The organism is Bacillus sp. ISL-35, from assembly GCF_018613355.1.
In the GTDB taxonomy this organism is placed as follows: Bacteria; Bacillota; Bacilli; order Bacillales; family Cytobacillaceae; genus Mesobacillus.
On record NZ_JAGGQK010000011.1, the window covers coordinates 1 to 115343 of the forward strand.

117 protein-coding genes, 3 pseudogenes and 4 riboswitches (1 of these 124 running past the window's edge) are annotated in these 115343 nt (G+C 43.3%); of the genes and pseudogenes, 83 read left to right on the plus strand and 37 right to left on the minus strand.

All coding sequences use genetic code 11. From position 1 onward, the window contains the following. From J7E38_RS15190 to J7E38_RS15215, 6 genes are all read left to right on the plus strand, one after another. Nucleotides 1-789 (plus strand): bclA protein (locus J7E38_RS15190; RefSeq protein WP_483297179.1); only part of this gene is annotated, 789 nt, incomplete at its 5' end. 94 nt (nucleotides 790-883) lie between these two features. Next, nucleotides 884-2602: a glycosyltransferase gene (locus J7E38_RS23945; protein WP_214706943.1), complete on the plus strand. Its 1719-nt coding sequence runs from the start codon at nucleotides 884-886 to the stop codon at nucleotides 2600-2602. Between the two features lie 138 nt (nucleotides 2603-2740). Further along, nucleotides 2741-3628: a GT-D fold domain-containing protein gene (locus J7E38_RS15200; RefSeq protein ID WP_214706942.1), complete on the plus strand. Its 888-nt coding sequence runs from the start codon at nucleotides 2741-2743 to the stop codon at nucleotides 3626-3628. Nucleotides 3629-3674: 46 nt separating this feature from the next. Further along, nucleotides 3675-4790, plus strand: a complete 1116-nt coding sequence (locus tag J7E38_RS15205; protein ID WP_214706940.1) for a glycosyltransferase — start codon at nucleotides 3675-3677, stop codon at nucleotides 4788-4790. 69 nt (nucleotides 4791-4859) lie between these two features. Next, the gene (locus J7E38_RS15210; RefSeq protein ID WP_214706939.1) at nucleotides 4860-5831 is read left to right on the plus strand and encodes a glycosyltransferase family protein; all 972 of its coding nucleotides are present in this window, start codon (nucleotides 4860-4862) and stop codon (nucleotides 5829-5831) included. A 251-nt stretch (nucleotides 5832-6082) separates the two neighbouring features. After that, nucleotides 6083-7159 carry a hypothetical protein gene (locus tag J7E38_RS15215; protein ID WP_214706938.1) on the plus strand — a complete coding sequence of 359 codons (1077 nt, stop codon included), beginning with the start codon at nucleotides 6083-6085 and terminating at the stop codon, nucleotides 7157-7159. A 26-nt stretch (nucleotides 7160-7185) separates the two neighbouring features. Here J7E38_RS15215 and galU read toward each other — a convergent pair whose 3' ends face one another. The 6 genes and pseudogenes from galU to J7E38_RS15240 form a co-directional block, all read right to left on the minus strand. Beyond that, complete coding sequence (gene galU, locus J7E38_RS15220; protein ID WP_214706937.1) at nucleotides 7186-8076, minus strand: UTP--glucose-1-phosphate uridylyltransferase GalU; 891 nt, start codon at nucleotides 8074-8076, stop codon at nucleotides 7186-7188. Between the two features lie 122 nt (nucleotides 8077-8198). After that, on the minus strand, nucleotides 8199-9296 hold the full coding sequence (locus J7E38_RS15225) for a DegT/DnrJ/EryC1/StrS family aminotransferase (RefSeq protein WP_214706936.1): 1098 nt from the start codon (nucleotides 9294-9296) through the stop codon (nucleotides 8199-8201). Beyond that, a complete protein-coding gene (locus J7E38_RS15230; RefSeq protein ID WP_214706935.1) occupies nucleotides 9293-10273 on the minus strand; it encodes a Gfo/Idh/MocA family protein in 981 nt (326 codons plus the stop codon). The genes J7E38_RS15225 and J7E38_RS15230 overlap by 4 nt, the downstream gene beginning before the upstream one ends. A gap of 60 nt (nucleotides 10274-10333) precedes the next feature. Continuing rightward, nucleotides 10334-10570: pseudogene (locus tag J7E38_RS24490) on the minus strand (DapH/DapD/GlmU-related protein); the annotation flags it as partial. A gap of 3 nt (nucleotides 10571-10573) precedes the next feature. Next, nucleotides 10574-10795 (minus strand): annotated as a pseudogene (locus J7E38_RS24495) (LbetaH domain-containing protein); the annotation flags it as partial. Between the two features lie 158 nt (nucleotides 10796-10953). Beyond that, complete coding sequence (locus tag J7E38_RS15240) at nucleotides 10954-11958, minus strand: glycosyltransferase (protein WP_214706933.1); 1005 nt, start codon at nucleotides 11956-11958, stop codon at nucleotides 10954-10956. Nucleotides 11959-12171: 213 nt separating this feature from the next. On the opposite strand from J7E38_RS15240, the gene J7E38_RS15245 reads away from it, so the two are divergent. After that, complete coding sequence (locus J7E38_RS15245) at nucleotides 12172-13449, plus strand: nucleotide sugar dehydrogenase (protein ID WP_214706932.1); 1278 nt, start codon at nucleotides 12172-12174, stop codon at nucleotides 13447-13449. 48 nt (nucleotides 13450-13497) lie between these two features. Here J7E38_RS15245 and J7E38_RS15250 read toward each other — a convergent pair whose 3' ends face one another. Beyond that, nucleotides 13498-14592, minus strand: a complete 1095-nt coding sequence (locus J7E38_RS15250; protein WP_214706931.1) for a tetratricopeptide repeat-containing glycosyltransferase family 2 protein — start codon at nucleotides 14590-14592, stop codon at nucleotides 13498-13500. Between the two features lie 283 nt (nucleotides 14593-14875). On the opposite strand from J7E38_RS15250, the gene J7E38_RS15255 reads away from it, so the two are divergent. Continuing rightward, a complete protein-coding gene (locus J7E38_RS15255; protein ID WP_214706930.1) occupies nucleotides 14876-15844 on the plus strand; it encodes a tRNA dihydrouridine synthase in 969 nt (322 codons plus the stop codon). A 183-nt stretch (nucleotides 15845-16027) separates the two neighbouring features. Here J7E38_RS15255 and J7E38_RS15260 read toward each other — a convergent pair whose 3' ends face one another. Continuing rightward, a complete protein-coding gene (locus J7E38_RS15260; RefSeq protein ID WP_214706929.1) occupies nucleotides 16028-16597 on the minus strand; it encodes a DUF6143 family protein in 570 nt (189 codons plus the stop codon). Then, on the minus strand, nucleotides 16590-17132 hold the full coding sequence (locus J7E38_RS15265) for a DUF6143 family protein (protein ID WP_214706927.1): 543 nt from the start codon (nucleotides 17130-17132) through the stop codon (nucleotides 16590-16592). Before J7E38_RS15265 ends, J7E38_RS15260 begins: the two co-directional genes overlap by 8 nt. 375 nt (nucleotides 17133-17507) lie before the next feature. On the opposite strand from J7E38_RS15265, the gene J7E38_RS15270 reads away from it, so the two are divergent. The 17 genes from J7E38_RS15270 to J7E38_RS15350 all read left to right on the plus strand — a co-directional run bounded on the left by J7E38_RS15270 (nucleotide 17508) and on the right by J7E38_RS15350 (nucleotide 39197). Continuing rightward, nucleotides 17508-18617 (plus strand): sugar ABC transporter substrate-binding protein, encoded by a 1110-nt coding sequence (locus J7E38_RS15270; RefSeq protein ID WP_214706926.1) that lies wholly within the window; start codon nucleotides 17508-17510, stop codon nucleotides 18615-18617. 79 nt (nucleotides 18618-18696) lie between these two features. Then, nucleotides 18697-20217, plus strand: coding sequence for a sugar ABC transporter ATP-binding protein (locus J7E38_RS15275; RefSeq protein ID WP_214706925.1), 1521 nt, complete (start codon nucleotides 18697-18699; stop codon nucleotides 20215-20217). A gap of 12 nt (nucleotides 20218-20229) precedes the next feature. Continuing rightward, nucleotides 20230-21405: a sugar ABC transporter permease gene (locus J7E38_RS15280; protein WP_214706924.1), complete on the plus strand. Its 1176-nt coding sequence runs from the start codon at nucleotides 20230-20232 to the stop codon at nucleotides 21403-21405. A gap of 341 nt (nucleotides 21406-21746) precedes the next feature. Then, nucleotides 21747-22724 (plus strand): sugar ABC transporter substrate-binding protein, encoded by a 978-nt coding sequence (locus J7E38_RS15285; protein ID WP_214706923.1) that lies wholly within the window; start codon nucleotides 21747-21749, stop codon nucleotides 22722-22724. Continuing rightward, a complete protein-coding gene (locus J7E38_RS15290; RefSeq protein WP_214706922.1) occupies nucleotides 22717-24156 on the plus strand; it encodes a sensor histidine kinase in 1440 nt (479 codons plus the stop codon). The genes J7E38_RS15285 and J7E38_RS15290 overlap by 8 nt, the downstream gene beginning before the upstream one ends. Next, complete coding sequence (locus J7E38_RS15295) at nucleotides 24149-25687, plus strand: response regulator (RefSeq protein ID WP_214706921.1); 1539 nt, start codon at nucleotides 24149-24151, stop codon at nucleotides 25685-25687. The genes J7E38_RS15290 and J7E38_RS15295 overlap by 8 nt, the downstream gene beginning before the upstream one ends. A gap of 107 nt (nucleotides 25688-25794) precedes the next feature. Further along, a complete protein-coding gene (gene xylF / locus J7E38_RS15300; protein ID WP_214706920.1) occupies nucleotides 25795-26847 on the plus strand; it encodes a D-xylose ABC transporter substrate-binding protein in 1053 nt (350 codons plus the stop codon). A 29-nt stretch (nucleotides 26848-26876) separates the two neighbouring features. Then, complete coding sequence (locus tag J7E38_RS15305; RefSeq protein WP_214706918.1) at nucleotides 26877-27896, plus strand: Gfo/Idh/MocA family oxidoreductase; 1020 nt, start codon at nucleotides 26877-26879, stop codon at nucleotides 27894-27896. Between the two features lie 367 nt (nucleotides 27897-28263). Beyond that, entirely contained in the window at nucleotides 28264-29928 is a 1665-nt protein-coding gene (locus J7E38_RS15310) for a M4 family metallopeptidase (RefSeq protein WP_214706916.1), read from the plus strand. 895 nt (nucleotides 29929-30823) lie between these two features. Then, entirely contained in the window at nucleotides 30824-33040 is a 2217-nt protein-coding gene (katG, locus tag J7E38_RS15320) for a catalase/peroxidase HPI (RefSeq protein WP_214706914.1), read from the plus strand. A 343-nt stretch (nucleotides 33041-33383) separates the two neighbouring features. Beyond that, nucleotides 33384-34622 carry a serine/threonine transporter SstT gene (gene sstT, locus J7E38_RS15325; RefSeq protein WP_214706912.1) on the plus strand — a complete coding sequence of 413 codons (1239 nt, stop codon included), beginning with the start codon at nucleotides 33384-33386 and terminating at the stop codon, nucleotides 34620-34622. Nucleotides 34623-34902: 280 nt separating this feature from the next. Next, the gene (locus tag J7E38_RS24500) at nucleotides 34903-34992 is read left to right on the plus strand and encodes an SEC-C metal-binding domain-containing protein (RefSeq protein WP_483297181.1); all 90 of its coding nucleotides are present in this window, start codon (nucleotides 34903-34905) and stop codon (nucleotides 34990-34992) included. A 34-nt stretch (nucleotides 34993-35026) separates the two neighbouring features. Next, nucleotides 35027-35587, plus strand: coding sequence for a sugar O-acetyltransferase (locus tag J7E38_RS15330; RefSeq protein ID WP_214706910.1), 561 nt, complete (start codon nucleotides 35027-35029; stop codon nucleotides 35585-35587). A gap of 322 nt (nucleotides 35588-35909) precedes the next feature. Next, nucleotides 35910-36125 (plus strand): hypothetical protein, encoded by a 216-nt coding sequence (locus tag J7E38_RS15335; RefSeq protein WP_214706908.1) that lies wholly within the window; start codon nucleotides 35910-35912, stop codon nucleotides 36123-36125. A gap of 47 nt (nucleotides 36126-36172) precedes the next feature. Beyond that, the gene (locus J7E38_RS15340) at nucleotides 36173-37279 is read left to right on the plus strand and encodes a flavin monoamine oxidase family protein (protein ID WP_214706907.1); all 1107 of its coding nucleotides are present in this window, start codon (nucleotides 36173-36175) and stop codon (nucleotides 37277-37279) included. Between the two features lie 269 nt (nucleotides 37280-37548). Continuing rightward, nucleotides 37549-38490 carry an EAL domain-containing protein gene (locus J7E38_RS15345; RefSeq protein ID WP_214706905.1) on the plus strand — a complete coding sequence of 314 codons (942 nt, stop codon included), beginning with the start codon at nucleotides 37549-37551 and terminating at the stop codon, nucleotides 38488-38490. Nucleotides 38491-38660: 170 nt separating this feature from the next. Beyond that, a complete protein-coding gene (locus tag J7E38_RS15350) occupies nucleotides 38661-39197 on the plus strand; it encodes a DUF3267 domain-containing protein (RefSeq protein ID WP_214706904.1) in 537 nt (178 codons plus the stop codon). Between the two features lie 101 nt (nucleotides 39198-39298). Here J7E38_RS15350 and J7E38_RS15355 read toward each other — a convergent pair whose 3' ends face one another. Both J7E38_RS15355 and J7E38_RS15360 read right to left on the minus strand, forming a co-directional pair. Further along, entirely contained in the window at nucleotides 39299-39511 is a 213-nt protein-coding gene (locus J7E38_RS15355) for a hypothetical protein (RefSeq protein WP_214706903.1), read from the minus strand. A gap of 143 nt (nucleotides 39512-39654) precedes the next feature. Continuing rightward, nucleotides 39655-40962 (minus strand): MFS transporter, encoded by a 1308-nt coding sequence (locus J7E38_RS15360; RefSeq protein ID WP_214706902.1) that lies wholly within the window; start codon nucleotides 40960-40962, stop codon nucleotides 39655-39657. Nucleotides 40963-41491: 529 nt separating this feature from the next. Then, nucleotides 41492-41676: riboswitch (cobalamin riboswitch) on the plus strand. A gap of 160 nt (nucleotides 41677-41836) precedes the next feature. Here J7E38_RS15360 and J7E38_RS15365 point away from each other — a divergent pair. The 4 genes from J7E38_RS15365 to J7E38_RS15380 all read left to right on the plus strand — a co-directional run bounded on the left by J7E38_RS15365 (nucleotide 41837) and on the right by J7E38_RS15380 (nucleotide 46224). After that, nucleotides 41837-42304: an acyl-CoA thioesterase gene (locus tag J7E38_RS15365; RefSeq protein ID WP_214706901.1), complete on the plus strand. Its 468-nt coding sequence runs from the start codon at nucleotides 41837-41839 to the stop codon at nucleotides 42302-42304. Nucleotides 42305-42324: 20 nt separating this feature from the next. Next, nucleotides 42325-44547 (plus strand): ribonucleoside-diphosphate reductase subunit alpha, encoded by a 2223-nt coding sequence (locus tag J7E38_RS15370; RefSeq protein ID WP_214706900.1) that lies wholly within the window; start codon nucleotides 42325-42327, stop codon nucleotides 44545-44547. Nucleotides 44548-44566: 19 nt separating this feature from the next. Then, the gene (locus tag J7E38_RS15375; protein WP_214706899.1) at nucleotides 44567-45604 is read left to right on the plus strand and encodes a ribonucleotide-diphosphate reductase subunit beta; all 1038 of its coding nucleotides are present in this window, start codon (nucleotides 44567-44569) and stop codon (nucleotides 45602-45604) included. A 134-nt stretch (nucleotides 45605-45738) separates the two neighbouring features. Beyond that, nucleotides 45739-46224 (plus strand): YehS family protein, encoded by a 486-nt coding sequence (locus tag J7E38_RS15380; protein ID WP_215038673.1) that lies wholly within the window; start codon nucleotides 45739-45741, stop codon nucleotides 46222-46224. 31 nt (nucleotides 46225-46255) lie between these two features. Here J7E38_RS15380 and J7E38_RS15385 read toward each other — a convergent pair whose 3' ends face one another. Both J7E38_RS15385 and J7E38_RS15390 read right to left on the minus strand, forming a co-directional pair. Further along, nucleotides 46256-46816: a cysteine dioxygenase gene (locus J7E38_RS15385; protein ID WP_214706897.1), complete on the minus strand. Its 561-nt coding sequence runs from the start codon at nucleotides 46814-46816 to the stop codon at nucleotides 46256-46258. Between the two features lie 17 nt (nucleotides 46817-46833). Continuing rightward, on the minus strand, nucleotides 46834-47754 hold the full coding sequence (locus J7E38_RS15390; protein WP_214706895.1) for a DMT family transporter: 921 nt from the start codon (nucleotides 47752-47754) through the stop codon (nucleotides 46834-46836). A 488-nt stretch (nucleotides 47755-48242) separates the two neighbouring features. Here J7E38_RS15390 and abc-f point away from each other — a divergent pair, with 488 nt between their 5' ends. From abc-f to J7E38_RS15410, 4 genes are all read left to right on the plus strand, one after another. Next, nucleotides 48243-50141, plus strand: a complete 1899-nt coding sequence (gene abc-f, locus J7E38_RS15395; RefSeq protein WP_214706893.1) for a ribosomal protection-like ABC-F family protein — start codon at nucleotides 48243-48245, stop codon at nucleotides 50139-50141. Nucleotides 50142-50299: 158 nt separating this feature from the next. Further along, entirely contained in the window at nucleotides 50300-50755 is a 456-nt protein-coding gene (locus J7E38_RS15400) for a DUF2269 family protein (RefSeq protein ID WP_214706891.1), read from the plus strand. 9 nt (nucleotides 50756-50764) lie between these two features. Beyond that, nucleotides 50765-50911, plus strand: a complete 147-nt coding sequence (locus J7E38_RS15405; RefSeq protein WP_214706890.1) for a hypothetical protein — start codon at nucleotides 50765-50767, stop codon at nucleotides 50909-50911. Nucleotides 50912-52026: 1115 nt separating this feature from the next. Further along, nucleotides 52027-52527, plus strand: coding sequence for a TspO/MBR family protein (locus J7E38_RS15410; protein ID WP_214706889.1), 501 nt, complete (start codon nucleotides 52027-52029; stop codon nucleotides 52525-52527). Nucleotides 52528-52794: 267 nt separating this feature from the next. Here J7E38_RS15410 and J7E38_RS15415 read toward each other — a convergent pair whose 3' ends face one another. Then, nucleotides 52795-53235: an AhpC/TSA family protein gene (locus tag J7E38_RS15415; RefSeq protein WP_215038707.1), complete on the minus strand. Its 441-nt coding sequence runs from the start codon at nucleotides 53233-53235 to the stop codon at nucleotides 52795-52797. Nucleotides 53236-53494: 259 nt separating this feature from the next. On the opposite strand from J7E38_RS15415, the gene J7E38_RS15420 reads away from it, so the two are divergent. Together J7E38_RS15420 and J7E38_RS15425 are read left to right on the plus strand one after the other, a co-directional pair. Next, on the plus strand, nucleotides 53495-54379 hold the full coding sequence (locus J7E38_RS15420) for a GNAT family N-acetyltransferase (RefSeq protein WP_214706887.1): 885 nt from the start codon (nucleotides 53495-53497) through the stop codon (nucleotides 54377-54379). A gap of 102 nt (nucleotides 54380-54481) precedes the next feature. After that, complete coding sequence (locus tag J7E38_RS15425; protein WP_214706886.1) at nucleotides 54482-55453, plus strand: PstS family phosphate ABC transporter substrate-binding protein; 972 nt, start codon at nucleotides 54482-54484, stop codon at nucleotides 55451-55453. 134 nt (nucleotides 55454-55587) lie between these two features. Here J7E38_RS15425 and J7E38_RS15430 read toward each other — a convergent pair whose 3' ends face one another. Beyond that, nucleotides 55588-55758 (minus strand): hypothetical protein, encoded by a 171-nt coding sequence (locus J7E38_RS15430; RefSeq protein ID WP_214706885.1) that lies wholly within the window; start codon nucleotides 55756-55758, stop codon nucleotides 55588-55590. Nucleotides 55759-55837: 79 nt separating this feature from the next. Then, nucleotides 55838-56326 (minus strand): CBO0543 family protein, encoded by a 489-nt coding sequence (locus tag J7E38_RS15435; protein WP_214706883.1) that lies wholly within the window; start codon nucleotides 56324-56326, stop codon nucleotides 55838-55840. 150 nt (nucleotides 56327-56476) lie between these two features. Here J7E38_RS15435 and J7E38_RS15440 point away from each other — a divergent pair, with 150 nt between their 5' ends. Beyond that, a complete protein-coding gene (locus tag J7E38_RS15440) occupies nucleotides 56477-57007 on the plus strand; it encodes a CBO0543 family protein (protein WP_214706881.1) in 531 nt (176 codons plus the stop codon). Between the two features lie 43 nt (nucleotides 57008-57050). Here the strand turns inward: J7E38_RS15440 and J7E38_RS15445 are convergent, their stop codons facing one another. Beyond that, nucleotides 57051-57641, minus strand: a complete 591-nt coding sequence (locus tag J7E38_RS15445) for a hypothetical protein (RefSeq protein WP_214706879.1) — start codon at nucleotides 57639-57641, stop codon at nucleotides 57051-57053. A gap of 116 nt (nucleotides 57642-57757) precedes the next feature. Between J7E38_RS15445 and J7E38_RS15450 the strand changes: the two genes are divergently transcribed. The 3 genes from J7E38_RS15450 (at nucleotide 57758) to wrbA (ending at nucleotide 59867) form a co-directional block, all read left to right on the plus strand. Then, nucleotides 57758-58039: a GNAT family N-acetyltransferase gene (locus J7E38_RS15450; RefSeq protein ID WP_214706878.1), complete on the plus strand. Its 282-nt coding sequence runs from the start codon at nucleotides 57758-57760 to the stop codon at nucleotides 58037-58039. 182 nt (nucleotides 58040-58221) lie between these two features. Next, nucleotides 58222-59205 carry a ring-cleaving dioxygenase gene (locus tag J7E38_RS15455; RefSeq protein WP_214706877.1) on the plus strand — a complete coding sequence of 328 codons (984 nt, stop codon included), beginning with the start codon at nucleotides 58222-58224 and terminating at the stop codon, nucleotides 59203-59205. Between the two features lie 56 nt (nucleotides 59206-59261). Continuing rightward, nucleotides 59262-59867, plus strand: a complete 606-nt coding sequence (gene wrbA / locus J7E38_RS15460) for an NAD(P)H:quinone oxidoreductase (protein ID WP_215038678.1) — start codon at nucleotides 59262-59264, stop codon at nucleotides 59865-59867. Nucleotides 59868-59930: 63 nt separating this feature from the next. Here wrbA and J7E38_RS15465 read toward each other — a convergent pair whose 3' ends face one another. Beyond that, nucleotides 59931-60545 carry a hypothetical protein gene (locus J7E38_RS15465; protein WP_214706876.1) on the minus strand — a complete coding sequence of 205 codons (615 nt, stop codon included), beginning with the start codon at nucleotides 60543-60545 and terminating at the stop codon, nucleotides 59931-59933. 141 nt (nucleotides 60546-60686) lie between these two features. On the opposite strand from J7E38_RS15465, the gene J7E38_RS15470 reads away from it, so the two are divergent. Together J7E38_RS15470 and J7E38_RS15475 are read left to right on the plus strand one after the other, a co-directional pair. Beyond that, on the plus strand, nucleotides 60687-62147 hold the full coding sequence (locus J7E38_RS15470; protein ID WP_214706875.1) for a protein adenylyltransferase SelO: 1461 nt from the start codon (nucleotides 60687-60689) through the stop codon (nucleotides 62145-62147). Between the two features lie 548 nt (nucleotides 62148-62695). Further along, a complete protein-coding gene (locus tag J7E38_RS15475) occupies nucleotides 62696-63169 on the plus strand; it encodes a DUF2975 domain-containing protein (protein WP_214706874.1) in 474 nt (157 codons plus the stop codon). Between the two features lie 200 nt (nucleotides 63170-63369). Here J7E38_RS15475 and J7E38_RS15480 read toward each other — a convergent pair whose 3' ends face one another. Continuing rightward, nucleotides 63370-64242, minus strand: a complete 873-nt coding sequence (locus J7E38_RS15480; protein ID WP_214706873.1) for a MerR family transcriptional regulator — start codon at nucleotides 64240-64242, stop codon at nucleotides 63370-63372. 171 nt (nucleotides 64243-64413) lie between these two features. On the opposite strand from J7E38_RS15480, the gene J7E38_RS15485 reads away from it, so the two are divergent. Continuing rightward, nucleotides 64414-64611, plus strand: coding sequence for a DUF378 domain-containing protein (locus tag J7E38_RS15485; protein WP_144480239.1), 198 nt, complete (start codon nucleotides 64414-64416; stop codon nucleotides 64609-64611). A gap of 100 nt (nucleotides 64612-64711) precedes the next feature. Then, a complete protein-coding gene (locus J7E38_RS15490) occupies nucleotides 64712-64888 on the plus strand; it encodes an SE1832 family protein (RefSeq protein WP_214706871.1) in 177 nt (58 codons plus the stop codon). A 194-nt stretch (nucleotides 64889-65082) separates the two neighbouring features. Here the strand turns inward: J7E38_RS15490 and J7E38_RS15495 are convergent, their stop codons facing one another. Then, the gene (locus J7E38_RS15495) at nucleotides 65083-66159 is read right to left on the minus strand and encodes a Gfo/Idh/MocA family protein (RefSeq protein ID WP_214706870.1); all 1077 of its coding nucleotides are present in this window, start codon (nucleotides 66157-66159) and stop codon (nucleotides 65083-65085) included. Nucleotides 66160-66308: 149 nt separating this feature from the next. On the opposite strand from J7E38_RS15495, the gene J7E38_RS15500 reads away from it, so the two are divergent. The 7 genes from J7E38_RS15500 (at nucleotide 66309) to J7E38_RS15535 (ending at nucleotide 70127) form a co-directional block, all read left to right on the plus strand. After that, entirely contained in the window at nucleotides 66309-66485 is a 177-nt protein-coding gene (locus tag J7E38_RS15500) for a DUF4083 family protein (RefSeq protein WP_214706869.1), read from the plus strand. 126 nt (nucleotides 66486-66611) lie between these two features. After that, nucleotides 66612-66821, plus strand: coding sequence for a hypothetical protein (locus J7E38_RS15505; RefSeq protein WP_214706868.1), 210 nt, complete (start codon nucleotides 66612-66614; stop codon nucleotides 66819-66821). Between the two features lie 139 nt (nucleotides 66822-66960). Beyond that, the gene (locus tag J7E38_RS15510; RefSeq protein WP_214706867.1) at nucleotides 66961-67140 is read left to right on the plus strand and encodes a hypothetical protein; all 180 of its coding nucleotides are present in this window, start codon (nucleotides 66961-66963) and stop codon (nucleotides 67138-67140) included. Nucleotides 67141-67160: 20 nt separating this feature from the next. After that, the gene (locus J7E38_RS15515; RefSeq protein ID WP_214706866.1) at nucleotides 67161-67517 is read left to right on the plus strand and encodes a hypothetical protein; all 357 of its coding nucleotides are present in this window, start codon (nucleotides 67161-67163) and stop codon (nucleotides 67515-67517) included. A gap of 15 nt (nucleotides 67518-67532) precedes the next feature. Then, entirely contained in the window at nucleotides 67533-68318 is a 786-nt protein-coding gene (locus J7E38_RS15520; protein WP_214706865.1) for a nucleotidyltransferase domain-containing protein, read from the plus strand. 53 nt (nucleotides 68319-68371) lie between these two features. Further along, nucleotides 68372-69244 carry a GNAT family N-acetyltransferase gene (locus J7E38_RS24335; protein ID WP_214706863.1) on the plus strand — a complete coding sequence of 291 codons (873 nt, stop codon included), beginning with the start codon at nucleotides 68372-68374 and terminating at the stop codon, nucleotides 69242-69244. A gap of 97 nt (nucleotides 69245-69341) precedes the next feature. Then, the gene (locus tag J7E38_RS15535; RefSeq protein ID WP_214706861.1) at nucleotides 69342-70127 is read left to right on the plus strand and encodes an SDR family oxidoreductase; all 786 of its coding nucleotides are present in this window, start codon (nucleotides 69342-69344) and stop codon (nucleotides 70125-70127) included. 75 nt (nucleotides 70128-70202) lie between these two features. On the opposite strand, the gene J7E38_RS15540 is transcribed toward J7E38_RS15535, so the two are convergent. Beyond that, nucleotides 70203-71021, minus strand: a complete 819-nt coding sequence (locus tag J7E38_RS15540; protein ID WP_483297180.1) for an N-acetylmuramoyl-L-alanine amidase — start codon at nucleotides 71019-71021, stop codon at nucleotides 70203-70205. A gap of 151 nt (nucleotides 71022-71172) precedes the next feature. Between J7E38_RS15540 and J7E38_RS15545 the strand changes: the two genes are divergently transcribed. Then, the gene (locus J7E38_RS15545) at nucleotides 71173-71478 is read left to right on the plus strand and encodes a hypothetical protein (protein ID WP_214706857.1); all 306 of its coding nucleotides are present in this window, start codon (nucleotides 71173-71175) and stop codon (nucleotides 71476-71478) included. Between the two features lie 429 nt (nucleotides 71479-71907). Beyond that, entirely contained in the window at nucleotides 71908-73377 is a 1470-nt protein-coding gene (gene putP, locus J7E38_RS15550; RefSeq protein ID WP_214706855.1) for a sodium/proline symporter PutP, read from the plus strand. A 35-nt stretch (nucleotides 73378-73412) separates the two neighbouring features. Here the strand turns inward: putP and J7E38_RS15555 are convergent, their stop codons facing one another. The 3 genes from J7E38_RS15555 to J7E38_RS15565 form a co-directional block, all read right to left on the minus strand. Beyond that, entirely contained in the window at nucleotides 73413-73610 is a 198-nt protein-coding gene (locus J7E38_RS15555) for a hypothetical protein (RefSeq protein ID WP_214706854.1), read from the minus strand. 289 nt (nucleotides 73611-73899) lie between these two features. Then, the gene (locus tag J7E38_RS15560; RefSeq protein ID WP_214706852.1) at nucleotides 73900-74628 is read right to left on the minus strand and encodes a ZIP family metal transporter; all 729 of its coding nucleotides are present in this window, start codon (nucleotides 74626-74628) and stop codon (nucleotides 73900-73902) included. A gap of 100 nt (nucleotides 74629-74728) precedes the next feature. Then, nucleotides 74729-75553 (minus strand): DegV family protein, encoded by an 825-nt coding sequence (locus J7E38_RS15565; RefSeq protein WP_214706850.1) that lies wholly within the window; start codon nucleotides 75551-75553, stop codon nucleotides 74729-74731. Nucleotides 75554-75731: 178 nt separating this feature from the next. Here J7E38_RS15565 and J7E38_RS15570 point away from each other — a divergent pair, with 178 nt between their 5' ends. Further along, nucleotides 75732-76916 (plus strand): MFS transporter, encoded by a 1185-nt coding sequence (locus tag J7E38_RS15570; protein WP_214706848.1) that lies wholly within the window; start codon nucleotides 75732-75734, stop codon nucleotides 76914-76916. A 42-nt stretch (nucleotides 76917-76958) separates the two neighbouring features. Here J7E38_RS15570 and J7E38_RS15575 read toward each other — a convergent pair whose 3' ends face one another. Together J7E38_RS15575 and J7E38_RS15580 are read right to left on the minus strand one after the other, a co-directional pair. Then, complete coding sequence (locus tag J7E38_RS15575; protein ID WP_214706847.1) at nucleotides 76959-77279, minus strand: hypothetical protein; 321 nt, start codon at nucleotides 77277-77279, stop codon at nucleotides 76959-76961. A 110-nt stretch (nucleotides 77280-77389) separates the two neighbouring features. Continuing rightward, nucleotides 77390-77812: a DUF1801 domain-containing protein gene (locus tag J7E38_RS15580; protein WP_214706846.1), complete on the minus strand. Its 423-nt coding sequence runs from the start codon at nucleotides 77810-77812 to the stop codon at nucleotides 77390-77392. A 1210-nt stretch (nucleotides 77813-79022) separates the two neighbouring features. On the opposite strand from J7E38_RS15580, the gene J7E38_RS15585 reads away from it, so the two are divergent. After that, on the plus strand, nucleotides 79023-79538 hold the full coding sequence (locus J7E38_RS15585; RefSeq protein ID WP_214706844.1) for a DoxX family membrane protein: 516 nt from the start codon (nucleotides 79023-79025) through the stop codon (nucleotides 79536-79538). 59 nt (nucleotides 79539-79597) lie between these two features. Here J7E38_RS15585 and J7E38_RS15590 read toward each other — a convergent pair whose 3' ends face one another. Both J7E38_RS15590 and J7E38_RS15595 read right to left on the minus strand, forming a co-directional pair. Further along, nucleotides 79598-80569 (minus strand): phosphotransferase, encoded by a 972-nt coding sequence (locus J7E38_RS15590; protein ID WP_214706843.1) that lies wholly within the window; start codon nucleotides 80567-80569, stop codon nucleotides 79598-79600. 149 nt (nucleotides 80570-80718) lie between these two features. Then, nucleotides 80719-81405 carry a YhcN/YlaJ family sporulation lipoprotein gene (locus tag J7E38_RS15595; protein WP_214706842.1) on the minus strand — a complete coding sequence of 229 codons (687 nt, stop codon included), beginning with the start codon at nucleotides 81403-81405 and terminating at the stop codon, nucleotides 80719-80721. Nucleotides 81406-81712: 307 nt separating this feature from the next. Between J7E38_RS15595 and J7E38_RS15600 the strand changes: the two genes are divergently transcribed. From J7E38_RS15600 to J7E38_RS15650, 11 genes are all read left to right on the plus strand, one after another. Then, nucleotides 81713-82228, plus strand: a complete 516-nt coding sequence (locus J7E38_RS15600; RefSeq protein WP_214706839.1) for a DoxX family membrane protein — start codon at nucleotides 81713-81715, stop codon at nucleotides 82226-82228. Nucleotides 82229-82290: 62 nt separating this feature from the next. Next, complete coding sequence (locus J7E38_RS15605) at nucleotides 82291-82584, plus strand: hypothetical protein (protein WP_214706838.1); 294 nt, start codon at nucleotides 82291-82293, stop codon at nucleotides 82582-82584. Further along, complete coding sequence (locus tag J7E38_RS15610) at nucleotides 82538-83440, plus strand: GNAT family N-acetyltransferase (RefSeq protein WP_214706837.1); 903 nt, start codon at nucleotides 82538-82540, stop codon at nucleotides 83438-83440. The genes J7E38_RS15605 and J7E38_RS15610 overlap by 47 nt, the downstream gene beginning before the upstream one ends. Before the next feature lie 147 nt (nucleotides 83441-83587). Beyond that, nucleotides 83588-84034, plus strand: a complete 447-nt coding sequence (locus J7E38_RS15615) for a DUF5381 family protein (RefSeq protein WP_214706836.1) — start codon at nucleotides 83588-83590, stop codon at nucleotides 84032-84034. 22 nt (nucleotides 84035-84056) lie between these two features. Next, on the plus strand, nucleotides 84057-84692 hold the full coding sequence (locus tag J7E38_RS15620; RefSeq protein ID WP_214706835.1) for a hypothetical protein: 636 nt from the start codon (nucleotides 84057-84059) through the stop codon (nucleotides 84690-84692). A 161-nt stretch (nucleotides 84693-84853) separates the two neighbouring features. Beyond that, nucleotides 84854-85381, plus strand: coding sequence for a YceI family protein (locus J7E38_RS15625; RefSeq protein WP_214706834.1), 528 nt, complete (start codon nucleotides 84854-84856; stop codon nucleotides 85379-85381). A 979-nt stretch (nucleotides 85382-86360) separates the two neighbouring features. Continuing rightward, nucleotides 86361-87569: an MFS transporter gene (locus J7E38_RS15630; protein ID WP_214706832.1), complete on the plus strand. Its 1209-nt coding sequence runs from the start codon at nucleotides 86361-86363 to the stop codon at nucleotides 87567-87569. 54 nt (nucleotides 87570-87623) lie between these two features. Next, nucleotides 87624-88727, plus strand: coding sequence for an AI-2E family transporter (locus tag J7E38_RS15635; protein ID WP_214706830.1), 1104 nt, complete (start codon nucleotides 87624-87626; stop codon nucleotides 88725-88727). A gap of 72 nt (nucleotides 88728-88799) precedes the next feature. Further along, entirely contained in the window at nucleotides 88800-88982 is a 183-nt protein-coding gene (locus J7E38_RS15640; RefSeq protein ID WP_214706829.1) for a hypothetical protein, read from the plus strand. 13 nt (nucleotides 88983-88995) lie between these two features. Then, nucleotides 88996-89160 (plus strand): hypothetical protein, encoded by a 165-nt coding sequence (locus tag J7E38_RS15645; protein WP_214706828.1) that lies wholly within the window; start codon nucleotides 88996-88998, stop codon nucleotides 89158-89160. Between the two features lie 15 nt (nucleotides 89161-89175). Further along, complete coding sequence (locus tag J7E38_RS15650; protein ID WP_214706827.1) at nucleotides 89176-89514, plus strand: hypothetical protein; 339 nt, start codon at nucleotides 89176-89178, stop codon at nucleotides 89512-89514. Nucleotides 89515-89558: 44 nt separating this feature from the next. Here the strand turns inward: J7E38_RS15650 and J7E38_RS15655 are convergent, their stop codons facing one another. Continuing rightward, nucleotides 89559-89966: a GNAT family N-acetyltransferase gene (locus tag J7E38_RS15655; RefSeq protein ID WP_214706826.1), complete on the minus strand. Its 408-nt coding sequence runs from the start codon at nucleotides 89964-89966 to the stop codon at nucleotides 89559-89561. 278 nt (nucleotides 89967-90244) lie between these two features. On the opposite strand from J7E38_RS15655, the gene J7E38_RS24170 reads away from it, so the two are divergent. Next, nucleotides 90245-90379, plus strand: a complete 135-nt coding sequence (locus tag J7E38_RS24170; protein WP_260983660.1) for a hypothetical protein — start codon at nucleotides 90245-90247, stop codon at nucleotides 90377-90379. A 149-nt stretch (nucleotides 90380-90528) separates the two neighbouring features. Further along, nucleotides 90529-90780, plus strand: coding sequence for a hypothetical protein (locus J7E38_RS15660; protein WP_214706825.1), 252 nt, complete (start codon nucleotides 90529-90531; stop codon nucleotides 90778-90780). A gap of 78 nt (nucleotides 90781-90858) precedes the next feature. On the opposite strand, the gene J7E38_RS15665 is transcribed toward J7E38_RS15660, so the two are convergent. Further along, the gene (locus tag J7E38_RS15665; protein WP_215038712.1) at nucleotides 90859-91863 is read right to left on the minus strand and encodes a DUF3231 family protein; all 1005 of its coding nucleotides are present in this window, start codon (nucleotides 91861-91863) and stop codon (nucleotides 90859-90861) included. Nucleotides 91864-92032: 169 nt separating this feature from the next. On the opposite strand from J7E38_RS15665, the gene yiaA reads away from it, so the two are divergent. The 4 genes and pseudogenes from yiaA to J7E38_RS15685 all read left to right on the plus strand — a co-directional run. Then, a complete protein-coding gene (yiaA, locus tag J7E38_RS15670; protein ID WP_214706821.1) occupies nucleotides 92033-92503 on the plus strand; it encodes an inner membrane protein YiaA in 471 nt (156 codons plus the stop codon). A gap of 17 nt (nucleotides 92504-92520) precedes the next feature. After that, the gene (locus J7E38_RS15675) at nucleotides 92521-92976 is read left to right on the plus strand and encodes a PaaI family thioesterase (RefSeq protein WP_214706819.1); all 456 of its coding nucleotides are present in this window, start codon (nucleotides 92521-92523) and stop codon (nucleotides 92974-92976) included. A gap of 162 nt (nucleotides 92977-93138) precedes the next feature. Beyond that, the gene (locus J7E38_RS15680; RefSeq protein ID WP_214706817.1) at nucleotides 93139-93531 is read left to right on the plus strand and encodes a hypothetical protein; all 393 of its coding nucleotides are present in this window, start codon (nucleotides 93139-93141) and stop codon (nucleotides 93529-93531) included. A 133-nt stretch (nucleotides 93532-93664) separates the two neighbouring features. Then, nucleotides 93665-94186 (plus strand): annotated as a pseudogene (locus tag J7E38_RS15685) (cupin domain-containing protein); the annotation flags it as partial. A 1181-nt stretch (nucleotides 94187-95367) separates the two neighbouring features. Here the strand turns inward: J7E38_RS15685 and J7E38_RS15690 are convergent. Further along, nucleotides 95368-95523: a hypothetical protein gene (locus tag J7E38_RS15690; RefSeq protein WP_214706814.1), complete on the minus strand. Its 156-nt coding sequence runs from the start codon at nucleotides 95521-95523 to the stop codon at nucleotides 95368-95370. A 189-nt stretch (nucleotides 95524-95712) separates the two neighbouring features. Next, a riboswitch (cyclic di-AMP (ydaO/yuaA leader) is annotated at nucleotides 95713-95862 on the plus strand. Nucleotides 95863-95954: 92 nt separating this feature from the next. Here J7E38_RS15690 and J7E38_RS15695 point away from each other — a divergent pair. Continuing rightward, nucleotides 95955-97304: a TrkH family potassium uptake protein gene (locus tag J7E38_RS15695; protein ID WP_214706813.1), complete on the plus strand. Its 1350-nt coding sequence runs from the start codon at nucleotides 95955-95957 to the stop codon at nucleotides 97302-97304. A gap of 52 nt (nucleotides 97305-97356) precedes the next feature. On the opposite strand, the gene J7E38_RS15700 is transcribed toward J7E38_RS15695, so the two are convergent. Continuing rightward, nucleotides 97357-97803: a GNAT family N-acetyltransferase gene (locus J7E38_RS15700; RefSeq protein WP_214706812.1), complete on the minus strand. Its 447-nt coding sequence runs from the start codon at nucleotides 97801-97803 to the stop codon at nucleotides 97357-97359. Nucleotides 97804-98226: 423 nt separating this feature from the next. On the opposite strand from J7E38_RS15700, the gene J7E38_RS15705 reads away from it, so the two are divergent. After that, entirely contained in the window at nucleotides 98227-98493 is a 267-nt protein-coding gene (locus J7E38_RS15705) for a hypothetical protein (protein WP_214706811.1), read from the plus strand. A gap of 43 nt (nucleotides 98494-98536) precedes the next feature. Here J7E38_RS15705 and J7E38_RS15710 read toward each other — a convergent pair whose 3' ends face one another. Together J7E38_RS15710 and J7E38_RS15715 are read right to left on the minus strand one after the other, a co-directional pair. After that, nucleotides 98537-99304 carry a DUF1129 family protein gene (locus J7E38_RS15710; RefSeq protein ID WP_214706810.1) on the minus strand — a complete coding sequence of 256 codons (768 nt, stop codon included), beginning with the start codon at nucleotides 99302-99304 and terminating at the stop codon, nucleotides 98537-98539. 181 nt (nucleotides 99305-99485) lie between these two features. Continuing rightward, nucleotides 99486-99830, minus strand: coding sequence for a PadR family transcriptional regulator (locus J7E38_RS15715; protein ID WP_214706809.1), 345 nt, complete (start codon nucleotides 99828-99830; stop codon nucleotides 99486-99488). 316 nt (nucleotides 99831-100146) lie between these two features. Here J7E38_RS15715 and J7E38_RS15720 point away from each other — a divergent pair, with 316 nt between their 5' ends. From J7E38_RS15720 to J7E38_RS15730, 3 genes are all read left to right on the plus strand, one after another. Continuing rightward, entirely contained in the window at nucleotides 100147-100341 is a 195-nt protein-coding gene (locus J7E38_RS15720) for a hypothetical protein (protein WP_214706807.1), read from the plus strand. An 86-nt stretch (nucleotides 100342-100427) separates the two neighbouring features. Then, the gene (locus J7E38_RS15725; RefSeq protein ID WP_214706805.1) at nucleotides 100428-102491 is read left to right on the plus strand and encodes a DUF4179 domain-containing protein; all 2064 of its coding nucleotides are present in this window, start codon (nucleotides 100428-100430) and stop codon (nucleotides 102489-102491) included. 111 nt (nucleotides 102492-102602) lie between these two features. Beyond that, nucleotides 102603-103193: an MEDS domain-containing protein gene (locus J7E38_RS15730; RefSeq protein WP_214706803.1), complete on the plus strand. Its 591-nt coding sequence runs from the start codon at nucleotides 102603-102605 to the stop codon at nucleotides 103191-103193. A 369-nt stretch (nucleotides 103194-103562) separates the two neighbouring features. Here the strand turns inward: J7E38_RS15730 and J7E38_RS15735 are convergent, their stop codons facing one another. Beyond that, nucleotides 103563-104018 (minus strand): GNAT family N-acetyltransferase, encoded by a 456-nt coding sequence (locus J7E38_RS15735; RefSeq protein ID WP_214706801.1) that lies wholly within the window; start codon nucleotides 104016-104018, stop codon nucleotides 103563-103565. Nucleotides 104019-104378: 360 nt separating this feature from the next. Then, a complete protein-coding gene (locus J7E38_RS15740) occupies nucleotides 104379-104975 on the minus strand; it encodes a GNAT family N-acetyltransferase (RefSeq protein ID WP_215038682.1) in 597 nt (198 codons plus the stop codon). A gap of 138 nt (nucleotides 104976-105113) precedes the next feature. On the opposite strand from J7E38_RS15740, the gene J7E38_RS15745 reads away from it, so the two are divergent. Beyond that, nucleotides 105114-105332, plus strand: a complete 219-nt coding sequence (locus tag J7E38_RS15745; protein WP_214706797.1) for a hypothetical protein — start codon at nucleotides 105114-105116, stop codon at nucleotides 105330-105332. Nucleotides 105333-105593: 261 nt separating this feature from the next. Next, nucleotides 105594-107537 (plus strand): DUF2207 domain-containing protein, encoded by a 1944-nt coding sequence (locus J7E38_RS15750; RefSeq protein WP_214706795.1) that lies wholly within the window; start codon nucleotides 105594-105596, stop codon nucleotides 107535-107537. Nucleotides 107538-107746: 209 nt separating this feature from the next. On the opposite strand, the gene J7E38_RS15755 is transcribed toward J7E38_RS15750, so the two are convergent. Beyond that, nucleotides 107747-108247, minus strand: coding sequence for a ferritin (locus J7E38_RS15755; RefSeq protein WP_214706793.1), 501 nt, complete (start codon nucleotides 108245-108247; stop codon nucleotides 107747-107749). 180 nt (nucleotides 108248-108427) lie between these two features. Here J7E38_RS15755 and J7E38_RS15760 point away from each other — a divergent pair, with 180 nt between their 5' ends. The 5 genes from J7E38_RS15760 to J7E38_RS15780 form a co-directional block, all read left to right on the plus strand. Beyond that, nucleotides 108428-109444, plus strand: a complete 1017-nt coding sequence (locus J7E38_RS15760; protein ID WP_214706791.1) for a DUF3231 family protein — start codon at nucleotides 108428-108430, stop codon at nucleotides 109442-109444. A gap of 360 nt (nucleotides 109445-109804) precedes the next feature. After that, a riboswitch (cyclic di-AMP (ydaO/yuaA leader) is annotated at nucleotides 109805-109929 on the plus strand. 218 nt (nucleotides 109930-110147) lie between these two features. Further along, on the plus strand, nucleotides 110148-111521 hold the full coding sequence (locus J7E38_RS15765) for a TrkH family potassium uptake protein (protein WP_214706790.1): 1374 nt from the start codon (nucleotides 110148-110150) through the stop codon (nucleotides 111519-111521). A 107-nt stretch (nucleotides 111522-111628) separates the two neighbouring features. Further along, a riboswitch (cyclic di-AMP (ydaO/yuaA leader) is annotated at nucleotides 111629-111768 on the plus strand. Nucleotides 111769-111855: 87 nt separating this feature from the next. Beyond that, the gene (locus tag J7E38_RS15770) at nucleotides 111856-113079 is read left to right on the plus strand and encodes a dicarboxylate/amino acid:cation symporter (RefSeq protein ID WP_214706789.1); all 1224 of its coding nucleotides are present in this window, start codon (nucleotides 111856-111858) and stop codon (nucleotides 113077-113079) included. Nucleotides 113080-113875: 796 nt separating this feature from the next. Further along, nucleotides 113876-114637, plus strand: coding sequence for an SDR family oxidoreductase (locus J7E38_RS15775; RefSeq protein WP_215038684.1), 762 nt, complete (start codon nucleotides 113876-113878; stop codon nucleotides 114635-114637). Nucleotides 114638-114854: 217 nt separating this feature from the next. Beyond that, nucleotides 114855-115343: the 5' portion of a YceI family protein gene (locus J7E38_RS15780; RefSeq protein ID WP_214706787.1), read on the plus strand. Its footprint extends 39 nt past the window's final position; 489 of the gene's 528 nt are visible here — the first part of the coding sequence; it begins with the start codon at nucleotides 114855-114857; the stop codon falls past the right edge of the window.

Genomic DNA, 115343 nt, shown 5'->3' on the forward strand with positions numbered 1-115343 from the left:
CCGCGCAGCCCAACAGGACCAACGACACCAACCGGACCGACTGGACCGACCGGACCAACGGGACCGACCGGACCAACAGGACCAACAGGACCAACAGGGCCGACTGGACCAACAGGGCCAACAGGGCCAACAGGACCGACCGGACCAACAGGGCCGACAGGACCAACAGGACCAACAGGACCAACAGGGCCGACTGGACCAACAGGGCCAACAGGACCAACAGGACCAACAGGACCAACCGGGCCGACAGGGGTAACCGGACCGACTGGACCAATGCCTGATACAGAGTGTGATTGTTGCGTTGGACCAATGACAGATATATTTGAGCAAATTAGAGATGGAAATATCGAAGTTACTGTTGGAACTACTTCTCAAACAAATAATGGTGGTATCGGCAACGTAACAATTGATGCAGTTCAAAATGGATTCTTTATTGCAGAGGGTGGAACGATTGCAGGACCAATGTGCCAAGTCGTTGGAGTTCAAGGTGATGGCTTACTTGCTGGTGTAACTCTGCCTCCACTTCCAGACCCGCCGCCTGATCGTACGGGAGAATGTGAATGCTGTGAGCAGCCTACTAGGGCAATTCTTGAAATGATCTTTGAACAAGGCTCTTCAGCAGATTTCTTTACTGATGGTTTCTTTGACAATATTCAGGATGCGGAAATTCTTGCTATATCTGAAGGACTTGTAAAGATTACAACAGGAAACGAAACATATATTCTTAGTACGTGTCATATTGCAAAGATTCAAGATATTAGTCCTGGCCTGACTTTTGAACCACAATAATAAAAAATCATCAACAGTGCTTGTCATGCTTGGCAAGCACTGTTCTTTTTTTGGCTTACACATAGACTATTATAAAAAACATTTGGAGGTAAACGTGATACAGGAACTTCGTTCACAGGAATTTAATAAAAGACTAGATAGATATGGGTTTGCTAGCAGACAAAAATTAATTCATACAGACCAAAATATCGAACAACTCCATATAGTATACGCAATGACCCATGTGGGAATATCAGGAGGAGTAAAAGTCATACTCGAACACGCAAATAAACTGACAAAAGCAGGAGTTAAAGTAACGGTGGTCTCCCATTATCCAAAGCCATCCTGGTTTCCAATTGAGTCAGAATATGTTCAAGTTCCTTTTGGCCTTGAGCTGGCTAAAGGGATTCCGATTTGTGACGTGATCGTTGCTACTTATTGGGACCATATTCAGGCTTGTATCGAAACAGGCATCGCACCTGTTGTGTATTTTGAGCAGGGTGATTTTCATTTGTTTGATTATGACTCAATGAACCATTCGCTAAAGGGGTTTATTCAGAAACAAATGGAGATTCCTCCTTTTATTTTTACTGTATCCAATCAGGCGTCAAAGCAGATCACCAAGATTTACGGCAGGGACGCCAGGGTTTTTCCTAATGCAGTTGATGAAGGTGTTTTTACAGTAAAAGGAGATAAAGAAATTGGAGAAAAGCCATACTTGCTGATGGTGGGAGCTGAATCAGCAAAGTTCAAAGGGATTTCCGATATCATTTTAGCTTATGAAAAAATCAAAAAAGACTTTGATATGGATTTGTACTGGATTACTCCGGAGCGGCCTTCTTTAGCAATGAAAGAGAAGGTGGCAAAGGTATTCGTTAGTCCATCGCAGCAAAAGATCAGCAGCCTTTTTCGGGGAGCATCTTTGTTTATTTGCGGATCAACCTACGAAAGCTTTTCGCTTCCAACATTAGAGGCTATGGCTTGTGGATGCCCGGTTGTTACCACAAACAACACTGGAGTACTCGAATACGCAGTGGATCAGGAGAATGCACTCATATGCGAAATGAAAAATCCTGTTGATATGGCAGAGAAAATAGCCCGTGTATTATCAAGTGAGGATATTCAGAACAAATTAAGGAGCAACGGTCTGTTGACAGCCCAGAAATATAATTGGGAAACAAGTATAAAGAAATTGTTGCTTTTCTATAAAGAAGTGTCTTCGTATAGGGTCCAGGGTCGAAATGAGCTTAATGTCTGGGAGCTAACTGTAAAACCTGAACAGTTTCTTGAAGAGGAAGATTTTGAGAAACTGAAAAGATACTTGAGGGTTACCGAGGCAGACATCGTTAAAGCACCTGTGGTTTACACTGTTGATAAAGCGCCTCCAATTGCCAGGTGGGAAGTGATTGCTAATCGGAAACATAGCGATGAAGGGAAAATGGAGCAGTGCTTCTGTCCCTTGCAGCCCTTTAATAAACTCCAGCTTCTTAGCCTGCCAGGATACAGCCCATTTCTATTCAAGGACTACGAAAGAGCATTAGCTGAATTTCAGTATCTTTATGAGCATCAAGAAGACCTTAATGAGAAATCTCTGTCAGCCCGCTGGATTATTCTCAACCTTTTAAGGCTGCAAAGGAAACACCAGGCGAAGAAACAATTAAAGGAGTTTATTAAACAATTCCCACATAACACTGATTTTCATCTCCTCAATTCACTAATTCATGACGATGTGAAGATTAAATCAAATTCGATTGAAACAGTTAAGCTGATAGGTGATGCGGCATCTTATCCTGAATTTTTCTATGATGTGCAGAATCATTTGCTTCATTCCTGAAAAGGGGTGAAATCATAATAACTGTTATAAAAGTAAACAAACACTTCTTCTCTAAAAATGAATATACCTAAAAAGAACTTATAAAAATAAGGGTTCCTGTTTGGAGCATTTAATCATTTAGCAAAAGGAGTTTTCCAATTGACCTATTCATTTTCGCCTGAACAATGGGAGTACTTATTCAGGCTTGGCTATCCGGGTCCCTGGGATAAGGAGTCAATGGCCTCGGAGGCTATTTACAGAGGCGGAGAGGCAATTGTTAAAAGTAAACTATTAAAAAATCAATATCTTCCTTATAATCTTGAAGACATTATTGAGGAAGGCATGAAGAGTCTTTCGAAGGATATTATCTGCCTGCAGACAGCAAGCGAAGTAGAAGTGCAACTGTTAGAGGCTTTGAGAGAAAAGAAGGGGTTCAGTGTAATAAGGATTGGTGATGGCGAAATATTGGCTTTGTCACACGATATCCTGGTTACGACAAAAGAAATTAATCAAAACAGAAGGCTTAAGGGTATGGGCGGATTTAAGGTCCCGAACCATGAAAAAAGAGATTTATTGGCTAAGAATTTGCTAGAGGCTGATATTGTTGGCATACCAGAAGCGAGATATCCAGTCTATCAGAGGATGTTTAATCAAGTCGCTAAGGAATATAGGCTGCCATTGCAGTCTATGAAATTGGCCACTTCGCTGATCAATTATCAGCTCAACCAGGAAACTGCTTTTTTCCATCATGTGTTAATGAATTATCGGGTCCTGCTGATTGGAAACCGTTCGGCTGATGGAGAGGAATTTTTCATCAAAAAGGGCTATAAATCCATTGTAGGCACTATAAAGGTTCCGGGATTTGATTCGATTGAAAAAGTGTTGGAAGAAGCCGATCGATATGAGTATGACATTGCCTTCGTTTCAGCCGGGGTGGCCGCCAACATTATCTGTGTGGAAATAGCCCGGAGAGATAAGGTGGCAATTGATTTTGGCCATTTACTTGATTGGTATCTGCTAGGCCGCAGGGTGATCAGGACCGAATGAGGCTGCCAATCATCTCTTTTCTCAATCACATAACTGGGGTGTTTTTATGATTAGCGTCATTTTGCCAGTGTACAACGGGGGGGATTTCCTTAAGGAAACCATCAGCAGCATCTTGAATCAGACACATAAAAATCTGGAGCTGATCATTGTCAATGATGGCTCAACAGATAACAGTGAAGAGGTAGTGATGTCGTTTACTGATGAAAGAATAAAATATTGTAAACAAGAGAACAAGGGAGTGGCGGAGGCTTTTAACAAGGGATTATCAGAGGCTAAAGGAGACTATATTACATTCCATGGGGCAGACGATCTCTCCCTTCAAAACCGTTTTGAACGGATGCTCAAGATCCTTCAACACAGCGGGATTGGAGTAGTGCATTCTGATATGCTCCTGATTACAGCGGGTGGGTCACCGATGGGTTACTGGCAATCAGGAAATGTGCTGCCGGAAGACCTGTATTCTTTTTTCCTGAATGTAGGAACTCCGTTCAATAACCCTACAATGATTTTTAAAAGAGATGTCCTCAATGGCGATGTGAAATATGACCCTACTATTAAAGTTGGGTCCGATACGGATTTTATTCTGAAGGCTTTAAAGAGTGACTGCCTGTCCTATCATATCCCAGAGCCTTTGTATCTTTACAGGAGGCATCAGACAAATGTGACGAACCAGAAAAACCCGGCTGTACTGGCTCGGCATGTGAAATTGAATCTTTCCGATGAAGACCTGAAGAAAATTCACGAAGCAAATGGCGGCCCTGATGATACAGATCACAATCTTTTTGCTGCTAAATTAATTGCCGGGCTTGCATTATCCAGGAGATGGATGATGAATGAAGCGTTTATCCTCTTTAATGAGGCCATTCCCTTAATCAAGAGTGACCGTGACCGTATTTTTTTTGAAGGGATGAAGGGGTTGATTGAAAAAGACTATCCGCGTGCGGTTAAGCACTTCACCAAGATCGAGAACAGGACCCATCTTGAGGAAAATTATTTAGGTGAAGCATTGATGTTTTTAAAGAAATATAACGAGGCGTACTCCCATTTCATTAAAGCATTGGAACTGTGTCCAGATTATCAATCTCCTGTTCAGAACCTCAAAGCAATCGGCACTTTAAGAGGGCTTAATGTCATTGATAAACATATAAATAAGTACAAATAGACCCCCGGAATCAGGGGGTTCTTCTATTCCGATAGCGGGGTTTTACAGAACACGAAGGAGTGGAATCCATTGAAGGAAAAACTGAAAATTTTACTGCTGGTCAAGCCGTTCTGGGTTAAGTTTCCGAAGCATAAGCCAAAGTATGAAACGATTGCTGCCCTGGAGAACCATGCTGAGGTCAGGTACTGGCATAAAGATGGAAACATAAAAGATATCTTGCGAAGAATCGATTTTAAACCAGATTTCATTCTTCAGTATGATGTGGCGTGGGGATATGCTTTTTCACCGATTATCAGCGGCCTTGGACAAATCGATATCCCTAAAGGTTCGATTGTAATAGACATCCATTACTTTCCCTATGTAAGAAGACAATATTTTGAAGATACGAAAATGGATATGATCTTTTCCCTCACAAAGTCGCCCTTTTTAAAAACATTCCCAGAATATCAGGAGAAGTTCAGGTGGTGGCCGTTTTCTATTAATCCAACTATTTTTAGAGATTGGCAGCTTGAAAAAGATATCGATTATTTACTGATGGGCCAGGTGTATGATCCAGACGGAAAGAACAACACAAATACCCCAAAAGGGAGATACCCTTTCAGGGAGGAAGTTTTAAAGAAAATGGAGGGAGTTGATGGCTTTGTCCATCACGCTCATCCAGGGCATGATGCCCCTGAAGCTGCCATCCTGAATGAAAAGTATGCGCGTGAATTAAACCGGTCTAAAATTTTCTTCACTTGCGGAGGGCAGTATAAATACCCTGTTCTAAAATATTTTGAAGCCCTGGCATGCAGGACCCTGCTGCTTGCCGAGCCGGTACAGGATATACTGGATCTCGGTTTTAAGGATGGCCATCATTTCGTCGCATGCGATCTTTCAAACTTTCAGGAAAAAGCGCAATATTATCGGGACCATGAAAAAGAACGGCAGCTGATCGCTGATAATGGATATAGGTTTATACATGAAAACCATACGAATGAAGCCAGAGCCGAGCAAATGGTTCAATATATTCAGGAGTTTTTAGATGAACAGAAAAAATGAATCTAAAAAAGACGAGGTATCGAAATCCCGTCTTTTTTTGCTTATGTAAGTTTTGATGCATTAAAGAATGGCCGATTTTCCCTCATGGAGACTAGTTTACTATAAACTGCCGGTGTTAACCTATTTCCATTCATGCACATTTAAATTGAGTGGTATAAAGGTCCAAGCGCTTGTCCGGACTGTCACATACTATAATATAAGTCTTTTTATGTAAAGGAATAGGAAAAAGCTGAAAGAAAGGAAGGATACCTGTGGATGCACGCAGTTATTATGAAATGTTAATAAAGAAGTTTCCCATAGGAGAACTGGGAAAAGGGCTGGAGCCTACTTTTCCGGGTATGTCATATCAGCCTATGACGTATGGTTTGCTGCTTTCCTCTGAAATAAATTATTATAGGTTATTTCGCGATCAAAACACTCTTGATAGAATCCAGGAGCTAGTGAACTGGCTGATAGAGAACAAGGATTTAGATAATGACGGCATTCCGGGATGGGGTCTGCCTCATGAATGGGATGCATATCAGGACGGTTCCGTTAATCCGCCTAATCACCCCTACACTATTACAACATCCATCGTGATGAATGGTTTTTTGGATGTTTTATCAATGCTTGAAGTGGTGTCTATTAAGGAGAGAGCAATCATTCAAGGCATATTGGCTAAGACTGCGCTTCATTGGTGCCAGAATGTATGGACCTCAAATGATAAAGGAGGGTATTTCTGGTACAGTCCCAGTAAAACTGATTCTAACTTTACCGTGAATGTTTCTTCGATGTTTCTTGGAACATTATCTCGACTATTGGCGGAACAAGGCTGTATATTTACGGAGGAGGAATACAGCTTTGTAAAAGGCAGGATCAACTCTGCCGCAGATTCTATTATTTCAAATGTAAAATTATTTAAAGGGATGCCCCAATGGTACTATACGATCTACGAAAATCCTGCAAAAAAAAGCAAATACAATGATGTAATCCACCATGGCTATATCCTGTGGGGAATGGAGCTCTACAGGAAGCACGGGGGGATTCATCCATTGCCGTGGAGTATTGAACAGGCTGTTAAATCCATTGATCGTTTTATAGTGAATGATAAAGTATATAGATTTACTGAACTCAATAAAGGGCCTGCCCGGCTGTGGGGAGCTGGGACGGCTTTAGCCTTTTATTCCAGATATGCTGATCCGGAAAAGGTAAAACATCTTATAGGGATTATCGATGAACTATATGGACCATTTCCTGACCTTCTTTATTATCCTTCGAGCAAAAACAAAAGCTTTTATCCTCGCTTTGCGGCGCATGTTCTATGGGGGTTGGCGCTGAGTTTAGGATAGAAACAAATAAACCTATATAACCAAGGTTATATAGGTTTATTTGTTTTAACATCTTTTAAAACTTTCTCAAGATAAGCTATTACGTCTTCCTTCAGTTCTTCACGCTGAAGGGCAAAATCGATCGTTGTCTGGACAAAGCCTAATTTTTCGCCAACGTCGTATCGATTTCCTTCGAATTCGTATGCGAACACTCTTTGGATCTGATTCAATTGCTGAATGGAATCTGTTAATTGTACTTCGCCTCCTGCACCCACTTTCTGCAAATCAAGGAACTTGAATATTTCAGGATTCAAAATATAACGGCCGATGATGGCAAGGTTCGAGGGAGCGGTGCCTGACGGCGGTTTCTCGACAAAGTTTTGAACATGATATCTCCGGCCATCCTGTGCGGAAGGATCGATGATTCCATACCGATGTGTCTCCTCATCCGGCACTCGCTGAACACCGATGATACTTGAGTGTGTCTCTTCATACTGGGTGATCAGCTGCTTTAAGCAGGGAGTCTCGCTTTGGACGATATCATCTCCGAGCAGAACTGCAAAAGGTTCATCTCCGATAAAATTCCTGGCGCACCATACGGCATGTCCTAAACCCTTTGGTTCCTTCTGGCGGATGTAATGGATATCAGCCAGTTTAGAGGGGTGCTGAACCCGTTCGAGTAAATCGAGCTTTCCCTTTTCGAGAAGATTTCGTTCAAGCTCATGTGCAATATCAAAATGGTCTTCAATGGCTCTTTTGCCTTTTCCGGTAACAATGATAATATCCTCAATTCCCGATGCTACTGCTTCTTCTACAATATATTCAATGGTCGGTTTATCGACGATAGGAAGCATTTCCTTTGGCATGGCTTTAGTAGCCGGCAGGAATCTGGTACCTAAGCCTGCCGCAGGAATAATGGCTTTGCGTACTTTTTTCACTCGCCTTCCTCCAATAATTAGTTGGTTTGTACATTATACTTATAAATGGTCTTGCATATGATTGTGATGACTAGAATCGGTGACTGCATAATGGCTGGAAAGGAAAAGAGAGTGGTTTGGGATCAACTGATAATCTCCTTTAAAGCATCACAAATCTCACGTATTTGATCCTTGGTTAACTCGGCGTACATCGGCAGGGATAAAAGGCTGCTGGCATATTCTTCGCTTAGCGGATATGTCCCTTGAGAAATTCCAAGGTCTCTGTAGGCTTCGGTGAGATGGATTGGAGCCGGATAGTGGATACCAGTTTGGATGCCTCTGTCGAGCAGCTTCTTTTGGACAGCTTCCCGATCCTTGATGCGGATTACAAACAGGTGGTACACATGCCTGACATCTTCTTTTTCAACCGGAAGAATGATCTTTGTATCTTTAAGCATCTCCCTGTAGAGAGAAGCATTTTTCCTTCTGGCTTCAGTCCACTGTTCGATATAGTTCATTTTTACATTCAGGATGGCAGCCTGGATTCCGTCCAGTCTGCTGTTATAACCTGCAATTTCGTGAATGTATTTCACTTTGCTGCCATGCTGGCTCAAGAGGCGCACGCGGCCAGCAAGTTCCTGATTATTCGTCACCACCGCTCCGCCATCACCATATGCCCCTAAATTCTTGCCAGGGTAAAAGCTGAAGCATGCGGCATCACCGATCGACCCAACCCGCCTTCCTTTATATTCAGCGCCATGTGCCTGGGCTGCATCTTCGATCACTTTAAGGCCATGCCGGGCAGCGATTTCGAGGATTGGGTCCATATCTGCAGGCTGTCCATATAAATGGACTGCAATAATCGCTTTCGTCTTTCCAGTAATCCTGGAAGGAAGCTCTTCTGTATTGATAGTATACGTCTCTGTGTCATGATCGACGAATACTGGCCGAGCTCCTACAGCTGTAATCGCTTCTGCAGAGGCAATGAAAGTATTGGCAGGGACAATAACCTCGTCTCCATGTCCAATGCCCATTGCCTTTAAGGTAAGCCATAAAGCGTCCGTCCCATTGCCGACACCAATACAATAAGACGCATGGCAATAATCAGCGAAGTTTTTTTCAAAGGTTTCGACCTCTTTGCCGCCTACAAATGCACAATCCTCAAAAATTTTTCCAACGGCATTCTTCACTTCAATTTCGATGCTTTTATACTGGGCCTTTAAATCTAAAAATGGGATCATTCTTGGTTTCTCCTTAATAAAAGATTACTTTCCTCGAGTACTTTTACAACGGTCAAACCTTTATTTCCGCTGCTCAAAGGCTCTTTGTTGTTCAGGATGCAATCTGTGAAATGGGAAAGCTCGACATTCAATGCTTCTTTTAAAATTAGCTCGGGAAAATACTCTTTTTCATTCTCATACTGGTAGGAAACTTCACTTTTTGAGAAGTCTACATGCTTACGAAATACCTTTACTTTTTTCTCGGGCTCCATGTCGTCGTAGATTATCATGCCTTTTGTTCCGACAACCGCCATTTTCCGTACCTTTTCCGGGTATAGCCAGCTGTTCATAATATAGACTTTCTCTCCGGTAGAATAGGTTAAGTTTAGAAAAGCGGTATCTTCAAGCTGTGGATTGATATCTCGATGCCCATATGCTCTTACCTTGATGATCTGGCTGCCGATCAAATAATCGGCAATCGATAAGTCATGAGGAGCCAAATCCCATAAGACATTGATATCCTTTTGGTATAAACCTAAATTCAGGCGTTGGGATGTGATATACCGAATGGTCCCTATTTCACCTGAATCAATAATTTCCTTCATTTTCCTGACGGCACCTGTGTATACAAAGGTATGCCCGACCATAAGTGTTAGGTTCCTGGAGTCTGCAAGTTTACAAAGTTCCTCTGAAGTTTGAACAGAGTCGGTGAGAGGTTTTTCAACAAAGACATGCTTGCCGTTAGTGAGGGCTTCTTTTGCAAATCGATAATGAGTATTCACCGGGGTCACAATCAATACGATGTCTATTGCGGGGTCCATGATGATGTCCAGATAGTTTGTGGTGGTTTTAATGTAAGGATATAAGGCTTTTTGTTTTGCCAGCTGCTCAGTATTCAAATCTGCTACATAGATTAACTCGACTCCAGGCAGGGCATCCAGATTGCGGATAATATTTGGTCCCCAATAGCCGCAGCCTATGACTCCTGCTTTTAACATAGATTGATCCCTCCTAAAAATTCTCCTGCAGCGGGAGAGGAGACTTTATTCCTGGATGTATCGAATGACCTTAGCCGGGTTTCCGGCAACGATCGAGAATTCCGGGACATTCCTGGTGACAACACTGCCAGCACCGACTATGGCCCCTTTACCGATTGTGAGTCCGGGCAGGATGGTACTCCCAGATCCGATGGATGCTCGTTCTTCTACAATTGTTTCAAGGAGCGTCCATTCGCCATCATTTTGCAAAGAGCCATCCGGATTGGTGGAGCGGGGGAACATATCATTCGTGAACATTACCCCGTGGCCGATAAAAACTCCATCTGCTATATGCACTCCTTCACATAAGAAAGAGTGGCTAGAGATTTTGCAATTTTTTCCGATTTTAACTCCTTTTTGGATTTCAACGAATGTGCCAACCTTTGTTCCGTCTCCTATTTCACAGCCATAGGCATTTACAAAATCATAAATCTTGACGTTCTCACCTAGCTTTACATTGTTTAAATTGCTTTTATTATTCATAAAACACACCCATATCTATCATTTTTAAAGATGCTGCGGTATAGAGGGTCACCGATTCATAATCAGTCTCTTTATGGTATATGTTCTGAAATTGGAAGTGTATGGGGGGGCGCCTACAAATGCGAAAAATCCGCTGGCAAATGAATGGCTTTGCAGTTTTATTTAGAACTTGAAGATTCTCGATTAAGGGATAGATATTCTTTCACATAGTCAATAAATTGCTGGGCCCTTACATCGTTTGTATGGTGGGTATGGATAAACTCGTAGCCTGTATCTGTTATTTTTGTTCTTTCTGCCTCGTTTTCCAGATAATACATCGCTTTTTCATAGAAATTGGATTCATTACAAGCAACAAAGTTTTCACCATCTACGAATCCCAAATCTGTAAGGTCTGGAACAGGCTTTGCCAGGAGCAGTGTTCGGCACGCGGGAGCTTCAAAGTATTTCAGTACTGGATATTGAAACTTGGACCCGCATGTGAAGAACATTTTTGCCCGGTTCAGTTCCTTCGCATATTTTTCATTCAGATAGTTTTTTGAAGTATTTTTTGCGTAGTGTCCAGGATGATGATGAAATAAAAAGCCTTCTTCTTTCCGCATCCGCACTAAAACTTCCTCTCTAAATGGGTACTTGCCCTTTGGAGTTCCAGTCACATTCCTGCTTTTTCGTTCCCTGTCAAAAACCTGCCCCATCAGCAGGAAATTAATATTCTTCTCAAACTGCCAATCTTTAAAAACATCAGGGTTGATGGCAAAGGGGAGCCAGCGGAACTGATCCTTGTATTGAGGGAATTTTTTTAAGAATGGTGACTTTGTGACAGAAAAGATTAAATCGATTTTATTTCTATTGAAAAATTTCACTCGTTCAGCGGGACTGTAGTGGATATCAATCACGATACACCCTTTTGGGATTTTGATTTTTCCTAATCCCTTTATCCTTGGGGTCAGGGGACTGTTCCAGGCATGATCATAATGCAGAATGAAATCTGGGGTGAAATTCAACGCAACTAAAATATCCTTGATGTTGCCGTCTTTATGCCAATACCGTACGTCGGCGAATTTTTCGATTGCTTTGATGGTGTCGAACTTTGGTTGATGCTTTGGTGCAGATTTGTTGAAAGACTTGATTAAAACAAGAATCTTAAGTTTTTCTTTTTCTTCCATGAAAAACACCTCCATATCGGTGTGAAAAGTCGTTTCTTTTAGCTTATTCACACTGTTTTCCGATGCTTGGTCAATTGTCATAATTGAACGGCGGAATGGTCATTTTATTTACACAAACAAACTGCGAATACATAAAATAACGGAGAGTAATTGCCAGAAGCTTTCCAGGATTTCGGGGGATTTCAGCTAAAAAGGCCAGAAAGGATTGTTAAGATGAAAAATGTGACAGTTGTTGGTTTAGGGAAGATAGGACTGCCTTTAGCCGCGATTTTTGCAAATTGCGGACATTTTCATGTGTACGGAGCAGATATTAATAAAACTGTGGTGGACAAAGTGAATCAGGGGATTTCCCATGTGGACAATGAACCGGGACTCGATGAGCTGGTTGCCAAAGCCCATGAGTCCAAAACATTGGAAGCTACTATTGATACGTCAGAAGCGGTAAGTAAATCTGAAGTGGTAGTCGTCATTGTGCCGGTATTAACAAAGGGAAACGGCGCCATAAACTATCAATATATCGATTCTGCAGTAGAGGATATAGCAAGAGGGATAAAAAAAGGAACGCTTGTAAGCTTTGAAACGACATTGCCTGCTGGGGATACGAGGAACAGGTTTGGCAAGACGATCGAAAAGATTTCGGGATTGAAAATGGGGGTCGATTTTTTCCTATCCTACAGTCCTGAACGTGTGTACTCTAACCGGATCATCAAGGACTTGTCTGCCTATCCAAAGGTAGTGAGCGGATTGAATCCCAAAAGCCTGGAGTTGGCGGCTGATTTTTATCAAAAAGGGTTAAACTGCGACATTTTACCGGTCAGCAGCCTGGAGGCAGCCGAATTCACCAAGGTTGCCGAATGCGTATATCGCGATGTGAACATCGCGCTTGCCAATGAACTTGCAATGTATGCAAACAAGCTGGATATTGACATTATGGAAGTCATAAAGGCCGCAAATAGCGAGCCATATTCGAATATCCACCTGCCGGGTATTGGCGTTGGCGGGCACTGTATCCCTGTCTATCCATATTTCTTCATCAATAACGGCCTGGATGAGGGCTTGACCACCTTATCAAGAAGGATTAATGATGACATGGCCAAGTACGCAGTAGGGCTGGCAGAAGAACATCTGGGTTCGTTAAAAAATAAAAGAGTCTTGATTTTAGGTTTGTCATTCCGGGGAAATGTGAAGGAGCCAACAAAATCCTCCACATTGCTTCTGATTGATGAATTGAAGGAAAAGGGAGCAGCAGTATATGTCGATGATCCTTTATTCGAGGCAGGGGAGATATCAAAATATGGCGTTGTTCCCTTTTCGAAACAGCAGGCGGAAGGAATCGAACTAATCATCCTCCAGGCGTACCATGATGAATATAAGAACATGGATTTTTCAGCATACAAAAACTGCAGCCTGGTTCTGGACGGAAGGAATGTGCTGGATAAACAGGCCATTATGCAGCATGGCATGCATTATCTTGGGATTGGTGTTAAATAGTCGACAATTATATGGCAAGAGAAAAGAGGAAATCTTCAGGATTCCCTCTTATTTTTTGCTTTTATTTTTCACGAAATCATTAAAAAATTTCTCATTGAACAAGACCTGCTTGTCATCCGGCCGGTATTTTTTGGCGCTCTGATTGTGTTCAATCGATTTTTCTACATTGCCTAGTTCCCAATAGCAGACGCAAAGCTGAAGATTCGGATACCATGTGGAATAAGCCTGGTTCTGGAATCCGGCGGTATCCTTATTCATCTGTATGGCGGTAGTATACCAGTAGATAGCTGTTTGATAATTCTTTTTGGCTTTGAAAATATCGCCGATGCGGCAGCACGGTTCAGGCCGGGGTGCATCGTATGACAGAGACTTCAGCAAAGCTTCCATTTCTTCGTCCTTTTCTCCTAGATGGACATGGCAATCAGCCAGATTCAAACACGCTCTTATGTTGTCCTCCACCCAGCCTTTTTTGCCTCCAAGGAACTCTTGATAATAAATGACCGCTTTTTCATATTGCCGATGGTCTCGCAGCTCATTGGCATAATAATATAAATCTCTGGGGGTGAAGTCATCTCCTCTTTTAATCCTCTTTTCATAAATTCTTAAATTCCTGTCAGATGACTGGCCGGTCGATTGCTTTTCATTCTTTTTATGCTCGACGGATATATCAGAGGATATAATATTGCCGCTCACATCAAGATATTCATGGACAGGTCCGATCCATTTGAAGTTGTTGCTCCTCTTCACCAGGCGGTTTCTTCTGTAATGGAAGGTCGGATTCTCAAATTCATCTCTGAGGATGACGTAGATCATCGAGACAGCATCAACATTCGAATTCAGGGAGTTTTTCAGCTTTTTGAACTTTTGCTGGTCAGCCGGCAGCAAAATATCGTCCGCATCGAGCCAAAGGATATACTCCATCGTGGCGTTGCTGAAGGCAAAATTACGGGCAGCGGAAAAGTCATCAATCCACTCGAAATCAAGTACCTTATCCGTGTACTGCCTGGCTATTTCCTTTGTCCGATCAGTCGACCCGGTATCCACTATGACGATTTCATCACAGATACCCTGTACACTCTTGAGGCAGTTTTCCAATACTTCTTCTTCGTTTTTAACAATCATGCAGAGACTGATGGTGGGCATGGATTTCCCTCCTGTAAAAGATATTCTTCACATTTTATGTAAAGTGATAAAGATGTGAAACCTCCTCGGATCAGGATGTGGAATATAGGCCATCAGGCAAATACTTTATTTTAAGTAGCCCAGTGGAATGCTAAGTGGTGGAAAGTTAAAATTACCATTTCAATCAGTTTGATAAAAAGTGCTTAAGCATGGTATAAGTGTAAAAGGAGCAGGAGCATTCTGCTTTTTAATTTTGGGATCAGGGTAAGCTCTGGTATCCCATGATGAGAGGGACTGAACGATTATGAAAGAAAATTTCTGGCGTGATTTACCACGGCCATTTTTTATACTGGCACCAATGGAAGAAGTGACGGATGTTGTTTTTCGTCATGTAGTGAGTGAAGCAGCAAGACCGGATGTGTTTTTTACCGAGTTTACAAACAGTGATAGTTATTGTCACCCGGATGGCATCAAAAGTGTGCAGGGGCGTTTGACCTTTACAGAGGATGAACAGCCGATTGTCGCTCATATCTGGGGGGACAAGCCTGAATATTTCCGGAAAATGAGCATTGGCATGGCGGAAATGGGCTTTAAGGGTCTGGATATCAATATGGGCTGTCCCGTACCAAATGTGGTACAGAATGGAAAGGGAAGCGGTCTGATCCGTCGTCCCGAACTGGCAGCTGAACTAATCCAGGCGGCTAAAGCGGGTGGATTGCCGGTAAGCGTTAAGACAAGGCTTGGTTTCTCAGAATTAGACGAGTGGAAGAGCTGGCTGAAACACATATTGGAACAGGACATCGTCAATCTTTCCATTCATCTGCGTACAAGGGATGAGATGAGTAAAGTGGATGCACATTGGGAACTGATTCCGGAAATTAAGAAACTTCGTGACGAGGTGGCCCCGGATACGCTTTTGACGATCAATGGGGATATTCCCGATCGCCAAACTGGCTTGAAGCTGGTCGAGCAATATGGTGTTGATGGTGTTATGATCGGCCGTGGCATTTTCCATAATCCATTTGCCTTTGAAAAGGAGAAGAAGGAGCATAGCAGTGAGGAATTGCTTGATCTTCTAAATCTGCATATGGATCTTCATGATAAATACTCCCATTTAGAACTACGTCCGTTCACAGCTCTTCACCGCTTTTTCAAGATTTATGTCAAAGGATTTAAAGGGGCAAGTGCATTAAGAAATCAATTAATGAACACGAAGTCAACAGCTGAAGTGCGGGAATTGCTTGGCGAGTTTGCGGCAAAAAATCTGGATTAAATGAGGGAACAAATACCACGATGTGCTAACGGAATCAGGTGATCCTGGTTCCGTTTCTTTTTGCTTTTCGCCCAATACAGTTCAAGCATGGAAAAGAGCCTTTTCCTTTTTGAAGGATGAGGCTCTTCAGTTTGTTTTCTAGCAAAAGCATCCAGCCCCCCCATGCTCCGAACACCTTTAGCTTTATGCTTTTTCCTCCCACCATCCAAAGGCGACTCTTGCATGTACCTGCCTTTTTCCGGGGGATCGAAAGAATAAGGAAATAGAACTTCCTGGAGGGACGATAAACATACCTTGAAAGTCATGTTTTGTAAGGGTTGTAATTGGCTCAACCCTTCGTACAAAGGCATTAGTACCCCTGGTTGGCTTTCCTGAAATGAAGCTGGCGCTTTTAATATGAACTTTGGGTATTGGCGGGGGATTTAAGGCTTGGTTCCCGGCAGCGAAATGCGGAGATGTTTTTCCGTTTCCGGGAAGGATGCTGCCAATCCAGGCTTCAGTGGTTAATGGCTCATTGGAATAGTTGCTGATGGTATAGGCGTTCAAGAATAGATTCACATTGGAGTCTGCCGGGTTGACCAGTCCGCCCCATCCGTTGTAACCACCACCGAAGGATATGAGATCTGTTTGACCGAGAAAGTATTCACCGAGATAGGAGTGATATACATTTTCGGGCAGTACGGTGACCTCATTGAGGTGTTTCTCGCTGTCCATCGACTTGAAGTTCATGCCAGTCATCTCCTGCTCATGCATTGGCGGCTTCCTCCCACCAGGTCAAAACGATTGTCCCTGAGATGTATTGATAACCCGGCGGCCTTAGAAGGATGGAGAATGAGTCTCCGGGACCAATAATGATGGAACCGTTGTGTGAATCGCTGACAAGGGTGGAATTTTGAGAAACAATTCGATCGAATATATTCACACCTTTGGCCATGGGCTCAGCAGAATATCCAGCATATTTCAAGATTGCCTTTGGAAGTGGAGAAGGTGAAATTGCCTGATTGGTTGGAGTTACATGGGACGAGACCGCTGCATTTCTAGGCGGAACAGCGTTTAACCAGATTTCACTGATGAAATTTTGGTTTGAAAAGTTTGTGATCGTAAAAATATCGATATACACATTGACCCCAGAATCAGCAGGATTGACGATTCCGCCCCACGCGTAATATCCGCCCCCGAAATTCAGTAATCCGCTTTTGCCGATAAAGTATTTCCCGCGCCTTGAATTTAAGGCTGGACTGGTTACATTCACCACTTCAATTGTCTGTTTATCAATTTCATTTGGCATACCATTACTCCTAACTGTTCATTTTTCATAATATATAATATGAAACATTCTGGGCAGATGTTCAGGATGGTTTTACATTGGGGGAGCAAGGTGGTACGTCCAATTGCTTCCTAAAATGAATAGGCAGGACATTATTGACGGAATCCGGTACCACAGGTTCTTTTTTTGTGAATTGCTAACTACCCTTGTTTACCTGAGTCTTGAACTTAAGACAAGGCTTAGTACAAGACTGGGGACTGTGCACCTTTTTCAGAAAAGATAAAAAAGTACAGAAGATAATAAAAGATTACTATATGTTAACGCTTTCAAAGTGATTGGTCCGCTATAAGATGGAGTTGTAGCAAATTAATTTCATCTTTAAAGGGGGAAATATTAGTGAAAAAAGTTTGGAAATTATTTTCTGTTTTAATCGTTATGACAGTGTTGACTGGGATGCTGGGAGCATGCAGCGGGAAAACTGGCGGAAGCAGTAAAGTGAGTGTAGGAATTGTTCTTCCAACGAAGGATGAGCCTAGATGGGTGCAGGATGAGCAGCGCTTTAAAGATGCATTAGCAGATTCTGATTACACAACTGAAATTTTATTCAGCCAGGGTTCTTCTGCGAAGGAAAAAGAAAACGTTGAAACCTTGCTTAACAAAGGGATCGAAGTATTAATCATTGCTCCTCACGATGGCGCAGCAGCTGGTTCTGCGGTCGAAGCAGCGAAAAAAGAAGGAGTAACCGTTATCGCTTATGACCGTTTAATTACAGAAACAGATGCAGTCGATTATTATGTAACGTTTGATAGTCTGGCAGTAGGTGCTGCTCAAGGTCAATACTTAATTGACAATGTAAAAGGCACGAACGTCCCATTATACCTATATGCAGGTGCTTCTTCTGATAACAATGCATTTTTATTCTTTGAAGGTGCTTGGAAAGTTCTTCAGCCGAAGATTGCGGACGGTACTTTTGTGATCGCTAACTCTACAGAAGCAGAAGCATTAAAAGATAAGCAAGAGCTTACTCGTGATGAGTTAGGAAAAATTCTGGGTCAGGTAACAACAAACTGGGATCCTAACGAAGCGAAAAATAAAGCACAAACACACTTAACAGCAGCTGCTGCGAATTTAAAAGGTGATGTAGCTGTTTTAGCTCCAAACGATGGAACAGCTCGATCCATTGCAGATGTTTTCGGAACAGACTCTGACATTTCTAGCTTCGTCGTAACAGGCCAGGATGCTGAAAAAGCTTCAATTCAATACATCATTGATGGCAAGCAATCTATGACGGTATTTAAAGATGTAAGAACACTGGTTGCAGACGCAATTGATATGGCAATCGACATCCTGGATGATAAAAAACCAGAGACAACTGGTTCTTACAACAATGGAAAAGTGGATGTGAAAGCGAAACAAACAGACGTTATTGTCGTAGACGAAGAGAATGTTAAAAAAGAGCTAATTGATTCAGAATACTATGAAGCTAGTGAGTTTAAAGGACTTTAAAAATTAAAATTGCGTGATCGTATTCAATTAGACTACGATCACGCAGTTATTATAGCTGTTTTGGTTGGAGGGAATGAGGATGAGCGAATATATTCTGGAGATGAAGCAGATTTCAAAGGAATTTACAGGAGTTAAGGCGCTCGACAATGTCAATTTCAAAGTGAAGAAAGGTGAAATTCACTGCTTAGTTGGAGAAAATGGGGCTGGAAAATCCACTCTGATGAAAGTGCTGAGCGGGGTTTATCCTTACGGGACTTATGATGGGGATATTGTTTACGAAGGTAAGGTACAGCAATTTAATAAGATTAACGATAGTGTAAATGCAGGTATCGTTATCATTTACCAGGAGCTAGCTTTGTTTCCTGATCTCACAGTTTATGAAAATATATTTGCTGGCAATGAAATCAAGCAAGGAGCTTTTATTGACTGGAATGAGACGATTGTTGAAGCGAAAAAACTGCTTGGAAAAGTTAACCTCGACATTAACCCGGAGACACTTGTTAAAGACTTAGGAGTAGGGAAACGTCAGTTAATAGAAATTGCCAAAGCGTTAAGCAAAGATGTAAAGCTTCTCATTCTCGATGAACCGACTGCAGCTTTAAATGAGGACGACAGTGAAAATCTATTAAAATTGCTTGACGAACTCAGAAAACAAGGAATTACCTGCATTATGATTTCCCATAAATTGAAGGAAGTTATTGCAATAGCAGATAGTGCAACCGTGCTTCGTGATGGACAAACAATTACAACCCTGGATGCGTCCAAGGGGGAGATAACAGAAAATACGATAATAAAAAATATGGTTGGACGTGAAATTCAAGATATTTATCCGAAACGCCCTAAGAAATCAAATGGAGAAAAAGTGCTTGAGTTAAAGAATTGGTCTGCATATGACCAAAAGCTTGGCAGACATGTTGTGAAAAATGCAAACCTAAACGTTAAAAAAGGTGAAATCATTGGTTTGGCAGGCTTAATGGGCTCTGGCCGAACGGAACTAGCCCTTAGTATCTTTGGTAACGCGAAAGCTTATAAGCTGCAAGGTGACTTGCTGTTGGATGGAATGCCAAAAGCATTGAAACATACCAGTGAGGCAATAAAGGCTGGAATTGCGTATGTTACGGAGGATCGCAAAGGGGATGGGTTGTTTTTACTGCAAGATATTAAAAGCAATATTTCTGCCGCGAATTTACAAGGGATTTCTGCCAACGGAGTCATTAACGACAATGAAGAGATTAAAGTCGCAGATAGCTATAAATCTTCATTGCATATCAAAGCTGCTTCTTTAGAACAGCTTGTTGGCAAACTAAGTGGCGGTAACCAGCAAAAAGTTTCGTTAGGCAAGTGGCTGTTTGTTGGCCCTAAACTCCTAATATTAGATGAGCCTACCCGAGGTATTGACGTAGGCGCAAAATTTGAGATTTACACGGTGATGAACAAGCTGATTGAAGAGGGAATGAGTATTATCATGATTTCTTCTGAGCTTGGCGAAGTATTGGGAATGAGTGACAGAGTCTATGTCATGGCCGAAGGTGAAATCAAAGGCGAATTGCCAATAGAAATAGCCGATCAGGAAAAAATAATGCAACTTGCAACACAATAGGAGGCTAAACCAATGACTTTAATAAATGACGTTAAAACGTTAATCAGTAAAAATATTCGTGATTACGGGATGTACATTGCTTTATTTGTCATCTTTCTCATCTTTACCATTTTAACGGATGGCTTGTTTATTTCTTCTCGCAATATTAGTAACTTACTAGACTCCGCGGGTTATATTGCGGTTCTGGCTGTCGGTGTTATGCTGGTCATTGTCATTCGGCATATTGACTTATCGATCGGATTCTTAGCAGGTTTCCTGGGAGCAATTGCGGCCATTCTTCTAATGCAGCATGGCTTACCTGTTTATATTGTTATTCCTGTCATTTTGGTGCTTGGAACGATTGCCGGTTTGTTTACAGGCTTCCTTGTTGCAAAAGTAGGGATTCCTGCCTTTGTAGCAACACTGGCAGGCTGGTTGATTTACCGCGGTGCGATTCTGCAAGTAACAGAAAAGTCTGGAACCATTATCGTTCAAAATGATGCTTTTAATGCAATTGGAAATGGATACATCCCATCTATTATGCAGATTAGTGGGTTACATTTATTATCTTTATCAATTGGTGTACTGGGAATCTTATTTTACAATTTTAGTGCAGTATCCAATCGCCGAAACAAAATTAAGTATAATTTCGAAGTAGTTTCCAAGCAGATTTTCATCCTGCAACTTGTGTTCGTTTCAGCTATCATCGCTGCAATCACTTGGATCTTAGCTGGATATAACGGCTTCTCCTGGACAGTAATGATTATCTTATTAGTTGTGCTTATCTATCATTTCTTGACAACGAAGACAGTAATGGGAAGGCATATTTATGCAGTCGGCAGTAATCCAGAAGCAGCCCATTTAAGCGGGATTAACGTAAATAAGATTACGTACATTGTATTCGGTTCAATGGGTTTGCTATCAGCTTTATCAGGCATTCTATTTACCTCTCGCCTTCAGTCAGCAACGACAACTGCTGGAACCCTGTTCGAACTTGATGCCATCGCAGCTGCATACGTTGGTGGTGTATCTGCAGCAGGCGGTGTAGGTAAAGTAACAGGGGCGATTATCGGAGCAATCGTAATGGCATCCTTAACGAGTGGGATGAACTTGCTCGGTGTAGGGATTTCCTATCAATATATGATTAAAGGCGGCGTTTTAGCATTAGCGGTAATCTTTGACGTTATGACAAGAAGAAAAGGAAACTAATTGCCTCTTCTAGCGGGCTTTCACCAAGATCATTGGGGAAGCCTTTTTTTGCATAATTGCCATTAATTATGGCTCTTTTCTCAAACTTTGTTGTTTTTGGCTACAAAATTTGATTGAAAGACATATATTTCTTCACAAAATAAAACTAATTTAGAGAAAAGAGCCAGCACACTTAATTCCGAACTACAAATGGCTTATGATCACGTTAAAATCGGCTTTAGAATTTTAACAACAATCTTCACGAAAACAGCTTTATTTATAATGCAGTTTAAAAGCCAGGCTGATAGAATCAAGTTACATAACATCAAACAGTTAAGGAAAGAAAAAGGGAGGAAGCAAATATGAAAAAGTATACATATGCCATATTGGGTCTTGTATTTGCCTCCCTTTGTTATCTCATTTTTGTATCAGCCAACATTGTTTTTAGTAATGACATAGCTTTACCTAAAGCAAAAAATCAAACAGACTCTCGCTATCGCTTAGTTCTTATCACGAGAGACATGGACACAACGTTTTGGAATAAGGTTGGCATGGGAGCATCGAGACAGGCTGTGAAAGAAGGAGCCAGCCTTGAAATTTGGGGAAGCTATAGCAATAATTCAGAACAATTTTTAAAAAAGTTAGAACTGGCTATCCATTCCAAAGTGGATGGAATCATCATTCAAGGACTTGATACAGACGAGTTTAAAGAACTTACAAAAGTAAAGGCCGCGTTTAATGGAATTCCGATTATCACAGTAGCGAATGATGTGCCAATGAAGGAAAGCTTAAGAAGAACCTACGTTGGTTCCGATCAATTCCGTGCGGGAGGTTTAATAGCAAGACAGTTGTTGAATGATATGGGAACGGAAGGGAAGGTTGTGCTGCTTTCTGACGAACAGAAAGAGTATTACCAGAATGAGAGATTAAAGGGTATCTATGCCACTTTGAAAGTGTATCCAAATATTAAGATACAATATGCCGAAACAGGAGAGTCAAAAGATCAAGTCATTACGACGATGAGGGACCAGTTAAATCAAATACCGGATGTTAATGGATTTATCGCGGTAAACGCTAAGATGATTGGTCCAATGGTACAGGAAATAGGGAAACGCTCACAGGTTGAACCGTATTTTATCTATACCTTTGATGATGGACCAGAATCTTTACCTCTCTTTGAGGAAGGTAAGATTGACGGAGTCGTTGAGCAAGATCCCGAAACAATGGGGGAAGTCAGTGTCCAGCAAATTGTTAAATGGCTGAATGGAGAAACGGTCCCACTTGATATTAATGGTTACTTTACAAACATACGCATATTGAAGGACAACAGAAATGAATAGCATTAGAAAGAAAATATTATCATTCACCACTATAGTCATTATCATTATGTCCATTATTTGGATTGCTCTGACATTCTATAATTATAAAACACAAGTAAAATATAATGACATCTTAAACCGATACTTAATATTAAGTGATGTTTCGAGGTCCAGTAATCAAGTCATCACAGACTTGAATAACTATATGAACCAATCGACACCAGAAAACTTAAAAAAGTTAGAGAACAGCAAAAAGGTACTGGAATCTGCTAGATATGAAGTATTTAAGGTAAGAAATGAAGTAAATGATTTTACATTAACAAATTACATAAATTTAATGGGCAGCTTAATTGAAACAACAGACAGATTACTGGGACTTGAACGAGATTCCGAGGCAGCCGTAAAGGACCTTGCAGAAATTACCCGTATTAGTAACTATATTTCCGATATGACGCTTACCTTAATCGATATGGAACTCAAAACACATGAGCCATTTTATCGCGGCATTATGGAGCAATCCATTGAATTGGTGAAACTTGCGATATGGATGGTTTTATTAACATCCTTGTTGCTATTATTGGCTACTTATTGGTTTTCCTTAAGCATCACGCATCCAGTCCAACAATTAACAAAGGCTGCAAGTGAATTAGCGAAAGGGAAATTCGATGATGAAATAACAGTCAAATCGAATGATGAAATTGCCTTTCTTGCTAAAACATTTGATCATATGCGAACGAATATAAATAATTTAATCCAGCAGATAAAGGAAAAAGCAAAGCTGGAACACGAGCTGCAGCAAAACAAAATTTTACTGCAGGAAAGTCATTTCCGCAGTCTGCAAAGCCAGATGAATCCGCATTTCCTGTTTAATACCCTTAATACGCTTTCGAAAAAAGCATATTTAGAAGGGTCTGAAGAAATAAGTGATTTGCTCGTCAGCGTGGCAGACCTTTTACGTTACAATTTAAAGCAAATTGACCGGTCCGTTACATTAAGGGACGAATTGATTGTTGTCAATCAATACATGCAAATTCAAAAGGCACGGTTTACGGATAGACTTCAACTGCAATTGGATATTGATGACTCATGCTTACATGTTGCTATTCCCGCACTCACCCTGCAGCCAATTATTGAGAACGCTGTCATTCATGCAATAGAGCCCAATATTAACGGTGGTGTCATCACAATTCAAGTGAAAGATATGATTGAATATGTCCTAGTTCGAATTATAGATGACGGAATAGGCATGCCTGATGAAATCATTACTCAAATTTTATTGGAACGTCAAGTACAATCAGCAGGACATTCTACAGGAATAGGTTTCAGTAATGTTGTTAAGCGTCTGCGTCTTTTTTATGAGAGAGATGACGTCATACATATTGAAAGCTCAGTGGGCAGCGGCACGACCGTTCTATTAAAAATTCCGAAACAAAGAGGCGAGTTACATGATTAAACTTTTAATTGTGGATGACGAACAAATAGAACGGGAAGGGATGGAAGCTATTTTAAACAGGGCATTCCCCGACCTAATTGTTGAACAAGCCAATAATGGGAATAGAGCGGTAGAATTAGCTGCAAGCTTTAGACCAGATCTAGTGTTAATGGATATCCAAATGCCTGGTATGAACGGCCTGGAAGCCGTAGAACAGATTCTTGCTGATTTTCCTTATGTTAAATTCATAATGGTAACAGCATTTGATACGTTTAATTATGTGCAATCAGCCTTAAAGCTTGGAGCAAAAGATTATATCTTAAAGCCGAGTAAGGTGAGTGAGATTAGAGCAACGGTTGGAAAGGTTTTGAAAGAAATAGAATCCGAGAGGGAGCTGCAAGCAGAAAGCAGCATGCAGCGAGAAATGGTACAAAAAACATTAGCTCTCGTTGAAACAGATGTTGTAACGCAGCTGCTATTTGATCATGTGCACGAGGTACACTTAAACATGCTAATGGAGATGCTTGATATTCAATCAACAAGTCAGGTATTTGTCATGAATGTGGTTGTACCGGATGGAATGGAACATCTTTATTCTCGCATTAAAGAGAAAGTCAGGATAACGAGAAGCGGATGGATGGGTGCTCTCTACGATGGGCAGCTGCCGATTATTATCTTCAGAAACGGCCAGCCTTATCGGTCACAAGCGACTGCTCTTGCAAGAGATATTTTATTTGAAGTAAACAAGGAGCAGAAAGCTGGCTGGTTCATTGGGATAGGTAATGAATGCAACTCATTGGAGAAAATCCGTCAATCTTATCAGGAGGCAATCATTGCTTCGAGCAATAAGACACTTCCGGTCAAATACCGGTTTTATCATGATATACCTGTTTTGAATGAAACAGGCAGTTGGCAGCAGGCAAAATACTTGAAAAAGGATCTAACCGACCAGGTACGGCTAGGCCAGTGGGATCAAATAAAATCGAATCTTAGCCATCTTATTCAAGCCTACGAGATGGAAGGGATAGAAATCCAGCAAGCACAACAATTCGTATTAGAATCACTATGGTCCATCTGGTCGATTATAAGCGACCAGGGGATTGAGGCAGCAACCCCAATTTACCATTATCAAACGCAAAATTACCGTCAATTACGTTCTGAAACAGCTAATCTTCTGATGAATATAAAAGAATCTTATGATAAGCATTATATTAGTTTAGAAGCGGACACAATCTATCGGATTAAACAATATATCATGGAAAATTCCCAACAGAATATTTCATTAGAAACGCTTAGTAATAAAGTAGGTTTAAGTCCTATTTATATAAGTAAAATGTTTAAAGAAAAACTTGGAATTAACTACATTGACTTTTTAACAGAGTGCCGTATTGAAAAAGCAAAGAAAATGTTGGCAGAACCGGAGAAGAGTATCAAGGAGATTACAATTGAAGTTGGCTATCATGAACCAAATTATTTTAGCAAAGTATTTAAAAAGATGTGCAATGTTACGCCGAGAGAATATCGGAAAACACTGCTTGGAATAAAAGATTAGTCTCTTTCCTAAAAATGCAAACTATTAGAATAATGCAAAACGGAAACAGAAGTTCCACAGGGAAGGGAGGGGAAATGGTGATAACAAAGTTAAGGAAAGTTGGTTTATTGAATCTTATCTTCCTTCTGATATTATTGGCGGCATGCGAAGAGGGGGTCACTCCAAAGCTTAAAGAGAACAAAGAACCAGAGTATGAAAGTGTTGTTACTGATTTTGATAAAAAGCTTAAAATTGGTTTTTCGATGGACACCTTAGAAGAGGAGCGCTGGCCAAGGGATAGAGACTTTTTTAAAGAAGCGGTCGAGTCATTAGGAGCGGAAGTTGTGATTCGTGAAGCAAAGGGTGACGATACCTTGCAAATTGTGCAGGCAGAAACGTTAATCAGCGAGGGAGTGGACTTGCTCGTAATTGTTCCGCATAACGCTGAGGCGGTAGCAACCATCGTGAATAAAGCCCATTCTTCGGGCATTAAAGTTATATCTTATGATCGTTTAGTGAAAAATTCATCTGTTGATTTATACATTTCTTTTGACAATGAGTTAGTTGGGGAACTTCAAGCTCAGGCAATAACAAAATTAGTTCCAAAAGGGAAGTATGTATATATTGGGGGGGCAAACACAGACAATAATGCCCATTTATTGAAAAAGGGAGTTTTCAATGTCCTCCAGCCCTTCATAGATAGGGGGGATATACAGGTTGTGTATGACCAATGGACTGAAAATTGGACGCCAGAAAATGCTTTTGCCAATATGGAAGCCGCCCTGGAGATAAATAATAATGAGATAGATGCTGTTATTGCTGCAAACGATGCGACAGCAGGCGGGGTCATAAAAGCCCTTGAAGCGCAGGGACTTGAAGGGGAAATTCCAGTTGCCGGACAGGATGCAGACTTAGCGGCCGCTCAGCATATTGTGCAAGGGACTCAAACAATGACTATTTATAAACCGATTAAAACATTAGCATACGAAGCAGCAAGAGCAGCTATCAAAATGGCGGGCGGAGAAACGGTTGCAACGAATAGAAAAATGAATAACGGAAAATTGGAGATACCATCCCTCCTCCTTTCACCCATTGCAGTGGATAAAGATAATATAGATGATACTATTATTGCCGATGGGTTTCATAAGCGAGATGAGGTATACGGAATGACTGAGGAATAACAGCCTAAGAAATTAGTGGAGGTTCTTACATGATAAAAACGATAATTGTTGGGTTTGGTTTTGCTGCAAAGGTGTTCCATTTACCGCACCTGGTACATTCTGATAAATATGAGGTGGTCGGGATTATTTCAAGGTCAGGAACATCCAAAGACCATAGTGATGTATGCAATGTACCGGTGTATGAAACAGTAGAAGAGGCACTTTCAAAAAGTGAGGCAACTTTGTATATCATTACCACACCATCTGACATGCACTATGACATGTTAAAACAATGTATTCTTGCAGGAAAAGATGTGCTGGTTGAAAAGCCGGCGTTTTTAACAGTAGAAGAAGGAAGAGAACTCATACAGCTTAAACAAGCTAGTGAGTCTGTCGTGACTGTGCACCAAAACCGCCGTTGGGATGGAGACTTTTTAACCATACAAAAACTTCTGAAAGAAGAAATGCTGGGAGACTGGCAAGTCCTTGAATCGCGGTTTGATCGATTCAGACCCCATGTTCAAAATCGCTGGAGAGAGCAACCCGGAGCAGGATCCGGCGTCCTATACGATTTAGGTTCCCACTTACTTGATCAGGCACTTGTTTTATTCGGTCAACCAGATGCATTATATGCAGAAATAATGGCTCAACGGGAAAATGGCCGAACGGATGATGGCTTTCTCGTCGTTTTGCATTATGGAAAAAAACGAGTATATTTACGCGCAAGTTCATTTGTTAATTCTGCCTATCCGCGTTTTGAACTACATGGGTCAAAAGGCAGTTTCGTAAAATACGGACTGGACAAGCAGGAACCTCAATTGGCAGATGGTACTTTCTATCAAGGAAAAGAAAAAGAAGTGGGTACAATCTATTGTGAAGATACGGCAGAGGTCATGATAGAATCAGGAGGATACGACCATTTCTTTTCATTACTTGCAGACAGCTTAGCAAGAAGGGAGCCTGTCGTTTCATTAGAAGAAGCACTTAGAGTGACCAAGTTAATTGAACTGGCACTAAAATCTTCAGAAGAAGGAAGATTGATAAAAAAAGAAGAATGGTTGAACGGGTAAATCGAATAAAACGATAAACCATTTTATAAAGGCGTCACAGGCGGAATCAGGTGAACTGGTTCCGTATTTTTTTTTGAAAAAATTATCAGTCTCTCATTTATGTTTTCACTTTCGAAACAGTAGAAAACTAGAAAAACAGGCATATTGTAAGGAGAACCCTCAAAAAGGCTTTAGGGTAAAAGTAATCATTCAAAAGCCCTGGCCAATAAAGGTAAATAGAAGGATAAGGCCCGTTCCGAACTTGAATATTTAGGATATTTTATCCGGTTATTTAATTTATTCAAATAATTCTAATTATTCATGATATTTCGTGCATAGAAATATATAATAGACCCATTGAATGGAAATTGATGGGAGGAATGGAGTTTTGAAGAAGAAGTTTATTTTACCCGTAGTTCTGTCGTCGGCAATGTTGGTAGGTTCGATCCCGGTCAGCAGTGTGTTCGCGCAGCCAGCTGATTCAAGCAGTGGACAAGCTTCCAAGGCATGGAATGAGAAAGCAAGTGTTCCTTTATTTGTGAAGGAGCGGTATGCGGAAAAATTTTCTTCCAGCACAGCTTCTGAAGCGTTAAATTATCTGAAGATGAACCAAGATAAAACGGGAATTCCTCATCCTGACAAAAACCTCAAGGTAAAGAGCACGCAAAAAGATGAACTTGGCATGACTCACGTTCGTTTCAACCAATCTGTAAATGGTGTAAAAGTTGAAGGGGCTGAAGTTGTTATCCATTTTAATAAGAATAATGAAATTGTGTCCGTAAATGGAAGAACCAATCAGACAATTGCAGAGGATTCAGTGGACACAAATGCGTCATTGAGCAGCGATGAAGCTTTGAGCGCGGCGTTGGCTGCTGTCAATGCACCAGAGGAGCTGACATACGAGCCTACTTCGGAGCTTGTTGTCCTGCCTTTTGAGGGAAAAAATTATACAGCTTACAAAGTGAATGTCAATTTCATGGGAGATGAGCCTGGCAACTGGTTCGTTTTTGTGGATGCAAAAACGGGAGAGGTAATCGATCAGTACAATGGCTTGATGCATGCTGATGAGCAAACGCAAAAAGGTGCAGGGAAAGGGGTACATGGCGAGCACAGGGAGCTGCATATTACGCAGGTAAAAGAGCCAAATGCCGGAACTAAATTTGCACTGGCAGATTACTCTCATGAGAATCTTGGAGGCATTGTCACCTATGATGCCAAAAATGATAATAGCTTCAGTAACGATACTGTTTATGTTGGGAATTCAGCAGCCTTTATTAGTGACTATGACCGCGCGGCTGTTGATGCACATTATAATTCTGAAAAGGTATACGAGTATTATTTAAATGAACATGGGCGTAATTCCCTTGACGGAGAAGGAATGGCGATTGTATCGAGAGTCCACTATGGCAACAATTATAACAATGCTTCCTGGAATGGGCGCTGGATGACCTATGGTGATGGGGATGGCAAATTCATGATTTCACTATCGGCAGGCCTTGATGTTGCTGCTCATGAGATGACTCATGGCGTCATCACTCATTCTGCAAATCTGGTGTATCGAAATCAATCAGGTGCTCTGAACGAGTCCTTCGCTGACGTCTTTGGTGCACTTATTGACGACAGCGATTGGGAAATGGGCGAGGATATTATGGCACCGGAGGCTAAGGCTAGCGGAGCAACTGTGTTGCGCAGCTTAAGCAATCCAAACGGTGTTGTCGTGAGCAACGAGCAAAGAAGGGCATACAGCACAAATGGCGGAGTCTATCCAGACCACATGGACGAGTTTTATAATATGCCAACTTCAGTAGATGGCGGCGGAGTCCATGTTAACTCTTCGATTACGAACCATGCGGCATACCTGATCGCGCAGGACCTTGGAAGAGAAAAATTAGGGAAGATTTATTATCGCGCATTAACAGTTTACTTAACCTCGAATTCCGATTTTAGCGATGCAAGACAGGCGGTCGTCCAGTCTGCAATCGATCTTTATGGTGAAGGCAGCGAGGAAGAAGCGGCAGCCAACGCTGGATTCGACGCAGTCGGAATCTATTAATTAGAAAAAATCCCTCAGACTGTGAGTTTGAGGGATTTTTAATTATAACCATACTAAACCCTTGTAGGATCGTATACAAAGAAAGCGTTCACATAATTGTTGATAAATTTGAAAAAAACTGAATTAAAATAATACGTAATGTGGTATTATTTTTTCTGAAGGCAGACAGCTTTCTTTCACAATTTCTTCGTTTGCCGCTCTCCATTTTCTCCTTATTTAAAATCTTTGATTTCTAACCTTTCATGAATACTTCTTGAATGAACCCTCGGATCGTCTTTTGAATATCTCTTACTCTCTCGCATTAATTTCAAAATAATTTCCTTCAAGCGTGAAAGGAGTGATTAGCCATGTAGCTGTACATCAGTTTCATTAAGGTTTCTTAAGCATTTCATTTTAATTTTTGAAGGAGGGTTATGAATGGGTCATGATATATACGGTTTGAATAAAGCAAGGGAAGAAATTGCTTATGCACGTTTTAGCATGGGGAATCGTAATGCACTGCTGCTTTACAATTTACTTGACTAACTGAAGTTTTATGCTGGAGTCAGTGGATCAGGGAAGTTCTCGACTTTTTCGTTACAACAAATAGAACAGGCAATGAACGACTACAAGAAGTTTTTTAATACGGGCGATTCGCCGTCGGAAAGTGATTGTACATCCTGGGACCAAAAACAAATCCTTAAGTTTATCCAAAGTTGCTTGGCAACAGCACAAAAAGAAGATAGCGTGGAAGTATTTTTTGGTTAGTAGTCTTTCATCTAAATCAACTCCCCAATCCCCTCAGCTGCCCCTATTCATAAAAGATTCCAATTATAGATACTAAATCCCTTGTCCCTTTCATAGTTATTAATGTTGAAAGTTTAATTATTTTTATTTTGACGAAAGGGGAACGAAAATGGACAAGGATACTGCAAAGGTTGGAAAATGCCCGGTGGTGCACGGGGGTGTTACTAGTCAAAAAACGAGTGGTACGACAAATAGAGACTGGTGGCCAAATCAGCTTCAATTGAATATCCTTCATCAGCATGATCGCAAATCCAACCCTATGGGAGAAGATTTTAATTATAAGGAAGAATTTAACAAGCTGGACTATGACGGTCTTAAGCAGGATCTTCAAGAACTCATGACAACAAGTCAGGACTGGTGGCCGGCTGACTACGGCCATTATGGGCCATTGTTCATTCGGATGGCCTGGCACTCAGCAGGAACGTATCGTATTGGCGATGGCCGGGGCGGCGGCGGTACTGGTTCACAGCGTTTTGCACCTTTGAACAGCTGGCCTGATAACGGTAACCTCGATAAAGCTCGCCGACTGCTCTGGCCGGTCAAGCAGAAGTATGGCAACAAGATTTCCTGGGCTGACTTGATTTTACTTGCAGGCAATGTGGCGATTGAGTCGATGGGCGGCAAGACCATCGGCTTTGGCGCAGGCCGGCCGGATATCTGGCATCCGGAAGAGGACACTTATTGGGGCGTTGAATCAGAGTGGCTCGGCGATAAGCGGTACACAGGCGATCGCGAGCTGGAGAATCCGCTTGCTGCAGTGCAAATGGGCCTTATCTATGTGAATCCTGAAGGACCGAATGGCAAGCCGGACCCACTGGCAGCAGCCAGGGACATCCGCGAAACCTTTGCACGGATGGGCATGAACGATGAAGAAACGGTAGCGTTGATCGCTGGCGGCCATACTTTTGGAAAAGCCCATGGTGCTGGAGACGCAGCCAAAGTTGGTCCGGAACCGGAAGCAGCTCCGATTGAAGAGATGGGCTTGGGCTGGAAAAACGGCCATGGCAGCGGCAGGGGACGTGATACCATAACGAGCGGCCTTGAAGGAGCCTGGACGGCAAATCCAACACAGTGGGATAATGGCTACTTTGATTTATTGTTCGGCTATGAATGGTGGCTGACAAAGAGCCCGGCTGGTGCCTATCAGTGGCTGGCCGTGGATCCTGCCGAGAAAGACCTTGCTCCGGATGCAGAAGATCCTTCTGTAAAAGTTCCAACGATGATGCTTACAACCGATATTGCATTGCGCCATGATCCGGATTATGAAAAAGTTTCCCGCCGGTTCCATCAGAATCCGGATGAGTTTGCGGATGCTTTTGCTAGGGCGTGGTTCAAGTTATTGCATCGTGATATGGGCCCAAAATCAAGGTATATCGGTCCAGAAGTTCCAAAAGAGGATTTTGTCTGGCAAGACCCTGTTCCAGCTGTTGATTATGACTTAACAGATGGGGAAGTAGAAAAGATAAAAGAATTGATTCTTGACTCAGGGCTTACCATCAGTGAGCTAGTGACAACAGCCTGGGCTTCGGCAAGCACCTTCCGTGGATCAGACTTCCGCGGAGGAGCGAATGGGGCACGCATACGATTGGCTCCGCAAAAAGACTGGGAAGTGAATCAGCCGGAGCAGCTTTCAAAGGTACTCAATACACTCGAAGACATTCAAAGCCAGCTGGATCAGGAAGTCAGCCTTGCCGATTTAATCGTACTTGGCGGCAGTGCTGCGATTGAGAAAGCTGCACGTGACGCAGGCTTTGATGTAACAGTTCCGTTTGCTCAAGGGCGCGGGGATGCAACAGAAGAACAAACCGATGCAGAAGGCTTTGCAGTGCTTGAACCTTATGCCGATGGCTTCCGCAACTATCAGAAAAAACAGTATGGTGTGAGTCCGGAAGAGCTGTTGCTGGACAAAGCACAGCTGTTGAACCTCAGTGCACCTGAAATGACCGTCCTGATTGGCGGTATGCGTGTGCTCGGTACAAATCATGGCGGTACAAACCATGGCGTATTCACCGACCGTGTTGGCACGCTCACAAATGATTTCTTTGTGAACCTGCTGGATATGGGGGTTCAATGGAAGCCAGCAGACGGTGGAGTATACGAGGGCCGTGACCGTAAGACGGGTGATGTTGTACGCACAGCCACCAGAGTCGATCTCGCTTTCGGTTCAAACTCACAGCTGCGTGCGATTGCGGAAGTGTATGCCCAGGACGATAACAAAGAGAAGTTTGTTCGCGACTTTATTAATGCATGGGTCAAGGTAATGAACGCTGACCGTTTTGACCTTCATGCAAAAGCTCGTGAGACATCGGAATTAGCGATAAATTAATAGTTTACCAGATGGCAGATCAGTAAAATGGTCTGCTATTTTTTCTGCGCTCGAATCGGGGAGCATGTGGAAGATTTAAAATGGCATGAGCGCGATGGTTAAGAAACCTGATTTTCTGGGAACAATTATCTATTAACAACCCGCTAATAGTTAGGGTATGATTGATTGAGTATTTAGAAAGTTGAGATTTTTATATGTTAAAATCTTTATATTGTAATATAATATTTCAGCCTCTATAATACTTAGTACGCGGACAGTTGTATTTTTAAAGAGGACAGTAAGTGATTGTCCTTAACTGGCCTTATGCATTCAAAAAGAGAACTTACTTGTGGGGGAGATGACGATGAACGATTTACTGAAGAAGTTGAACCGAGTAAGCCTGGTAAAACAGATCATTGCGGGTCTATTAATTGGTGTGGTCCTGGCACTGACGATTCCGGAAGCTGCAAAGCCGGTTGCTATTTTTGGGTCATTATTTGTAGGGGCCCTGAAAGCAGTTGCTCCAGTTTTGGTATTATTCCTGGTTATGTCGGCGATTGCCCAGCATAGACGCGGGCAGAAAACAAACATGAAAACGATCATTTTTCTTTATCTTTTAGGAACGTTTGCTGCAGGACTTATTGCCGTTCTTGCCAGCTTTATGTTCCCGGTCAGCTTAAAGCTTACCGCTGGCGCAGAAGGCATGACGCCTCCAGGAAGTGTCGTCGAGGTTCTCAAAACTTTATTGCTCAACATTGTAGATAATCCGGTTAACGCTATTATAAATGCTAATTATATCGGTATTTTAGCCTGGGCAGTCCTGATTGGTGTTGCCCTGAAAAGTGCAGCAGATTCAACAAAAACAGTGATTGGGAATCTAGCTGATGCCATGTCCAAAATCGTCGCATGGGTGATAAAATTTGCTCCGCTTGGCATCATGGGCCTAGTGTTTGAATCAATTACGACAAACGGTCTCAGCTCCTTGCTTGGCTATGGTAAATTGCTTGCTGTCCTGATTGGCTGCATGCTTGTCGTTGCCCTTGTCGTCAATCCGCTCATCGTGTTCACGATGATCAGGCAAAATCCATATCCACTTGTGTTTAAATGCTTGAAGGAAAGTGGGATCACAGCCTTCTTTACAAGAAGTTCAGCTTCAAATATCCCTGTGAATATTAAAATTTGTGAAGAATTAGGGCTTGATAAGGATTCCTATTCTGTTTCGATTCCATTAGGCGCAACGATTAATATGGCTGGAGCAGCTGTGACAATTTCCGTCATGACACTTGCTGCAGTCCATACACTTGACATTCAGGTGGATATTCCAACTGCCATCCTTCTGAGTGTGATGGCCGCCATCAGTGCTGCCGGTGCCTCTGGAGTTGCAGGCGGTTCGTTGTTGCTGATTCCTCTTGCATCCAGCTTATTCGGCATTCCGAATGATGTCGCGATGCAGGTGGTTGCAGTAGGTTTTATCATTGGCGTTCTGCAGGACTCTTTTGAAACAGCGCTTAACTCATCGACAGACGTTCTATTCACAGCTGCAGTAGAATTCAAGAAATGGCGCCAGGAAGGAAAGGTCATCGACATCAAAAAAGCTTCATAAATTGGCTGGATGTCAGGTACGCTTTTTACTTATTGGCGAAAATGAAAATATATCAACCACATTCTCAGATATATCAGCGGATTATCGATTTTATCGACCAGATTTAAAGATATATCAACCACTTTTGGCAAAATATCGACCAGATCCACTTGTGGGCAAGGGGAAGTCCCTTTGCTTCCAGTTGGAGCTTGTATTAAGATAAGATAAAAGTGCACATCATTTGAGGTGCGCTTTTTCTGTGTAAGCAGAAAACCTGTAATCATCGTTACATAGCATGAATATGCAGTTTAGCACCAGACAGAATGTTGGACGTCATAATCCCTGCCCACGTGGCAGTGGGAAAAAGTACAAGAAATGCTGTGGGAAATAGGCAATTAGATAAAAGTGAAAGAAGGTCATATAAAATGAAAACGGAAAAAGAGAAAATGGTTGCCGGGGAAATGTACAACCCTGCTGACACAGTATTGGTAAAGGATCGTGAGGAAGCCAGACGCAAGGTCAGGATCTATAATCAGACACTGGAAACAGAAGGTGAAAAGCGGACAAAGCTTTTAAAGGAATTGCTAGGTTCCACAGGAGACGCTGTTTTTATGGAGCCGAATATCCGATTTGATTATGGCTATAACACTCATGTTGGAGAGAACTTCTATGCCAATTTCGACTGTACCATCCTCGATGTGAGTGAAGTTCGCATTGGCGATAATTGTATGCTCGCACCTGGCGTGCAAATCTATACGGCCACACACCCGCTTCATCCGACTGAACGCAACTCTGGCAAGGAATATGCGAAGCCAATCACGATTGGAAACAATGTATGGATTGGCGGGAGTGCCATCATAAATCCAGGAGTGACCGTTGGAGACAATGTAGTGATCGCATCTGGGGCAGTCGTGACGAAGGATGTCCCGGATAATGTCGTAGTTGGCGGCAACCCGGCTAAAGTGCTTAAACAGATTGAGGTGTAAGCGGGAAGAATTCGTGACTGATTGTTGTGGGGAAGATTCGGGGTGTTTTCGGACAAGGCTAAATGTTTGAACTTGGGGCTACTTCGGACAAAATCAACGGTAAGAGCAGGAAAAATGTCCGAACTAGGGGCTACTTCGGACAAAATCAACGGGAAGAGCTGATGAAATGTCTGAACCTGGGTCGACTTCGGACAAAATCATCGAAAAGAGCAGGTGAAATGTCTGAACCTGGGTCAACTTCAGACAAAATCAACGTGAAAAGCTGGTGAAATGTCCGAACCTGGGTTAACTTCGGACAAAATCAACGGGAAAAGCTGGTGAAATGTCTGAAGCTGGGTTAACTTCGGACAAAATCAACGTGAAGAGCAGGAGAAATGTCCGAACCTGGTCTGACTTCGGACAAAACGAACGGGAAGAGCCGCTGAAATGTCCGAACGCGGGTCAACTTCAGACAAAACCAGCGGCAAGAGCTGTAGAAATGTCCGAACGCGGGTCAACTTCGGACAAAATCATCGGGAAGAGCGGAAGAAATGTCTGAACCCGAACCATAATCAGAGCAAGTGTGAATAATTGGAGGTAACAACTATGAAGGAACCGGTTGTCATTGTCGGGGCTGGTTTGGCTGGGCTACGTGCTGCTGCTTTGCTTCAGGCAAATGGAATCAGCTGCCGGGTGTTGGAGGCGCGTGATCGAATTGGGGGCAGGGTTTTGAGCATGGCAGCCCAAGACATGCCGGAGCTCGGGAGGTTTGATCTGGGTCCTACGTGGTTCTGGCCGAATCATGAACCTGTCATCACTAATTTGGTCAAAGAACTTGGGTTGCCCACTATGGAACAGCATACCTCGGGCGCAATACTTTTCGAGCAATCGAAAACCGGTCCCATCCAGCGGCATGTTTTGCCAGAAGGGGCTGTTGAAAGGTCTGTGCGGCTTGATGGCGGTATTCAGTCGCTTATTGATGCTATCGCATCCACACTTCCTTCAGGCACAATCGAGCTGAATACACGTGTTACGGCAATCCAACTCAATGATCAAGTGACAATCCAAGCAGAAGAACTGGATGGGAAAAAGAAGACCATTCGTGCTCGAGCGGTCATCCTGGCATTGCCGCCTCGGATTGTCGCTGAAAGGATCGACTTTTCACCTTCTCTTCCCGATGGAATTTTGGCGAGCATGAAGGACAAGCCGACGTGGATGGCAGGCCAGGCTAAAGCGGTTGCGATTTATGACCGTCCATTCTGGAGGGAAGACGGTCTTTCCGGCCAGGCCACCAGCTGGTCCGGTCCTTTGCAGGAAATCCATGATGCATCGCCTGACACAGGGTGCGGCGCACTCTTTGGCTTTTTCGGCTTACCAGCAAAATTAAGGCAAGAACTTGGTGAAGAACAGTTACATCATCTTGTCATTGACCAATTGACGCGGCTTTTTGGACCATCCGCTGAAAAACCGATAGCTTTCCTGTATAAAGATTGGGCAGGCGATTCTGAAACAGCAGTGGAAGATGATCTTCCTCCGTTGACCAGTTTCCCGGACTATGGCTTGCCGGCAGGAACGAGTTCGTGGGATAAGAGGGTTATTTTTGCAGGTACCGAGACAGCGCCTGGACATGGCGGGCATCTGGAGGGAGCGCTGCTTTCCGCGGAGCGAGCGGCTTTTGCTGTGATGAAGCTGGTTGAGGAGCACAAACAATAATGATGAACTGTAAAACGAAAGAGCGTTTTTTCCGATAAAACGGATAAGCGCTCTTTTTTTGGCCAATTAGGCATTCAAAATCCTATCCTGCCGATTCACTTGTAGCATATTTATATATTTTTAAATATCATTTGGTTCATTTTACCTATCATTAACACAGTGATATAGTAATAAATAACTAACTTGAGAGGGCGCTATATACTATGAGTTGCAATGCATGCGTGGTTGGAAATTTACAGTTTGAGATAAGGGTAGAAGGGGAGCAGAATGTGTCCATTTATCCTGAAGTGGTTCGCCACATGGAGCGTAATGGTGAGCTGGTTCGGGTGGAAGCCGGTTCACTGGTTGTTAGTGAAGCAGGGATGAGGGATTTCCTTGATTTTTGCCATGATCATATGGAGCCGGGCAAGGTCTTTTTTCGGCTGGATGAAGAAAATTGGAGAATTCTCGCGGAAGTCGAAGAAATCCTCGAAAGTGAGTGGATTGACGAGGTCATCGGCAAAGAGCTGGTTACTTGCCATGCTCAACCGATTGTTGACGCTGGAGGCGAAATTTATGCCCATGAAATGCTGGCTAGATTTTACCGAGAGGATGGTTCGGTAATTTATCCTGGTGAAATTTTCGGCGCAGCCAAAAAGCGCGACCGGTTATATGCCCTCGATCGGATTTGCCGAATGGCAGCTGTCAGGGCAGCTTCTTTTACTGACAAGAAAGCTTTTATCAATTTCATACCGACGTCCATTTATTCCCCGGAATTCTGCCTTAAGTCGACCACGATGCTGGCTGACCGACTGGGGGTAGACCCGGGCAGGCTTGTGTTTGAGGTGGTTGAAACAGAAAACGTCGAGGATACGGATCACCTGAAAAGAATCCTCACTTTTTACAAAGAAAAGGGTTTCCGTTACGCGCTTGATGATGTTGGTGAAGGGTACAGCACCTTGGAGCTGCTATCCGATCTGCAGCCGCATTATATGAAATTGGATATGAAGTATGTCCAGGGAGTAGCTGCAGATCTTCAAAAGCAGCAGACTGCTTCTGCATTTTTAACTGAAGCGAAGAGGCTGGGTTCTGTACCGCTTGCGGAGGGAATTGAATCTGCGGAAGATTTTGAATGGCTTAAAGAGAAAGGATATCAGCTGTTCCAGGGGTACTTTTTTGGCAAACCCGCGCCAATTGGCAGCCAGGTTGAAGGAGGAAAAAAACGTACATGACCTCGGATGCCTATAAATGCCAATAATAATGGGTTTTGCAGACCAAATTGCTATGCTGGCAATTTGGTCCTTGATTTTTCAAAAGCGTTTTGCTTAAAGGATTTCTGCCTCTTTATGTTGAATTTTTCTTATTGGAAACTGATTGAGTTTAATTGAGAAGGTGAAAGCCTATGATAATTTGGTTTCGACACTTACCGCCGAGTAGTATGGATTTTTTAGAATGGACTCCTTTCATACAGAATAATTGGTATCGAAAACATTATATGAAGTTCGTATATCTGCTTATGGTAACTATTTTTCTGTTACAAAATGTCTTTAGTACTGGTTTCTCTGATATAAATGTATTTCTACTCATCATAATTGCTATCTTCGTCTTCATCCTTCATGAATGTCTACACCTTTTGGTCATAAGAAATAAAGGTGATATTAGCCTCACTTTTAGCGGGATATTTTTTTGGATAAATACAAATGCAATCCTCTCCAAAGTTAGATTCTGGTTTTTTATGAGCTTGCCTTTTATTGTATTATCAGTTGTTCCTGTTATTATATCGTTCTATGTATTAGGGGAAATAAAATTAATTCTATTATTTGTAGGTTGGTTCAACACCTTGATTTCTTCCTCAGATCTCATTAATTCAGTGCTCATTGCCATTAAACCAAGGAATACAGTTTTTTGCAGAGGATATTACCGGATAGAGTCTAATTAAAAGGTAACTCATATGCTTAACAATAATAATAGACCATCGAAATTGATGGTCTATTGTTTTACATAATTAATTTTTGTCACAGGAACCACAAAGTTTTTTTGCTATATATCATCGGCATAATGCATGGAGCGTTTTGCTTCCAACATCTCTTTCATTTCATTTATTGCCTCTGTCAGCAGCGCAATGTCCTTAAGAATTTGCTGTTTGATGACTGTGTCGGCACTTGATTGATAGTCATTTTTTAGTTGACTCAGTTCCCGTTGGAATAGAAAAAGTGTGAGCAGCTTTATCTCCCCCTTTGGAAAAATAAACATTCTCTCTGTCTGTATAGTTCTATATACCCAAAAAACCCGTATTTAAAACATAAAATATGGTAAAAGCCTCCCTTAAATTTTCTAGCTTTAAAACATAAAATATGGTAAAAAGCCTCCCCGCTAAATCGGAGAGGCTTTCAAACTTACGCTATTGTCTTCTTTGCTTCAAACACTGCTACAGACTCTTTCCTCTGGTAATAATACCAGTTCAGAACAATGGACAGCACGTAGAAGCCGATGAAGATGAAAAATGCAGGAGCATAACCTCCGGAAATTTTCACGGACCAGCCGAACAGCTTTGGAATTAGGAAGGATCCATATGCTGCGAATGCTGCCGTAAAGCCGAGGACTGGAGCCGCTTCTTTCGGAACAAAGATTCCAGGAATCATCTGGAATGTTGAACCAGAACCGATGCCAGAAGCGATGAACAGTACCATGAATGATGCCAGGAAGCCGCCGAATTGTTTCGTGCCAAGGAAGTAAATGACGCTTCCAGCACCAGCCATCATCACTACCAGAACGATGGATGTCAGCTTGGCTCCGCCCATTTTATCAGCCATCCATCCGCCAATAGGGCGGGCACCGGCAGCAAGGAAGGCACCAAGGAAGGCAAGTGAGATATATTCAGGGAACTGCGTTTTCAATAAAAGCGGGAATGCCGCGGAGTAACCGATGAAAGATCCGAATGTTGCCACGTAAAGCCATGTCATGATCCAAGTGTGCTTTCTTTTTACTATAACGAATTGATCCGAGAACGATTGCTTTGTGCCAGGCAGGTTATCCATGCCGAACCATGCAGCGATTGTGACGATTGCGATTGGGATCAGCCAGATGAATGCTGCGTTTTGGAGCCATACTTCCTGGCCGTTAGACAATTTCTGTCCATCGCCAGCGATGAAAGCGAACGTTCCAGTTGTAATGATTAATGGTGTTACGAATTGGACGACCGATACACCCATGTTGCCTAAACCGCCGTTGATGCCGAGCGCCGTTCCACGTGCTTTTTTCGGGAAAAAGAAGCTGATGTTGGATGATGAACTTGAAAAGTTTCCGCCACCCAGGCCGCAAAGTGCAGCGAGTAAAAGCATCACTGAGTAAGGTGTGTCAGGATTCTGGACCGCGAAGCCGATGCCGACAGCCGGAATTGCGAGCACGGCAGTTGTCAGTACTGTCCAGTTGCGTCCCCCCATCATTCCTACTCCAAATGTGTACACAAACCGTAAAGTGGCACCAACAAGACCAGGCATGGCAGCCAATGCGAAAAGCTGTTGATCCGTAAAATTAAAACCAATATCATTAAGGCGAATTGCAACCACAGACCAGATTTGCCAGACAATGAATGCGAGCATCAAGGAAGGTACCGAAATCCACAAGTTACGTTGGGCATGCTTTTTTCCTTCAGATTGCCAGAAACGATCGTCTTCAGGGTTCCATGTATTTATGCGAGCCATTTTAATTCCTCCATACGTGATATGAGTGTTTACAAGATTAATAAACCATTTATATCACACATCAGTTGTGACGAACCTCACATCTGGAGACACCATCACAATTCTGTCAAAAAGTCTTGAACACTTTTTGACAAGAAAGCAATTAAGGGATAATAAAAATGCTTATAGGGGTATAAAAGCTTGATGCAAAGCGTTTTGTTAGGACTTGGTGGATTGAAAAGGAACCGGGGAAATACCCTATATAAGGGTGGATAGAAAACTACAAACAACTCCAAGGAGTGTCACCATACGAGGGGGTTATTACTTTATTGGCGAAAAATAAATTATATCGACCACATTTAAGGATATATCAGCGGATTTTTGATTTTATCGACCACATATAAAGATATATCGACCACTTTTCGCAATATATCGACCACATCCATAATTTCGTACTTTATGAAATTAGTTGAAATTACGAGGCAGATGATTTACTATCAATTCATAACACGATATATTGTGTTTCTTTAAAAAAATACAACTAAATATTGTATTTACCGGTAAATATGGTGTCTGAACAAGACTTAATAGGGAATCTGGTGAAAGTCCAGAACTGTTCCCGCAACTGTAAGTGCTGACGAAATAAGGAAGAACCACTGTCTAAAAAATGGATGGGAAGGCCTTAAAGTAGGGTGAAGCACAAGTCAGGAGACCTGCCATATTTATGCGTGTTATCTTCTTCGGGAATTGGGAAGGTATTACGGGGATAAATTGATAGGCTCGTGTTGTTTTGCGGATACATATGAGGTGTTAATTGATCAACGTTACTTAAACCCATCTTTCGAGATGGGTTTTTCTCATTTTCAGGGAGCATTTTTCAAACAGGAGGTCAGGAATGGAAGGATTATCTACAAATGTGTCAAGGACTTTGCAGAACCGGCTGGTTTTGCCTCCGGACACGAATCATCTTGGTACGATTTTTGGCGGCACCGTGTTGTCCTATATTGATGAAATCGCGGCGATTGCAGCGATGAAGCACAGCAGGATGGCAGTTGTCACGGCTTCAATTGACTCAGTGAATTTCCTGTCATCGGCAGTAGTAGGCGATATTTTAACTCTGGAAGCCGTGGTGATTTCAACAGGCAGGACATCAATGGAAGTGTTCGTGAAAGTGGAAAGCGAGAACTTGAAGACATGCAAAAAGACTTTGACAACCACCTCGATTTTAACCATGGTGGCAAAGGATGAACAAGGGGTGCCTGTTCCGGTCGCCGGTATTGTCCCGGAAAGTATTGAGGAATGGGAGCTGTTTAACACTGCTGAAATGAGAAGGCAGCGCAGGCTGGAAATGAGACAAAAGTAAAACAAGTGGAGGGGTAATCGATGAGTATTCAAGTAAAGGAAGAGGAAACAGCGAAACTGATAACGGATATTGAACAGGCATTTCCTGAACTGGACTTTAAGTCGTTCAAACAACGAGTGGTTCGGGCTCTAGAGGCGAAGAATATGTCAGACGACCAGATTGAAAACATGCTGATTTTGACAGCAGTCGAACGAATCGACCGGAATGAACCTGGCTGGACGTACGCAGCTGCACGTTTTTACTTGAAAAAATTGTACAAGCTTAGTGAAAGCTTCAGAAATACAGCTGGTTACGGTTCTTTTTACGAATTAATCAATAAATTAATAGAAATTGGGATATATGACAGTCGTCTAGTAATCTCCTATTCCCGGGAAGAAATCGAATATCTTGAAAAAGTGATTGATCCCGAGAGAGACCAATTTTTTACCTACATAGGGCTTGTCACGATGGCGGAAAGGTATCTTGCGCGGACACAGAGTGGGCAGGTTGCTGAGCTTCCCCAAGAGCGGTTCATGATCATCGCAATGACCCTGCTGGCTGAAGAACCGGTGGAAAAGCGGCTTGGATTGGTAGAGGAAGCTTACTGGGCGCTCTCAAATCTTTATATGACAGTGGCGACCCCGACGCTTGCAAATGCGGGTAAAAGCTATGGCCAGTTATCGAGCTGCTTCATTGATACGGTAGCAGACGATTTGAGAAGCATCTATGATTCCAACACAGATATCTCCACCTTGAGCAAGAATGGCGGCGGCATTGGAGTGTATCTGGGCAAAATTAGAAGCCGTGGCAGTGATATCAAAGGTTTCAAAGGAATCAGCTCCGGTGTGATCCCGTGGATGAAGCAGCTGAATAACACCGCGGTTTCGGTCGATCAATTAGGGCAGCGGCAGGGTGCGATTGCTGTTTACCTCGATGTCTGGCATAAAGACATCTTCCCGTTCCTTGATGCAAAACTCAATAATGGAGATGAGCGACAGAGGACACATGATTTATTCACAGGCATCTGCATTCCGGATTTATTTATGGAACAGGTAGAAAAACGGGGTGAATGGTATCTGTTTGATCCACACGAAGTAAGGAGCGTAATGGGATTTTCGCTTGAAGATCATTTTGATGAGGAAAAGGGAGCTGGGTCGTTCAGGGAAAAATATTGGGCCTGCGTCAATCATCCAGGTTTGTCGCGTGAGCACGTTCCCGCGATTGAAATCTTTAAATCCATCATGATCTCTCAGCTTGAAACCGGTACACCTTACATGTTTTACAGGGATCAGGTCAACAGGCTGAATGCCAACCATCATAAAGGGATGATTTACTGCAGCAATCTTTGCACGGAAATCACCCAGAATATGAGCCCGACCCTCCTTGAAGAAGAAACAGTTGAGGACGGAAAGATTTTAATTTATAAAAAGCCGGGTGATTTTGTCGTCTGCAACTTGTCTTCCATTTCGTTGGCGAAAAGTGTAATGGATGATGTACTTGACAGAGTGATCAATATCCAGGTCCGGATGCTGGATAACGTCATCGAGATCAATGAAATCCCTGTGCTGCAGGCACAAATAACCAACAAGAATTATCGGGGAATCGGATTGGGAACGTTCGGCTGGCACCATCTGCTGGCTCTGAAAGGAATCAAATGGGAAAGCGAAGAGTCGGTAGAATATTGTGATGCTCTCTATGAAGAGATCGCCTGCTTAACCATTGGCGCAAGCCTTGAGCTGGCAAAAGAAAAAGGGGCATATCCTTATTTCGAAGATTCCGATTGGTCGACAGGACAGTTTTTCGAGAAGAGACAGTACAACGGTGAAAGATGGGAGGCCCTAGCCGAAGAGGTAAAGCAGCATGGCATCAGGAACGGTTATCTGATGGCGGTAGCCCCTAACTCCTCGACCTCAATCCTTGCGGGTTCAACGGCAAGCATCGATCCGATTTTCAGGCTCGAATATTCCGAGGAAAAGAAAGATTACAAGATTCCGGTGACTGCACCTGATCTATCACCTGATACGATGTGGTTTTACAAGACGGCCTACAATGTTGACCAGCATTGGAGCATCAAGCAGAATGCGCGGCGCCAGCGCCATATCGACCAATCCGTTTCATTTAACTTTTATGTAAAAAATACAATCAAGGCAAAAGCGCTGCTGGATCTGCATATGGATGCCTGGAAATCGGGCCTGAAAACAACTTATTACGTCCGCTCAACATCGAGCGGTGATTGGGACGAATGTGAAAGCTGCCATAGTTAAGGGGAAAGGAAGGAACACGATGAAACTATTGAAGAAAAGATTACTTGTCGATGCCGGTGCACCAAATGCTTCGACTGGGATTATAAATGGGCAAAGTTCCAATATCCTGAATTGGGATGATGTCCGCTTTCCGTGGGCATATCCAAAATATAAGAGGATGCTGGGCAATTTCTGGACCCCTTTTGAAATCAATATGTCAAAGGATATCAAGCAATTTTCGATGCTTTCTGAAAAAGAACAGGATGCCTTTTTAAAAATCATTGGGCTTTTGGCCCTGCTCGACAGCATTCAAACGGACTACGCCGGCAAGGTGGCCGATTATTTAACCGACTCCAGCCTGAATGCTCTGATGATCATCCTGGCGCAGCAGGAAGTGATTCACAATCATTCCTACAGCTATGTGCTGTCAAGCATCGTATCCAAATCGAAGCAGCAGGAAGTGTTCGACTACTGGCGGACTGAACCAATCCTGCGCAAGCGGAATGAGTTTATAACAGACGGGTATAAAGACTTTGCCGAAAATCCCGATGTCGAAAATCTGTTGCATTCCATCGTTTATGACGTCATCCTTGAAGGCCTGTTCTTCTACTCGGGCTTCGCCTTCTTTTATAATCTGGCTCGGAATCAGAAAATGGTCGGCACCAGCACGATGATTAACTACATCAACCGTGATGAACAGCTGCATGTAGGGTTATTCGAGAAGATTTTCAAAGAGGTACTCCGTGAAAACCCCGAGTATGACACAGAATCATTAAGGGAATTTGGTACCGCAGCCTTTCAGGAAGCAGCACGACTGGAGATTGAATGGGCTGAATATATAATCGGAAACCAAATCGATGGCCTGCTGATGTCAGATGTGGAGGCCTATATAAAATTCATGGCCAACAAACGGGCAGAACAGCTGGGCTTTACTGCTCCGTTCGAAGGATATCGCACGAATCCGTTAAGATGGATCATCGCCTATCAGGAAGTCGACCTTGGCAAAACGGACTTCTTTGAGCAAAAATCAAGACAGTACACGAAAACATCCGATGAGAATGGATTTGATGAGCTTTAAGGCAGCCTGGTGAAAAAAAGGAATCGCTTTGCTAAAATCATTCTAATACAATAGGCTTTTTTCCTGTTTAATGTTAGACTGCAATAGTGAAACGGCCATACTATGGGTATGGCTTTCAATAGGAGGATTTTTTCATGCTTAACAATGATCTATTGATTCGTCTGCGCTATTCTCTGGATATCAAGGATACCGATATGGCGGAGATGTTCAGGCTTGGCGGCGTGGACATGAGGAAAGAAGACGTGCAGCTGATGCTGAAGAAAGTGGATGAAGATGAGTACGATGAGCTGCCTGAGGATTACATAAGGGTCAACAATGCGATGATGGAGCAGTTCTTGAATGGCCTGGTGACGTTCAAAAGAGGGAAGCGGCCTGGGGAGACGGGTGCTCCGCCAGTGACCGGGGAGCCTGTGAACAATCAGCTGTTGAAGAAGGTGAAAATTGCTTTGTCGCTCACGAGCGAGGATATGCTGGAGCTTTTCGACCTTGCCGGTGTCCGGGTTTCCAAAGGGGAGCTGGGAGCGATTTTGCGGAAGGAAGGGCACAAGAATTACCGTGAATGCGGCGATAAGTTTGCCCGCAATTTCCTCAAAGGATTGACCTTAAAGTACAGGGAATAGGATAGCATGGGGACGCTTGATTTCAGCGCCCTCATGCTTCTTTTTTTAGCTTGATTTCTTTCAGTTTCTGGCGTTGTTCATCTGGCCACCATGCTCCGCAATCATCCGAAACGACACAGGCTGCGCATTTTTCGAGGTCGTATACTTTCATCCCGCTGATGGGCGGTGAGTAAAGATGAAGGGTAACCAGTCCTTCTGTACCATCACCCTGCATTTTATGGACGCCTTTTTTAGGTGCGAAAAAAAGCTGTCCTTGATGATGGTACTCCTTGAACAGCTCCTTTGGAAGCTTGCTGTTCTTGACCTCGTACACGGAGTTGACGGAAGTCCCGTTCAGGACGTGGATCCATCCATGGGAATCGCCGTGGTCATGGGGGGCACATTCTAAATCCGACCAGTTCATCACCAGCAGCTCGACATCCTCGCTTTTGTACAGAAGCTTGCGGTAATAAGGCTTTCCGGATGGCGATTCAAGGAAAGTCTCCAACGCTTCAACGGTCATATTGATTTTAGCCAGCGCGTCCTTCATCTCTTGCCTGGAAGGATTCTTTAGAGTATCCAACACATTCCTTGCCTGAGGATTCAATGTCATGTGCACTCCCACCTTCTTCATTTTTTTAAAATGACACTTGCAACTAAACGTGCAAGACCGCCATTGACAATGGCCACTCCTATCATAATTATGAGTCCGCCGACCGCACTTATGAGGATGAATTTTTCATGTAAAAGAATGATGGCCGCCATCAGGGTGACCAGCGGTTCCAGGTAGATGAAAATTGATACCCTTGATGCATCCAGAACCTCAAGCGCCTTTCCCCAATACCAATACCCGATTCCAGATACGAATATCCCAAGGAACAAAAGATGGACCCATTCTGTCTTTGTCAGCAGAGGGAGCGACTCCCAGCCTCTGTTCCGGATCATAAAAGGGAGCGTGAGAACAAAGCCGATCAAGCTCATATAAAATGTAACAACGTGAGCGGGATAGGGGATTTGCAGCTTTTTTAAAAGGATGGAATAAACGGCCCAGTTCAGCGTGCTGAGGATCATCAGGATAAAGCCGATATTCAGGGCGAATTCGAAGGTATGGCCGCTTCGGGTGGTCGTGACGATAAAAACACCTGTGATCGCGACCAGCATACCAACTGCCTTTTTCACATCCATCTTTTCATGCAAAAAAAGCACCGAAAGAAGGACGGTGAAAATCGGCGAGAATGAAATCAGCCATCCGGCAGAAGAGGCATTGATCGTCAACAAGGACGTTGCCTGCAGTACCTGGTGAATGAACACACCCAGGATACCGAGGACAACCAGATGGGGGATGTAGCCAATCGAAATACGGAGCCGTGAACGGTTGAGCAATAAAACCATCAGCAGAAACAAAGCGCCGATGCCAAAGCGAAGCACCAACAGGGAATAGGGGTCAAGCTTTCCGAGAACAGCTTTTGCAGAAACAAAGGAAACTCCCCAAAAGCTGATTGATAGTAAGGCATAAAATGAAGCAGTAAGCTTGGTTCGAAACGGAATCATGACATGAAATCCTTTCTTACGGACAAGTTTTTACCATCCTATGCCTGTCCTGAAAAAGAAGAATCATGAAAAAATATCCAATTATATTTACAAAATAATGTAAAGCTGAGATAATAAAGCAAATGGTTTAGGAGGGAAAGTAAGTTTATGGAACCAACATCTAATTGCTAATTATTAATTTTATTAATAAGGATTTTGTATTGAGTGTAAAAAGCCTATTTGCATAGGTTTATTTCGTTATGCTCTTTATGGAAATCGGCAATTAGAAGAAAACTTACTTTACTGAATCGGGATATGTATATTTTCGCATGGCTTATGTTGGCCTGCTGAAGATGTTGATTCAAGACTGTAGGGATTTCTGCAGTCTTTTTTATTTTGGCAGCGGGAAAGCTGAGTCGGAAAGAGTCAAAAAATGAATAGTAGATAAGTTCTTCTTTGTGCTGTCCATAAAAAGCGTAGCTTCATTATGGATGAAAGAAGGAATAGATATGTTAGAACTGAAAGTGCATGGAATTAAAAAATATATGGAAGCGACACTGGTCGTGAACAGTTTTACATTGGAGGCATTTGAAGGGGATAAAATCGGGATTGTGGGGGCGAACGGCAGCGGGAAAAGCACAATTCTTAAGGTGATTGCCGGAATCGAGCCAATGCACTACTATCCTGGCTATCCACAGACCTCGAGCCCGGGATATGATGAGGGGCTGATCCACCGGCCGCGCGGTGCATCGTTCGCTTACTTGGAGCAAATGCCTTCATACCCTGCAGGTTTAAAAGTGATTGATGTTTTGAATCTCGCTTTTGAAGAGGTTCATGAAGTGGAAAAACAGATGCGTGAGCTTGAAGCGCAGATGCAGATTTTACAGGATGATGCTTTGGAAAAAGCGTTGAATAAGTATAGTGACCTGGTGAATTTGTATGAAACAAAGGGTGGGTATGAACAGGAGGAGAAGCTAAGCAAGGTTTGTACCGGCCTTAAGTTTACCGAGTACTTTTTGCAGAGGGATTTTGATTTGCTGAGCGGCGGCGAGAAGACGACAGTTGGCCTCGGGAAAATCCTGATCCACCAGCCGGATATCCTGCTGCTCGATGAGCCGACCAACCATCTGGATATGGAATCGATCGAATGGCTCGAAGCCTTTTTGAAAAATTATAAGGGCATCGTGCTGATTGTCTCGCATGACCGGTATTTCCTTGATAATGTCGTGAACAAAATCGTCGAGATTGAAGATATGGAAACCATTAGCTACAGGGGAAACTATTCAAGTTTTATCAGCCAAAAGGAAGAAAATATGCGGGTGCAATATGAGCAGTTCCGCGAGCAGCAGAAAAAGGTCAATAATATGGAGAAGCAGGTGACGAGCCTGCGTGACTGGGCGCTGAGGGCGGACAATAACAAATTTTTCAGGCGCGCGGCAAGCATCCAGAAGAAGCTCGATAAGCTAGAGCGCATCGATAAGCCGGTTTTTGAGCGACGGAACATGAGGCTCCATTTTAACGAAACAATGAGGTCCGGGAATGAAACGATCAAGGCGGTTGGTGTTTCTAAGCGCTATGAGGATAAGGTCATTTTTGATGGCGCTGATTTGATGGTTCATTATGGTGAGCGGGTCGGCCTTGTTGGTCCGAATGGCAGCGGCAAGACGACGTTCCTGAAAATGCTTCTTGGTGAGGAACAGCCTGATGCAGGTGTGGTTGAATTGGGCGCGAATGTGCTGGCCGCCTATCTTCCGCAGAAGATTGTGTTTGCGAACGAAGAGCTGACCGTGCTTGAATGCTTCCGGGAGGATATCTCGATTGTCGAGGGGAAAGCGCGTGAGTACCTGGCGAAGTTCATGTTTTATAAAAAAAGTGTCTTTAAGAAGGTGAAATTCCTCTCCGGGGGCGAGCGGATCAGGCTGAAGCTGGCAATGCTGATGTTCCAGGATATCAATTTGCTGATTCTCGATGAGCCGACGAACCATCTGGATATTGATTCGATTGAAACCCTTGAGGCTGCTCTTGAGGATTTCAAAGGGACGATATTCTTCATCTCACACGACCGCTATTTTATCAATAAAATCGGCGAACGCGTGATTGCGGTGGAGGACTTTGGTTTGAAGAGCTATGAGGGGAATTATGATGATTATAAAAGGGAGAGAGCTGCGGTCGAGCCGGTGCCGGTTTTAAAGGAGAAGAAGGAGAAGGAGCCGGAGCCTGGGAAATCAGAGCCGGATTCAAAGCTTTTAAAGAAAATCGAAATCCTGGAAAAAGAAATTACAGAGCTTGATCTGGTGATGGGTGTTCAACAGGATTATGTGGAGTTGGATCAGCTGTTTAGCAGGAAGCAGCAATTGAATAACGAACTCGAGCTGGCGATGGAAATGTGGCTGAGTGCCGGGGAGTAATGGAGAGGAAGCATGGATATTCGTTCATGCTTCCTTTTTTTATAGGTGGTTAGTGTGGAAAGTACTATAAATAAGTTGGAAAAGTAAGAATTTTCTACCCTTTAATTGAATATATATGGTATAAAGGATATAGGTAAAAAGTTCTAGGGGGATTGTGCATGACATTGTATGGAGGATTGGTTTTAGTCCATGTCATCGCGGCCGTTGTTGGTTTAGGAGCGAGCTTTGGAATGCCGGTGGTAGCCAAGTTTGGTGCTAAGTCAGTAACGAACGCAAAAGTATGTTTCGAGATTAATAAAAAAATAGAGATGCTTGTGAAGATCGGATCGCTTACTTTGTTAGCCAGCGGAATCCTGATGGCCATCGCCAATCCGTCCTTGTGGTCGCAGGGGTGGTTCATCGGTTCTTTGATTATATACGTTCTGATTCAGCCAGTCGTCGCAGCCATGCTGCCAAAAACAATCGAAAAGCAAGTCGCTATTGTCATGAACAGCAGTGACGGCGAACTGCCAGCCGAGTATCATCAGCTGGATAAAAAAGCAGCAAAGCTCAACGGCATCGCACATGTCGCAGCCGTCCTGCTCATCGTACTCATGTCAACAAAACCATTTTAGGGGGAATTTATGATGCATGTAAAGCCGGTTTACTATGATGGAAATGGAGAAACAAAACAGGTTACTAGTGCTGCCCAGCCGCAGGGAGAAAGAGTCTCTATTACTGCAGAGGCAAGAAAATCGATCAGCGGAAACCCTTATGTGTTTGTGAAATAGGAAGAGTGAGAGAAAGTGCTAGCCAATTTGGCTGGCGCTTTTTTTGTTTTTTTAGGCAGGTTCGGGGGTGGATGGAGAAAAGCTGGCGGAAGTAATCGCGAGTTCGGACAAGTTCTGGAGTTTGAGGAGAAAAGCGGTCAGAAGTAAGGTGAGGTTCGGACAGGTTTGGAGGCGGCAAGCGAAAAGCTGTCAAAATAAAGCTGTTATTATGACAGGTTTAGGGTTCCAAGGAGAAAAGCTGTCAAAATAAAGCCGTAATTATGACAGGTTTAAGGGTATCAAGCGCAAAGCTGTCAAAATAAAGCGGTAATTAAGACAGGTTTAAGGTCTCGAGGGGAAAAGCTGTCAAAATAAATCTGTAATTAAGACAGGTTTTGGGTCCCAAGGCGAAAAGCTGTCAAGAAAAAGCGGTAATTATGACAGGTTTGAGGTCTCAAGCAGTAAAGCTGTCAAGAAAAAGCCGTAATTATGACAGGTTTGAGGTCTCAAACAGAAAAGCTGTCAAAATAAAGTGGTTATTATGACAGGTTTGAGGTCTCAAGTAGTAAAGCTGTCAAGATAAAGCAATTATTATGACAGGTTTAGGGTCTCAAGTTGAAAAGCTGTCAAAAAAAAGCGGTAATTAAGACAGCTTTAGGGTCCCAAGGGGAAAAGCTGTCAAAAAAAAGCGGTTATTATGACAGGTTTGAGGTCTCAAGCAGTAAAGCTGTCAAGAAAAAGCCGTAATTATGACAGGTTTGAGGTCTCAAACAGAAAAGCTGTCAAAATAAAGTGGTTATTATGACAGGTTTGAGGTCCCAAGGAGTAAAGCTGTCAAAAAAAAGCCGTGATTATGACAGGTTTGGGGTCTCAAGGAGAAAAGCTGTCAAAATAAAGCCGTAATTAAGACAGGTTTGGGGTCCCAAGGAGAAAAGCTGTCAAAAAAAAGCCGTGATTATGACAGGTTTGGGGTCCCAAGGACAAAAGCTGTCAAGATAAAGCCGTGATTATGACAGGTTTAAGCTCTCAAAGAGAAAAGCTGTCAAAATAGTCACCAGAACCCAATCCATTTTTGCACACTCAAATGTTTTTTTCTCACGCATTAGGTAAAAGTAAGAAAAAGGCAGGTGAGAAACATGAGTGTATTATCTGTGAATGGAAGGGTCGACAAGGGTAAATTGGTGAAGGAGTTAGTGATTCCGGTTGTTGGCGGGATGGTCACGGGGATGCTGGCGACGCGGAATGCGAAGGAGAAGTACAGGAAGCTGAAGCAGCCGGATTATGCGCCACCGTCTTGGGTGTTTCCGGTTATGTGGACGGGATTGTACGCGACGATGGGACTTGCGAATTACCGGGTTTCGATGAAAAAGAATCCTACTGCCACGGCTGAGGCTCTTTATGATATCCAGCTCGGATTGAACTTTCTCTGGTCTTTCTTATTTTTCAAGTGGAATCTGCGCGGGACGGCTTTTTCGGAGATCGGATTGCTGCTCGGTATGATTACTTTGACAACCTACCAATACTATCAAAAGGATAAAATCGCTGGCCGGTTGATGCTGCCTTATATTGCCTGGGTGTCCTACGCGATGCAGCTTAATTACAGCATGTGGAAGTTGAATAAGTGCGAGGGCATATGATTCAGCCCTCTTTTTTTGAAAATTATGCAACTTTTCCAAACTATCATCCGTCTAAAATAATAGACTGCCAATCTTTGGCTGATTAAAAGTTTGCTAGAGTGGGAATACTATTCCTAACAACAAATTAAAACGGAGGTAGATTACAATGAAACAAATTACTGAGTTTATGAATGAAGAAGGTTTTGAGCTTAAGGGATATCTTTCTCAACTATTTGAACAAGCTACTGATAAAAAAGACGAGAAGAAACGCTGATCGCAGCAGGCTGATCAGCGTTTTTTCATTTGCTTTAATACTTCATCGATTTTTGCGTGGTCTTCTGGTGATTCATCGATATGCTTCCACAAGAGTTTCCCTTCGGCTGAGTAAAGCCATGTTCCCCCCTGAATGTAGACGTCCTGTGTTTTCATCGATTTCATGACAAATTCTTTCTGCTTTTCATTTTTAGGGATAAAGTCTTTGACCTGGCCAGTTACGAATCCTACGCCGGCCTTCGCAAGCAGCTTCCATTTGGGCATCGTCTTGTGGCCCATGCCACGGTACGCTTTTCTTGAAGGATCGCCGAGGATCGGGAAAGGAAATGGCCCGAACTGGTCAACGAACTGTTTGATAAAAGTTCCTTTGGACGGGGCTACGGCAATGACCTGGTAGCCTGTTGATTCTACTTCGTTTATTCGCTCACGCAACTGCGTGAGATATGCCCGGCAGATCGGTCAGCCAAGGTGGCGGACGAAGACGACCATTGTAGGCCGGCCTTGAATGGCTTCTTCTAATGTGATGGTTTGCTCAGTATTGGTGGTTTCCAGTACATAATTCATCAAATCACATCCTTTAGTAAAAGCATATAGAAATCCCTTCGTAATGAAAAGTTTGGATGCTGTCGAAAAATATTTTTGGAATTTTATGAAAATAAAGCATAAAATAAACTAAACAGTCGGTTTATTTTAAAAAATAAAAGGAGAGATTTTCATGAAAGTTCAAATCAAAAGACTGAGTGAATGTCCGTTAAAAGATGGAGTAGAAGCCTATAATCGAGGGTTTGAGGGTTATTTTTACGATCAGTCGAAAACGACAGAGACATTTGCAAACCGCTTTGGGCTTGATGGCCTTTCGCCGGAGCACTCGTTGATCGCTTACTATGAAGGCAGGCCTGCCGGGATTGTGTTGAGCGGCATCAAAAAGATCAATGGTGAAGTGATTGCCTGGAATGGCGGGACCGGGATCGCGAAGGAGCTGCGGGGAAAGGGAATCGGAAAGCAGCTGATGAACGCTGCACTGGATATCTACAAGGAAAATCAGGTGAAGTATGCAACTCTTGAAGCGATCTCCAGAAATGAAGGTGCCATTCAACTATATCAATCTCTCGGGTTTAAGCTGGTGAAAAAGCTGAAATTCCTTCAGTTCAATGAGCCATTTCCCGAAGGTACTTTTGACACCGCCGCCAATTATCATATCGAGCTAGCGTCACCAGCCGAATTAGGAAAGGTCCATTTTTACCGTCATAAAACCTCCTGGCAAAATCATAAGGACAATGTCAACGGTGGAAATGCGGTCATCCTGCGTGATGAGCAGAATGAGGTTGTCGGTTACTCTCTTTTTAAAAAGTTTTATAAAGAAGAAGAAGTTGCAAACATTGGGCTGCTGCAGCTGGAAGTCGCATCAGGCCGCGAAGACCGGGTTGATATGATGAAAACGCTTCTGAAGCATTCTTTCGCGCCGCTCGATCTGGCGTTCCAAAGGACGACGGTCAACACGCCTGAGGAGGATACCGAGTTATTGGAACTATTAGGTGCCAGTGGATTCAAGCAATGGGAAGAACAGGTATGGATGATCAAAGAGCTTCACAATACTTAACAATCCTTTTCAATACATTTACAACTCCTTAAAACCTCATTCATAACTCTCTAGTAATCTTGTACTTGTAGCAACGGACATCATATTAGGGGGAATTAAGGAATGAAGAGTTTTAAAAAGTTAGCGATGTTTACAATGCTTGCTGGTGTAATGGCTTTCGGAACAGCTTGTTCTGATGGGGAAAGCAGCGCTGAAGCAAAGGATGGTTCTAATGGAAATGAAACTCAACTTGAAGGCAGCGTCGTGATTGATGGTTCTGGTACGGTCTATCCGTTCATGGCGAAAATGGCTGAGAACTATATGGGCAAGCAGGAAGATGTTTCTGTGGAAGTAAGCCGCTCCGGGACTTCGGCTGGTTTCAAGAAATTCCTCGTTGAAAACGGTACGGACTACAATGATGCATCTCGCCAGATCAAAGACGAAGAAAAGGCAAAAGCTGAAGAGCTTGGCATTGATGTAAAAGAAATGAAGGTCGCTTTGGATGGCTTGACGATTGTCATCAATAAGGACAATGAATGGGCGAAGGAACTGACGAAAGAAGAAGTCATCGATATTTTCCTTGCTGAAGGCGGCAAGAAGAAATGGTCTGATGTACGCCCTGACTTTCCGGATGAAGAGATCAACACATATGGACCGAACGAAAACCATGGAACATACGAATTCATGTTTGAAAATATTTTAGAAGAAAAAGACCTGGTTGAAGGCATCAACCTGCAGCAGGATTACTCTACCCTGGTTGACCTTGTTTCCAAGGATAAGAACGGCATCGGCTTCTTCGGCTATGGTTATTATGCGAACAACAAAGATAAATTGGCGGCAGTGAACGTCGATTTCGGCAACGGTCCTGTTGAACCGTCTCTATCAACGATTAAGGAAGATGGAGACTACGGACCATTCACACGCCCGGTGTTCACCTACCTGAATGTAAACAAGGCAAAAGAAAATGCACAAGTACTTGACTACGCAATCTACACGATGAAAAACGCACAGGAAGTTGCATCGGAAACTGGCTTCGCACCATTGACTGATGAAGACATCCAGGGAACATTGTCTGAACTGGAAGAACTGAAATAAGTACTGAAAGAAGAATGGGGGCATCCCTGTTCTTCTTTTTAATGGTTTTGCTCAGTTAAGTCCGATTGTTTTATAACCTGGAACGACCGAATTTAACAGAAACAATGCAAAAAAAATAACAGTGAAGTCCACTGTTATTGACGATCCAATGTCGCCATGAGTTTATGGCGCTTTTTTGCGTTATTGAGCAGTCGTTCGATGGATGAGAGTAAGGAACCTCTTTCCTCATCATTCTTTGCATTAAGCAGCCTCAATTTAAGTTCGGCCAATTTCTGTTTTTCATTCGCAGTCAGGACTTCTCTCATTCGTTCATCTCCTTCCTCGCTTTGATTCGAGTTTAAAGGATGAATGTTAAGAGAATCCCGGGATTTTATTAATTTTTCATCAAATCTTCAATCCTTGCTTACTGGCAATTTTCCGGATTCCTCCCATGATCAGTCTGACCGCGAGGAAGGTTGAGGCGATGGAGGCGAAGCTATGGAAGGACGTCCAGTTTCTCTTGTATTTGATCAGCTTCGTGTTTCGTTCGAGCCAATGCTCGACCATGGCGGACGGTGCACTGAACAGAATGGCCTTTAGTAAAATCGATAGTAAACCAGCTTGCCTGGTGACTTGATTAAAGTATATACAGACAACCGGAAAAATAAGATAGCTGAAGATCACACTGATATCAAAGGTCCTGAATAGGGATACAGGATACTTAAGGTAGCCTTTTTTTACGAGCAGGTTATCAAGGATGGAAGCCATATAGCTTTTTAAAAAGAAGATCAGCAGCCAGTCTTTTACAGGCGGTTTTCGCATCAGCCTGTAAAAAGCAAGGATGCCAATGGCCAACAGGGCCCTAAGTGTGTTCTGTTCTGCTTTCCTCTTCAAAGCGGTCACCTCCAAAGTGATTTTTGTTCAACCAGATCACAACTATTTTGTATCTTGTCTTCTTTCCCGTTAATTATTCGATGATTGTCAAACGGGCCTGTTGGTTATACTAAAATCGCTTTCCTTTATTTGTAAAAAAGAGGCGAATTTATGGTAAATACAATTTATGGGCTCATTTGGGCAGGCATATTAGTGAAATGGGGAGACTGGAAGAACTGGAGAAAGTACTATCCAACCGTTCTCTTCTTTATCCTGGGCGATTTTCTCTACATGTACTTATTATCCGATCTTTATCCAATGTGGAAGTATATTCCCTCACCAGGGGACGATCATGCTGGAATCACGAATACGCATATTTCTTTTTCGATCATGGCAATCAAGTATCCGGCAACATGCCTGGCCTATTTGGCTCATTTTCCGAGGCATGGGCTCATAAAAAAAATCCTTTATTATCTGGCATGGGTGATTGTTTATTTTATGAATGAGCTGATAGACATTCATTTTCATCTGATTAAATATTTCAATGGCTGGAACCTGTGGTGGTCTGCGCTGTTCAATTCAGTTATGTTCCTTATTTTAAAGCTTCATTTTCACAATCCTCTGTTTGCCTGGATCGCCTCCGCGGTGTTTATTTTGTTTTTATGGAATCAGTTTGATGTGCCTGGAACTGTTTTCCGATGACGGCCCGAACCCTATGTGGAATCGGGTCTTCTTTCAGTTCTGATTAAGAGGTACTCCGGCCGTGTCCTGCTTTCGGCAGTGACCTCATCCACACAAAAAAATTTGTCATTAATTTTGCCAAAATGAGTACAGATAAATAACTCAAAAATAAGTGGACATAATGGGTGTTTCCATACATTTTAAAAAGACCCATCCCAACTAGCATTGGCTTAAATATAAATGAAAGGATGACTGCAGTAAGGATTGCATAAAGATAATAGTTCCTTTTATGGTTGATAGTCCATTGATACACGAGCATAAAAGCTACAGGGATCAGACTTGAGTCGAGCGAGATTCCTGGTAACACCGGGAGAACAGGAAAGGGATAATTCCAGAAGCCCATATTCCTTCCAAAAAGATCTTCATACCCAAAGACTACATGGACACTGTAACCGTAAAAAGCGATCCTGAAAATTTTGGTTCGATCGATTTTAAAAAACAATAAAATGAGAGGGCCGACTAGGAATAAGACCATTAGCCAATATTCAACGGAAGAGTAAAGGGAGTAGTCCAGCCAATATTGGTTCAAGGCCTTTTGACCTTGTTTCCCCAACTCAACGATCTTGTCAAACTCACTTATCCTTACTTTTTCCACTGGTATCATCCGTTCTGTTTTTATCTTAGATTGCCGACTTGAAGCTTGATATATGCATGATTGCTGGTTATGAGGGTATAATTAGGTATCTTGAATGAAACTGCGGAGGTGTAAGGATGGCATTCGAATTTTCTGAAGAGGACGGCCGTTTTGTCGCGAAGGATGCAGATGGGCTTGAGGTTGGGGAAGTCACGTTTACGAGGGATGGCGATGATTTTCTCGTGGTCAACCACACTGGAGTAGATCCGGACTATCGAGGCAAAGGCATAGCGGAAGATCTGGTCCGCCATGTTGCTGAAAAAGCGAAGAATGAGGGCTTGAAGATTGATCCTGTTTGTTCTTATGCGAAAAAAGAACTGGAGAGGAAGCCTGAATACAGCGGAGTTTTAAAGAATTGAGTCTTTGGGATGTCCCAAGGGCTTTTTTGATTTGGAATCTTCTTTCTTGCACTTTGTGCTGCTACGTGATAAAATTATCTCGAATTCAAGATAATTTGTTTTTTCGAGATGAAAACAGGTTATAGTAAGGATAGATATTTTTTTGGGATTATATCTCGATTTCAAGATAAAGGAGAGAGACCATGAACGAATTAAGAGGAATACATCATGTAACAGCGATCACGAGCAGCGCTGAAAAGAACTACGAGTTTTTCACCTATGTACTCGGAATGAGACTTGTGAAGAAAACGGTCAACCAGGATGATATCCGGACATATCATTTATTTTTTGCGGATGATAAAGGGTCTGCGGGCACGGATATGACATTCTTTGATTTCCCTGGGATTCCTAAAGGGTCACATGGAACAGACGAGATTTACAAAACCGGGTTCCGGGTGCCGACAGATGCCGCGCTGGACTACTGGGTCAAACGCTTTGATAAGTACGAAGTCAAACATACTGGCATCAGGGAGTTATTCGGCAAGAAGACAATTTCATTCGTCGACTTTGACGATCAGCAATATATGCTGGTATCTGATGAGCAAAATGAAGGGGTGGCATCGGGTACGCCATGGCAAAATGGGCCTGTACCGCTGGAGTACGCGATTACCGGTCTGGGGCAGATTCATGTCCGCATTTCACGTTTCGATTATTTTAAAGAAGTACTGGAAAAAGTGATGCATATGCGTGAAATCGGAAAAGAGGGTTCCCTGCACCTATTTGAAATGGGCGAAGGCGGGAACGGCGCGCAGGTCATCGTTGAGGACAATAAAGTGCTGCCGGCTGGGCGCCAGGGATTCGGGACTGTGCACCATGCAGCATTCCGTGTTGCTGACACATCGGTTCTTTATGAGTGGATCGATCATATGAATGCAGCCGGTTTTGGCACATCAGGATATGTCGACCGATTCTTCTTTGAATCCCTCTATGCACGAGTGGCACCTGGAATTTTATTCGAATGGGCAACTGATGGACCGGGATTCATGGGTGATGAACCATATGAAACGCTTGGTGAAAAATTGTCCCTTCCGCCGTTCCTTGAACCAAAGCGGGAGCAGATCGAGGACTTCGTGCGGCCGATTGATACGGTCCGCAGCACGCGCAATATCGAAAAAGAATACCTGTAAGCCGAGTTTGCAGACTGGACCTTTGTGGAAACATACTACAAAAGGAGGCAGATAAAATGGTGAAATTAGCAGTGATTTTTTACAGCATGGGCGGAACGAATGTGCAGCTATCCAAATGGGCTGCGGAAGGCGCGAAAGAAGCAGGAGCTGAAGTAAAAGTTTTTAAGGTGAAAGAATTAGCTCCTGAGTCAGCAATCGAAGGCAATGAAGCATGGAAAGCGACTGTTGAGGCAACAAAGGATATCCCTGAAGTGACGCCGGATGATCTTGAGTGGGCCGATGCCATCATCTTCAGTGTCCCGACACGATTCGGGAACATGCCATCGCAAATGAAACAATTCCTTGATACGACAGGCGGTCTGTGGGCACAGGGCAAGCTCGTGAACAAAGTCGTAAGCGCGATGTCCTCTGCGCAGAACCCGCATGGCGGACAAGAGGCTACCATTCTGTCACTTTACACAACGATGTACCACTGGGGCGCCATCGTGGCAGCACCTGGCTATACCGATCCAGTCACTTTCGGAGCTGGCGGTAACCCATACGGCACAAGCGTCACCGTCGACCAGGACGGCAATATGGTCGAGGATGTAGAAGCAGCGGTAAAATACCAGGCAAAACGCACTGTGACCGTAGCCGGATGGGTAAAGAACGGGAATCAATAAGCAATAGCAAAAGCCTAATTCCTCCGGGAGTTAGGCTTTTTTCAATGAAGTCCATTCAACCTTTTAAGCATATCTCCGTAAATAAAATCCAATAATCACCCAGGCGCCCCCATACATCCCGCCAATCAGGATGCCAGCGAGCAGTGGGTTGATAGCCATGATTCCGAAAAGGTAAACAATCACAATGGGTGTTTGAAGGATGAAGAGTAGGGAGCTGTATCGAGGTGTGCTGGTGTGGTGAAGGATGGTGAACCCTAGTGGCAGTGCTCCGAGATGGATGGCAAGACTTCCAATTCCGGTACTGATGTTGATGATGTCGATTAAAGATCCGAAGCCAATCAAACCATGGAACAGAAATCCGGCTGTGCCGATCCCAAACAAGCCAAGTCCTAGCGCAGTTAGAAAGAAGCCAATCTTCCATACCCAGCCTCCCGCAGAAGGGTTCTGGTATCTGAAGGCGAACAGGCCATGCAATAGAAACCAGGAGGATAACAGTAACATGAGGTTATTCAAATAATAGGCGATGTGATTGGTATCATGAAGGATTGCGTCAGCGCCAGCGGTCAAGTCAAGATAGCCTTGCCAAATCCAGTTAGCACCCATAAGAAAACCACCAATAACCGCTGCGGTAGCGGAAAAGCGAAGCTGGCTTTCCCTGCAGTTTGATGAAGCTGCCATATGATCATCACTCCCTTGAGGATGGTAAAATAAATATATGGAACGTACTGGTTATATATTCCTTTACGCCAAAACACCGCTTTCCTTTTTCGGGCGAGGGTATATTAAAGCTAAAACAGTATAAAAAAAGGAGGTAATCCAATGACGGACAACAATGCTGGCTGGAAAATGGATAACAGCTATTCGCGGCTGCCGAATCTATTTTATACACTGCAAACACCGACTCCAGTGAAAGCGCCGGAAGTGGTGATTTTCAATGAGTCACTGGCGGAAGAACTGGGATTGAACAGCGAGGTGCTTCAAAGCGAAGAAGGAGCCGCGGTATTTGGCGGGAATGAGGTCCCAGAAGGAGGTACTCCCCTTGCCCAGGCATATGCGGGACACCAGTTTGGGCATTTCACGATGCTGGGGGATGGCCGGGCTGTGCTGCTTGGTGAGCAGATCACCCCTGATGGCAACAGGTTTGACATCCAGCTGAAGGGCTCAGGCCGGACGCCATATTCCCGAGGCGGAGATGGCCGGGCAGGACTAGGGCCAATGCTGCGCGAGTTCATCATCAGTGAAGCGATGGCAGGTTTAGGAATCCCGACAACTAGAAGCCTGGCCGTGGCTGCGACGGGAGAGGAAATCATCCGGGAAACGATGCAGACCGGAGCGGTTTTAACCCGTGTGGCCGCAAGCCATCTCAGGGTGGGGACGTTCCAATTCGCTGCCAACTGGGGAAAGAAAGAAGACCTCCGGGAGCTGGCTGATTATACAATCAAGCGCCACTATCCTGAACTTCAAGGAGAGGAGGACATATACCTCTCATTCTTGAAAAAAGTGATACACAAACAGGCAGCCCTGATTGCGAGATGGCAGCATGTCGGTTTTATCCACGGAGTCATGAACACGGATAATATGACAATCAGCGGCGAGACGATCGACTACGGTCCATGTGCCTTTATGGACACCTATGACCCGGCAACTGTCTTCAGTTCGATTGATCGGGAAGGACGCTATGCCTATGGAAATCAGCCGTATATTGGCGGCTGGAATCTTTCTCGGTTTGCAGAGGCTTTATTGCCATTGCTTCATGAGGATGAAGATGAAGCCGTAAGCCTGGCGGAGGCAGCTCTCTCTGAATATCCAGGAGCTTTTGAAACGGAGTTCCTGGCAGGTATGAGGTTGAAGCTAGGGCTTTTTCATGAGGAAAAAGAAGATAAAGAACTAATTTCCGGTCTCCTTAACCTCATGAATAAGAATGGAGCTGACTATACGAATACATTCAAGGCTCTGACTTTCGAGAAGCTTGAAGGATCCGAGTTGTTTAAAGCAGACGAATTTACCCAGTGGCATAAAAAATGGCAGGAAAGGCTCGGACGCCAGGAGCAATCAAAAGAAGATGTCCATGAACTGATGCGCAATAACAATCCAGCAGTCATCCCGCGTAATCACAGGGTAGAGGAAGCACTGGATGCCGCGGTAAAAGGTGACATGAGCGTCATGCTGAAATTGCTTGAAATCCTGGCAAACCCATATGAGCATTCACCGGAGCAAGAGGAATTCTGCCAGCCCGCACCACCATCTGCTGGGCCATATCGGACGTTTTGCGGAACTTGAGTTGAGTTGATGTGCTTTATGGTTACGACGGACAGAAACCCGAGGAAATGGTGGAAAAGTGTCCGTCATCAGGATCGAGAAACTAACAGCCCTAGTTCACTATCATGCAGTGCGATATATATTCTAAGTGGTTCACTTTTGGAGTACCAACAATTAAAAAACACTAAAAAAGACACACGAAATCGTCAATAATTTCGTATGTCTTTTTTTGTTGTTATACCAGTATTATAGCCAATATTAATCCATAATCCGTATGTATTTAATTCCGCATGCCAACACGTAAGATTGAAATTTCAATTGGAGGCATACGAATTTAAGTGCTAAAACAGGTGTGAAAATAAGAACTGAAGTTTGGTGACTCGCAAGGATTTGGAGCCAAAAGGTTTAGTTTATTCCATCCATTATAATTATTGCATTAATCCTTTTCTTAACTAAAAAGGATAAATAAATAACAATAATAATATAATTAAAAACAATATTAATTTATTGTAAATCAATAAATATAGTGCTAAAATCACGTTAACATTTAAATGAATGAGGTGCATTAAATGAATGGTAAAAGAGGTTCAGCCATTTTCTTAAAGGTAATTATTTTTCTGGTTGGATTTGCAGTGCTTACTTTGTGTATTTATTGGATGCCTATGTTAACCATTAGAGATATAAAAGCACATCCAGGTGGGGATTACTCGATATTCCCACTTTTAGTATGTGTGTATGGAATCTGTATTGCATTTTCTTTTGCGTTGTTTCAAGTATATAAACTATTAACCTTTATCGAAAGGAACAATGCTTTCTCGGAGTCATCTCTTAAATCTTTAAAGGTTATAAAAAAATGTGCTTTTACAGCCATTTTCTTCATTATGTTAATGATAATAAGCTTAAAGGTGATTTCTAGTATCTCAGGAGATGATTCAGCAGGTCCTATATCGGTAAGTCTGATTAGTATTTTAGCAACAAGCATTATCATAGCTGTTGTGGACGTACTTCAAAAGCCATTAAAAAGTTTCCTGGATGAAAAATAAAAAAGAGGTATTACAAATGAAAAAACAGACAACAAATTTATTTAACGGGAGTCAATAGAGAATTTAAGGGATAGTCATTAAGCTATCCCTTCTTTGCGTTAATTAATGTTATTTACTCAGAGAATTCCATTTAGAATTTCATTGATATTAGGGTCAGATGTGATTAGCAATGTTTGCACCTCAAAAGATAACCCGTTAGATCATCTCAAATACGAGGCATACCATTCATCCCAGTCGGAACCGAGCGAGTACGTGACCGATTTGGATTCTAGCTTTGGACAGTCTTTGACGCAGCTTCCGCCAACGATGAACTTCAGGGATGAATCCATTTTAAGACTAGAACGAATCCAATCCTCTACCTTGCCAATCGGGTCCGGGTTGGTCATCGAAATGGCAACGACGCTGATGTCTTTCATTTTGATCAAATCGGATAATCCCTCAAGAGGGGTATTCGGGCCCAAGTAAATGACGTCATGGCCTTTCTTTTTCAAAAATAAGCTGAAGACCATCAGTCCGATTTGGTGATGTTCCCCCTCTGGACAAAAGGCCAGCACTTTTGGGAGTGCCGGGTTAACAGGGAGGACCCGCAAAAATTGGCTGCAGCGGTTAAGGATGAACTGCGAAGCGAAATGCTCCTGAGCAACACTGATGACGCCTTTCTCCCATTCATCCCCGACCTTATACAAAACGTGAACCAGGATATGCTGGAATACCTCTTCATAGTCATATAAAGAAAAAGCGAGGTCCGTATGTTGATTCGCTTTCTGGGAATCTAGATTGACAAGGGCATGGTAGAGCTGATCCTTCAACTCGCTGAATTTACTATTTTCAGATGGAGGTGTGGCAGGTGCGGGGGCAGCTTCCTGCAAAAGCCGGACTGCGTCACTGATTTTCATGTCTTTTTCATGCACCTGTTTCTTGATCCATTTGAGTGTTTCCACATCTTTCTCGCTATATAATCGGTGGCCGCCCTCGGTCCTTTTGGGCGTGACGACATTGTAGCGGTTTTCCCACGCCCTGATCGTGACGGCAGGAATATCCAATCGTTCAGAAACCTGTTTAATGCTATACAAACTTTTCACCTCCACTCCTCATTATAGATAAGTTATACAAAAATTACACAGCCTAAATGCTGTTAAATCAACTTTCTGAAAATATTGTATAAAATGTTTGCTTTATTTGTATAGGTTTTGTATAATTAATTTCGAAAGGTTATACAAAAATTATACATTAGGGGTGTTAACTTGAAAACTTTAAATCTGTTATCATTAGTATTGCTTATTGTCGGCGGTTTGAATTGGCTATTAGTTGGATTATTTGAATGGGATCTAGTCGGTGGAATCTTCGGCGGCATGGACAGTCCAATCGCGAAGGTAGTCTACATCCTTGTTGGTCTCGCAGCCATCTACAGCATCACGCTTTTATCAAAAGTGAATAAATAATCAGATGGAAAGGCGTACAAAGCTGTACGCCTTTTTGTGTGCCCAAATGCTTGCGGAATGCTATTCTATAGAAGAAAACGCCAAAGCAGGGGGAATGGAAATGGATAAAAAAGAAATTGAATATAAAATCGTCGAACTGAAGGATGAGTATCTGCAGCTCCAGCATAATCTCGAAAAATTGGAATCTGTAAAAGGCAATCTCCATCCGCTGGAAAAGCGTCTTGCCGCGATTGAAGAGGAATTAAGTGCATTGAATACCATGCTTCGTGACCTGTAGAATGACAAGCCTAATCCTGGATTAGTTTTTTGGGGGATAAAAAATGCATGAGTCCGTTCGAAATGGACTCATGCTTGAATTTGTAAAAATATGTGGCATAGGGAGTTAGGCATTTTTAATCAAACGTTTGATTAATATTTTGGTAGCAGCCTTTTCCTCCCAATCCTATGGTCGTAATGCCAATTTGGAATTGTTTATTTCACTTCTGCTTTCCTGCCTTCGCGAGCAGAGGCCCTGACTGCGTCCAATACTTTTTGGGTAGAATGTCCATGCTCGAAATCTGCGAGATAGGGGTGCTTCTCTCCGGAAACCAGCGTTTCATGAAGCGCATCCAACGCTCTTTGGAAGCCGTTATAGTAACGCGCTGCCACCTCTGGCATACCTGAAGGAGCTTCTATATCCTGCACTAGCTCAACTTCTTCTAGTGGAGAATCTCCGGCGGAGAGCAAGACCTTATTGTCATCCAGCATCACAAGTGTACCTTCCGTACCGAATAGTTCAAGACGCCATGTGTTCTCGGTTTTGCGCGCCGCAGAAATGAGTTCCAGCGTTACTGTCGCGCCGTTTTCCAGAGAACCGATGATTTGGAAAGCATCGTCGGCAGTCCGGTGTTCTGTATTCCCGTTATCATCCGTCTGTGTGGGAACATGGGTTGGAAGCTGCGCAAACACTTCTTTAAAGGTGCTGTCCAGCCACCATTGAAGGGAATCTGTCATATGGGAGCCGATCGCTCCAAGCATGCCGCCGCCTTTTTCTTGCTGTCCCAGCCATCCGCGGGGTTTTGAAATCAGGCCCGTATAGCTTGCAAAAGAGCACAGGTAACGAACATGTAAAACATTCCCGAGTTTTCCGCTCTCCAGGATTTCTTTTACCTTTGTACGAGCCGGCAGGAAGCGGAATTCATGGTTGATCAGCCCGAGTTTCCCCGCCTTGTCTCGCTCCGTAATCATTTCTTCTGTTTCGGCAACATCCAGAGCCATTGGCTTTTCACACACGACATGGACGCCTTTTTTGAAAGCAGCTTCAACCATTTCCTTATGCAAATGGACTGCAGAAGCGACAACCACTACATCGAGTGTCTCCTGTTTAAGCATCTGGCGCCAATCGGTATAAATATTTTCAATTCCGCTGGCTTTCCGTGCTTCCTCAATATTGCCCCTCGATACACTAGATAAAGCCGCAACCTCGAAGCCTTCATGATGATCCATCATTGGCGCATGGACTTTGGCGCCAAAACCTGTTCCAATGATTCCTACTCTAAACTTTTCCAAAATTACCACCCCTGTCCAGAATCTAGTTTAATAGTAAATCCAGCAGGGGAGGAATGTAAATGAATTAGGCTCTTCTCGTGAACGGAATCCAAAACAAAACTGAGAAGCAACAAAGTATAGTACAATTGAACAAAAAAGGGTGGGTTACGATGAATATGGGGGATCTGTTATTCCAGCTTATATTTTTTATTTTTTTAATCGGATTGTTCGCTGCGGTTTTCTATGCAGTCCGGTCACTTGTAGGCAAGGGGCCTGACAAGCAGGAGAGAATAGAACAAAAACTGGATCGAATCATTGAACTGCTTGAAAAGAATCATAAGGGATAATCCGTTTATATAATTGTCTGTCTGCACATGTTATAATGAGGAACTTAGGTTTATATGAATTTTACCCAAAATTGCACGGATGCTTGATAAGCCTCCGCCTGGCGATTCAAATATGGAGGTAGAAAGATGAACAAGCGATGGACGATCGATAAGATTAAGGAGTTTGTGGAGAAAAATTCGGAGAGTAAGCTTTTGACGACTGAATACCATGGTTTTTCGCAAAAACTACTTTTTAAATGCGAATGCGGCAACAACTTCGAAAAAACATTCAAGAAGTTCAAGGATAATCATCAGCGCAAATGTGAAGTGTGCCAGCCGCCGAAAGCTTCGCGATGACCGAATAGGATGAATGCTGCCAATCCTGGCAGCATTTTTCTTTTTGAGAAAGTGAATATTACCTGAAGAAGCGTCAATCAGCAGGATTCACGCTTGTTTTTGTTGAAATAAACGAAGAGAAACTACAGGAGCAACGAGAATGAAGAGATATATGCTGAAAAAGAATTTCAGGGGATTGAAAAAAGGAACGCAATTCTATTTGATTGCCGATTCCGAATTCATCGGTGTCAAAGAGTATGTGCTGCGCACGAAAGATTTGACGACGAGGATTTCGGTCAATGAGAGAGAGTTTCGTGGGAATTTCATTTTATTGAATTAGGGGACGAGTGAGGGATCTGAATGGAATTCACAGCAATAGCGGTCTTTGCGATGGTCTGGGGCGGGCTGATAGTCTATTTTTTGACGCCTTTTAACGAACGGTTTAGGTTGGAGAGTAAGATGACTTTTCCTAAAGCCTTCAGGCTGGGTTTAAAGAGAGTGATTTTACATAAAAAGGCTATTCTTGCATTCCTGCTGTTAGTGCTTACTGTAATGAGCATCAGATCATATTTTCTATCAGCTGAGGAGTATGACAGGCTGCACGGAATTAACAGAGAATATGATAGTCCAGTATTTTATATGATCAGCGTGGTTATGTATGCCGCACTTCTGTATCTGTCTTTGGCCGTAAGATGGGCTGTGAAATCAGTAAAGTGAATGGAGAGAATCGTTTTGAAAGAGACCATTTTAAAATCCCTTGCAAAAATAGAAGAAGATTTTAATGTGAAAATTCTGTATGCGGTTGAATCCGGCAGCAGGGCGTGGGAATTTCCGTCAAAGGATAGCGATTATGATGTCCGTTTCATCTATGTTCATAAAAAAGAAGACTATTTGACGATTGACCAGATGGGCATCGGCAATAAAAGAGATGTGATCGAACTGCCAATCAATGATTTGCTGGATATCACCGGATGGGAACTGACCAAGGCTCTGAAGTTATTCAGAAAATCGAATCCGCCGTTAATGGAATGGCTGCGTTCAGGAATCGTATACTATGAGGCTTTTTCGACTGTCGACAAGATGAAGGAGCTAAGCAAAGAGATTTTCGCCCCGAATTCCTGCCTTCACCATTATTTAAATATGGCGAGCAATAATTTCAGGGAGTATTTGCAGGGAGATCAAGTGAAAATCAAAAAGTATTTTTACGTCCTCAGGCCAGTCCTGGCTGCCAGGTGGATTGAAAAGTACAACGAGTTCCCGCCATTGGAATTTCCAAAACTGCTCGAGGACCTGTTGCCTGAAGGGGAATTGAAGAGCGAGATTGATACCTTGCTGAAAAGGAAGGTCAGCGGGGATGAATTGGACTATGAACCGAAAATTGATGTCATCAATGAATTCCTGAACGAGGAAATCACGCGGCTAAAAGAATATACAAAAACACTTCAGATCGATTTGCCAGATTTCACTCCAAAGCTTGATCAGCTTTTTAGGGATACGCTGGAGGAAGTTTGGGAGTGAGTCTTTCAGGAAGGATGCCTATAGGAAGGCGTTTTTTTTAAGGGGGAAGGAAAGTGGCAAAGTTTTATGTTGCCTCGAGCTTCAAGAACATCGAGGCAGTTCGGTATGTCAGCAAGCAGCTGGTCGATAGAGGATTTATCCAGACATATGATTGGACGAGGAATGAAAGAGCATCCACTTTTAAAGACTTGAAAGAAATAGGGCAAAAAGAAAAGGCCGCCGTCATGGAGTCCGATGTCGTGATCGTTCTTTTGCCAGCAGGAAAAGGCAGCCATATCGAAATGGGGATTGCAATTGGACTTGGGAAGATAATCTATCTATACACACCAAATGGCGAAGTGGATCATTTCGAAACAACCAGTACGTTCTATCATTTGCCTGAAGTTTATAAGTGTATCGGTAGTATGGAAGAATTAATAGAAGAGGTCATGGAGAGGGAACTAGAGGCGAACATGATCGGCGAATATGTGGTAAAACAAATAAAAAACCTGCTGGATATGGAGCTGGATGACCTGATCACTGAAAGCAAGCAGGAGGGCTTTCGTTTCGTTAAAAGATTGATCAATGACTATAAAAATGGCAGCAATACGTTCAGCCTTGCGGGTGAAGGCTTGTTTGGCGTTTTCAGTGAGGAAGGAACTCTGGTTGCGATTGGCGGCTTAAATCAAGACCCGTTTTCGAATGAACAGGAAATTGGCAGGCTGAGAAGGTTTTATGTCAGGAAGGAGTATAGGAGACACGGGATCGGAAGCCTTCTGGTAAAAAGAATCATGGATGAAGCGGAAAAACATTTTAAGATTCTCGTGCTTCATACTGACACGGAACAAGGTAATCTATTTTATTGTTCTATTGGATTTTCTAAAAGTGATCTGTATCCAAACTCAAGTCACTATATTGATTGCAAGCAGCAACAGGCTCAGAGTTAATGCTCTGGGCTTTTTTATATGGATGACTTCTATGTTTCATCGGACACTCTCGTGGGAAGATGAAACTATTAGAGTGATAGGATTGGAGGAATCGGACATGGCGAAAACGATTTTTATCACGGGTGCCGGGAGCGGGCTAGGAAGAGGGGCGTCGATTGGGCTTGCGAAAAAGGGGCACCGTGTGATTGCGACGACTGAGCTGACTTCGCAGAAAACAGATTTGATGAGGGAAGCGGAGGATCTTGGGCTTGATATGGAAGTGTTCAAGCTTGATATAACCAATGAGCGGGATCGTGAACAGATCCTTGAATATGATTTTGATGTGTTTGTCGCGAATGCAGCGATTAATGAGGGCGGGCCGCTGGCTGAGGTGCCGATGGACCGAATCCGGGCGCTTTTTGAAGTGAACGTGTTTGCTACGCTTGAAACGGTGCAAATTGCAGCGCAAAAACTGGTGGAGAAAGGCAGCGGAAAGATTATTTTCATGAGCTCGATGGCTGGGATTTCGGCCACGCCATATGTCGGCCCGTACACGGCTACCAAGCATGCAATCGAAGGAATCGCGCAAACATTGAAGGCAGAGCTTGCGGAGTTCAATGTAAAAGTGGCGACGATTAACCCTGGAGCGTTTGAAACAGGCTTCAATAAGCGAGCAGCTGAGGAAAAGTGGAAATGGTACGATGAGGAGAAGAATTTTACCAGGAAAGAGGATATGGAAAAGCAGGAAGAAGGATTGAAGAATCAGTTTGACCCTGAAGACATGATCGCAAAAATGGTGGAGATCATTCCTGCCGACCATCATAAATTCCGGACAGTCTATCCAGAGGAGACGGAAAAGCAGCTGAAAAAGACGCAAGAAGAGAGATGGAGTATGGAGATTTAAGTCAGAGAACAGGATGCATTTTTTCGGGAGTAAAAACAGCCGGATCCTTTGGCAGGATTCGGCTGTTTGTCTGTCTTACTCTGTGGTGATAAATGCATTGATTCCCTTGCCCTCTATTTCCCGGACGCGAGCCTCAGCGGATTCACGATTCGAAAAAGCACCAGCTTGTACACGGTACCAGGTCTCGCCGGAGATCTCCGCTGTCGTAATGAAGCTTTCAAACCCTTTTGCTTTCAGGTCTGCGGCTTGCTGCTCAGCATTTGCTCTATCCTTAAAAGATCCGGCGATCACTTTGTGTAGGGATTGTCCGCTGCCGTCCGCTGGTTCTCCGCGATCGGCGCTTTCCTTCGGTGTAAGATTGAATGCTTTCGCAATGCCGTTCGCGTGTCCCTGGGCAACACTGCGCCGCCAGGATTCCTGCTTCATAAGGGCGGCATCATGGTCATTATCGATAAAGCCGTTTTCTGAGAGCATCGCATCCATCGTTGATTCCCGTAGTACATGGAAATCAGCTTTCTTCTTGCCGCGGTTATTGAGTTTGTTCAGCTTCACCACCTCAGTGTGGATGATGTCCCGATATCTCGCGGTTGCTGAATTATTTGAAAGGTTGATATAGATATAATCCTCGTATCCACTGGCAGAACCATTGTCAGAATTGATGTGGATCGACAGGTAAAAATCAGCACCCCAGGAATTAGCTTCATCAGTACGCTGAGCCAGGCTTTTCGTGACATCGCCTGTCCTGCTCATCTTGATTTCAATGTTTTTATAGTTATTTTCCAGTATCGAACGGAGTTTAAGCGCAATATCCAGGGTCAAATCCTTTTCGCGGAGACCATTTCCCTGCGCGCCAGGATCCGAGCCGCCATGGCCGGGATCTAAATATAGTTTCATCAAACCTCCTCCTTTTTAATTGGCATTCCCTATAGGATATGTGGGAGAAATGAATTGGTCAGGGTGCATGTCTTGGTTTTTCTATATTTACGGGAACATTTAAGGGTTGAACTCGTAGAACTAAGTATGTCTGAATAATGGGGTGGAGAAGATGAAAACTCAGCTAAATGCAACGGGTGAGAAGGACCTGGACGCAGATTTGAAAAAGGTATTGAATATAATCGGTCTATTCATATTTGGAGGGCTGGCACTGACAAGTGTCACTAACCCAATGCCAGCCGGTTATCTCAAGGAATATTTGCTGTTTATCGCCGGCAGTGCCTTGATGTATTATGTTTTGCTGAACGTATACTTCATCGGGGGTATATGGAGAAAAGTGTTTTATGCTAGTTTGGTTGCGATTGGAGTGAGCAGCTTGTTGATGGTGTTTTACCTTGTTAGTCATTCATCACATTGAGAGCCTTTTGTTGGTCTGTCTTGATGGAAAATGCAATGATTACAGTTAACCGTTCAATTAGGAATATGAACAAAACTCCCTGCTTTCAGGGAGTTTTAATTTGCTAAAAACTGCTTGCTCAGTCACTATATAACTATTTCTGAATTTTCACAATATATTTACTTCGATAAATTTTGAAAGCGTTACCATTACTAACAGACTAGTCAGGGCGCGGTTTTTGCTTGTTCGCAGTAACGTGTAACATCCTTGAAACAATTTTGGATGTTTGTTAGGTTAAATAACCGTAAGCCCCATGAGGGCAGGAAAAACTTGGACGGCATAATTAACATAAGAATTTTTCTATGTGGTTCGGCTGAATTTTTTGTATGCCTGAGTACAATACCACTATGTTAATTATTTCGTTTAGGGAAAACGAAAAGGAGAGATTTGGTGTCTTTTGAAGTATTTATTTCTTTAGCAATTTATTTTATCGCTATGATCCTGATTGGATTGTATGCATACCGCAAAACGTCTGATCTGTCAGACTATATGCTTGGCGGACGAGGTCTTGGACCGTCGGTAACAGCTCTTTCAGCAGGTGCTTCTGATATGAGCGGCTGGATGATGATGGGTTTGCCGGGGGCAATGTACACCTCGGGTATTTCCAGTGCATGGATCGCAATTGGTCTATCGATTGGTGCCTATTTGAACTACCTCATTTTAGCTCCAAGACTTCGAACTTATACGGAGTTGGCAAATGATTCAATTACAATCCCCGATTTCCTTGAAAACCGCTTTTCGGATCAAACTAAAATTCTGCGTTCTGTCTCCGCAGTTGTTATTATCATTTTCTTCACGCTGTACACCTCAGCGGGTTTTGTTTCGGGCGGTACTTTGTTCGAGTCGGCATTCGGGCTTGATTATCGTACGGGCTTGTTCGTGACAGCTGGTGTTGTCATCATTTATACGCTATTCGGCGGCTTCCTTGCTGTTAGTTTGACTGACTTCGTTCAAGGTGTCATCATGTTCCTTGCGCTTGTCCTGGTGCCTGTGGTTGCTTTCACAGAACTTGGGGGACCAACAAATGTTATGGAGACAGTAAGTGCAATTGATCCTACGATGATGGACCTTTTCAAGGGGACGACTTTCCTTGGGATCATTTCACTATTAGCATGGGGTCTTGGTTACTTCGGCCAGCCTCATATCATTGTGCGCTTTATGGCAATCAATTCTGTAGAAGAGCTTAAGCCTGCACGCAGAATTGCAATGGGCTGGATGATCGTATCGATTATTGGTGCTTTGGCAGTTGGTCTTGTAGGTATTGCTTATGTTCAGGTAAACAATGTGACACTTGATAACCCTGAAACAGTATTTATCATGTTCGCAAATATCCTGTTCAACCCATATATCACGGGATTCTTGCTCGCTGCGATTTTAGCTGCGATTATGAGTACGATTTCTTCTCAGCTACTTGTTACATCAAGTGCGCTGACGGAGGACTTTTACAAAGCGTTCTTCCGCCGCGAAGCATCGGACAAGGAATTAGTATTTATTGGACGTGCAGCCGTGCTGCTTGTAGCATTAGTCGGAATCGCGCTTTCATACACTCCAAACGATACAATACTTTCATTGGTCGGTAACGCATGGGCTGGATTCGGCGCTGCATTTGGACCAGTTATGCTCCTGAGCCTATACTGGAAGAACATGAATCGATGGGGCGCGCTTTCCGGAATCCTTGTCGGTGCGCTAACCGTCATCATCTGGATCAGCATCGATGGACTATCCGAGTTCATGTATGAAATGATCCCAGGATTCTTCCTGAGCCTGATTGCCGTGATCGTTGTAAGTAAAATAACAACAGGACCAGGCAAAGCGGTAAAAGAAGAATTTAATGAAATGGAAAACATTATGTCTGAATAAAAGAGTGAAGGCTGCCAGTATGATGCTGGCAGCCTTTATTTGAATTTTTCCGGCTTCTTGACATAGCTCTCAATGATGAAACCGCAGTCTGTACAAATAATATGCAACACTTCAGAACCTAAGCTCATTACCTTGTTCTCGGGACGTATAACAGCATATCCATCTTGTTTACCTCTTCCAATCTCCATTCCACCGCATTTCGGACATTCTTTCGCATAGTTCACTTGTTTCATCCTTTCTGGAAACACCTTTTCCTAGTTGAATTTACGTTTTGAACAAGCGGGAAGTTTCATGGGTTTTTGACTTGGAAGAAATATGAGGAAATGGTGATGGTAATGCATGCTATGTGCCCGTGAAAGAGAGAACCGAGGGAGTACGGTCACATAAAAGGAGAATATGTGCCCGTGAAAGGGAGAATCGAGGGAGTACGGTCACATAAAAGGAGAATATGGGACCATAAAAGAGCATACCCGGAGAAGAACAATTACAAATAAAAAGACCGGGCTTGTCGCCCGGCACAATTTATGACAGATGATGCAGGACCAATGAAGCCAGCAAACCCAGTGCGGTGATCAGGCCGGTGACGGGGCCGCTTTCTTCGTAGGCTTCTGGCATCATTGTGGATGCGATCATGGCAATGATGCCACCGCCGGCGAATCCTGAAATGCCGGCCATGAGAGCCTCCGAGGCATCCTGGAGAAAAAAGTAGCCAGACCAGGAAGAAAGAGTGGCAATTACCAGGACGGAAATCCACATTACTGAAATTTTCAGGCGTGAATACCCGCTTTTCCTCAGTCCTGCTGTGCTGGATAGTCCTTCAGGAATGTTGCTGACGAAAATGGCGATGACGAGAAGGAAACTGACAGTATTTTGTTCAAGAAGGCTTGCACCGATCATGATCGACTCTGGTATGGCATCCATTATGGTACCTATGAAGATCGCAATTCCGGCATTTTCATCTGCCTGCTTGCCGGAACGTTTCCGGTCGGATGCACCTTTTCTGGATACCAGTATATCTAGCAGAGTGAAGATGGAAGCCCCTGCGACAAACCCGATGCTGCTTGCGAGAATTCCGCCTTCCTGAACCGCATCTCCTAACAGTTCATAGGAAGCGGCGCCAATCAGGACACCTGTGCCAAAGGCCATAACCCAACCAATGACCTTTTTAGGAATGGAAAAAATCATTGCTGCCAGGGAACCTAGCAATACTGCAGATCCTGACACTGCCCCCCAAAGTGCTGCATTCCACATATGTACTCTCCTTTCATAATAAATAAAGCTACCCACTTATGATTGGAACAAAACTGTGGCGTGTAGGGGAAATGTCTGAAGTATTCTTATTTTATCCCGTCTAAAAAGATATTATCATCCCATTCTTCCCGGCATATGTACCCATTGTCGCTCCCATATAACTGATCAGGACTTCCTTGGGTGATAACAGGGTGATGATTTCCTGCTTTAGTGCTTCGGCGTCGAATGCATTTCCGGTATGGGTGATGCCAAAGGTTACATCGGTAAAATCATTCCCGCGTTCCTGAATGATTTCAAGGACTCTTCTTTCGAACTTTTTCCTGCCGCGGACTTTTTCGAGGATTTCCACTTTGCCGCCGTCGACTCTTTCTAAAATGACTTTTATGTTGAGGATCTTAGCAAGGGAACCCTGGAATTTGCTCAAACGCCCGCCTTTGACGATATTCTCAAGCGTATCCAGGAGAATAAGAATATTCATATTTTCCCGGTAGGCAGTCAGGTTTTCTACGATTTCTCCCATGGTATTACCCTGTTCAGCCAGTTCAGCGGCCCGGAGTATTTGCAATCCATGTCCCATTGATCCGGCAAGTGTATCAAACACAGTTATATGGGCGGTCGATAAATCCCTGCCCATGCAGGCGGATTGATAGGTGCGGCTTAATCCAGAGGAAATCGTCAGGCACAGCAGTTCATCATCTGGCGCGAATTTTGAGAAAGCATCCGCGAAGGCAGCGGGAGAGGGCTGTGACGTCTTTGGCAGCTCGTCAGCAGCAAACATTTTATTAAAAAATTCCTGTGGTGTCAGGTCTTCTTTCTCCAAATAATCCTGGCCGTTAATGGAAATGGTTAAAGGTACAATGGTTATGTCATATCGCTCCATCAGCTCGGAAGGCAAATCAGCGGAGCTGTCTGTGATGATTTTCATCTTGAAAACTTCACCTCTAATAAAATAGTCTTTTAAAAGTGCATGGTGCATGCAGGCAAGTACATATGGCTCTGGACACATCCATGTTAAAGCGTTATAATTTAATTCGTTTTCCGAAATAATTATATCAAGCAAAATGGTTTATTGCATTCAAAAATTACAGCGAGGAGGAAGCTTGATGCCTAAAGAAAAATTATGGACGAAGGATTTCATCTCGATCTCGGTCGTGAACTTCGTGATCATGCTGTCGATGTATTTGCTGATTGTGACGATGGCCTCGTACGCGACCGATACTTATGGTGCGTCCAGCAGCATGGCGGGACTGGCCTCTAGTATTTTCATCATCGGGGTTCTTTTTGCCAGATTGTATGGCGGCAAAGAAATTGCACGAATTGGCAGCAAAAAGATGTTGCTTGGAGGAATTCTGTTTTTTGTTCTTATATCTGCTCTTTATCTCATTCCTTCTAATATCTATTTTCTGCTTGCCATCCGTTTCTTGCACGGAATTGGGATCGGGTTTGCCTCAACAGCAACCGGTACGATTGTGGCGCAGGTAGTTCCTGCCAGCAGGAAAGGGGAAGGGATCAGCTATTTTAGCTTGAGTGTGATTTTATCTACGGCGATTGGTCCGCTGATCGGCCTGGCGATGATCAATGAGTTTGGCTATCTGAGCATGTTCATCTTCTCCCTGGTTGTCGGTGCGGCGTGTTTGCCGATTGCCCTAACGATCAAAGAACCGGTCGTGGACTACCAGGCGGACGAAACGAAAAGCAGAAGATTCAGCCTTGCTAATTATTTTGAGCCAAATGCCCTTCCGGTATCGATTGTCATGTTCATCATCGCGCTTGCGTATTCCGGAACGCTCTCTTTTATCGCGTCATATGCGAAGGAGACTGGCCTTGCGGAGGTGGGGAGTTTGTACTTCTTCGTTTACGCACTCGCGGTATTATTTTCCCGGCCGTTCACTGGCAAACTGATGGATGTCAGAGGCGCAAACAGCGTGGCATATCCCGCGTTGATTGTGTTTGCGGTCGGAATGTATGCCCTGAGCCAGGTCAGTTCCAGTCTACTATTTCTTGCCGCGGCAGCGCTGATCGGTTTGGGGTATGGAAACTTCCAATCCATCGCCCAGACGGTTGCCATCAAGATGACTCCGCCGCACCGCATGGGACTGGCAACTTCAACGTTTTTCATCGCGATGGACATGGGCATAGGAGTCGGGCCATTCATGCTCGGATTCATGGTTCCGAAATATGGGTATAACGGCTTGTATCTTGCCATGGTGCCAGTGATTCTTGTTGGATTTGTCCTTTATTACTTTTTACATGGTAAAAAAGAAAACAAGGTTGTGCTGGATGCATAAAAAGAACCTCACCGGACAATGGTGAGGTTCTTTCCATATTTATTACATCGGTGCATAGTTCGTGTTGTTTTCAACATCCGTTTCCTTCTCTAACTCTTCCATTTCCATATGGGTCTGTGGGAAACCATTGGCCTGCCACTCCGCACGCATCGCGGAGTCAAGCTGGGTAAGCCCTCTTTCCGCAGGATCGATGCCCGCATCGACACTTTCCATCTGGTCAATTTTCTCGCTGTTCCTCATGTCAGTATCCTCAAGAAAACGAATCACGTCCCGCTGGCTCTTGCGGTAAGCAGCTGTCAGAAGTACAGCGCCGCCTGCTGAGAGCAAGGAAGCCAGTACAAAATTTTTGGTCGATTTTTTCATCTTCGTTCCCTCCATTTGCAAATAACTCCGCTTACCCTTTTAATTCCCGTTTTATATGACTTTAAAAAGACCAGTTATTTACAGTTGTGTTGCAGGAGGGGGATGATGGTTTATGTATGTGGATATTTTTCTTGTAAAAAGGAAACAGACTGCTTGATCAGAGCCTTCAATACTTCAATATCAATATCATCTACTTTGTTTATGTACACACATGCTTTTCCTGAGGTGTGTTTGCCGAACTCCTTCAACAATGCCTCTCTTTCGGTGTCGCCAGTGGCAAAATACAAGCTGATCTTAGCTTTTCGCGGAGAAAAGCCGACAAGCGGGGCATCCCCTTCGTGACCGGAGTCATATTTATAATGATACGAGCCAAATCCAATGATGCTCGGTCCCCACATTTTTGCTGGGTACCCTGTCGTTTCGGTAAAAATATCCAATAACCTGTAGGCATCCTCACGTTTTTTTAAGTTGTCGACACTCTCGATAAAGCTGATGACACTATTATCGTTTTCTTTCGTCTTCAGTTCGTACATCTGAAAAATCCTCCTTCTATGTTTAAGCTTGACCCTTATATGTACTTTCTAGAACAGCTGGTATAAATCCTTTGTATAGGGCTGGAAAGGGGAGGAACCAGTGGCGACTTCGGACAAGTTTAGTGCTCCTAAGCGAAAAGCTGTCCAAACCAGGGTCGACTTCGGACAAGTTTGGTGCTCCCAGACGAAAAGCTGTCCGAACTAGGGTCAACTTCGGACAGGTTTGGTGCTCCCAGACGAAAAGCTGTCCGAACTAGTGTCAACTTCGGACAAGTATGGTGCTCCCAGTCGAAAAGCTGTCCGAACTGGGGGCGACTTCGGACAAGTTTGGTGCATCCAGGCGAAAAGCTGTCCGAACCAGGGGCAACTTCGGACAAGTTTGGCGCTCCCAGACGAAAAGCTGTCTGAATCAGGGTCAACTTCGGACAGGTTTGGAGCTCCCAGTCGAAAAGCTGTCCGAACTAGGGTCGACTTCGGACAAGTTTGGTACTCCCAGTCGAAAAGCTGTCCGAACTAGGGTCAACTTCGGACAAGTTTAGTGCTTCTAAGCGGAAAGCTGTCCGAACTAGTGTCAACTTCGGACAGGTTTGGAGCTCCCAGACGAAAAGCTGTCTGAATCAGGGTCAACTTCGGACAGGTTTGGTGCTCCTAGACGAAAAGCTGTCTGAATCAGGGCCAACTTCGGACAGGTTTGGTGCTCCTAGACGAAAAGCTGTCTGAATCAGGGGCAACTTCGGACAAGTTTGGCGCTCCCAGGCGAAAAGCTGTCCGAACTAGTGTCGACTTCGGACAAGTTTGGCGCTCCCAGGCGAAAAGCTGTCCGAACTAGGGTCAACTTCGGACAAGTTTAGTGCTTCTATGCGGAAAGCTGTCCGAACTAGTGTCAACTTCGGACAAGTTTGGTGCTCCCAGCCGAAAAGCTGTCCGAACTGGGGGCGACTTCGGACAAGTATGGTGCTCCCAGGCGAAAAGCTGTCCGAATCAGGGCCGCTCTTCCTAAAATGCACATTATCCTTTTCTTCTGGCTGCCCGAAATGTGATTATAAGGGGGCATTTAGAGGAGAACATGACCAGTCGGTGAGAGGCTGTCACCATTCGGTCAAAACATTTCAACAGAAATGTGAACAGTTTCACAAATCCCCCTATTTTCGAGATATATTTGATATCTTAAGAGTGTAATAATACTAATTAAATTATTGGAGTGAGGAACATGTTTGCAAAATGGTTAAGAGAAAACAATGTTGCTGCTGGTATATTGACTGTCATTAGGGTATGGCTTGGATACAACTGGATGACTGCTGGATGGGGTAAACTGACTGGCCCTGGATTCGACGCTAGTGGATTTTTAAAAGGAGCGGTCGCCAACCCGGTAAAAGGTCCGGATGGACATATGGTGTACGGCTGGTACGTGAACTTCCTTGAAAATTTCGCGATCCCGAATGTGGATATCTTCAACACAATCGTGCCGCTAGGGGAATTCCTTGTTGGACTTGGATTGCTGCTTGGAACACTGACAACTGCCGCAATGTTCTTCGGCTTAGTGATGAACTTTAGCTTCTTCCTTGCTGGAACTGTATCTCACAACCCAACTGACATCTTCTTCGGATTCATCATCCTAGCTGCTGGCTTCAACGCTGGTAAATACGGACTTGACCGCTGGGTTGTTCCATTCATCCGCAAAACAGTTTTCAAACGCGGAGAAGATGGTGTCCGAAACGCTGCTTAACCTGAGTTAACTCCCCCATATTCATAAATAGTGCTGCCGGGAAATCCCCGGCAGCATTTTTATATTCCTGAAAACAAGTCCTCCAGGCAATCCCAATTTTCTGCTATCCATATATTCTCTTCGCGGAACCGTTTGATGGGAGTGGAATCTCCTGGCTTTTCAACCCGAATCCATTCGGCCTCTCTCCACCAGGTTAGTTTTATCGAACGTACCAGTTTTTCAAGCGGCAACGGTTTGAATTCGCGGTAACCGCTGACAAACGCCGAAACGCCGTCAACGCTTATTTGATTTTCATGAATGCAGCATGACAAGATGGGCCTTGAAATATCAAAATCGGTATAGACAACATTCATACGATCAAAATCAAGAATCGAAGAAACCTCATTTTCGCTGAATAAAATATTATCCGCAAACAAGTCCCAATGTGCCCACCCTTTTTCGCATTGAGCAAATAAGGATGTATCGTTTTCCGCGAGAATCCTTCTTTGTTTCTCCAACTGATGAAGAGTTTTGCTGCAATCAAGAGCAATGGTTTCGTCATATCTCTCATTCCAGTTTTCCAGCATTTCAGGTTTGGAGAGAATGTCCCAATGCAGCGGTTCCCTAGCGATATTTTTTTCAAGCAGTACATGCATTCTGCCAATAACCTTCCCCAGAATGTGCATTTGCGAGGGGTTCGCGGTTCCAGGGCGGAGGGTGAATCCCTTATTAAAACCCATGAGAACGAAGCGTTCACCGTTCTCCGTATTCAAGACGAAATTTCCTTTATAGGAAAAAAGCTCAGGACAGGGCAGGCCCTCCAGGAATAACGTGTTTTGGATCTGCAACGCTTTTTCCAGGCCTGGCACCCTTGCCTCCGGGTATCGATCCTTGTTATATTGCTTCACAAACAAATCGCCGGCAGCTGTTTTGACTCGCCATTTTAAGTTCCTGTATCCTAAGTGGATTTGATTCCATTCCTGAATTTCGATTCCAAACAGACGAGTGACCGCTTCAAAGATTTCTTCTTTTATCTCAGTTTCAACGACCATGTTCATCTCCCTTAGTATAGATCTAAGCTATATTTCGCGAGGAAAGGGAGGAATTCCTGTTTTACTGGGCAACAAAAAAAAACATAGGAAGCAAATCCAGTTTTATGGGCAACAAAAAAGCATAGGAAGCAAATCCTATGCTTTTGATTTTATCTACCGAAGAGATCGTCCATCGAATTGCGGAAGTCTTCGAATAGGCCATCCCTATTTCTGTCGGTGCGGATATCATCGGCGAATGTTCCCATTCTGTTATAAGCGTTGCGGTCAACGGAAACGTAAACTCTGTCGATCCCTTTGTTGGTCTGGCGGACTCTCTGCTCAATCTGCTTTTCCAATAAAGTGAAGTCCTCGCCATTATTGCGGGCCGTTCCATTCATGTCATTGCCCGATATATTGGCACCGTCATTGCCGGCATGCCTGCGGTCTTTCCCAGCATCGCCCTGGCCGTCAATGATGCCATCATTCCCGGCTGAGGTGTCATCCTGGTCAACGCGGCCATTTTCGGCGAAAGTCCTGCCGTTGCCATCCATTGCGTCATTAACCCGTGCATTTCCATCGTTGTCGATGTTATTGTCCGAAAGTCTCACACCAACATACGCATTGTTGTCGGAGATGATGACCCGTGCATCATCAACCTCTGGCATCTGTTCAATTTGGCGTTCCGTGCGATCAGCAAGCTGAAGTCCGTTTCCTTCGTTAGTAACAGGACCTCGTCTGACCTGGTTGATTTCTACCTGCTGGTCACGATTGTTATCGGCTGCATTGTTATTCGCTCCGCATCCGGCCAAGCCCATTGTAAAAACAGCGCATCCAGCGATGATGATTGATTTTTTCATCCTGATCACTCCTAGTTGGTTTAGTCATCCTTATGATGTCTAGAAGTTGGAGCGATATGCAGGAGGGAGGAAGGAATTTTTGCTGAGGTGCAAGACCGGATTCTGATAAAACGCAAATGAAAGACGGTCAGCAACAGTCAAGGAAAGACCCCCTTTTTAAAAAGAGCCCCCTAAAAACGTCATTGTCACCATTCGTTCAAAAGATTTCAACGGAATTGTGAATTCATTCACAAAACCCACTATTTTCAAGATTAATTTGATATCTTATAAGTGTAATAATACTAATTAACTTAATGGAGTGAGGAACATGTTTGCAAAATGGTTAAGAGAAAACAATGTTGCTGCTGGTATATTGACTGTCATTAGGGTATGGCTTGGATACAACTGGATGACTGCTGGATGGGGTAAATTGACTGGCCCTGGATTTGACGCTAGCGGATTTTTAAAAGGAGCGGTCGCAAACCCTGTTAAAGGTCCAGACGGACATATGGTGTACGGCTGGTACGTGAACTTCCTTGAAAACTTCGCGATCCCGAATGTGGATATTTTCAACACAATCGTGCCGCTTGGGGAATTCCTAGTTGGACTTGGATTGCTGCTTGGAACACTGACAACTGCCGCAATGTTCTTCGGCCTTGTGATGAACTTCAGCTTCTTCCTTGCCGGAACTGTATCTCACAACCCAACTGACATCTTCTTCGGCTTTATCATCCTGGCTGCTGGTTTCAACGCTGGAAAATACGGCCTTGACCGCTGGGTTGTTCCATTCATCCGCAAAACAGTATTCAAACGCGGAGAAGCCGTCGAACGCAACGCTGCTTAACCTTTGTAACATCCCCCTTTTATATAGAAATGGCCTCCGGTATGACAGGGAGCCATTTTTTATTGGTGGCAGGTAAGTGCGATATTTTTCTTAGAACAAAGAGGTGTGAACCGCTGGTTAAGCGAATAAAATATACGACCAAACAGAAGAAGGACCAGTCTTTACTCTATTGTATCCTATCAGGTTTCATGCTGGTGGGGATCATGGTGGCTGGAATCATGGAAGGGCTGGACCGCAGTGTGGTGGCTCCGCTTGTTATCATGGTTACGTCCTTTATTATGGGGATTTTATACAGATGGGGTGCTGCCCGTGAGGAAAATCGGGAAACCGTGGATCAAATTAAAAGAGGGTATTGATGGAGAAGATTATGAAATCATCGGCCAGCTCCAGGAGCGATGCAGCGAACATGACCGCACTGCTTTAAAGCTGGAGCTTGATTATAAACTGGGCGTAAGCGGAAATGACAAGGGCATTCAGGCGGTGAATGAATTCATGTACTTCGATGGGGAAAGCCTGATTGGCTATATTGGCATTTGCAGCTTTGGCGGACCATGGGAAGTTAATGGGATGGTCGATCCGGAGTATCGGCGCCAGGGGATTTTTTCAAAGTTGTTTAAGCTTGTTGTCGATGAGTGGAAACGCAGGGATTCAGGGAGCATGCTGCTGTTAAGTGATCGCAATTCGGCTGCCGGGCAAGGGTTTATTGCTGGGAGTGGAGCACAATATAAGCACACGGAATATGAGATGTTTTTGAAAAAAGTAGCGCCTGCTTTTGCGACAGAGAAGCTGGAAGGTCTGACATTCAGGAAAGCGACAAATGCGGATGCGCAGGAAATCGCCAGGCAGAATGTGATTTATTTTAACGATATCGGAGAAAGTGTCGAAGCCGAGGATATGATTCTTCCCGAGGAAGAGGAAAAGCGGGGGATGACTTCGTACCTTGTTGAAAAAGACGGGCAAATCATCGGGAAAGTGAATCTGCAGCTGACCTCGAAGCTTGGAGCGATTTTTGGCCTTGGCGTACTGCCGGAGCACCGTCGCAAAGGATACGGGCGGTCACTATTGTTGCTGGCGATTGAAAAATTAAAAGAAGCGAACGCGCAGGAAATCATGCTGCAGGTAGCGGCAGACAATTCCAATGCGCTCAATCTCTATAAATCATGCGGTTTTGAAGAGACATCCACAATGGATTATTTCGAACTGAGATCGTAAAAGCATCCGCCTTCGAGATGAGGGCGGGTTTTTTTGCAGTATATTTCAGGAGGTAGGTTTATATAATCTCTTGTGGTAAATTTTTGAAAAAGAGAGATTGAAAGCTTATAATTTTCCTATAAATGTCTATGGGAAGGTGGCAAAAGTATGAAGGTAGTGATGAGGCGGAGAAGGCTGTTCGTGAAATTTTTAGGGTCAGCGGTTTTCGCGGTTCCGGGTTTGCTGGCATTGCTGTTTGGCGTCCTGAATATTAATTGGATTTTGATAGCATTGGGAATCGGATGTATGTTCTTTGTCCCGATTTTCTTTCGTGCGGCGATTTATTTGATCAAGCCAAAAGTGGTTTTTGTAGTTGAGGATGGATGGATCAAATCAGACCTGCAATCAGCGGAGATTGAGTCACTTAAAGGCTTTTACCATTTTTGGAGAGGATCATCGAGCTATCTTGGATTATTGAAAAAAGATGATACCGAAGTGGATATAGAACTTTTTAACATGGTAGAGCCTGAAGACTACTCTGATGAATTGAAAAAATACATTCCTAATGTTGAGCCGAATTGGGAAGATGAAGAAGAAGTCAGTGTGAAATTTTAAAAAGGTAATTGAGGTGAAAGTGGTGGGCGGGAAGAAAAATTTTGGAACCTCAGTACTGGTTATTTTATTGGTCATTACGGTGATTGCTCTTTTGGATAATGCAAGGTCGGCAGATTCTGTATCGAAGCTTGAGGAGGATAACAGACGGCTAGAAATTAAAGTGGCCAGGTTGGAAGAAGAGGCCGGAAACCGGTTGAGGATGGCGGATGATTTGAAGAATGAGAATGATACTCTGGCTGTGAATCTTTCAAACCTGGAGGAAGAAATGGCCGCAGCGCAATCCTCTGTTTCCTATCAGGACTTTTTGGACGCAATCGAAGTTGTTGAAGGCTATAAAGCGGCGGGGAATATTGAAGAAGCGATGGAATTTATAATGCTTCAAAATTTCATAGGTTATGGCACTTTTGATGGTGCTGGCAATTGTCCATGCACTATTACTTTTAAATATCGTAATCATGAATGGAACCCCGGTGTAGTCCTGGATCTTAGCGAGTTTAATATTGAAAAAGGAAAAATCGTCCTTACTTTTCTTACCGTTGACGATTTGGAAAACAATTATCAATTCGTCATGTCAAAAGGTGAGGGCTTTTACGATATGACGGAAAAGTGGAGGATCGAGGAGATTAGGCTTAAAGGGAAGGAGGAGAAGGCGTTATAAAATTGGGTTTAGTCTATAAGCAATTATTTTTGCAAAATGGTATTGACAATCAAGTTCATTTTATGATAAATTTATCTCGAATTAAAAATAATTAGTTTTGAGATATTTTTTTAGAATCATATCTCGAATTCGAGATAAAAACAAAACAGGGGGAATTTATAATGGCTAAATTTGTAGTAGACCAGGCGCACTCAGCAATCGGATTTGAAGTGAAACACATGATGGTATCAAAAGTAAAAGGACAATTCGGCTCTTATACAGCTGACGTTGAAGCAGCAGACCTGACAGACTTAACAACAGCTTCAATCGCATTCAAAATTGATGTTGCAAGCATCGACACACGCAGCGAGGACCGCGAGAACCACCTGAAATCAGCAGATTTCTTTGATGTTGAAAACTATCCAACAATCGATTTCAAATCAACAAACATCACTCGCGATGGCGACGATTACAAAGTAACTGGCGACCTAACAATCAAAGACGTAACAAAGCCAGTCACATTCGATGTTGAATACGGCGGCAAAGGCACAAATCCATGGGGCGTCGAAGTTTACGGTTTCGAAGCAGAAGCAAAAGTAAACCGCGAAGACTTCGGTCTTACATGGAATGCTGCACTAGAAACAGGCGGCGTCCTGGTTGGTAAAGACATCAAGATTAAAGTAGAACTAGAAGTAAACCCAGCAGCATAATTTCGATTTGGAAAACCGTTCAGGGATTAGATGATCTCTGGACGTTTTTTTTGTTTTGCTTTTGATGTGGGGTTGGGGGATCTTGACAGGTTTGGGTGCTGGGGGAGAAATGCTGTCAAGAAAACAAGGTGATTTTGACAGGTTTGGGTTCTGAGCTTGAAAAGCTGTCATGAAAACGAGGTAATCTTGACAGGTTTGGGTGCTGGGGGAGAAAAGCTGACAAGAAAGCGAGGTAATCTTGACAGGTTTGGGTGCTGGGGGAGAAAAGCTGTCAAGAAAACAAGGTGATTTTGACAGGTTCGGGTGCTGGAGGTGAAAAGCTGTCAAGAAAGCGAGGTAATTTTGACAGGTTGGGGTGCTTGGGGTGAAAAGCTGTCTAGAAAACGAGGGAATCTTGACAGGTTTGGGTGCTGGAGTTGAAAAGCTGTCTGAAGTAAGTCCGAGTTCGGACAGGTTTGGTGGAAAACGAAGAAAAGCTGTCTGAAGTAGGTCCGAGTTCGGACAGGTTTGGCGGGAAACGAAGAAAAGCTGTCCGAAGTAAGTCCAGGTTCGGACAGGTTTGGCGGGAAACGAAGAAAAGCTGTCCGAAGTAAGTCCAGGTTCGGACAGGTTTGACGGGAAATGAGGAAAAGCTGTCTGAAGTAAGCCGGAGTTCGGACAGGTTTGGCGTGAAAAGAAGAAAAGCTGTCCGAAGTAAGTCCAGGTTCGGACAGGTTTGGCGGGAAATGAGGAAAAGCTGTCCGAAGTAAGTCCAGGTTCGGATAGGTTTGGCGGGAAATGAGGAAAAGCTGTCCGAAGTAAGTCCAGGTTCGGACAGGTTTGGCGTGAAAAGAAGAAAAGTTGTCTGAAGTAAAGGTAGAATGCGGTCATAACAATCAAAAGTCCCTAACTTCCTGCCCTAAGTAAAATCTTACCTTGTTTAAATTCGGAAAATTCGGTATTTTAATGATAAAGAATGCTTCTAGGGGCGGTGGAGGGAGTGACTCGTCTGTTATGGACTTTATCGATTGCGCAATTTCTGGCGATGCAGGTGTGGTTTAATTTTTCTGCGGTGATGCCGGTTGTGGAGAGGGAGTGGGGTTTGTCCTCGACGCAATCGGGGATAATTGTTGCGTTTTTTCATATTGGCTATGTGGCGGCGGTGTTTTTTTACAGCTTCTTGAGTGATCGTTATAATCCGAAGTATTCGTTTATGTACGGGGCGCTCATTGCCGGGGTGTCGGGTATTTTTTTTAGCATTTTGGCGCAAGGGTTTTGGTCGGCTTTATTGTTGCGATTCATTTCGGGGGTTGGGATTGCGGGGATTTATGTGCCGGGAATGAAGATTGTCGCGCAGACTTCGAGCGACCGGGCGCGTGGGGCAGCGCTGGGGCTTTTTGTTGGCTCACTTGTGGTCGGCTCGGGATTTTCCCTGCTGGTTTCTGGTTTGTTCATTAACTTGGTGGGGTGGAAGGGTGTTATTTTCATTACTTCGTGTTCTGCCATTCTTGCTGCTTCACTCATTTACTTTTCAAAGATTCCGGAAAATATCCGTATACATAATCAGCGTTTGAACATGGCGCTGTTAAAACGGGTGCTCACCAGGAGAAACTTGCTGGTGAATATCAGCTACACGGGACATTGCTGGGAGCTTTATGCGATGTGGGCGTGGATTGGGCCTTTTATGGTGTATTACTTTCAGACCCATAGTGTCGCGAACGCGATTTCCGTTGGCAATTTTATCGGAGCGTTTGTGGTGATGATTGGAGGGGTTGCCAGTTTCATTGGCGGCAGGATGTCCGATTCGTTTGGCCGGTTAAAATCGATCAAGTTGTTCATTTATATCAGCATTGCCTGTTCGTTGTCGATTGGCTGGCTGACACCCGCAAGCATGTGGATTTTGCTTCCGGTTGTCTTCGTCTATGGATTTACCATCATCGCCGATTCCCCAATCTACAATACGATGATTACAGAAATATCCGACCCGGAAATCACAGGGATTGCCCTGGGCATCCAATCTGTTCTCGGGTTTAGCGCAACGATTTTTTCACCAATGATTTTTGGAATCCTGCTCGATTATTTTAATTGGGGGATTGCATTCACGACGATTGGCGTCATGACAATCATTACGCCAATTTGCATTTCGATGCTAAGGAAGAAATTGAGTGTGGAGATTGACGCTAATATTCGAAACACCGATATACTTTAGAGCTAAAACTTGGTATAATTTTACCAAAATAATCTAAGGCAAGAGGGACATACATTGAATAAATCGAAAGTGCAGTTTTGGCTGATTCAAATTTTGCTTATCACGTCCATCATTTATGTTTCAACAAAGATTTCGTTTATGTTTGAACCGATTGGGATTTTTATCTCGACGATATTTTTTCCGATTCTGATTACGGGTTTTCTCTATTTCCTGCTGAATCCAGTGGTTGACTTTCTGCAGCGAAAAAAGGTTCCGCGGGTGCTTGCGATCTTGATCATTTATGTGGTGTTCGGGGCACTTCTTGTCCTGGCGATCGGCAATCTGGTTCCAGCGGTATCTAAGCAGGCAACCGAGCTTGCTAATGATCTTCCCGAATTCGCCAACAAGACGACTGATTATTTCTATGATGTAGTTCGTTCTTCTGAGTTTAAAAGCTTCAGGGATGAGCAGCGGGAAATGATTGATACTGTGCAGGGGCGCCTGATTGAGTATGCGAATACTTTGCCGAACAAGCTGACGAATGGCCTGAAGGGATTCCTCGGTGTCATCACCAACATAGCGATCATCCTTGTGACCGTACCGTTTTTATTATTTTACATGTTCAAGGATGGGCACAGATTCCCTCAGGCTGTATCGAGGTTCATTCCGAAAGAATACCGGGAAGAAGGCCTGAAAATCCTGAAGGAAACAGGTGAAACACTTGCAGCTTATATTCAGGGACAAGTGACTGTCGCCTCCGCAGTAGGGATTCTGGCATTTATCGGCTATATGATCATTGATTTGCGCTATGCGCTGATCATGGCGTTGATCGTTGCTTTTACAAATATTATCCCTTATGTCGGGCCGATTATCGGCGGCGCGCCGGCTGTGCTGGTTGGTTTCTTCGATTCTCCGACGAAGGCTTTGCTCGTTGTGGTGGTCATCCTGGTGGCTCAGCAGATTGAAGGGAACCTGCTTTCTCCGCTGATCCTTGGTAAAACGCTGGATACCCATCCGGCCACGATCATCATTATTTTACTGGCTGCCGGTAATCTCGCCGGTGTCCTCGGAATGGTGCTGGCTGTGCCGACATATGCTGTCATAAAAACAATCGTTCTGAATCTCGTCAGATTTTTGCGGGCGAGAAAAAGAGCAAGTATTTCTGTAGATATAAATTGATGCTGTTCATTGGGCGATAGGGCTGTGTTTTAGCTGCTATCGCTTTTTTATTACTTATAGGGGAGGCCCTTTATGTCAGAGGAAAATAGAGAGCGGTTGAAATTAAAGGAGCAGCAGAAAAATCCGGGGGCCGCCCTGAACAATACCTTGGCACGAGCGGTTACAGGCTCGCCCGGCAGTGGTTGTCTGGTTAATATCATTTCGATATTGATGGTTTTGGGTGTGGTTTTATTAATCCGAGCGTGTTCACAATAAAGGGGAGTAATGTTTGAGAGCCTTAGTCAGTTTTATATTGTTGATCATTGGAGGTCTGCTTATTGGTGTAACGGTGGAGAATTCATTGATCGGAAATAGCATCGTAAAAGGGATTGGTGCCCTTTGCGTCATTGGTTTTTTAAAAATCGTGCCGCGTAACAAAGACAGCTTATCCTGAAAGGCTGGGGAGCGAATGAAAAAAATAGTTAGGCTGGCTTTAATAGTGGCCGCATTGGCTGCAGTTGTGCTGCAGAAACCCGGTGAGGAAGATTTTGCAAGCTGGATGGAAGAGACATATGAAATTCAGTGTCTTGATGAGACGTGTGATGTTTTTCAATTAGAATCAGGCGCAGAGCAAGTGGTCCTGCAATCCGTGCAAGGCGGTTACTCACCAGGGATCTTTGTGTCTAGAGTACATAAAACCTATAGGAATCAGGAGGATCCATCCTATCATTTAGAGCTTAAAGCATCGGGATTCCTGGGGGATTTTTCTCTTAATGAGGAAACCATGAGAGGAATGTTTAAAAGGTAAGTGAAGTTTCATCCAAAAACGCCTGGATTTCTCCAGGCGTTTACTTAAATAGTGCCAGACTGCCTGCCAAAATTCCTCTTAAGCATTCCATTGGATTTTACCATTCCCATTTTCTTGTAAAAAGGGACCAAGCTATCGTCACAACACAAATCGATCATGTATATATCATCAAGTTCTTTTAACATGGTGTTAACTAAATTCTTGCCAATACCTTTATGCTGATAATGGGGCAGGACTTCCAGGAGCGGTATGTAAGCAGATAGCACACCATCGCTTATTGCAGTTATGAACCCGACAACACGATTAACGTCAGGGTCTACTGCCATGATCACTTTACTGCTGTTTTCCAGCAATTTCAGATGTGTTTGGGGACTCGGCGGATTGGGCCAATCCACAAAGAAACCGCTCAACATATCAGGTGTGATGCCATCAAGACTATCTTTATAAATCATCGTATATCAACTCCTCATTGTTTTATAAGAGAGGATAAAAATCAAAAGTATAATAACAAAGCAGCAACCTCCAAACCATCAGTGGGTTACCATAAACTATTCGGCTTGAATTTCAAAGCTCCTTCAAATTTGTTTTATCCATGCTAATTTTTTCAGCTTTATCATCACTACCTATTGTAAATAATATAGAAGGATTTCTCGTGAAAAGGGGGTCCTTTTTTGAATCGCGTGTGGAGTGTGCTGGTTCTATTTTCGGAGGCATTGGAGGTCTGTGTGGAATGAGTGAAACGAAAGAGGAGCTGAAGCAGCAGTTGAGTGTGCTGACGGCTCGCAGGGATCGAATGCAGAAGAATCTTTATGAAGTGGAAAAAGAGATTTCGGAAATCAACAGCAAGCTGGCTAAGATGAAATAGTGAAGATGAAATATGACTGGAAGGGAAGCTGCCTTAAAAAGGTGGCTTCCTTTTAATTTTTGAGGGCTGAAGTGTGTATATGTCTATTCAAATTCTACAATCACGAATAAAATATTGAGAGCATTTTTTGCAAAGGAGTGGTGAAGTAAATGGACAGGGAGATTACGAATCAAACTTATTCCAACCGTGTGTTGAGGGCGGAATTTGATGACAACTGGGAGACGACGATCACGGAGACTGGCTATGTTAAATATATCGCGCTGAAAAATAAGGCTTCGGTTGAGCTGATGCTTTCTGATGGTTCAAACAGGCTGGCGCTTTTCCCGAAAAATGGGTACATTCTGGTAGGGAGTGGTGGAACGAGCCACTTTAGTAAGCCGCATGTAACAATTCAGCGATAGAGGTCAGGGCAGGGGTTGAACCTTAGTGAATTTGGGTGATGAAAAAATGTCCAACCGGTACGGAAGGACATTTGATCGTTAGTTATCACCCGAGAGTTCTCTTCGATTTGGCGCAAGTGGGGGTTGTTCCAGCCATTTGTGCTTTTTCATGATATCAAACCACTTTTTTGTCACCATTATATTTTTTAGAATGATGCTTTCGTACGTTGTAACTAAATCAGACCGCATGGCTGATGCCAGGCCTGTTCCGTAGTAGACTTGCGAGGCTTGGAACAGGAATCCTGTGTGATACATCATGAGCTTGTCTGAAAATGGGGAATCGGTAGAAGTTGTCACTTCTGTTTCCCATGAACGGGGAACTGGCAAGTTATCATGATGCATAATGTGGGTAAACTTTTGGATGTGTTGGTCCGCCGTCTTCTCAGATTCCACTAGAAACTTCCTGACTTCCTTTGATTGAGCCACTTGGCTAAAGGCGATTGAAAGTGTTTTGGCCATGATATTCTTCTTGATGTTGAAAGAAATACTGATCACTTCCGTGGCTGTTAAACATCTTCCTTTTCCGAAAATTCCATCGGTAAAATCCTCGCTCTCGATAAAGCTAGGGTTTTTATCAGGATAAAATAGAGGATCTCTTTGAAAATTGCCTTTTTCAAGCAATAGTTCAATTGTCTGGTGATACATTTTCTTGGCATCATTATCACACGAATCATAGAAATCCCGTAAATCCTTTCTGACTGATACGCTTAGTGCGGTGACGTGACCAATCAATCCGTGCAAAGTCATGATATGTAAATAATTCAAGCAGAAAATGTCGGAGAACAGCCTGCCAGCTCCGATATTGATGTCATTTTCACCAAATCCGATGGGAACAGGAAACCCTTCATTTTTAATGAAAGTGGCAAGCTGAGCCTTTTGCCGTGCAAATGTACTGATCGCGTCCTCAAAGATGGCCTTTATTGCCACGTCTTCAATAATGGTGACCATATATCTGTTTACTGAATCAATCATTGTCCCGTTTACATACTCGCCCCACAAGGAACCTATTTCAGACGAAGTTAGCCTTAACTTGTCATGATCCATAATCTCACCTCGCAACGTATTATCCCCTCGTGTGGAAAAAATATGATTTTTTCTATCCAACTGTAAAATCACAAATTTTAGAATTTTATCTATTATTTGTCATAAATTTCTATATAATAAATTTATACATTAGCACTATTTTTATAGGTAAAAGAGGGGGAGAACAACAATGTCTAATGATCAGGAGATACTATTGGATAAAGGCGAGCAAAGCAAGCCGAAGGTGAGAGTGGAGAGGAAAGAAGGAGAGCCGACATCGGCGTTCAAGGGGGCTTCCTGGGCGGCGCTCGTAGTCGGTGTGTCCGCTTATTTGATCGGATTGTTCAATGCAGCAATGCAGCTGAATGAAAAGGGCTATTATTTTGCAGTTTTGATATTTGGACTTTATGCATCGGTGTCATTGCAAAAAGCGGTCCGGGACAAGGAAGAAGGAATACCGGTTACCAGCATCTATTATGGCATTAGCTGGTTTGCTCTGATCGTCTCGATTTCATTGATGGCCATTGGCTTGTATAATGCAGGAAGCATCGTCCTTAGCGAAAAAGGATTCTACGGCATGTCATTCGTGCTTAGCCTTTTTGCGGCAATCACGGTTCAGAAGAATATCAGGGACACGCAAAGAGCAAGAGAGAGAGACTGATTTAAGAGGAGGCCATTGTGAAGAAGAGAATTGATGAATACCAAATCCATGACAAGCACTATAAGGAAATTTTGGAGCGGGTAAAAAACGATCCGTACGCGCAGTCATTAGGCATTCAGTTAACAAAATTCGAAGCTGGCTTCGCGGAAGCAGTGCTCGATGTGCAAAGCCATATGGTCAACGCTCACGGAACCGTCCATGGCGCGGTGATTTATGCTCTGGCCGATCATGTTTTTTCAGTAGCCTGCAATGCCTATGGAAAAACGTCGGTAGGACTGTCCACTACCATTCAGTTCATCGAAGCAGTGAAACCGGGAGAGAAAATCGTGGCAAGGGCCACAGAAACAAGGCGGAACTTCCGCACAGGATTCTACAGAATCGAGATTTTTCACGGAGAAAATCCCGTCGCTACCATGGAAGCTGTTGCTTACCGGAAAGATCAGTATTTCGTTGAACTCGAAGACCAGGAGTAATGGGGTAAAAGCTGTCATTTGGCAGCTTTTTTCTGTTTTTGGGGAAGTCTTATCGGATTTTTGCAGGTTTGCTGGTGAAGGCGGAAAGGCTGTCAAAGAGACGCTCGGAATCTTTTGCATATGATCATCATTTAAGAGGACACTGTCAGGGAGGTGGTAACTATGATATTGAAACTGGTTTTCGCAATGGGACTATTGTCAATCGCTCCGTTTAACTCTGCTTCTAAAACTATTCCTCCATCCCCTGAGATAGTAAAGTTTTATACAAATATTCCTGAAAAAAATAACTGGGTAACGGTTCCAGAAGGCACAAAAGAAATAACCATCACTGTTGAAGCCCTAAATACTGAGACAGTCCTATTCTGGTTGATCCCGACTGGTACTGAAACCTGGAATGAAAGGATACTGATTGGCTATGACATTAAGGATGACGGGGATAACTTTTTTTCATTAACCTGGAAGGTGTCAGGTCCGTTGCTGAACCATTTGGAAGTACAGGCTATAGGGGAAACCGGAATGGCGGGGGCGAGTTTAAATATAACATCAAATCCATAAAAGGATGTAACTTTAGCCAAGTATTAGGGTCATTCCTTAGTTAAACAATACAGGCAGTCCTATTTCCTGCTAAGTACATTCCCGTCACAAGTGCATAGGATATCCTGAGAAATTGTGAAGGGATTGAGCAAAAATGTACTATGGATATTCAAGTCCGTACCCTAATTATGTCAATGGGCAGATGTATTACAATAATGGACGACAATGTGTGAACTGGGGCCAGGCGAATGGTTATTCTTATCACTATCCTTACAGGAATATTGTTTTAAAGGATTATGGTCCCAACCCGTATGTGGTGAATATCAATGAAGCATCGATTCAAAACCAGAATTATCGGACAGCCTTGTGGACAGGGAAACATTTGCAGGTCACCTTGATGAGCATCGATGTTGGCGATGATATCGGTTTGGAAATACATCCGGAGGTCGATCAATTTTTGCGGATTGAAAAAGGCCAGGGGGTTGTCCAGATGGGCAAGAGCAGGAATAACCTGACCTTTCAAACCAATGTCGCCGATGATTCCGCCATCATGATTCCTGCAGGAACATGGCATAACGTGACCAACACAGGCAATACTCCGCTGAAGCTATACTCGATCTATGCTCCGCCGAACCATCCATTTGGTACGGTGCATGTGACCCATGCAGATGCAATGGAAAGACCAGTAGCGAGCAATGGAACACCAGAGGTTTTTGGAAAGACCCCGGACGAATGGGTGAAACATACCGAATTTTTGGTGCAGGAAGGACTGGAGGACGTGAAAAGAGGCATCAACGCCACCCACATCCTCCAGGAATTCATTCTAATGGGCGTGCTTGTCGGCAAAGGATACACACCTGAAAAAGCATATGAGACAGTAGAAGAATGGGAACGTACAGGGCAGTCCAAACTCCTTCAGCAGAGTAAGAATATGTAGTTGTGGCTTTGGATGTGCTTGGGACACGGGGGAGTTCTCGTGTCCTTTAATATTTAGGAAGGGAAATAAAAAGCTCGTGGTTTTGACAGGTTTGAGGTGTTAGGTGAAAAGCTGTCAGAATAACCCCTGGATTCAGACAGGTTTGCGCTGTTAGGAGTAAAAGCTGTCAAAATAACCCCTGGATTTAGACAGGTTTGAGGTGTTTAGGTGAAAAGCTGTCAGAATATCCCCTGGATTCAGACAAGTTTGCGCTGTTAGGAGTAAAAGCTGTCAAAATAACCCCTGGATTTAGACAGGTTTAAGGTGTTAAGGGTAAAAGCTGTCAGAAAAAGCTCGTGATCTTGACAGGTTTGAAGTACTAGGAGGGGAAGTTGTCAAAAAAAGACCTGCATTCAGACAAGTTTGAGGTGTTAAGAGGAAAAGCTGTCAAAAAAAGCTCGTGATTTAGACAAGTTTGAGGTGTTAAGAGGAAAAGCTGTCAAAAAAAGCTCGTGATTTAGACAGGTTTGAGGTGTTAGGAGGAAAAGCTGTCAGAAAAAACTCGTGATTTAGACAGGTTTGGGGTGTTAAGAGGAAAAGCTGTCAGAAAAAGCTCGTGATCTTGACAGGTTTGAGGTGCTAGGAGGAAAAGCTGTCAGAAAAAGCCCGTGATTTAGACAGGTTTGCGGTGTTTAGGGGAAAAGCTGTCAGAAAAAGCCCGTGATTCAGACAGGTTTGCGGTGATAGGAGTAAAAGCTGTCAAAAAAAAGCCCGTGATTCAGACAGGTTTGCGATGTTAGAGGGAAAGCTGTCAGAAAAAGTCCTGGGATTAATCAGGCCTGAGGGTGTTAAGAAGGTAGCCTGGGAAAATTGATGCAAGGTGAAATACATAACTGTACAAGACGAGTAACTATAAACAAAAAACCACTCTAAAGTGGTTTTTAATCCCGCATGGCTCCTGCTTCTCGGGAGGTCATGGCGCCTTGGCCTGCCTGTACATCTTTTTGGATTTGCTGTTTTACTTGCTGTGCATCTGTGCCGGCAAATCCGGGAGTTGTGGCATTGTCGCTTTTCGCGTTTTGTTGATCCTGTTGCATATTATGGTTTCCTCCTCAGTTATCGTTTTATCAGTATTAGTATTTACTGAAGTAATATCAATATATGCTAGGGAGACGGGGCCCCACGGAAGAGCTGTCCGTCGACTCTGAATCTGGTCTAAATTGTAAAATGGGCATTGACACCAATATAATATAGGAGTAATTTATATGTATTCATTTTTTAATAACGAAACCTTTTTGCTGAATCCTATGAGCGGGGGAACCATTTTTGGATAAATCGATTTTATCTTGGGGTGAATTTTAGCGCATGATGCTAAAAGGGGATGCTCTCAATCCCTAATCCGACAGCTAACTCCGTAAGCGCGGTTGAGAGAAGGGTCTTATGGCCATTCTTTATTTGAGATGGTCTTTTTGTGATTTTTAGGGATGGGGATTCCCATTATAAGTTGAAAAGTAAAGAAGGGGTATATTTGGTCAATATATTGAAAAAGAATCGTTTGAAACCGGCTCAAATCATTGTTTTGTTTTATGTTTTCGCTGTTTTGATCTCAGCCGCGCTGCTTAGTTTGCCAGTCGCGTTGAAGCCGGGGGTTAGCTGGGAATTTATTGATGTCTTGTTTACCGCAGTGAGTGCGGTGAGTGTAACAGGTCTTGGGGTTGTATCCACACCGGATACCTTCAGCACAACCGGCATTTTTATCCTGATGTTTATCCTCCAGTTCGGCGGAATCGGGATCATGACGCTGGGTACATTTTTTTGGCTGGTGCTGAGAAAAAAGATCGGCCTTAAAGACCGGCAGTTAATCATGACGGACCAGAACCAGTCCCAAATGTCGGGCCTGGTCAAACTGATGAGGCAGATATTGACCATCATCCTGTTGATCGAGGCGCTGGGAGCATTGATATTAGGGACTTATTTTCTAGGTTATTTTCCGACATGGGAGGAAGCGTATCTTCAGGGAACGTTTGCGGCTGTCAGTGCAACAACAAATGCAGGGTTTGATATTACGGGAAGCTCCATGATTCCATTTGCGCATGATTACTTCGTGCAAACCGTGAACATCATTCTTCTGACCCTGGGAGCGATAGGATTCCCAGTCCTGATCGAATTGAAGGAGTTTCTCCTGAATCGTAAAAAACACAAACGAGCCCATTTTTCTTTGTATACCAAGGTGACGAGTTTGACCTTTTTTGCACTGATGTTCTTCGGTGCATTCGCCATCTTGCTTTTTGAGTATAATCACTTTTTTAAGGATTACAATTGGCATGAGTCCTTCTTCTTTGCCTGGTTTCAATCATCTTCCACCAGGAATGGCGGCCTTGCTACAATGAATGTCAGTGATTTTTCTGACCCGACATTGCTGCTGCTGTGCTTTTTGATGTTTATTGGGGCATCACCAAGTTCGGTGGGCGGGGGAATAAGGACGACCACTTTTGCCGTGATTCTATTGGTCATCGTTAACTTTGCAAGAGGGCATAACTCGATCAAGGTATTTGGCCGTGAATTGCATGAAGAAGATGTCCGGAAGTCAGTGGTCGTAAGCTTTTTGGCGATCATTCTGTGTTTTGCGGCGGTGGTCATTTTGAATGCAACAGAGAAGTTCTCGATGATGGAAATCATGTTCGAGGTCAGTTCCGCATTTGGGACAACTGGTTTATCAATGGGGATTACGCCTGATCTGAGTTACGCAGGGAAGGTCGTCATCATTGCCATGATGTTCATTGGAAGAATCGGGATCCTTTCCTTCATTTTCTTGTTCAACCGTGGAAAAGCAGAGCCGAAGTGCCATTATCCAAAAGAAAGATTGATTGTTGGCTAGAAATTTGAATAAAACAAACGCTGTTGATCACAGGATCAACAGCGTTTGTATTTTATAACGATATCTTCATGAATTTGCTGACATCCTTAAAACCCATTTTTTCATATAATTTCATTGCTGTTTCATTGTGTGAATAAACATTCAGCCTTACATCACTATATCCATTTTTACGAAACTCATTTAAAGCTTCCTCCATCAACAATTTGGAGTAGCCTTTGCCTCTGTATGGCGCTTTTACATAAAGGTCATTGATCCAGCCGATTTCATCACCCGTTAAGTAATCAAATGCCTTATCAATTTGAACCCATCCAACAAGTGTGTCGTCATCCATCAAGCAAACAAAATAAGCATCATATTTGGCGGAATGCTCATATGCTTCAATCATTTTTTGCTGATTATCATCTGATTCGTGATTCGTTGCTTCTTTACGGTTTATCCCAGCATATTCATAGATTTCGTGGATCTCCGTTTCGGAAGCCACTTTAAAGCTCAGCCCCATACCTTCCACCCTCTTAAATAAATTCTAGCTTTATAAATATACGACATTTGTTCACAAAGTCCTTTTTCAAGGTTCAGGTCCCGCAATTGGTGAAACCCTGTTTAGTGTTAATCGTTATCTGCAGTGTCACCATGAAAAGGGGTGATTAACAGTATTTTTAACATCTTTTTGGTACCTTATATTGAATCTGCCTTTCAATTCGTTGTTTGAAAGGCATTGTCGTATCTGTTTGCCATGTTTATTGGCGAAAAAAATTTTTTATTGGCGATTTTTACGTGTTTATTGGCGAAAATCGATTTTTATTGGCGACTTGGAAATTTTCGTTGATTTTTTCCAACTCGAATGTGACCAGGTACATCCAATTTTTCTTGTAACTTCCAGTCTCCATATTCGTATATAAAATAAGGGATCGGAGGATGGAAAATGAAAAAGGTATTTGAAGTTACATATAAGGGTCATCATATACAAGTGGAGAATACATGGTTTAATGGGGAGAAGCTATTAGTGGACGGCAAATTACAGGATCAGAATCTGGGGTTTGCCTTTGATCGAGCCACTTTGAATGGGGTGATCAAAAATAATGACGGTGCAAACCAGAATATTAAAGTTAGCCTCGGCGGTGCCGTTACCGTAGAGTGCAGGATTTTTGTCGACCATGAACTGATTTATCCTGATCATGTGATTGAGTAAAATATAGAAAGGAGCTTAACTTAGTTGAGCTCCTTTTTCAATCTTAAATCTTCTTCTGCTCTTTTTTTCTCTGGTAAAAAAAGATGGCGATTAATACAGCTGATGCAAGTATAAAGGTAAGGACGGTGATCGTGATGTACAGAGAATTATTGTTTGCTTCTTCTGGGATGAATCGGATGGCAATTGGTCCGATGGATATGAATAAAGGGATCAGTACGGTGAACCAGGTTTTGGTGTACAGTGCAGCACCGATGAAAATCACGGCGCACAGGACAATGATCCAGTTGTTTTGCGCTGGGGTTGCTACAAAGGTGGGTTCGAATTCCTGAGTTTTGTACCAGAGCAGGAATACCACGATTAAACCGGTTACTGTCATCGAGATGCCGGTAAACAGGACATAGCCCCATTTAGAATGAAAGAATTTCGGCATTACCTTGAATAAGAACAAGCCGTAAATCAGGATGCTCATAGTGCTGATGATCATCGCAAACCAGATGGTTCCTTGAGATATGGAAAACGTTCCTTCGATTGCCGGTCCGATGCTTAAGTATGCTGCGAGCAGCAGGATCATCAATGGAAAAAGGGCGGCTAGCTGACGGTAGTCGGTCTTCATGGATTCACCAATGCTCTTCATATAATTCTTCGGGCTGTCCCCGATAATATGGCTGACATCTTTGCCGGCTGCTTCCGCCTCTATCAAATGCACCTCAAGTTCTTCGGTGATTTCATTGATTTCCTTATCGTTTTTACCCTTTGAAATCAAATACAGCCGAAGTTCCACTAAAAATTGTTCCGCTTTTTTCGAAACCATCCCATCATTTCCCCCTTTTGCTTAGGCTCTTTTCTCAAACTTCTTTGCTATTGGCTACACCATAGAAGTGAATGAACTATGCTTCTTCTCTAAGGAGATTCTGGCTATGAGAAAAGAGCATACCAACTTAATACCGACCTACAAAATAGATTTGTATAACGTTAAAATCGGCTTTAGGATTTTAACAACTATCATTACGAAAATAGCCTTTATTCAATACATTGTTCACCGATGTGCTCAGCTGCGTCCATCGGATGATGAATTGCTCCAATTCCTGCTCGCCTTTTTCCGTCAATGAGTAATATTTACGTTTGGGCCCTGCAGTGGATTTCCTTAGCGTTGTGCTCACCAGGCCTTCCTTTTGCATCCTCAGCAGCAGGGGATAGATCGTCCCTTCGCTAAAAGAATGGAAGCCATAGGACTCTAGCTTGGCGGCCAATTCATATCCATAGATCTCGCCCTCTTTGATGATGGATAAAAGGCATCCATCAAGGATCCCTTTAAGCATTTGTGTCGTATCAGCCATTTAAAAGGCTCCTTTCAGTAACTTGTATTGCAAGGTATTGGATGTGAAGAACAGTACCTTGTATTACAAGATATACTTTTACTATACATTCCGGTATCTTGTAATGCAAGGGTTAAATGGAAAATTGCTGTAAATTTGGATAAAGAGAAACTGGCTGAGATAATTTCTGTCGCCCATTTAGAAAGGAAGGAGTCTTATGTAAAATCATTCCTGGCTGCTGAAAGAACTCAAAATCCTGTCTAGTTCCTATGTCTCTATTTGCCATTTTGTGGTATTGTGGAAGTGATATACAGATATCAGAAAAGGGGTGGTCGTTTTGAAGAAAATAACCATTTTCCTATTGATCACTTTAACTGCTTGTAATGCTGAAGAACCGTTAACATATTGGACAGACAGTACAGAAAATCAGATTCAGCGTCTGGATGAAGCGAAGATTAAATATGAGGTCAGAGATGGCGAGATTTGGGTCAGGGAGAAGGATTTGAAGAAAGTCGCGGCATGCTGTTCTTGAGGACAAAGTATTTTCAAAAATGACTGATTATTCAAAAAGTGAGATCAGGACAGCGGATTCGTCTCTCTGTCCGTGGGGGGATACATATGATACTGGAAAAAATAGAGCCGATTTCGAAAGCAGCGATCCAGGAGAAAGGAATTGAACCTGTCGTCGATTGGTTTGAGCGGTATAAGGAGTATTTCTATACGCTGGGCTGGTTCTCCGTTCAAAATCAGCAGCAGTTGGAGGAGCTTTTTTACCAGTGTATTGTGAAGGTGCATAAGGAGTGGCCTAGATATAAAGGGGATGTCTCCTTCAAAATGTGGGTGACAACCATTTTTGTTCAGAACGCCCGTGGGTTTTCTGGATTAAAGGTTTCTGAGGAAACGCGTCAGGATCTATACAAAGCGATTGACCACCTGGAAATGGATGAAAAGGAGGCGCTGATCCTTACCTATGCAGCAGGATTTTCCCTTGAGGAAGCATCGCAAATCCTTGGTAATACCGTGGATAAGATGAAGAGCTATCTGTTCTCGGGGATTCAGGCGGTCCGGAACCAGCTGTATGGAACTGATTTTCATGGCTGTGAAGAGTATCATACACATTATATCGATTATTTGGAGAAATCCATGGATCGACCGGCAAAAGTCGAGTTTGAGATCCATCTTTATAACTGCCCGGAATGTCAGGCAGATTTGGCCAGCTTTCAGGAAATAGCGGCGACCAGGTTGAATCGGGTTGAGGAGGTGCAAGGGCTTACTGTACCGTCTCAACTCATGGAAAATGTCAGGAAGAGGCTGGCAGAAAAAAAGGATCACCGACAAAAGAGGAACAAAAAGCGTCAAAAATGGGCCCTTATTTTTGCAAGTGCGTTTGCATTCGTATTGGCGCTGGGTTTCATGACGGGTTTACTGCCGAAGGTCTACTATGCCTGGGCGGAAGATGATGAACAATTACGCTCCTATTTGCAGCAAGGACTTGGTGAAAGGCTGAGCCTGGAAGCGGAAAGTGACGGCGTGTTGGTGAAAATCAAGGGTGTGGTTGCTGATGACTTCCAGACGTTGGTTTTTTATGAAATTCACTCTTTAGAGGAAGACAAGCAATATTTCATGGGTTTTGATGATGGAGTTTCCGTTGAGAACGAATCTGACATTATGAAAACTCAAAGCTATCCACTGTATTCTTTTCCTGATGCTGAAGCAGAAATGAACAAAAATGCGAAGAATGTGTTTTACGGAAAAGTTTCCCTCAGGCCGCTTGAAGAGGCTGAGGGGCTGATCAAGCTGAGGATCAACAGGATTCAGGAATTGACGAACGACCCAGCGCTCAGATTTGGTTTTATGCCCGGTGAAAACAAAACAGGCAATTGGTCCTTTGAATTCCCGGCAACAAAACAGCCTTCCATGGAATACACAGTCAATCAACAGAAGGAAATCGAGGGAGTCCCGATTCGGATTAATAAACTGACAATTGCTCCAACAACCACAGTTTTGCAATATGCAATCAACACAGAAAAACTGGAGACGCGAATCGATATGGTGAATTTCCGTACTCTGGAAGTCAACAAGAAAGAAGTGGAGGCTGACATGTATGGCAGCAGCCACTTTATGGATTTTCAGCAGGAAAATGAATGGACGGCTTATCAAACATACTTCGATCCACTTTATGGGGAAAATCCAAAAGAGGTGAAAGCCCAGTTAGAATCGGTGTATTTATCCGTCGTCAAACCTAAAACCATCGATCTGGGCGCTACCCAGACATTCCCTCAGAAAATTGAATATGCAGGCAGTAACCTCACCATCGATAAGGTTGAAAATGGGCAGATGACCAATGTCATGATAACCAATAAAGAATTCAAAAATCGGGAATTCGAATCGCTTCAGTTCGATTTTCAAGACGGATCTGCAGACCAACCAAGCATCACGCATATGGACTCTAAAGGAGTGCTTCTAGACAAAGCTGGTGTCGAATACGATCCGCACAAAGGACCTGTCGATTACGAAAAACTGGATCAACCGCGTTACTATGTCACAGAACAGACGCTGGGAATCGAAGGCCTCGAAAAAAACGATATGAAACTTAATATTACGGGGTATAATGCTTTGAAGTATGTAGAGGAAGTCTGGGATCTGTCGCCAGTTCAGCTGTCCCAGGAAAAAGGAGAATAAGTCGGACTGTGGGACGGGAGAACCGTCCCTTTTTCTTGTTTAGCAAAAAACGAATAGTACTTTCCAAATATAAAGCGTAGAATGAAAGCAATACAAAAAAGGAGTGGTCACTTGAAATATAAAATGGCTCAGTTGTTAGAGGACCAAAAGAATGTTCATATACTATACTCATATGATGGTATGGGGAATTACATAGAACAGGCCGTAAGATATATAGAAGAAGGCGTTCTGTCAGGTGATTATGTAATCCTGATTGAAAATGATCGTAACTACAGAATCCTGCATACAGAATTGGAAAAACGGTTAACTGAGGTCCAAATGGAAATGGTTCACTGGGTCAACAACTTCGATTTTTATTATTCAAGTGGAAGTTATCATCCTCCTGCGATTACGGAGTACTTTGAGAAAACAGTCCAGCCATATGTGGAAAATAAAATTTCTTTTCGGTCATGGGCACATGTCGAGTGGGCTTCTATGAAAGAGCCGCTGAATATTATTGAAGATTTTGAGAGAATAGTGGACGAAGCTGTAAATCAACTATACTTCCCGTTGATTTGCGCTTATGAAGGCCTAAAGATGCCAGATCACCTCAAAAAAATCTTGATGGAAACACATCCTTATGTTCTGATGGAGGATGAGCTTGTCCCATCCGAACAATATAGTGAATTGGAAAAGGTTCTAGCATTTGAAGAAAGCGAATAAGAAGTAATTTAGAAAGGACGGGATAACGGTTCTTTCTTTTTTTTTGTGTCGATAGGTATAAAATTTGTCACGGTCAAATATATATATGGACAACTACTGCTGGATGATAAATTGGAACTATAAGGTGCTGATCGTTTGAATAGAAACAAGAATTTGCAACTAACCATCTATTTACTTTTAGGTTTGCTTATCGTTTTAATTGTTCATGTCATACTCCACACAAAGGTCTATGTCGTGTTTAGTGCAAGTCTTGGCTCAGTCTTTATGATTGGTTTGATCATCTTTTTAATTGTATACCTGTATTTGAACGGATAAGGTGGGACATGGGGACGGGGAAACCGCCCCTTTGTTATTTTCCTCCGCCTTACATTACAATTCTCTCGTCATAAATAAGCTATTCGGGTCCTCGGTATAATCTGCAAAAGGCGGGCAATAATCGAAGCCGTATTTCTCATAAAGCTTTCTAGCGGGTACGAACGCTTCCATTGAACCTGTTTCCAGGCTCAGTTTTTTATAGCCACGGCGTTTGGCTTCAGAGATTATGTGCTCAAGCATGGCCTGCGCGACACCTTTACGAAGATGGGCAGCTGCCGTTCTCATCGATTTCAATTCACCATGCTGGGGATCCAGCTCCTTCAATGCACCACAGCCCATCAACTGGTTCCCATCCCAGACCGTCCAGAACGTGATCTCCGGTTTTTTCAATGCCTCGAGTCCGAGGGCGTGGATGCTCTCGGGAGGGGAGTGAAGTGTCATTCCTTGCAAATGCTCCCCAATTAAAGCGATCACTTCAGGACTTGTTAAATCGTCGACTCTAATCTCCATTTTGAACCTCCAGAATTTTTCAAAAAAAGTAAGTGGATTAGAGATATCATAGCCTGAAGACAGCATAACCGTCGAACTGTATCCATATTCTCTAATCACGAATAAAGCTCCTTATCAGGGATCTTTTCATTATTTGTATAGGGAATTATAAAAACCTATTAGGTGAGGATGACTAGTGTGGATGTCTTAATCCAGCTCCAGCGCCTAGCCCCTCGAGTCGCTTGTCTAGTTTCGCCTCCTAGAAACTCCGAAACTTCAACTCCGCCTGCAGAAGCAAAAAGCGCTTCTTTGTCGGAGTCTCCAGTTTCTGCGTTTCTGGGCAGTCGGCTACACATTTCGGTTTCGGTCCGCCCAATGAAGTCAAAGAACGACTTCACTGGTCAGCCCTCCAGCGCTTGTCGGGGCTGAACGAGGCGCTTGCGCTTTTTGTTCTGTATTCCGAAGAACGGTAATGAATCCATCGAGAATCTGATGGCTTGTTTTAAAGCCTTTACTTTGGTAAAAGTTTAGAGCCGCATCATTCCCGTTTGATACATAGATGAACTGGTCGTCAATGCCGTTAAATGAATCCAGCCAGCTCTTTGATTTTTCAAACAGGACAGACCCGATCCCCATGCTGCGATATCCTTCTTTAATATAAAATTGTGAAAGGCAGCCGACCTCAGTTCCTTTTACTGAGTCCATATCGAAAAAAGTAGCGAAATCATTCGAATAAACTTCTTTCGGGGAAACATTGCTATACACGTATCCGACCATCTCATCACCATCCATCGCAGCAATGATCTGGTTGGCCTTCGCGTTTTTAAACGAAGGAACCATTCTGGTTTCAAAGCTCATGCCATCAAAAAGCTCCGGACGTATAGTGGCGAGTGATTTTTGGTAGGCCATCAACTCATTGCAAAGATTTTTCACGGTAACCATTTGCTCATCAGGAATTAACTTGTAACGGATTGCCATCATCCAACTTCCTTTCTTAACAGTGTCTTAATCCGATTATATCGCAATCTAACCATTCTAAATAACGAAAACATAGGCAAACAGCTTGTCATGATTAACAACGGTTGTTCATAGACTCTATCAAAAGGGGGTGTAGAGTTGAACCGCGTACCTAACAGGGTGGATTATTATCTGAAAGAGAAATGTCTTTTAAGTGCCAATGTAAAGCACTGGGAGCACTATATTGCAGCACTTCGGGCGAGCAATACGGTAACGATCAACAAGAAAGAATATATGGTGGAGAAAATAAATATGGTCCATGACCCATCGACCGTTGTTTTAAAAATCAGCGTTGAACCGCTTAAAATCTATGTTTGAGTATCCTTCGGGATGCTTTTTATTTTGCGCTTGAATTAATCTGGATTAGCTTCTTTATTATGTTTGAGACATAACCTCATTTCATGATAGGACAAAAGAACCATCTCTGTTTCATGGGGTGGAAAAATTTTGAAAAACATTGATTGGTTATTTATAATTTTCCTATGTTTATTTATATGGTTGATTACTTTTAAAACCTGTAATTCTATATTCCTATCATTCTATTACAGAAATGATCACATTTTCTAAGGAGTTGTCAAAGTGTTAAAAAAGGTCATGATTCTTTTTGTATTTCTTTTATCGCTTGCGCCGCCTGCGTTTGCGCGGTCTTATTCCATGGAGGAGGTTAAGATAAGGGCTTGGATTCAGCCTGATGGTGATTTGCTTGTGAATGAGATTTTTACATATGAGTTTGATGGTGAGTATGATCGCGTCAACCGGACTGTACATAAGGAGAATCATAAGGGTGTTGAGCTTTTCGAAGCGTATGAATTGGTCAATCCTAAGGTGGAGCTAGGCTATGTGAAGATGGATGACCTGCGTCCGCTTGAGGTTGAACAAGAAGAAAATACTTATCATGCGGTGCTGCCGGCGAAGGATGAAAAGAAATCCGTTTTCTATATCTATGAATTAAAAGGCGCGGTGAAGTCGTATGAATCCTACAGTGATCTAACCGTTCCTTTCTTTGGGACAGATACCAACCATGATGAAGATTTGCCAAAAGTGACGATTGACTTTGTTTTTCCTGAGGAAATCCGGCCAAATAGCTATGTGGCTTTTTTCCATGATCGGCAGGGCAAGGTAGAGGAAAAAGGACCGTGGGTTGTCCGCTTTACTACACCTGTGTCACAAATGTACTCGCTGACGGAAACTCGCCTGCTGTTTCCATCTTCTTTGATGTCGGAACAAACCAAGACCAGGCCACCGATGTCGTTAAAGGAAGCCATTGCAGAGGAAGAAAAATTGGCTGACAAGAATGCTGCCTTGAAAAAGCAGCTAAACATGCTGAGGAATGTGTTGACTGGATTTGCCGCTCTTCTGGCATTCGTGGTGATGGCTGTATTTTTCACGCGTTTCCTGAGGAAGCTGAGGACCGCTGATCGTCCTGATGAACTTTTGCGGACCGATCCGCTTACCCTGTACATGATTCACCGGCGAGGGAAGCAGAATCCATACGCTTTTCTTGCAGGCGTCTATTCACTTGTTGAAAAAGGGAAGGCAACGGTCAGAACGGAACAGAATGCCGGGAGATTCCTGAAAGATGAATCCTCCGCTGACCAATCGCTCTATTTTACATTAACAGCCTCTGAAACCAGCTTATCGACCTGTGAGCAAAAGTTGGTATCCTGGCTGTTCAGAAGAAAATCGAAAAACGGAAGTCCGGTTTTCTTCATGAGTGATGTAGCAGGGGCGTCAAGCCAGCTGAGGAATAATCCACAGCATCTGCACAATTTCCATTCAAAATATAAACTGTTTAAGGAGTATGAGAAGCAATGGTTTGCCTGTGTGGTGAATGAGATGAAGGAAGCAGGCATGATGAGTGATAAAATGATTGGTCTGGCCGGAAGAGGCCTTATGCTGATCAACTTTTTAGCGGTAATCTATGCCTATTACCTGGACTCGCTTTCAACAACAGCGATCGTGATCTATTCAGTCTTTGCAGGCTTCCTGTTGACCAGAGGATGGCTCAAGCCTGCGCGGAGATTATTCATCCTGCTATTTTACCTGGTATCTTTCATTGCAGGGTTAATGCTTTATGATACGGATATACTCACGGTACTGATCGTGACGGTTGTCCTTTCAGGATTGCTATACTTGGTGACGCCAAGAATGACCTTATCAGAAGAAGCAAGCGTCGTACAGTCAGAAATACAATCTTTTATCAAACAGATCAAGAGCGGACGATTCCATGATAAAATGGCCGGCCAATCGGATCAATGGACAATTCGAACTCTTTTATTGAAGCCATCACGAAAATCCAGAATATCAAAAGAAGAATACATCCATGATGATCGAGCGGCAGCACCTTTAACCTATCTGGTTGCATCAGGACAGGAACCGGTGGAATTCCTTACAAATACATGGAAATGGAGCATCCCTCCAGGAAGCAGTTCTTCATCATCTGTGTCTGGGGACAGCGGCGGGTATTCAGGCGGGGGAGATAGCGGAGGCGGCAGCGATGGAGGCGGGGCTGGTGCGGACTGATCGGCTAGATTTACCGTCCACCATATGAAAAAACCACGTCCCTCTAAGGCTGACAGGCATTTAATCAAACGTTTGATTAAGAGCGGAGAAATCACATCCGGGGGAGAAGATATTTTGAGATGAGCGATCAAGCTTGTCTCTTTTTTGTTTTTAGCCAAAAGGACGAACCCCATGTCCGTCCCCTTGGAAGTACCTGTTTAGGTCAGCAGTCAGCCTGCTGCCGGGGCAGCGGCTCTTGCCCCCAATTCTTGATCAATCAGTAAAATCGCGGAAGGGTTATTTCCAGCAAGTTTTAAGCGGTCAATGATTGTTTTGGCCTGTGCTTCTTCATCTATTTGTTCGCGTAAAAGATCCTGGACGATCAAAGCAGCCTGAGGGTCAATTGGATTCACATAGTTATAGGCCTGGCGGTAAGTATTGGTAACAAATTGTTCATGGCTCAATACCTTTTGAAAGGTCTCAAGCGGAGTGCCGAAGTCAGTAGGTTGGGCAGGGATGCTGTTGATTTGGACAGTACCATCCCGGTCCACCACAAAATCAACTAAGGTCAGCATATGGGTTCTCTCTTCTTCAGATTGGAGCCTCAACCAATGGGCGATCCCAGTATAATTCTGCCTGGCCATGGCAGCGGACATCGCGAGGTATAAGGTTGAAGAAACATGCTCCAGTTGAATCAAATCATTAAACAAGCTTTGAAGTTCCTCATTCATTTTTTTCACTCCCCGATTGCAATAAAATCTACAGTTTAGTTTATAGGAAATAGGCATTTGTGAAACTTGTTTACACGTTTTAATCTTTTTACAAAGGGACCTTAAGAATTCTAATACATTATTTGGATAGAACAGGAAAAGCTATCGATAACATCTTGTTGTTTTTCTGGAGGGGTATGTATGGAAGAACCAAATCCAAAGGTTCATTTAACCTGTGCGGAGATCTCGAATTTATGGGATACATATATAAACGACAGTGTCGTCAAATGCATTTTGACTCACTTCCTTCAAATGGTTGATGATCCGGAAGTAAAACCGCTTCTTGAGTTCACGATCGAAATAGCGGACTCTCATTTGAAGGACATTAGTGAAATTTATAAACAGGAGGGCATCCCTAGGCCAGAGGGGTTTCCGGTTGAAAAACATGTAAATCTCTCTGCTCCACGGCTCTTTTCAGATGTTTTTTACATGGAGTACATGCAGCATATGAGCAAGTTTGGTTTGACGAGCCATTCCAGTGCCATTGCCACTTCATCCAGGGATGATATCCGTGCTCTTTTTGAAAAATTCCACAAACAGGCAACGGAACTTAACCGCGAGATTACCACACTGATGAAGAAGAAAGGGGTTTACATCCGACCTCCATACATGAACTATCCCAAGAAGATAGACTTTGTGGATAAACAATATTTCCTGACAGGCTGGTTCGGAAAAAAACGGCCGCTTTTAGGGAACGAGGTGAATCATCTCTATTTGACCTCCCTTCATAATGAGCTTGGAAAATCCACACTATTAGGTTTTGCTCAGGTAACCCAGGATCCAGATTTGAAATCTTATTTTTATTCAGGCGTCCAGCTTTGCGACAAAATCTTGAGGGAGAGCCATCATGTTTTGATGGAAAGCAATGTCCCCAACTCGATGACTTGGGATGCAATCGTCAGTGATTCAACCGATGCGCCATACTCTGACCAGCTGATGCTATTTGTGGTGGCAATCCTTTCTCAATTGGGCGTTGCTGCTTACGGATTCGCCTTATCCCTGAGCATGAGAAGGGATGTTGGAGCGATGTATAGCGGTTTTATTCTAAGAGCTTTAGCCTATTCCGAAGACGGAGCCCAGATGATCATTGAGAGAGGCTGGCTGGAACAGCCTCCGATGTTTGTGGATCGGGAAAAGTTGATTAAAGGGGAAGAGTAGGGTTGTTACTAAGCGCGTTTATCTAATGGAACATAGGGCTGATTCAAGGTCTCTGAATATAAAATTAAAAGAGACAGAGGGCATTTTCTCTGTCTCTTTTAGTGCATTAGTCCAATTCGTTCAAGAACGGAGCTGTTAAGATTTCGTTGGGATGTGTCTTCAAAATGCGTGTCAGTTTTTCTTCTGTGTATTTTCCTGGAGAAAGCATGTTATGAAGGGCTAATCCGTCAACCAGGACCTGCAATCGTTCGATCCCCACCTCTTTTTCGTGTAAAACTCCTCTCTCATCCATCTGCTTAGGTGAGCGTAATCCGGTTGTATTGACAAGAAAAGGAGTCAAGAGTAATTTTAATACAAGATGAAAATAATATGCTTAATCATTTTTGAGCGGGGGAACCAATTTTTGGGGTGAATCTATTCATGTAGAAGGAGACTCTCAACTCCTAATCCGTCAGCTAACCTCGTAAGCGTTATTGAGAGTGGATGTATTGAAATAGTACAGGCTATTCGTTTTTGGAATGGTCTCTTTTTTGCTTTTAAATAAATTGAAAAAGAACTAAAGCAGGGAGCAGTCTTATTACCTGGACTTGGTAAAAGACTTTTAAATGCTAACTGAAAAAATCGATAAGGTTTATGAATATTCTATTGAAACCAATGAAGTGTTCCAGGTGCATTTCTATAACTACATTAGGAGATATTTACAATGGATAAACAATTCAAATCCTTTATAAGGATTCAAAGGTTAAACCGGCTAATTAAAGTAAATCCTGCCCAGACGCTGGCACTTGGTTTCTTATGCCTTATTTTTATTGGGACCATTTTATTGATGTTGCCTGGAGCTACAAAGGATCGCCATCATTTATCGTTTATTGATGCTTTGTTTGAAGCAACCTCTGCAGTTTGTGTGACGGGATTGGTGGTCGTTGATACTCAGACAACCTTTACACTTTTCGGACAAATTGTCCTAATGGCGCTCATTCAAATCGGAGGTCTCGGATTTATGGTCTTTGGAATACTCATTGCAATGTTCCTTGGAAAAAATATCGGATTAAAGGGACGTCTGATGATACAAGAGTCGTTAAATCAAATATCCTTAGAGGGTATGGTTAAACTCGTGAAGTTTGTTTTAGGGTTTACCTTGTTAATCGAAAGTATCGGAGCCTTAGTATTATCTATTCGCTGGGCCTCTGACTTTGGTTTTCCGAAATCCATCTATTATGGGATCTTTCATTCTATATCATCCTTCAACAATGCCGGTTTTGATATCATGGGAAATTTCAATAGTGTAACAGGTTATGCAGGTGATGTAACAATCATATTGACCCTGAGCTCATTATTCATAATTGGCGGGATTGGATACACAGTTATAATGGATTTGATAAAAAAGAAGTCCATCAGGAAGTTGTCATTACATACAAAGTTAGTCTTATTAATCACATTAATCTTAAATGTTACTGGCTCGATCTTCATCTTTTTATTAGAATATAACAATCCTGGTACATTAGGAGACTTATCATTCAAGGAAAAAGTTCTAGGTGCGTATTTCCATGGTGTTGTACCTCGTACAGCTGGATTTAACTCATTGAATACGGCTGATTTGACCTTAAGCTCACAATTTGTAACCATGCTGCTAATGTTTATAGGTGGAGGTTCAGGTGGAACTGCAGGAGGGATAAAGGTTACTACATTTATCGTGATAATACTGGCGGTCTGGACGTTAGTCAGAGGCAGAGATGATGTGGATGTAATGGGAAGAAGAATACCAAAAGAATTAATATTTAGAGCCTTTTCTATTACACTTTATTCTGCTTTTATTGTGCTCTTAATATTATTCATTTTAACGATTACTGAAAACGATGTTCCATTAAACGTATTATTATTTGAGGTTATATCTGCTTTTGGAACGGTTGGTATGTCATTGGGACTTACTCCTGAATTAAGTACAATCGGTAAAGTGCTCATTTCCATAATGATGTTTATCGGAAGAGTAGGGCCATTGACACTTGCTTTTGCATTAGCTAAAGTTAACAAAAAACAGTCAGTTAAACATGCCGAAGAAAGAATTATGATTGGATAAGTTGGTTATTTAGATTAAGTTTTCGCGGTGAAAGATTGCCCGCGGGATAAATCAGGTGATTTTTTTGTTCCCAAAACCGGACAATCCTGATATTATATTAGAAAAATAATACACGATCGCTTAATCCTTTGAGCGGGGGAACCAATTGTTACTTTTTTAAAAAGTAATTGGGGTGAATCCTTAACAGGTAGGGTACTCTCAAAACCCGAACCCGACAGCTAACCTCGTAGGCGTGTTGAGAGGAAAACACTGCATTCATGCACAGTGGTTTTTGCCTCTGTGTATTTTTTATTGCCTTTTTTAGAAAAATATTTAAAAGTTGGAGGTCATCTTTATGAAACTGTCTACCAAAATTATCATAGCCCTGATAGCCGGCGGAATCACTGGACTGCTGATCAATCTGTTCGCACCGGGCATTTTTCCACAGCTCGATCAGTTTGTATTCACGCCGCTGGGAAAAATCTTTCTAAACCTTATTAATATGCTCGTTGTACCTATTGTCTTCTTTTCGATTACACTTGGAACCGCGGGGCTTGGCGATCCGAAGAAGCTTGGCAGGATCGGGCTTAAAACCATTTCCTTTTTCCTTGTGACTACTTCTTTGGCCATCATCATCGGCATCTCGCTGAGCTATGTTTTCCAGCCTGGTAATGTCGGCACCTTTGATACCGCCAATGCCGAGTTCGAGTCAAAGGAAGCTCCGCCGGTCTCTGAAACGCTGTTAAATATTATTCCTACAAATCCTTTCCAAGCCTTTACAGAAGGAAACATGCTCCAAATCATCACCTTCTCCGTCTTTGTCGGCTTCGCCCTTACCATGCTTGGCGACAAAACGAAAGGGATACTGAACCTCGTTGAACAAGGGAATGACCTGTTAATGTATCTAGTCAACCTGGTGATGAAGTTTGCACCATATGGGACGTTCGGGTTAATTGTTTCCGCCGTGGGCAGCCAGGGACTCGATGCCATCAAAGCCATGGGTCTTTACATGTCTGTTGTCCTGCTGGCTCTTTTGATTCATTCCCTTTTCGTTTACGGATCTTCGGTGGCACTGTTGGCAAAGAAAAGCCCAGTTTGGTTCTTTAAAGGGTTTGCTCCGGCAATGGGCGTTGCTTTCAGTACTTCGAGCAGCAATGCTACCCTGCCGATTTCCATGAGCACCGCACAGAAAAATCTAAAAGTCCCTGAGTCAATCAGCAGTTTCGTTCAACCGCTAGGTGCGACCATCAACATGGACGGTACAGCCATCATGCAAGGGGTAGCGACAATTTTTATCGCACAGGTATTTAATGTGGACCTAACCATCACCCAACTGATCACGGTTGTCCTGACTGCTGTTCTGGCCAGCATCGGGACCGCGGGTGTACCGGGAGTGGGGCTGATCATGCTGGCGATGGTCCTCCAATCCGTTAACCTGCCGGTGGAGGGGATCGCTCTGATTATCGGAATCGACCGCCTGCTTGACATGACCCGCACGGCCGTAAACATCACCGGCGATGCCGCCTGTGCCGTGATTGTAGCGGAGACGGAAAGAAAAAGAGAAATTAGTAAATCGTGAAAAAGGGAAGATTTATCGTAAAAATACAGGGTGACGTTCCTGAAAAATAGGAATCGTCACCCTGTTTGATTATCTTGACAGGATTGGGTTCGGTTCATGGAAAGCTGTCAAAATAACGATGGATTCTTGACAGCTTTAGGTTCCGTTGATGGAAAGCTGTCAAAATAACGATGGAATCTTGACAGGTTTGGGTTGGATTGATGGAAAGCTATCAAAATAACGATGGATTCTTGACAGGTTTAGGTCTTGTTGATGGAAAGCTGTCAAAATAACGAGGGTTTCTTGACAGGTTTAGGTTCGGTTGGTGGAAAGCTGTCAAAATAACGAGGGTTTCTTGACAGCTTCGGGTTGTATTGATGGAAAGCTGTCAAAATAAAGGTGTTTTCTTGACAGGTTTGGGTTCGGTTGGTGGAAAGCTGTCAAAATAAAGATGGTTTCTTGACAGGTTTGGGTTGGATTGATGGAAAGCTGTCAAAATAAAGATGGTTTCTTGACAGGTTTGGGTTGGATTGATGGAAAGCTGTCAAAATAAAGGTGGTTTCTTGACAGGTTTAGGTTCGGTCGATGAAAAGTTGTCAAAATAACGAGGGTTTCTTGACAGCTTCGGGTTGTATTGATGAAAACCTGTCAAAATAATACTTTATCTGAAGTAGAGTCAGGTTCGGACAAAACTCAGGCCAAAGCCGATCGCTTTGTCCAAAGTAAATTAACTAATTATTCACAAAAAAATGGTGGGTGTGCCAAGCAGTAGCTTAAAATAGAGTTGATAGAAAATAATAGACTGGAGGGAATCGTGATGAAATTAGAAGGAAAAGTAGCGGTTGTGACGGGTGCTGCGTCGGGGATGGGAAAGGCGATTGCGGAATTATATGCCCAGGAGGGGGCGAAGGTTTTACTGGCTGATTATAATTTTGAAGGTGCTGAGGTTGTTGCGAAAGGGATTGCCGCAACCGGTGGAACTGCAAAGGCGCTTAAAGTGAATGTGGCGGAACTCGCGGATGTAGATAATATGATCGATACAGCAGTTAGTGAGTTTGGCACCTTGGATATTTTGGTGAATAACGCCGGGATCATGGATGGCTTTGAACCAGTTGGCGATATCACCGACGAGAGATGGGACCAGATTTTTGATGTGAATACCAAAGGTGTAATGCGCGCCATGCGAAAAGCAATTCCGCTTTTTCTTGAAAAAGAAAAAGGAATCATCATTAATGTAGCATCAACCGGCGGTTTCAGCGGCGCTCATGCCGGCGCAGCATACGGTGCGTCCAAGCATGCCGTGATTGGCCTGACAAAGAACACCGGCTTCATGTACGCGCAAAAAGGGATTCGCTGTAATGCGATCGCACCGGGAGCGGTCGAAACTAACATCGGATCAAGCATGAAAGGCATCAATGAGTTTGGCATGTCACGTGCAGGCTTGACTCACTCATTATCGCCGCGTGCCGGTAAGCCAGAAGAAATTGCGCAGGCCGCAATGTTCCTTGCATCAGACGACTCCAGCTTTGTCAATGGAGCGGTGATTACTGTGGATGGTGGCTGGACCGCTGCTTTTTAAAGGGTTCTTGGTTTAGGGAATGCCTTTAAAAAACTTAAAGGGAAAAGGAACTCGAATGTAATCGGGTTCCTTTTTTTTGTAAGAAGAAAAATTATCTATTGACACCCAAGAGGAATATATGATAAATTTATCTCAAATTAAAAATAAATTAATTCAAGATTTTTTTTAAAACTATATCTCGAATTCGAGATAAAACAATACTAGGAGGAATTTTAAAATGGCAAAATGGACAGTTGATCAGGCACACTCAGCAATTGGATTTGAAGTGAAACACATGATGGTATCAAAGGTGAAGGGTCATTTCGATTCTTATACTGCAGATGTTGAGGCAGCAGATCTTACAGATTTAACCACTGCATCAATTGCATTCAAAATTGATGTAGCTAGCATTGACACTCGTAATGAAGATCGTGAAAATCACTTGAAATCAGCTGACTTCTTTGATGTTGAGAAGTATCCAACGATTGATTTCAAATCTACAAGCATTACAAGAGATGGCGATGACTACAAGGTAACGGGTGGTTTGACTATCAAAGATGTAACGAAACCAGTCACATTCGATGTGGAATTTGGCGGCAAAGGCACAAACCCATGGGGCGTTGAAGTGTACGGCTTTGAAGCAGAAACAAAAATCAACCGTGAAGAATTTGGTCTAACATGGAATGCAGCACTTGAAACAGGCGGCGTTTTAGTGGGAAAAGATATC

Coding starts and splice junctions, on each gene's coding strand:
- J7E38_RS15580 (WP_214706846.1), bottom strand. CDS start 77,812: ATGTACGAACTGAAGACGAAAGAAAACGATAATAGTGTCATCAGCTTT.
- J7E38_RS15535 (WP_214706861.1), top strand. CDS start 69,342: ATGGCGAAAACGATTTTTATCACGGGTGCCGGGAGCGGGCTAGGAAGA.
- J7E38_RS15355 (WP_214706903.1), bottom strand. CDS start 39,511: ATGTTTATTTTTCCAAAGGGGGAGATAAAGCTGCTCACACTTTTTCTA.
- J7E38_RS15450 (WP_214706878.1), top strand. CDS start 57,758: ATGGCATTCGAATTTTCTGAAGAGGACGGCCGTTTTGTCGCGAAGGAT.
- J7E38_RS15660 (WP_214706825.1), top strand. CDS start 90,529: ATGGACAGGGAGATTACGAATCAAACTTATTCCAACCGTGTGTTGAGG.
- J7E38_RS15515 (WP_214706866.1), top strand. CDS start 67,161: ATGGAATTCACAGCAATAGCGGTCTTTGCGATGGTCTGGGGCGGGCTG.
- J7E38_RS15565 (WP_214706850.1), bottom strand. CDS start 75,553: ATGAAAATCATCACAGACAGCTCCGCTGATTTGCCTTCCGAGCTGATG.
- J7E38_RS15240 (WP_214706933.1), bottom strand. CDS start 11,958: ATGGAAGAAAAAGAAAAACTTAAGATTCTTGTTTTAATCAAGTCTTTC.
- J7E38_RS15500 (WP_214706869.1), top strand. CDS start 66,309: ATGAATATGGGGGATCTGTTATTCCAGCTTATATTTTTTATTTTTTTA.
- wrbA (WP_215038678.1), top strand. CDS start 59,262: ATGGTGAAATTAGCAGTGATTTTTTACAGCATGGGCGGAACGAATGTG.
- J7E38_RS15585 (WP_214706844.1), top strand. CDS start 79,023: ATGTTTGCAAAATGGTTAAGAGAAAACAATGTTGCTGCTGGTATATTG.
- J7E38_RS15575 (WP_214706847.1), bottom strand. CDS start 77,279: ATGAAAAAATCGACCAAAAATTTTGTACTGGCTTCCTTGCTCTCAGCA.
- J7E38_RS15205 (WP_214706940.1), top strand. CDS start 3,675: ATGATTAGCGTCATTTTGCCAGTGTACAACGGGGGGGATTTCCTTAAG.
- J7E38_RS15260 (WP_214706929.1), bottom strand. CDS start 16,597: ATGCATGAGCAGGAGATGACTGGCATGAACTTCAAGTCGATGGACAGC.
- abc-f (WP_214706893.1), top strand. CDS start 48,243: ATGTTAGAACTGAAAGTGCATGGAATTAAAAAATATATGGAAGCGACA.
- J7E38_RS15510 (WP_214706867.1), top strand. CDS start 66,961: ATGAAGAGATATATGCTGAAAAAGAATTTCAGGGGATTGAAAAAAGGA.
- J7E38_RS15305 (WP_214706918.1), top strand. CDS start 26,877: ATGATAAAAACGATAATTGTTGGGTTTGGTTTTGCTGCAAAGGTGTTC.
- J7E38_RS15490 (WP_214706871.1), top strand. CDS start 64,712: ATGGATAAAAAAGAAATTGAATATAAAATCGTCGAACTGAAGGATGAG.
- J7E38_RS15700 (WP_214706812.1), bottom strand. CDS start 97,803: ATGGGGCTGAGCTTTAAAGTGGCTTCCGAAACGGAGATCCACGAAATC.
- J7E38_RS15475 (WP_214706874.1), top strand. CDS start 62,696: ATGAATGGTAAAAGAGGTTCAGCCATTTTCTTAAAGGTAATTATTTTT.
- J7E38_RS15705 (WP_214706811.1), top strand. CDS start 98,227: ATGAAAAAGGTATTTGAAGTTACATATAAGGGTCATCATATACAAGTG.
- J7E38_RS15560 (WP_214706852.1), bottom strand. CDS start 74,628: ATGTGGAATGCAGCACTTTGGGGGGCAGTGTCAGGATCTGCAGTATTG.
- J7E38_RS15540 (WP_483297180.1), bottom strand. CDS start 71,021: ATGAAACTATATTTAGATCCCGGCCATGGCGGCTCGGATCCTGGCGCG.
- J7E38_RS15465 (WP_214706876.1), bottom strand. CDS start 60,545: ATGGCAGCTTCATCAAACTGCAGGGAAAGCCAGCTTCGCTTTTCCGCT.
- J7E38_RS15245 (WP_214706932.1), top strand. CDS start 12,172: ATGAAAAATGTGACAGTTGTTGGTTTAGGGAAGATAGGACTGCCTTTA.
- J7E38_RS15650 (WP_214706827.1), top strand. CDS start 89,176: ATGAAAAAAATAGTTAGGCTGGCTTTAATAGTGGCCGCATTGGCTGCA.
- J7E38_RS15470 (WP_214706875.1), top strand. CDS start 60,687: ATGACGGACAACAATGCTGGCTGGAAAATGGATAACAGCTATTCGCGG.
- J7E38_RS24500 (WP_483297181.1), top strand. CDS start 34,903: ATGCAGTTTAGCACCAGACAGAATGTTGGACGTCATAATCCCTGCCCA.
- J7E38_RS15370 (WP_214706900.1), top strand. CDS start 42,325: ATGAGTATTCAAGTAAAGGAAGAGGAAACAGCGAAACTGATAACGGAT.
- J7E38_RS15770 (WP_214706789.1), top strand. CDS start 111,856: ATGAAACTGTCTACCAAAATTATCATAGCCCTGATAGCCGGCGGAATC.
- J7E38_RS15545 (WP_214706857.1), top strand. CDS start 71,173: ATGAAAACTCAGCTAAATGCAACGGGTGAGAAGGACCTGGACGCAGAT.
- J7E38_RS15350 (WP_214706904.1), top strand. CDS start 38,661: ATGATAATTTGGTTTCGACACTTACCGCCGAGTAGTATGGATTTTTTA.
- J7E38_RS24170 (WP_260983660.1), top strand. CDS start 90,245: ATGAGTGAAACGAAAGAGGAGCTGAAGCAGCAGTTGAGTGTGCTGACG.
- J7E38_RS15570 (WP_214706848.1), top strand. CDS start 75,732: ATGCCTAAAGAAAAATTATGGACGAAGGATTTCATCTCGATCTCGGTC.
- J7E38_RS15740 (WP_215038682.1), bottom strand. CDS start 104,975: ATGGCAATCCGTTACAAGTTAATTCCTGATGAGCAAATGGTTACCGTG.
- J7E38_RS15760 (WP_214706791.1), top strand. CDS start 108,428: ATGGAAGAACCAAATCCAAAGGTTCATTTAACCTGTGCGGAGATCTCG.
- J7E38_RS15420 (WP_214706887.1), top strand. CDS start 53,495: ATGAAAGTTCAAATCAAAAGACTGAGTGAATGTCCGTTAAAAGATGGA.
- J7E38_RS15390 (WP_214706895.1), bottom strand. CDS start 47,754: ATGATTCCGTTTCGAACCAAGCTTACTGCTTCATTTTATGCCTTACTA.
- J7E38_RS15280 (WP_214706924.1), top strand. CDS start 20,230: ATGACTTTAATAAATGACGTTAAAACGTTAATCAGTAAAAATATTCGT.
- J7E38_RS15715 (WP_214706809.1), bottom strand. CDS start 99,830: ATGGCTGATACGACACAAATGCTTAAAGGGATCCTTGATGGATGCCTT.
- J7E38_RS15425 (WP_214706886.1), top strand. CDS start 54,482: ATGAAGAGTTTTAAAAAGTTAGCGATGTTTACAATGCTTGCTGGTGTA.
- J7E38_RS15250 (WP_214706931.1), bottom strand. CDS start 14,592: ATGCCCACCATCAGTCTCTGCATGATTGTTAAAAACGAAGAAGAAGTA.
- J7E38_RS15360 (WP_214706902.1), bottom strand. CDS start 40,962: ATGGCTCGCATAAATACATGGAACCCTGAAGACGATCGTTTCTGGCAA.
- J7E38_RS15680 (WP_214706817.1), top strand. CDS start 93,139: ATGATATTGAAACTGGTTTTCGCAATGGGACTATTGTCAATCGCTCCG.
- J7E38_RS15275 (WP_214706925.1), top strand. CDS start 18,697: ATGAGCGAATATATTCTGGAGATGAAGCAGATTTCAAAGGAATTTACA.
- J7E38_RS15290 (WP_214706922.1), top strand. CDS start 22,717: ATGAATAGCATTAGAAAGAAAATATTATCATTCACCACTATAGTCATT.
- J7E38_RS15765 (WP_214706790.1), top strand. CDS start 110,148: ATGGATAAACAATTCAAATCCTTTATAAGGATTCAAAGGTTAAACCGG.
- J7E38_RS15340 (WP_214706907.1), top strand. CDS start 36,173: ATGAAGGAACCGGTTGTCATTGTCGGGGCTGGTTTGGCTGGGCTACGT.
- yiaA (WP_214706821.1), top strand. CDS start 92,033: ATGTCTAATGATCAGGAGATACTATTGGATAAAGGCGAGCAAAGCAAG.
- J7E38_RS15330 (WP_214706910.1), top strand. CDS start 35,027: ATGAAAACGGAAAAAGAGAAAATGGTTGCCGGGGAAATGTACAACCCT.
- J7E38_RS15255 (WP_214706930.1), top strand. CDS start 14,876: ATGAAAGAAAATTTCTGGCGTGATTTACCACGGCCATTTTTTATACTG.
- J7E38_RS15710 (WP_214706810.1), bottom strand. CDS start 99,304: ATGGTTTCGAAAAAAGCGGAACAATTTTTAGTGGAACTTCGGCTGTAT.
- J7E38_RS15615 (WP_214706836.1), top strand. CDS start 83,588: ATGAAGGTAGTGATGAGGCGGAGAAGGCTGTTCGTGAAATTTTTAGGG.
- sstT (WP_214706912.1), top strand. CDS start 33,384: ATGAACGATTTACTGAAGAAGTTGAACCGAGTAAGCCTGGTAAAACAG.
- J7E38_RS15400 (WP_214706891.1), top strand. CDS start 50,300: ATGACATTGTATGGAGGATTGGTTTTAGTCCATGTCATCGCGGCCGTT.
- J7E38_RS15365 (WP_214706901.1), top strand. CDS start 41,837: ATGGAAGGATTATCTACAAATGTGTCAAGGACTTTGCAGAACCGGCTG.
- J7E38_RS15655 (WP_214706826.1), bottom strand. CDS start 89,966: ATGATTTATAAAGATAGTCTTGATGGCATCACACCTGATATGTTGAGC.
- J7E38_RS15735 (WP_214706801.1), bottom strand. CDS start 104,018: ATGGAGATTAGAGTCGACGATTTAACAAGTCCTGAAGTGATCGCTTTA.
- J7E38_RS15225 (WP_214706936.1), bottom strand. CDS start 9,296: ATGATCCCATTTTTAGATTTAAAGGCCCAGTATAAAAGCATCGAAATT.
- J7E38_RS15410 (WP_214706889.1), top strand. CDS start 52,027: ATGAGTGTATTATCTGTGAATGGAAGGGTCGACAAGGGTAAATTGGTG.
- J7E38_RS15375 (WP_214706899.1), top strand. CDS start 44,567: ATGAAACTATTGAAGAAAAGATTACTTGTCGATGCCGGTGCACCAAAT.
- J7E38_RS15600 (WP_214706839.1), top strand. CDS start 81,713: ATGTTTGCAAAATGGTTAAGAGAAAACAATGTTGCTGCTGGTATATTG.
- J7E38_RS15625 (WP_214706834.1), top strand. CDS start 84,854: ATGGCTAAATTTGTAGTAGACCAGGCGCACTCAGCAATCGGATTTGAA.
- J7E38_RS15775 (WP_215038684.1), top strand. CDS start 113,876: ATGAAATTAGAAGGAAAAGTAGCGGTTGTGACGGGTGCTGCGTCGGGG.
- J7E38_RS15725 (WP_214706805.1), top strand. CDS start 100,428: ATGATACTGGAAAAAATAGAGCCGATTTCGAAAGCAGCGATCCAGGAG.
- J7E38_RS15665 (WP_215038712.1), bottom strand. CDS start 91,863: ATGGATCATGACAAGTTAAGGCTAACTTCGTCTGAAATAGGTTCCTTG.
- J7E38_RS15430 (WP_214706885.1), bottom strand. CDS start 55,758: ATGAGAGAAGTCCTGACTGCGAATGAAAAACAGAAATTGGCCGAACTT.
- J7E38_RS15440 (WP_214706881.1), top strand. CDS start 56,477: ATGGTAAATACAATTTATGGGCTCATTTGGGCAGGCATATTAGTGAAA.
- J7E38_RS15265 (WP_214706927.1), bottom strand. CDS start 17,132: ATGCCAAATGAAATTGATAAACAGACAATTGAAGTGGTGAATGTAACC.
- J7E38_RS15405 (WP_214706890.1), top strand. CDS start 50,765: ATGATGCATGTAAAGCCGGTTTACTATGATGGAAATGGAGAAACAAAA.
- J7E38_RS15755 (WP_214706793.1), bottom strand. CDS start 108,247: ATGAATGAGGAACTTCAAAGCTTGTTTAATGATTTGATTCAACTGGAG.
- J7E38_RS15455 (WP_214706877.1), top strand. CDS start 58,222: ATGAACGAATTAAGAGGAATACATCATGTAACAGCGATCACGAGCAGC.
- J7E38_RS15380 (WP_215038673.1), top strand. CDS start 45,739: ATGCTTAACAATGATCTATTGATTCGTCTGCGCTATTCTCTGGATATC.
- J7E38_RS15385 (WP_214706897.1), bottom strand. CDS start 46,816: ATGACATTGAATCCTCAGGCAAGGAATGTGTTGGATACTCTAAAGAAT.
- J7E38_RS15590 (WP_214706843.1), bottom strand. CDS start 80,569: ATGGTCGTTGAAACTGAGATAAAAGAAGAAATCTTTGAAGCGGTCACT.
- J7E38_RS15285 (WP_214706923.1), top strand. CDS start 21,747: ATGAAAAAGTATACATATGCCATATTGGGTCTTGTATTTGCCTCCCTT.
- J7E38_RS15335 (WP_214706908.1), top strand. CDS start 35,910: ATGTCTGAAGCTGGGTTAACTTCGGACAAAATCAACGTGAAGAGCAGG.
- J7E38_RS15505 (WP_214706868.1), top strand. CDS start 66,612: ATGAACAAGCGATGGACGATCGATAAGATTAAGGAGTTTGTGGAGAAA.
- katG (WP_214706914.1), top strand. CDS start 30,824: ATGGACAAGGATACTGCAAAGGTTGGAAAATGCCCGGTGGTGCACGGG.
- J7E38_RS15555 (WP_214706854.1), bottom strand. CDS start 73,610: ATGAAACAAGTGAACTATGCGAAAGAATGTCCGAAATGCGGTGGAATG.
- J7E38_RS15595 (WP_214706842.1), bottom strand. CDS start 81,405: ATGAAAAAATCAATCATCATCGCTGGATGCGCTGTTTTTACAATGGGC.
- J7E38_RS15690 (WP_214706814.1), bottom strand. CDS start 95,523: ATGCAACAGGATCAACAAAACGCGAAAAGCGACAATGCCACAACTCCC.
- J7E38_RS15640 (WP_214706829.1), top strand. CDS start 88,800: ATGTCAGAGGAAAATAGAGAGCGGTTGAAATTAAAGGAGCAGCAGAAA.
- J7E38_RS15230 (WP_214706935.1), bottom strand. CDS start 10,273: ATGTTAAAAGCAGGAGTCATAGGCTGCGGCTATTGGGGACCAAATATT.
- J7E38_RS15295 (WP_214706921.1), top strand. CDS start 24,149: ATGATTAAACTTTTAATTGTGGATGACGAACAAATAGAACGGGAAGGG.